The following is a 114,610-nucleotide window of genomic DNA, read 5'->3' as shown; positions in this document are numbered from 1 at the left end:
CAGCGCGCGTTTAAAGGCGGCTTTGCTCATATTAAAACGTTCTCTGATATCGTCAGGCTGGCTTTTGTCACTGTACGGCATGGCACCGTTTCTCATTCTCATATACGTTAGAATGCACTCAGCATCAACTGACATTGCATCCTGTTTTCTTGGAAGCAGCGACAAGTTGACTGAACCGTCTTCTTTCACTTGAATCACCCGGCCTGTGACTCTTGAACCGAGTCTTGGCTCCTCTTTTCTTTCTGACGGGTGAATAAAACAGCGGATACCGTCATCCGTGATCACGAATGAACCCGATGCGATCAGCCTGTACACCGTACCTGTCAGCTCTTTATTCATCAGATCTTCTGAAGCGTCGGTAAACAGTTCGCTGATGATATCTTCCGGCGCTGGTTTCGCAAACATGCGCCCCCGGTTCGTCACCTTCAGCATACAGTAAAGTTTGTCCCCTTTTTGCGGCCAGACATCTTCGTACGGCGGCAAATGCTCAGTTGCGACTAGTGCGTCCTTCGATAAACCGACATCAACGAAAACGCCCATATCTTCCACTTTATCCACCACTTCAACCCAGCCATATTCATCCGCGCTGATGACCGGAATTTTCATCGTGGCCGCAAGCCTTTCCTGCTGGTCTACGTATATAAAGACTTCTACTTCGTCTCTGTCCTCGATATCCTCAGTCATTTCACTGTTATGTAAGAGAATCGTATCTTCCCCATCGGTTAAAAAGTAACCGAAGTCGGTTTGGTGATCTATACTCAAGGTTAATTGCTGCCCTGGTCTCATGCTATCGTCCTTCCTGTTCCGCTTATTCTCTGCGGATTTTGTTAACATTTTTTCCAATCATCACAAATTGATTCTTTGTTCTGTTGGAAGTTTCTCTTTATTCTACTATAATCAACACATAAGTTAAATGTTATGGAGGTTTTCATATGGCAAAAGAAAGCTCATTTGATATTGTATCCAAGGTGGAATTGCCTGAAGTGCAAAACGCAATCCAAATCGCACTGAAGGAAATCAGTACCCGATACGACTTTAAAGGCAGCAAAAGTGACATTTCTTTAGATAAAGAGGAGCTGGTCCTCGTTTCTGATGACGACTTCAAATTAAGCCAGCTGAAAGATGTGCTGGTCAGCAAATTGATTAAACGAAACGTACCGACAAAAAACATTGAGTACGGCAAGGTTGAAAACGCGTCAGGCGGAACGGTGCGCCAGCGTGCAAAGCTTGTTCAAGGCATTGACAAGGACAACGCAAAAAAAATCAATACGATCATCAAAAACTCCGGACTGAAAGTAAAGTCTCAGGTGCAGGATGATCAAGTGCGTGTCACCGGAAAAAACAAAGATGACCTGCAGCAGATTATCTCAGCTGTGCGGGGAGCAGACCTGCCAATTGACGTTCAATTTATAAATTTCAGATAAATTTTCTGATTCCTATTGATTATTGTCTTTATTTTCGGTAAATTTGGAGAAAGGGAAAAACGCCAGGTATCTTTTGGCACTTCCTGACACGAAAATTTCATATCCGTTCTTATCAAGAGAAGCAGAGGGACTGGCCCGACGAAGCTTCAGCAACCGGTGTAATGGCGATCAGCCATGACCAAGGTGCTAAATCCAGCAAGCTCGAACAGCTTGGAAGATAAGAAGAGACAAAATCACTGACAAAGTCTTCTTCTTAAGAGGACTTTTTTTATTTCTCTTTTTTCCTTGCTGACGTGAATAAAGGAGGCAGACAATGGGACTTTTAGAAGATTTGCAAAGACAGGTGTTAATCGGTGACGGCGCCATGGGGACACTCCTCTACTCCTATGGCATTGACAGGTGTTTTGAGGAGCTCAATATTTCAAAGCCGGAGGAAATTCAGCGCATACATAAAGCGTATGTTGAAGCGGGAGCCAACATTATTCAAACGAATACGTACGGGGCCAACTATATTAAATTATCCAGACACGGTCTTGAGGATGACATCAAAAAAATGAATCAGGAGGCCGTAAAGATTGCGCGGGCTTCAGCAGGCGATGCATACGTGCTTGGAACGATGGGCGGCATACGGACATTTAATAAAAACGCGTACAGTCTTGACGAAATTAAGCGCAGCTTCCGCGAGCAGTTGTATCTGCTGCTGCATGAAGAGCCGGATGGCTTGCTGTTAGAAACATATTATGATTTGGAAGAAGCCCGTGAAGTGCTGAAAATCGCGCGCAAAGAGACTGATCTTCCGATTATGCTCAATGTCTCCATGCACGAGCAAGGCGTATTGCAGGACGGAACACCGCTTTCTGACGCATTGCGATCGATTGCGGATCTCGGGGCTGATATCGTCGGCATTAACTGCCGGCTCGGGCCTTATCACATGATTGAAGCGCTCAGCGAAGTGCCGATTTTTGATGACGTATTCTTATCCGTTTATCCGAACAGCAGTCTTCCTTCGCTTGAAGAGGGACGGCTCGTCTATGAAACAGACGACACGTATTTTCAAAACAGCGCGTCAGAATTCCGAAAGCAAGGCGCGCGGATTATCGGCGGCTGCTGCGGCACAACGCCGAATCACATCAGGGCGATGGCGGAAGCAGTTGGCGGGCTGGTTCCGATTACGGAAAAAGAAGTCAAAACCCGGGCCAAAGAATTCATTTCTGTTCATCACGAGCGAACCGAGCCCGGCCTGGATGAGATCGCAGCGAAAAAACGCTCTATTATCGTAGAGCTGGATCCGCCGAAAAAACTGAGCTTTGACAAATTTCTGTCCGCTGCTGCTGAATTAAAAGAAGCGGGAATCGATGCCCTGACACTCGCCGACAATTCTCTGGCGACCCCGCGGATCAGCAATGTTGCCTGCGGCGCTCTCATCAAGCAACAGCTCGATATGCGTTCCCTTGTCCATATTACGTGCCGTGACCGTAACATTATCGGCTTACAGTCACATTTAATGGGCCTTGATACGTTAGGGCTGAATGACGTGCTTGCTATTACAGGTGACCCTTCTAAAATCGGGGATTTTCCTGGTGCGACGTCTGTATATGATTTAACATCTTTTGATTTAATCAGGCTGATCAAACAATTCAATGAAGGTCTGTCTCTGTCTGGAAAACCGCTCGGCAAGAAAACGAATTTCTCAGTTGCCGCCGCATTTAATCCTAACGTCCGCCATCTGGATAAAGCGGTAAAACGGCTTGAGAAAAAAATAGATTGCGGCGCAGATTATTTTGTTTCTCAGCCTGTCTATTCCGAGCAGCAGCTTGTCGATATCCATAACGAAATAAAACATCTGAAGACGCCGATCTATATCGGCATCATGCCGCTGACAAGCAGCCGGAATGCCGAATTCATCCATAATGAAATTCCCGGCATTAAGCTGTCTGATACGATTCGCGAAAAAATGGCCCATGCCGGTGAAGATAAAGAAAAGCAAAAGGCGGAAGGCCTTGCGATTGCACGCTCCCTGCTGGATACGGCATGCGAGCTGTTTAACGGCATCTACTTGATAACGCCTTTCCTCAGATCTGACTTAACCGCCGAGCTCACTTCCTATATTCAGCAAAAAGATGAGCAGCGCCAAAATATCTTTTTGCATTAATCCCTTAAAAGACTGTCTGATCCAATCGGGCGGTCTTTTTCAACGGGATTCGTGTTACGATATAGAAAAACAGTCATGAGGAGGAACATTATGCTCGAAGTCAAAACCATTTCCGCGGAAGATACATATGAAATCCGGCACCGCATTCTGCGTCCCCATCAATCCATTGAACAATGCAAATATGAAGAGGATCATGCAAAAGGCTCCTTTCATCTCGGCGCGTTTTTTGAAGGAAAGCTGATCAGCATCGCTTCTTTTTCCCCGCAAAATCAGCCATTAATAACAGAATCCCCAGCATATCGGCTGAGAGGCATGGCAACGCTTGAAGGATATCGCGATCAAAAAGGCGGGAGCACGCTGATCAAACACGCGGAAGAGAAACTGGCAAAGAACGGCGTTCAGGCAGTCTGGTGCAATGCCAGAAGCCATGTGAAAGGCTACTATTCAAAGCTTGGGTGGGAAGTACTCGGCGAACCGTTTGAGATTCCCGGCATAGGCACTCATATCATCATGTATAAAAAACTCGAAACAAGCAGGTGATCTGTATGAGGGTAATCGATGAGCTGATTAAGCTTCATGAAGAACATATCCCTAGTCTATTGCGGCTTTGCAGGCAAGCCGGGTGGCCGGATTACGGCGAACATGAGCTGGCACTGCTTGTCCAGCAAGGACGCTTTTTCGGCTATCAAAATGTCAGCGGTGATATTATTTCCTGCATCGGCTTGTTTTTGTTTGGCCGGCTTGCTTCTATCGGCCTCGTGATCGTGGACAAAGAATATCAACGGCTCGGTCTCGGCCGGCGTATGGTAAACGCCTGTATCCCCCAAGCGGGTGAAAACACCGCCATCAGGCTTTGCGCCACAAAAGAAGGTTTGCCGCTTTATGAAAAAGCAGGTTTTCATACGGCAGGTTCAGTGCGAAAGTACAGCTGTCACAGTTTTCAACCTTATACAAAAAAGCTTGATGCTGAACTGACATCCTTTAGAGAACAAGACTTTCACGACTTAACCGCGACGGATCTGGAAGCCTTTGGCGGAGATCGATCAAATCTTTTGCAGCAGCTTATTTCTGCTTCATGCGAATGTATCATCGCCAGAAATCATGACGGACAGCTAATTGGCTACGGACTTTCTGTACAGACACCGGCCAATTTGAAATTCGGCCCTATCATCGCTCCATCATCAGATGTTGCAGCACAAATAATTAACAGGCTGGCGGCCGGCAAACAAGGGCCGATGCGAATCGATATACCGAGTGAACACACGTCTCTGCATGACAGCCTGATAGAAATGGGATTTCGTAAAGATGATGAACCTCCGCTTTTGTTCTTTCAGAAAAAAGCGCCTATTCAAAATGGACACTTATATGCTTTGATTTCACAGGCTCTCGGTTAACCCTCTTTTTTCCCGAACAGGTATCTTCTGTTCGGTTTTTTGCTGTCTGATCGCTGAATAAACGAAGCCATCAGGGACATTCTAAGCAGAAGAAAAGGAGTGTGCTCTGAGATGGAATCATCAAAACAAAATAACGGAATGACGGTTGTAGCAATCGGTTCAATCCCTTTAATATTAACCCTAGGAAACTCGATGCTTATTCCGATTTTGCCAAAAATGAAATCTGAACTTCATTTATCACAATTTCAAGTCAGTCTCGTGATCACAGTATTTTCCTTGATTGCAGCATTTGCGATTCCGATTGTCGGTTATCTCGCAGACCGATTCTCAAGGAAAGTCATCATTATTCCCTGCTTAATTTTGTATGGTGCCGGCGGTTTGTTAGCCGGGTTTGCGGCAGGTTTTTTTGACAATGCCTATCCTTGGGTCATGGCAGGACGAGCGTTACAGGGAATCGGGGCAGCCGGAACCGGCCCAATTGCCATGGCACTGACGGGAGATCTGTTTAAAGGCGCCCAGGAGAGCAAGGTGCTCGGCCTTGTTGAAGCTTCAAACGGCATGGGGAAAGTGCTATCGCCGATCATTGGCTCGCTGATCGCCCTGCTTGTCTGGTATGGCGCGTTTTTTGCCTTTCCTGTGTTTTGTATCATTTCGATCGTACTGACTTGGATTTTTATTAAAGAAAAGAAAAAGGAAAAAGAACCGCCACCAATCGGAAAATATGCAAAAGGGCTGTTAAGTGTCTTTAAACACGAAGGCAGATGGCTGTTTACCGCTTATTTAGCCGGTGCGACCTGTTTGTTTACTTTATTCGGCATCCTGTTTTATCTCTCAGATGTTCTTGAAAAAACATACGACACCGACGGCGTGAAAAAAGGCTTGATTTTAGCGATCCCGCTTTTGGTTATGTGTGTGACGTCCTATACAACAGGAAGCAAAATCGGGCAAAAGCAATCGTTAATGAAAAAGCTGATCGTACTTGGATTGGCGTTCATGACCGTATCCTACGCGGCACTGTCATTCATTGAAAATCTTGTCCTTTTTATCAGTGTTCTTGTACTGAGCAGCATAGGCTCAGGTCTTGTCCTTCCTTGTGTGAACAGTTTTATTACCGGGGCTGTCGGCAAGGAAAGACGGGGATTTGTCACCTCGCTGTACGGCTCTGTACGTTTCTTAGGAGTAGCGATCGGTCCTCCGATTTTCGGCCGCCTGATGGAATGGTCCAGACCCGGCATGTTTTTAAGCATTGCGGGATTGACTCTCGTTGTCGGGATTCTTGTGATGATGCTCATCCATGTGAAGCAAAACAATGAAGAAACAAAAGAAAAAGAAGACCCTAAAATGGCTGGCAATCGGCTCCAGCCCGCTGAGGAAAGGTAGCACCCAGTTTGAAAATTGTACGGATTGAAACCTTTCCGCTATTTCACCGATTAGAAAAGCCATACGGAGATGCCAATGGGTTTAAACGATATCGGACTTGTTATCTCATCAGGATTATCACCGAAAGCGGGATAGACGGCTGGGGAGAATGCGTTGATTGGCTCCCTGCTCTCCATGTCGGTTTTACGAAGCGGATCATCCCATTTCTATTAGGAAAACAGGCCGGCAGCCGCCTGTCATTAGTGCGCACGATTCAAAAATGGCACCAGCGGGCGGCCTCCGCTGTAAGCATGGCGCTGACAGAGATTGCAGCCAAAGCTGCGGATTGTTCGGTTTGCGAATTATGGGGCGGGCGATACAGAGAGGAGATTCCTGTGTACGCGTCTTTTCAATCGTACTCAGACTCCCCGCAATGGATCAGCCGCTCAGTCTCCAATGTTGAAGCCCAGTTGAAAAAAGGGTTTGAGCAAATCAAAGTCAAAATTGGCGGGACTTCATTCAAGGAGGATGTCCGGCACATCAATGCGCTGCAGCATACAGCAGGCAGCTCCATTACGATGATACTGGACGCAAACCAAAGCTACGATGCCGCTGCGGCTTTTAAATGGGAGCGCTATTTCTCCGAATGGACGAACATTGGCTGGCTTGAGGAGCCTTTGCCCTTTGATCAGCCGCAGGATTACGCTATGCTTCGAAGCCGTTTGTCTGTTCCTGTTGCCGGTGGAGAAAACATGAAAGGCCCGGCGCAATATGTGCCTCTCCTTTCACAGCGCTGTTTGGATATCATTCAGCCCGATGTCATGCATGTCAACGGAATTGATGAGTTTCGGGACTGCCTCCAGCTCGCGCGTTATTTTGGCGTCAGAGCATCCGCCCATGCATATGACGGATCGCTCTCACGGCTCTATGCTTTATTTGCACAAGCCTGTCTGCCCCCATGGTCTAAAATGAAGAACGATCACATTGAACCGATCGAGTGGGACGTCATGGAGAATCCTTTTACAGATCTCGTCAGCCTGCAGCCTTCAAAAGGAATGGTCCACATCCCGAAAGGAAAAGGCATTGGAACAGAGATCAATAAGGAGATCGTCAATCGCTACAAGTGGGATGGCTCAGCATATTAAGCTGGGCCATTTCTTTATTTTGAGACATAAATCATGGACAGCCTCATAAAATGAAAACAGCGGACAAGTCTTTTCATAAAGGAGCAAATGACTTAATGGCTGAACTGCTGATGAAAGCAAAACTTACGTTTATGATTGTCGTAGGCGGCGTACTACAAGGACTCGGCATGTCCTTGTTTTTATTTCCGCATGATATTCCGACAGGCGGTGCAGCAGGTATTGCGGTGCTATTGCATTATCTGTTTCAAATCCCCCACGGATTTTCAGTGTGGGCTGTGAATGTATCAATGCTTTTTACCGCTTTAAAATGGCTGGAGATGAGAACATTCACCGGCACCCTCGCTTCTATCACCGTCACCTCTGTCTCGGTATTGATCTTTGATGCGGTTTTTCCGGATATCACATCTAATCTGTGGCTTGATCTGGCAAGCGGCGCAGTGTTATTGGGACTCGGCATCGGACTTTTATACAAATATAAAATTTCAAACGGAGGGTTCGGAGCACTTGCTCTGATGATTTCTATCTACCGCGGCGGGAATCCCGGAACGATCCTGCTCATCATGAATTGCATCATTTTTATGGTCACCGCGTCTATTATTGACTGGGGCATCGTCATTCAAGCCCTCATATGCCAAGTGATATCGACAAGAGTCATCGACTTCATCTACAACATCCGTCTGACCTCACTTCCCTATCTCACGCCTATGTACCGCCATAAAAAATAATAGGCAGAGGCTCTCTTCACGACGAGAGCCCCGCAGCCGCTATTTTACAGAAAAAAGGTATCGGATCTTAGCCCTAAACGCAGCGTTTCCAACGCGATGGCATCATGAAATGGAATATTGGCCAGATTCACATTCGGCCCGATTTTTTGAATAAACCCTTGCTGAAGCGTTTTGTTAGGCGCTTCAAAAATCAGCCTGTTGATATCAATATCCGAGGAAATGATGTCGTCAACAATTTGAAATCTGACATCGCCGCTGCTGGAACAGATCCCTCCCGTTCCGCTTTCTCTGGCTTCTGTAATCACTTTTTCCGCGCCCGCTTCCATATCCTCAACGATATATTCAAGCCATTCCTCAGAGCTTTGCCGGCTTGCTAATTCCGCATCCTTGCTGCCCACCTCACTGAGCACAAGAAATTCATCAGAAAAATCGGCAATGAAAGCCGCTTTCTCTTTATTTGTCATCGGGAGCGTACCGTTTGAGATCTCAATATATTCACAGCCGAAATAGGTGCAATACCGATGAAATTCATTCACTTTTTTCTGGCTTACGTACTTTTCGAACAGTGTGCCGCCAAAGAAAAATGTAATGTCATGTTCTTTCAGTGTGCTGATTTTTTCTTCAAGATCTTTTGTAAGTAATGATGTGCCCCAGCCGAATTTAACAAAATCAATATAGTCGGACGCTCCGGCTATGACATCTTTGAAAAATTGCAAGGGATAGCCGTTATCAATTAAAATGGACTGCCCGGTTTCTCTCGGCTTATTTGTTCTCACTGGCAATTCTAGTGAAAAATCATTCATATTATGACCCTCTCTATCGTTGGAACTTCTCCATCTTGTTTCACTTTCATCACAAAATCGCCCGTCAGTTCTTTTGTACAGTAAACAATGTCTTCCGAATCAAACAATGGCTGGCGGCTGTCAAAAAACTTCTCTGCAACAGAAGAGCCTTTTATTCTTTGAATCGCCTCCTCAGCCGTTACCGCATTTGTCCCTTCAATGATGCCTTTGATATACTCCGCACACGCCATATCGTCATCACCGGATGGATGGGAAGCCACTATGTTTATGACACAATCGTTTGCGGCGAGCTTTTTCACATGCTCTGCCGTTGTTTTGGCATTGGAAAATCCAGTTACGAACAGATGCTTTGCGTTCAGCGCCCCCAATGCTGCTGTGACGCCGTTTGTTGTTTTCTGGATTAGGCGCTTATCCGCCATATCCTGCCCAGCCATACGTTTTGGAGAATTATCTAAATCAAATCCGCTGATACCGACCCCCTTTTCCTCTCCCGTCAATACATAATCCGGATAGGTGTCTTTCAGCGCAAAGGCTTCATCAGCTGTCCGGACCAACAAAATCTCTTTCGCCCCGCCGATAAACGCATAATGGGCGACCGTAAAAGCTCTGATGACATCAATGACGATGTTAATGTCCGCCGGGGCAAGCGAATGATGATGCCCCTGATAAATGGCAATCGGCATACTACCTCTCCTTGGGCATAAAACCATTTTGCTAAAAAGCATATTCAGCCGGGCTCTTAATGGTTCCGCACCTCATTTTAGGCGGGCGCGGCACGTAAAAACCCTGAACCTTTATGCAAAAAATGAATAGTCTGCCTATAACTCGATCAATAGATAAAAAAAGCAGATGCAAACGGGGGAAAACGTTGAACGAAACCATCACATATGACACATGGAACGACATGCTGTCCAAACAGATAACGGATCAATTGATCGATGAGCTCGATGTGTTGAAGTGGGCTTACCGAACGTACGGAGAAAAGATTGTGTACGCATGCAGCTTTGGCGCAGAAGGAATGGTGCTTCTAGACTTAATATCAAAAATCAACAAAAACGCACACATCATCTTTTTGGATACCGGGCTTCATTTTCAGGAAACATATGAGCTGATCGAGACCGTCAAAGAGCGATATCCGGGATTTGCAATCCAGATGCTCGAACCCGAGCTGAGCTTAACAGACCAGGGGACGAAGTACGGCGGAGAGCTATGGAAGCATAACCCGAACCTCTGCTGCCAATTGCGGAAAATTGAACCGCTCAAAAAGCACCTGTCCGGCATGACAGCTTGGATTTCAGGACTGCGCCGGGAGCAGTCGCCAACGAGAAAGCATATTCAATACGTAAACCTGGACCAGAAGTTTAAGCTCATCAAAATTTGCCCGCTCATCCACTGGACATGGGAGGACGTTTGGACGTACATCCGCCTGCACAATTTGCCTTATAACAAACTGCACGATCAACATTATCCGAGCATAGGCTGTGAAATGTGTACATTGCCTTCCCCGGACCCGAACGATGAGAGGGCTGGAAGATGGGCCGGACGGGAGAAAACAGAATGCGGCCTGCATCAGGAATAGCGGATGGCAGGTTCTTGATGTGAGAATCGAAATGATGTTGAGACGCTGATGTCAAACTTTCATTAACCGCAGAAAAGAAAACAAGGAAACGTATAATTGGAGGTTGAACACGTTGAATGGAAACGAACCCCATGGAGGGGTATTAATCAACCGCTGTGATCCCGCATGCCATTTTGAAGGGTGCGCGTGCCAAGCAGAGCTGGATCAGCTTGCACTGAGTGATCTGGAGCTTATCGCGATCGGCGGATACAGCCCGTTAACAGGTTTTTTGGGAGAAAAAGATTATCATCGTGTTGTGAAGGAAATGAGGCTGGCAAACGGCTTGCCGTGGAGCCTGCCGATTACGCTGCCTGTCGGAGAAAAAACAGCAAAACAGCTGTCTGCCGGAGATCACGTCAAGCTTGTGAAAGACGGTGTTACCTACGGCATGATCACAGTCACCGATATATACCAGCCTGATAAAACACAAGAAGCACTGTCTGTTTTTAAAACAAACGATCCTGCCCACCCAGGCGTAAAAAAATTGCTGGCGCGCCCAGATTACTATATCGGAGGGCCTATCACGGTCAGCCGCCTGCCTGACAAATCTTTCGAACAGTTTTATGCAACGCCCGCAGAAACAAGAGCAGCCTTTCAAAAACTCGGCTGGAAAACGATTGTCGGCTTTCAAACCAGGAACCCTGTTCACAGAGCGCATGAATACATTCAAAAAACAGCGTTAGAAACGGTCGACGGTCTGCTGCTTCACCCGCTTGTCGGAGAAACAAAGTCAGACGATATCCCCAGCGATATCAGAATGGAGAGCTACCAGGCTTTGCTTAATCACTATTATCCAAAGGATCGTGTCATGTTATCGGTTTTCCCTGCCGCCATGCGTTATGCAGGTCCGCGGGAAGCGATTTTCCATGCGCTCGTCCGAAAAAATTACGGCTGCACCCATTTTATTGTAGGCCGTGATCACGCGGGTGTCGGCAGCTACTATGGAACATACGACGCCCAAAATATTTTTCAATCATTCACAGAGGAAGAGCTGGGCATCAAGCCGATGTTTTTTGAGCACAGCTTTTATTGCCGAAAATGCGGAAACATGGGCACCTCCAAAACATGTCCGCACAGCTCAAGAGACCACATCCACTTATCAGGCACAAAAGTGAGAGAGCTTCTCCGCCAAGGCAAAAAGCCGCCTAAAGAATTCAGCCGGCCTGAGGTCGCAGCCGTCCTGATCAAGGGACTTCACCAACAGCCTGTTGCCATCAAACAAAACAGCGGGGAATTGCAATGACACACAATCCGAACATCATTTGGCATCCCGCTGCCATCTCAAAGTCTGACAGACAGTCCTTAAACGGACACAAAAGCTGCGTCCTTTGGTTTACAGGTTTGTCCGGCTCCGGAAAATCGGTGCTGGCCAATGCTGTCGATGAAAAGCTTTACCGCAAGGGCATTCAGAGCTACGTGCTTGACGGTGATAATATCCGCCACGGCTTAAACAAAGATCTTGGATTTCAGACTGGTGACAGGATTGAAAACATCCGCCGGATCGGAGAAGTGGCGAAGCTGTTTGTCGACAGCGGGCAAATGATTTTAACGGCTTTTATTTCTCCATTCAGAGAGGATCGGGACATGGTTAGAGCGCTCTTTCCTAAAGGTGAGTTCTTCGAAATTTATGTGAAGTGCCCGCTGCATGTTTGTGAACAGCGCGATCCAAAAGGGCTTTATAAAAAAGCGCGAAACGGAGAGATCAAACATTTCACCGGGATCGATTCTCCGTATGAAGCGCCGCTTTCACCCGATTTCATCATTGAGTCAGACCAGACCTCTATTTCCGTTGGAGCTGATTTCATCATTAACGCACTGCAAAACAGAGGAATTATATAAAAAACCCGATCAATGTCGGGTTTTTTCTTATGAGTGGGAGAACTGCGCAATCAAACTGTTGATCTTCTCTTTTTCCTCATAAAATGCTCCGTGCCCGCTGTTTGCAAACGGAACCAATTCCGACTGTTTGATGCCGCGCTTCAATTCTTTCGCAAAATCAAACGGCGCAATTCTATCCTTTCTCCCGTGCAGGATCAGCGTCGGCACCTTGATTGCAGCAAGTTCCTTTCTGAGATCTTCGTCTCTTAATGCGATGCCCGAGTGGATCGTCCCGTAGGAGGAGGCCTCCAGCATCAGATTGAGAAACCACTGTCTAAGCTCTGGAGACACTTTTTTCTCAAAAAACTGTTTCCCTAAATCAGCCAGTGTTTTGGGCCGATCAGCTTTGAACAATTCAATCATATCGTCAATATCCTGCTTCCTCATCCCGTACGGATAACCCGGGCGTTTTGTAAACGCGGGGGCCGCTGCAGACAGTAAAATCAGCTTATCAACATCGGCTCCTTCATGCCTTGCCATATAACGGATTGCAATGGCGCCGCCCATTGAAAAACCGGCAAGAATCGCATTCTCAAGCTGCAGCGTATAAATGACTGCTTTCACATCATCGGCCATCGTGTCATAATCGTAGCCTTCCCAAGGGCGGTCAGATTGCCCATATCCCCGCAAATCAACGCCGATAAAACGAAATCCCCTTTTCGGAAGCTCATTCATTTGATATTCAAACATCTTATGATTCAACGGCCACCCGTGCAAAAAGATGATCGGCCTTCCATGTCCGATATCCTCTACAAACAGTGTCACATGCTCCTCGGTTTTGATGTAATGCCCCATTCCCCATTCCTCCTGTTCCCTTTGGCTTTTTCGGCCTGTAAACGCCTTGACGTATAGGAAGCTTTCCATTTATGCTTACAAAACAAGCGGGCTGCTGTACCAAGAAAAGGCTCTTCACGATTTACTATATGTATCAATTTCCTTAACGATCTATTAAATTGAACCCGGAAGCCTCTGTTTTTCGGGCAGCAAAGGATGTCATCACATGAATAAACTCGCAATTCAAAAACCGAACATACCGGAAAACCTGCAAACCGCAGATTTTCATGATGCCGTGACGCAGGATGATGTAATCAGCATGCATTTGTTTGAAGATTGTACAATCTGCGGCGAAGATATAGAAAGACTCTGTGTGGAAAAAACGGTATTCAGAAATGTCGTCTTTATCGAAGTGTCTTTTCGGCATATTGAACTGACCGATGTGATCTTTGAAAAATGCGATTTATCAAACGCCGATTTCAGCGGGGCTGTCATTCACAGAACTTCTGTTAAGCAGTCAAAAATGGTTGGAATGAATGTGGCGGAAGCAACGCTGCGTAATGTTTCATTCGAGGAATGCCACGGACATTTCAGCTCATTTTCGTACTCAAATATGAAACAAGTTCGATTTGATCACTGTGCTCTTATGCAAAGTGAATGCAGCAATACGGTGCTCCAGCAGACACACTTTGACGGATGCGAATTGGAAGGCGCCAGCTTTACCGGTACGTCCCTTCAAAACATGGACATCAGCACGTGCCGTTTTGAACAGCTTCATGTCTCCCTCGACAAATTGAAAGGCTGCAAAATCGCACCTGAGCATGCGATTGCCTTCGCCAGGGCACTGGGAGCTGTCATCGTATAACCAAAGCTTAGGACATCATCAGGCGGCGTGCTGTTTCAGCTGCCGCTTTAATGCCAGTTTCCAAATCTCCAAGAGATGCATAGGAATATGACAGCCTGATGCTGTTTCGGTCTTCACCGTCATAAATGTAGCCGGGATTCACAAGCACCTGCCGTTTCAGCAATCCATAAAAGAAACGGCTGACAGGCAGGTTTTTGTGAAATGTCACCCAAATATAAAAGCCGCCTGCGGGAATCCGCCACGTGGCAATGTCCCCGGCATACCGCTCGAGAAAATGAACGGCGGCGTCTCTCCTTTCTTTAAGCTTCCTGCGTACCCAAGTCAGATGCTCTTCATAATACCCCTGTGACAGCCACTCGGCAGCCGCCCACTGGGACAGGCCGCTTGATCCGTAGTCTGTCTGCATTTTAATGTCCGCCAACCTTTCAATAACCGGCTCCGGACCGGCAAGCCAGCCGATTCGCAGACCGGGGCTAACCGTTTTTGAAAACGTGCCCAGATACAGAATATTGCCCTCATGATCCATTGCTTTCAACGGCTGCGGAGGTTTTTCTTCAAACCATAAATCACCGTACGCATCATCCTCAATGATGGGCAGCTGCTCTTTTTTTGACAGGCTGATGATCTCTTTCCTTCGCTGCTCTGACATGACTGTGCCTGTCGGATTATGAAACGACGGAATCGTGTAAACAAGCTGTCCTCCATATTGTTTTCGATTAGAAGAAACAAGCCCCGCTTTGACCCCTTCATCATCCATCGGCAAGCCGCGAAGCCGCATCCCAGCTGATTGAAATACATGCAAGGATTGAAGGTAGGACGGCTTCTCCGTCAAAATGACAGAATCTCGTTTTAAAAGTCCAATTGAGATGAGCTGAAGTGCCTGAAGTGCACCGGACACAATTAAAATTGCAGACGGTGACACATAGATCTTCTTTCCTTTTAAATGGTCGGCCACTGCCTCCCGCAGCTGACGGTTTCCTTTCGGCTGCTCATATCCTAAAGACAGGGCGCCCGGATTGATTTGCTGAAACATCCGTCCAATTGTGTCAGCAGGCACAAGATCCGGTGAAAGTTCTCCAGTTCCTAATCTGATGATATCCGCTCTTGGTTCGTTCTGATTAATAGCTTGAATGATGGAAGAATTGGCGCGATGAATGCCCGAACGGACGTAATCGCTCCAATCAAGCGGAGGCTCAGCCGCCAGCACGCTCCAAGTACTGTTTACAACCTTCGTACCGCCGCCTCTTCTTCCCTCTAACAAGCCTTGAGACGTGAGTTCATCTATGGCTGCTGTGACTGTGCTGCGGTTGACTTGAAACATGTCGGCCAGCGTTCTCTGTGAGGGGATTTTCGTCCCTACAGCCCACTCTCCGTGAAGAATCTTGTCTTTCATATATTGTTCGATCTGCCGATGCAGCGGAACATCCGACTTTCGGCTTGGCTGCCATTGCGACAAGGTCATGCCCCCCTTTTTTACACATTATACATTTGGCTGGTTTCTAACCCAACCAAATGGCTGGAGACTTTAGTGGCAATCTCTCTTATGATTGAAAAAAAATGTGAAAGGAGCTTTTTCAGCATGAATGCAATCATTCATGGAATTGTGCTCGCGTTTGGCTTAATTTTGCCGCTGGGAGTGCAGAATATGTTTATTTTTCAGCAAGGCGCGTGGCAAAAGCATATTTGGCGGGCTCTCCCAGCTGTCATCAGTGCTTCAGTCTGCGATACCCTGTTAATCGTATTAGCCATTGCGGGCGTGTCTGTCATTGTGCAGGAGCTGCCTGTGTTTGAGACAGTCATGATGGCCGGCGGATTTTTATTTTTGCTCTATATGGGCTGGGTGACTTGGAACAGCCGTCCGAACACAAGCCAAAATGAGAAACATACGTTCACACCAAAAAAGCAAGCTGCGTTTGCGGCCGCTGTTTCTCTTTTAAACCCGCATGCCATTCTGGACACGATCGGCGTCATCGGCACGAGCTCTCTTCAATATTCGGGGCTTGAGAAATGGCTCTTTATGGCCGCCTGCATCGCTGTGTCTTGGATTTGGTTTATCAGCCTTGCAATAGCGGGCCGATTGTTTCAGACGATAGATACGAGCGGCAGGCTTATGCTGATCGTAAACAAATGCTCTGCAGCGGTAATGTGGGCAGCGGCAGGATATTTTGGGGTGTCACTCTTTTGCAACTGAAGGAGAAACAGATGAAAAAAACGAATTTCTTAGAAAAGGAGGCATGCTGATGACTGATGCAAAACAGTTTTATGACTATCATTCTTGGGCAAACAAGAAAATATTTACCCATATCGAAAACCTGCCGGAGGAAACTGCCTATCAAGAAGTAAAGAGCGTATTTCCTTCTGTCAGCGACGTGCTGCTTCATATGTGCAGGGCTGACTACATTTGGCTGAATGTTCTTTCGGGAGTGGCCTACCAAGAGATTATAGACAGCGCAGGCAAATTACAGTCCGCGCAAGGTAATATGGCAGCGATTAAACAGCACGCTGCCGAGCTGGAGTCACAGTATCATGATTTCTTCAGCCGCCAGACGGACTTAGAACAGACCTTCACAATGCAGCATCCGAAACTAGGTACACTGGAATCAACCTATGCAGACACCATCCTGCATGTCGTCAATCACGGCACTTACCACAGAGGGAACGTAACCGCCATGCTGAGACAGCTGGGCCATTTAGGCGTACCTACTGATTATATGTACTATTTATATGAGAAAAGAGAAAGCAAGGGCTAAAATGTCCTTGCTTTTTTTGCGGAAAGCCTCAAATGCAACACATTAGCTTTTACATACCTGTATAAGCGCGCTTCACATCAAGCTGTACGGGCCTGCCGCTCTTATAGGAATTGGTTGCGGCGATACCCACTTCTAAATTGATCGTCGCATCAATATCTGTCACAATCGGTGTTTTTCGATCACGGACACACTCGGCGAAATGCTGAAGCTCCAAGCAGTAGGCTTCATGAAAACGAGTTTGAAAGTCTGGAATGATATCATAACTGCTCCCTTTAGCCGAAAGGATGGTCACATGTTGATTTCTCAATGTCCCAATGAAAATACTGCCCTCTGTCCCGATCACCTCCGCCCGGATATCATGTCCGTATGGAGAGGTTCTGCTTGCCTCGACGTCCCCCGCTGCGCCGGAGTCAAATTCAATATACGTCAGCGCCTGATCCACATCGCCGTACTGCTCCATAAACGGATTGTTCAGAATCCTGCCGTGTCCTGAAACAGAAGTAATTTCCGCCCCTAGCAAATAACGGGCAATATCATAGTCATGGATGGAACAGTCAATAAAAATCCCACCGCTGTGTTTGATAAATTCTGCGGGAGGCGCGCCTTGGTCGCGCGTAAAGCCTTTATAATAGATAGGTTTGCCGATTTCTCCAGCGTCGATCCGCCGTTTGGCATCTGCGTATGCTGGATCGAACCGTCTCATAAAGCCGACTTGGCAGATGACACCTGTCTCCTGCACTTTTTCAGAAACTGCTCTAGATTCCTCAAGGCTTAATGTCAGCGGTTTTTCAACAAAGATCTGTTTGCCGTTCTCGGCAGCTTTGATGATCATATCACCATGTGTGCTTGTCGGCGTTACGATAATGACAGCGTCAATGCCGGTATCTTCTAACACTTCATACGGGTCCTCTGACCATTTTTCGATACCGAGTTCTCTGGCAACCTGCTCCGCTCTCCCTTTTAACGGATCACCGACACAAACCAGCTTTGCCCCCGGCACACTGGTGACGAGATTTTTCGCATGATAATAACCGAGCCTTCCTAATCCCAATACTGCGCACCTTACTTGATGTTCCACGTCCCATCCTCTCCTTTATCTCATTTCGGGCTCGCTTCGGGAAAGCGCTTTCTCTTAACAGCTAAAAAAACAGCGGTTCTATCCGCTCTACCATTTTGTGCAAGCGCTTTCTCAAAAGATGGTTTCATTTTACACTGCCTTTGGTTTACACGCAATATGTTTTTTTGGCTTCAACTGTCATAATGAAAAAACCCGCTCATTAGCGGGCTCATGTGTTGAGCGGTGATGTAGAATGTCTGACTACAAGCTCAGGCGGGAGCACTATTTTTTGTTTCGCCTTTCGTTTTCCCTCTATTGCTTCTGCCAGCAGTTCGATGACGCTCCGCCCCATCTCTTTTATCGGCTGGGCTACGGTTGTCAGGGGCGGAGCCGCCATTTCTGCGAGTATCGTATTATCAAAACCAATGATAGAAAGATCATCCGGCACTTTTATGCCTCTTATTCTCGCAGCTTGTATGGCGGCACAAGCCAATACGTCGTTGAAGGCAAAAATAGCAGTCGGAGCGTTTCTGTCGAGCAATTTTCCCGCTTCTTCCTTGCCGCTTTCCAAGGAAAACCGCGTCTGGATGATAAGTGATTCATCAATGGGCACGCCCGCTTCCTCCATCGCCTGACGGAAGCCTTTGATTCTATTTTTTTCGCCTGTCGTTGACCCGTCTCCAATAATGCAGGCGATGTTCGTGTGGCCGAGTGACAGAAGATGCTTGGCAGCCTCATATCCGCCACGAACGTCATCTATCACAACAATATCCATCGGAAGAAGCGGCTTATCCTGAGAAATCATGGCAATCGGAATGTGTTCACTGGCGATTTCCTCCAAAGCAGACATACTGTCATGGCTTTCAATCCCTGTTGCAAAAATAATGCCATCCACCTTTTTCTGTTTCAGCACAGAAAAATACTTTGTTTCTTTTTTCGGATCGTAATCGGTGCTGCAAATCAACATTTGAAAACCGAGCTCATCCGCTCTTTCCTCAATGCTTTTGGCCAGTTCGCCGTAAAACGGATTTGAAATATCAGGCGCCACGAGAGCAATCATATTCGTTCGTTTTCCCGTTAACGCCGCGGCGTGGACATTGGGCGTGTATGCCATTTCATTCATGACATTCATGACCTTCTGCCTTGTTTTATCGCTGATTCTCCCCGTATTGTTTATCACACGGGACACAGTTGTGATCGAGACACCCGCCGCCTTTGCCACATCGTAAATTGTTGTTTTCATGTTCATCCCTCGTCTGGTTATTGAACTTTCCGGCTGACAATTTTCCGGTATTCAATTGGTGAAATGCCTTCTATCTGCTTAAAGAGTTTTGAAAAGTATGTCGGATCTTCCATTCCGACCGTTTCCGCAATAACGCCCATTTTATCATTTGTAGAGGATAAAAGACGCTTCGCTTCCGTCATTCTCACCCGGTTCGTGTATTGTGCCGGAGTTACGCCGAGCACCTGCTGCATGCAGCGGCTCACATAATCCTGATGATAGTGAAGAGCGAGCGACAGATCCTTGATTGTCGTCTTTTCCTTATAGTGCTCCTGTAAGTACCGGGCCGCCTCCCAGGCTACCCGCTCTTTCGCAGACGGTATTTGGAACGCTTCTTTTTGAAGATGCAGTATCAGCTCCTCAAATAAAATTTGCTTTCTGAGCGGCAAATCAGAGTTTTCCGCGGAGTAATCGATCAGCTTTTCAAACTGCTGCGCCATAAACTGCGGGCGCTGCACCTTGCCTTTTCTCGGCAAGGCCAATCCGTAGCGGGCCGGCTCTTCGAAACTCCCTTTTTCCTGCTGAAGCTCAGACCAGTTGCTGCCTCCCTTTGCCGTAAATTCATATCGGTGTTCATCGAAGTGAAGCCAATAGTAGGAGGTTGCTTCATCACTGCCCTTCGTCCCGTAGTGTTCAAGACCGGGAGAAAGCAAGATGTACTCGCCGCCTTCAACAGAAAACGATGTTTCATTTTCCGTTATATATAACGTTCCGTGTTTGACATATATCAGATCAAACACGGAGAATACACGTTTCACATGGGTTTCTCCTTTTTTAAAAACCCCTTCCCCAGCTGCGATAAATACCGGAAAAGGCGGGACTGTAAACAGGATGCGAGGCATTTGAATCATCCTCCTTTTTAAGTCGGATTTTTACAAGAAGTATCGTTTCTATCCCTTTTTATTATAAGGAAATGGAGGTACACTTTAAAACGTTGATTTTATTTACGAAAGGGGTTAGACACTATGAAACAAGCTGTCTTCAAATCAACTGCTTTGAAAAAACCCGCTGACAAAACGTTCTCATTATTTTCGCTTACTTGGCCGATCTTTATTGAGGTCTCATTATATATGTTTATGGGTAATGCCGATACACTGATGCTCAGCCAATACTCGGATAACAGCGTGGCAGCAGTCGGCGTCAGCAACCAGATTTTAAATTTAATTATCGTGATGTTCAGCTTTATCGCAACAGGAACGACCGTTATCATTTCACAATTTCTAGGCTCACGGCAAAAGAAAGAAGCCATGGAAGTCGCTTATGTGTCAATCGGCGCCAACTTCTTCATCAGCCTGGCCATCAGCGCCGTCGTCTTTTTCGCGGCTGTCCCTCTGCTTCATATGATGGGATTATCAGACGCACTGATGCCTGATGCGAAAGTCTTTTTACAAGTTGTCGGAGGTCTGTCCTTTATTCAGGCTTTAATCATGACATTCAGCGCGATCTTAAAAAGCTACGGCTACACAAAAGATACAATGTTTGTCACTATCGGCATGAACATTTTAAACATTGCCGGAAACTTTGTTGTGATTTTCGGTTTGTTCGGCTTTCCTGTTCTCGGCGTTGCCGGTGTGGCCATGTCCACATCTATCGCCCGCGTCATCGGATTAATCGCGATGATTGTGATTGTCAACAAACGCATCCAGCTGAAGATGTCGCTGAAAAAAGTCTTTCATATGCATAAAGAGCATTTGCGCAAGCTGCTGAAAATCGGCATTCCTTCTGCGGGAGAGCAGCTTTCATACAACCTTTCGCAAATGATTGTCACGTATTTTATCGCCATCATGGGCGCGCAGGCGTTGACAACAAAAGTGTATACGCAAAATATTACGATGTTTATTTTGCTGTTCGGCACTGCGATCAGCCAGGGTACACAAATCTTAATCGGCCGTTATATCGGCGGCAAACAATTTGATGCCGCTTATGAGCGCTGCATGAAGAGCTTATATTGGGCACTCGGAATTGCTGCGGCTACATCTGTTTTGATGACGATCTTTTCAAAAGACCTGATCGGCCTCTTCACACAAAGCCCTGATATTATAGCAACTGCAAGCCTATTGATTGCCATGACCATTATTCTTGAACCAGGCCGCTCGTTTAATGTCATCATCATTAACTCTCTGCGGGCCGCGGGGGATGCGAAATTCCCGGTTTACATGGCAATGATTTCAATGTGGGGCATTGGCCTCCCGCTTGCTTATCTTTTCGGCATCCACCTCGGTTTCGGTCTTGCCGGCATTTGGATTTCTTTTATCGCGGATGAATGGGTCCGGGGAATCTTAATGTACAGAAGATGGCGCTCACGTATCTGGATACAAAAAGGTATGGCATAACACCCGGCTCAATCAAGGCCGGGTGTTTTTTTAGATATCAGAGAGAATCTGCTTCACTTCGGTCTCTGTGAGAGCGAAGTGATGTTGAAATACATCGTGCTTGTTCGCCCGGATTTTTTCTAAAACAGCCCGGTGCAAATGAAGAGCGGCTTTCACCGTTTTTTGAGAATACTGCGGAAATAGCGGCAAGGCATCCTGACACTCTTCAAGGTAGGCTTCTGCTTCAAAAGCGATATACTCCCACGTCATTGTGAACGCCTTATTCACGACGCCCTTTTGAAGGTCGTCCTCTGTATATCCAAATTGCTGCATCACTTTCCGAGGGATACGGCTTTTTTGCTGTTGGCCAGTGCCGATATCTCTCAGAATCCGAATCAGCTGAATCGCTAAACCGAGAGAACCGGCTGCATGTGTCAGCTGTTTCTGATGCCGGCGCGCCATAATCGGGAGAAGCATCAATCCGGCTGCCCCGCCTGTCTGGTATGCGTGCATGAGCAATTCATCAAGGTTTCCAAACGGTTTATCTTCGGCTTTCTGTGCGGCAATGAACTCACGGAATGGCTCGCTGTCCAGTGTAAATGTCTGGTAGGCATGGCCGAAAGCCTTCCACAAAAAATGATTCCCGTTATACGTACCGGAAAAAACATCTTCCGCCTCAGCTTCAATGGCAGATAACGCCTTCTCATCCGCATTGGCTGCCGTATGGCAAAACGCCATAACCGCCCAAGCTGCCTGCCTTTGCTTCAGCGGAAGAAACGAAAATGCTTTGTAACAGGCTGGTTCGCGGGCGCTGACGATCTGGCCGCATTGCTGATAGGCTTCTTTTATCTCTTTCATTTCTTTTCACTCCTATGTATCACTGCTTCTTCAAGTCTATTATGTTTTCTCGCAATTGTATATGAAGAAAAAGCCGATTCCTTTGAGCAGAATCGGCTTTTTCTTTATCCTTCATCAATATCAATGCGATACGCTTCAAACCATGTATGAATTTGAGCAAGATGGGCGATCAGCTGAGGCCCCTTCATGAGCTGCCCGAACCACGGGACCTTGAAGGAGGAGCCTTCCGTTTCTAAAAGCTGATCTAATTGTTTTCTGTCCAGTAAGGTATGGAGCACGGAGTCCTTTTGGCTTCTGATCGTTTTCAGCCACTCGCTGACGCCTTTTGTATATTCCGGATGATGTGTTTTCGGATACGGGCTTTTTTTGCGATACAAAATGTCATCAGGCAAAATGCCCTCAAGCGCTTTGCGCAAAATGCCTTTTTCCCGATTATCATGCATTTTCATTTCCCACGGAATATTCCAAACATATTCCACAAGCCGGTGATCGGCGAACGGCACCCGCACTTCCAGGCTCGCCCCCATGCTCATGCGATCCTTCCGATCCAAAAGGTTCGTCATAAACCAAAGCATATTTAAATAGAACAGCTGTCTTCTTGCTTTATCCACACCCGTTTCACCATCTAATAATGGCGTTTCTGCCAAGGTTTCTTCATATTTGGCATTTACGTATTCTTTCAGATTCAATTTTTTCTGCCATGAGTCAGAAAGCAGCTTGATCCGCTCCTCCGTTGATCTCATCCATGGAAAGCCAGACTCAACATCTGCCGTATGGAACCACGGGTACCCGCCGAAAATCTCATCCGCGCACTCTCCCGATAGGCTGACGACAAAGTCCTTTTTGATTTCCCGGCAAAACCACAGCAGGGATGAGTCGACATCCGCCATTCCCGGCAAATCTTTGACCAGAACAGCTTCCTCCAAATGATCAACGAGATCTTTTTGGCTGATGACGCATTTGTGGTGCGTTGTGCCGAAAGCCTCTGTCATTTTTTCAATCCATGGTCCGTCATCATTCGGCTGAAAAGCGCTTGCTTGAAAAAATTTATCGTTCTCTTCGTAATCAATCGAATAAGTATGAAGCGGTGCTTTTCCTTCCTTTTCAAAATGGCCCGCCGCAATCGCTGTAATTGCGCTTGAGTCCAGACCGCCTGATAGGAATGTGCAAACAGGCACATCCGACACAAGCTGCCGCGTCACCGCGTCCTGAAATAACGATCTGACATTGGCAACCGTGTCATCAAAACTGTCCGTATGTTTTTCGCTTTCAACATTCCAATAACGCCAAATATTAAGTCCGTCTTTGGAAAATGTCAGCGCATGAGCCGGGCGGATTTCTTTTATACCTTTAAATATGCCAGTGCCCGGGGTTCTGGACGGTCCAAGACCGAAAATTTCAGAAAGTCCCGTTCTGTCCACTCGCGCTTTTATATCAGGGTGCGCGAGGATTGCTTTGATTTCCGACCCGAAGAGAAATGAAGAGCCTTCCTTCGTGTAAAAAAACGGCTTTACACCGAGACGGTCTCTCGCGGCAAACAGCAGATTACGCTTTTCATCCCACACAGCGAAAGCGAATATGCCATTGAGATGGTCGACACAGTCTTCCTGCCACTCGATGTAGCTGTGCAGAAGCACCTCGGTATCTGACGTACGCTCGAATTGATGGCCCCGCGCCCGCAATTCTTTGCGCAAATCTTCCGTGTTATACAGCTCGCCATTGTAAATAATGGTGTACGTATCCCCTTTATAGGTACACGCCATCGGCTGGCGTCCTCCTTCAATATCAACAACTGCAAGTCTTTTATGTCCGAATAAAACATGGTGCTCCCCCCAAACGTTTGAATCATCAGGCCCTCGTTTGGAAAGAGTGTCTGTCATTCTGTCCATCGTTTGTTTTTCCTGGACGAGCTGCTTTTTAAAATCGACCCAACCCGTAATTCCACACATGTGACATCAGCTCCAATCCCGTTTCTTTCGTAACAATTTCGTTTCTTTCAGCACCTTAGTAAGTTTATGCATCTATAGGCAGATAGTTGATTTGTCCATAAAAGAGTTGTATGGGACAGGCTTGAATTGGAAAGAAAAGAGAGGAATGAAGAAAAAGGAGACAGCATGGATGAAACGGAAACAATTGTTATATACAGAGGAACGAAAGTGGGAATACGGCACCATCCTCATTGAAGACGGCATCTGCTTAATCGAAAACGGTGAAGGTGATATACTTTTGGCGGACACTCTCCAACACAGCCCAATCTGGATCCATCATAAAGGAAAGTGGGAGCAAGCCGGCTTTCAGGACAAGTTGGTTTTGGCATGCGGTGCAGAAAACATCTCCCTTTCCGGCGGAGAACGCATCCGCTATGAGAAATCAGTCAAGCGGCCGCTCATGGCGCTTTTGGATTCGCTTGACGACGAAACCTTTCTCGCATTTCTGCAGCACTTGCACAGCTTCGGCTTATCCGTATTCGATTGCGTCTTTTCTTATAATAAAGGAGTCTTTTCGAATACTTCGGCGGGGCAGGGTGTGTCCTTTTATCACTTTTCAAATGACACCGCCCAATGCGCGATGCAGCATCACTACAGCAGCGAAGGGACAGGAGACCGTTTTGAATGGACGGCTTCAAACGGAAAGCGATCCATTATGTATTCAGCAGTCCAACGGGGGCGCAAATAAAAAAGCGGTGCATCGAGCACCGCTTTTTGGTTACTTTTCAACAACAACTTTTGCTTCCTTGCTTTCTTTTTTATCTGTATCCGCAGCCGTGACGTACAGCACCGTTCCGGCTTTTTGTTTTTTGATTTTCACCGAAAACGTTCCTTTTGCGTCAGCTTTGGCAGAAGCAATGACTTTCTTTGATTTGTTTTTCACTCTGATCATCGCTTTGCTGTTTGCCTTCCCTTTTACTGCCGTATCCTTCGTTTTCACCGCGTTTACTTTCGGTGTGCCGGAAGGTTTTCCTTTGACGACGACAACTTTATACGATGTTTTCGCATCGCCTTTTGTTGCTTTCACATACAGTACTTGATCCTGTTTTTGAGTCGCGATATTAACCTTGAACGCATTGTCTTTTCCGGCTTTGGCGCTGCCGAGTTTCTTTTTGCCGTTCATCACCTCGATAAGTGTGCCTTCCTTCGCGTTTCCTCTGACAGCTGTTTGAGTGCTTTCCAGCTTGTTGACCTTAAGCTGTAAATCAGCTGCGCTGACAGCCTTCATGACGTTCAGCCGCCCGTAGCCTGAATGCCAGTCTACACCAGGTGTCTTCGGAATTTCAATCGGATCACCATAATCGTCATACAACTCTTCTTCTCCGCCATCGACACTTTCAAAGGAAATATCATCTGCCGTCTTTTTCAACATATCCTCAACTTCTGTTCTTTTCAGCTTAGGATTTTGAGCAAACAGCAATCCTGCAGCAGCGGCAGCATACGGCGTCGCCATAGACGTTCCGCTCATGTACGTGACATTTCCGTTCGGCACTAAGCTCGGGATATCAGACCCTGGAGCAGAGATGTCCAGACCTTTTCCATAGTTAGAGAAATCAGCGGTCATATCCATGCGGTTCGTTGCGCCGACTGACATCACATATTTAGAAGATGCAGGATAAGATAAGGCATTTTCTCCATCATTCCCGCTGGCTGCGGCAATCAAGACATTTTTGTCAGCTGCGTACTTCAAAGCAAATTCAAGCACGCGGCTGTAGCCTCCGCCTAAACTTAAATTAATCACCTTTGCTCCTTTGTCAGCAGCATATTTGATGCCGAGAGCAATTTGTTCAGTATCTCCGGAACCTGCGGAATCAAGCACTTTTACAGGGATGATTTTTGCTTTGGCATTCAATCCAGTCATTGAATAGCCGTTATCGCTTTGGGCCGCAATAATGCCTGCGACATGCGTCCCATGCCCCTGATCATCCATTGCATTGTTATTCCGTCCGACAAAATTGTGTCCGAGATCTGTTCTTACTTTTCCTTTTAAATCAGCAAGCGTGCTGTCTACGCCTGTGTCTACTACTGCAATGAGTGTATCGTTAAGCTTGCGTTTGGACAGCAATGTGTTGGCAGGCTCATATTTCACATCCGCATTTTTGACACCGCCGTTTTCACCGTTGTTTTTAAGCGGCCATTGATAAGGGTACTGAATATCGTTTGCCAGGCTTTTGTATTCCTGTACGGGTTCCGCAAACTCTACATTGGACATCTTGGATAGTGTCGCAGCAGCGCTTTTGACCCTTTTGGCGCTTGCCGTATATGCGCCGTTCTGTTTCTCGTCTTTCGGAAGTTCAAATGAATACAGATTGTCAAACAGTTTCTTTGCCTTTTTCACATTGGATATGTCTTTTTTCGATTGCGCGCTTGCAGAAAAGCCCTTCATTTCATTATGTACGGATGAGAGGCTTTTATTGTCCTTCACCTTGAAAATAACCTTTGTTGTCTGAACTTCACTTTTTGCTGCAATATTGTTTTCTGTTAAAATGGCTCCGGCTGTTTTGCCTTGCAGCTGCTTCATATTTAGTCGGTCCGCTTGTTTCTTTATCTCCTCTTTAAGGAATGACGGGACTGATTGTAAAGCTTTATCATATAGCCGGTTGAATGCTTTTTGATCCTTTTCAGTGACCTTATACGAAGATGATGCTCCGTTTTCTGACACATCGTCAAATAACGGCTTTAGTGTCACAAGATCCTGATAAATTTCATTTCTTGCTGTTTTATTGAGTGCGAGTTTTGCAACGATAAACGGTGCTGCTTTGTAATAAAGGCTTGTCAGTTCTTTGCCTTCTGCTGTTTGGCTCAGCTGCTCATCACGAATCGCTCTCAGCTTATCCAGGATGCCTTTTCCTGATTTCTTCTGATCGACACTCATTTCAACCGGACAAGCTTCTTCCTCTTCTAAATCTGACGGCTGTTTTTTGGTGCCTTTATACCCAATCGTATACTTGGCTTCTGCAGCTGCTTCTGCCGTTCCGCCGTCCTCTGGTTCTTCTTCTCCGAGGTATTCAACTTTTACATAGTAAGGGCCGCTCCACGCGTATGGAAAAATGACTTCGCTTTTTCCATCCTCCGCTGTGAAAGAACGGTACATCTCAAACGTCTCATCTTTAAGCGCTTTTTCCTTACTTGGATATACAGATACATTCAGTACTGAATCACTCTTTACGGTCAGTGCCATATGTGAGTTTTTCTGAATATCCGTTGCTCCCGGGGTCACTTTGTACCATTTCACCTGTTCCGGCTCCTTCATGGCGCCTGTCTGCTCTTTGCCGTTTTCCAGAGCAGCCGCCTGATCGATCGCGCCGGCCGCTGCAGCTTTGGTTCCCGGAGAAAAAAGGCTGAAAATCAGTGCAAAAATAAGCACTGCCGCCACAACCGAGCTGAATTTTCTGCGTTTCATGTTATCCCTCCTGCAAAATAATGAATCTCCTTGAAGGTATCATAATTTCATAGGACGAGATACCGCTTACAGGGAATTTTAAGGTTATTTTAAATGATTTGGAATATGAGGGGATAAATATAAAAAAACCCAACTCTATCAAAGAGCCGGGTTCATAGGTTTTTCTATTAAAACAATTGAAAACCAATTGGCAAATGCAGACCGAGCAGCACTGTCAGCAAAAGGACAATGACGAAGCCGACCCACAGTCCTCCTGTTGATTTTTCTTTTTTCTTGCGGATGAGGAGCATTTCCATCAGGCCGATGGTGATAATGCCCAGAATCATTTTGCCGGCGTATTCTCCGTTCCAGTTGGCGAAACGGACAAACAGCTCAGCTCCTGTCAAAATAATAAGGATATAGAATAACCGCAGAATCATATGAGTGATTTTTGCGCCCTTTGCACTTCCTGACGAATACAGCGAGTAGCTGACGAAAAGCAGAATCAGCGCTACCACCCATGTCGTAATATGTAGGTGTGTCATATATGTTCCCCCTATCAGATAAATTACCCCACTTATAGTACCATGAACTTGTCCTCTGTCACAAAGATGATTATCAGAAAAAACGGGCGGGTCCGGGTCCGCCCTCCAGTTTTATTCAGCCAATTTGGTTTGACAGCGTTCCGATCGGATCAATTGTAATATCAATTTTGTCACCTGACCGCAAGAATTTTGGAGGCGTAAACCCCTTGCCGACACCAGACGGCGTACCGGTGGCAATAATGTCGCCCGCTTCAAGCGTCATCCCCTTTGAGAGGGTTTCAATTAATTCCGGAATGGAAAAGATCATATCGCTTGCCGAACCGGATTGGCGCAGCTCGCCGTTGACTCTTGTTTCAACCTTGAGGCGCTCTGGCTCCTGAATCGTTGATTTATGTACAAGCACGGGCCCCATAGGACATGTCGTATCCAAGCTTTTTCCGATAAAAAACTGCTTATGCCTTTTTTGCAGATCACGCGCCGTGATATCATTCACAATCGTATATCCGAAAACATGGTCATATGCATCTTCTTTTGAAATGCGGGTCCCGCTTTTTCCGATCACAACAGCAAGTTCTCCCTCATAATCAAGCTGAGAGGTAACCTCTTCATGGCTCTTTACGATATCACCATGCCCCGTAACCGTTACCGGCGATTTTGTAAATACCATCGGATGCTCCGGAATATCAGCCTCGCTCCCCATTTCAATCGCGTGATCCCGGTAGTTTTTGCCGATGCAGATGATATTTTTTGATGGCTTCGGAATGGGTGCATGGAGCTTCACCTCGGATAATGAATACATAAATGATCCCAGCTCATCATTCGGTTTCTTTGCCCACTCGGCCAGCTGCCTTGCATGCGCAACGAATTTATCCCCTTCTGCGATACATTCAATCAGCGATCCCGGAATCGTCTCAAGTTCAAACAGTTTTTTTTCAGCCTTTTGCAAATCCATAATTTTCTCATCGTCAATGATCAGGCCGACAAACATTCGGTTGTAAAGTTCCCCTGTCGCAAATTTCATGTTATTCCTCCATCATCTTTTAAATCAGAATGCTCCTTCATGTATTCTCTGTCGAATGCTGAAATCCCTTTTTCTCAATTCCGTTTTCATTTCGTTTCAGGACGGGCTTGCTCTACATATCATACAAATGTCGTTTTGAGAAGGAGGAAAGAATATGGAGCGCGTGCATTTATTTTTTCATCGGGAGCAGCTGAAAAGGAAAGGTACTGCCAAGGGGCTTTTCGTAACAGATCGATCTGTTTCTCCCATTCTTCTCACACAGCGTGACAGGGCGGAAAAGGCATCCTATGAAATCAGCTGGGAAAAGTCTCTGCTTGGTGAAAGGACACTTTTTTTGAATGCAGAACAGGATGATCCGTCCCTGATGCGGCGCAGACTCGCCTATTGTTTTTTTGACCAGATCGGCGTACCTGCTCCCGCTGTCTCGTACAGCTTTCTGACCATCAATGGCCAGCCTGAAGGCATTTATTTGAACATCAAGAACCATCAGCCAGCCGGTAAAACGAGTTACGGAGTGAAGACGGCCGATCCAAGGGTTCCGTTGTCCCTTTTTAACAATGATTCCTCGGCATTCGTACATGAATTTTTCATACTGATCCGCACAGCCGGAGATGACGAATTGGCTGAAAGGATTAAATTGTATCTGGATGTCAAGCTGTTTTTTTTGTGGCTGATCGGCAACGCCTGCACCAATCAAGGCTTTTACTACACATTTTGTTTAAACGAATCCGGTCGGCTTTACGTTTCCCCGATGGAGACAAGATCGCTTGCCGTACAAGAATGGTATGACGAAGACCCGCTTCTGACAAAAGGAAAGACGCTTTCGTCAAGGCTTCTATCCATTCCCGCCTTCAGGTCGCAATATCACACCTTAATGAAAAACGTGCTGAAGCGGTCGTTTACTATTGAACGATTATCTCCTCTCATCAACGAATGGCACCTTGACATTTGTCAAAGTGCTGCTGATGATCCTTTTATCAAAAAAAGCCCCTTTCAGATCGAAAAGGAGCAGACAAACATACTTAGAGAAATTGAGGAACGGCAGGACTTTTTGCAAGCACACTTAGCAAGACTTTAGTCCTTTCTCCATTAAAAAAGGCCGCAGCAAAAATTGTCGCTTTTTTAGTCAAATTGACGAAAGGCAACCTTTTGAGCCAAAATAGGTTATACTAACGATATCCTGTATTTATATCAAAATAAAATCTAGAATTGGAGATAGCGTAATGAACAGTAAAATTGAAGAAATGAGGATCACACTAATTGAAACCGCACAAAAATACGGCATGAATTCAAAGGAAACGATTCAATGCAGCCAAGAGCTGGATATCCTGCTGAATACCCGGATTAAAGAAGAAATGATTTTTGGGAGATATCTTGAAAACTCCCGTATGTAAATCATTTTCTATAACGAGTAGAATACACCACATGTAACTCCGCTTTTTACTCAGCACTTCTGGGATATACCTCAGGGCGAGAATGTGCCCGCCCAAAAATCGAATACCGCAGCACGACATACTCCAAAAAGCATTCTACACGAAAAAACACCAAAGAAATAAACAAAAACCATCATAGGCGGATAGCGGCATCCTTCGCCGCATTTCCGCTCAATTTATACCCAACACCCTCTTTTGCCATGTTTAAACATAACGGCCCAAAAATAAAACGCTTTCATCAAAAGCCGATATGTCCCCTTTAAATATCTCTCACACATATGTGCGTTTGTCATAAGCTATCGTGAATAGCCCAATTGAAATCAGAATTGTCATTTCACTTTACCTGTCTTTTTTCAATTTTTCAACAAAGGATGTGCTCGTATGCCGGCCATTGTCGGAGCGTTTAAAATTAATGCGATTGGTACGAGCGGAGTCGTTCACATCGGGGACTGCATTACGATTTCTCCTCAGGCTCAGGTCAGAACGTTTGCCGGTGCTGGCAGCTTTAATACCGGCGACAGCCTCAAGGTGATGAATTATCAAAACGCGACGAATGTGTATGACAATGATGCGGTTGATCAGCCGATCGTGGCCAATGCGTAAAAGGAGTGAGGCTCATGAACTTCTATATTAATCAAACCATTCAAATCAACTATCTCCGGCTGGAATCAATCAGCAACTCCTCCATTCTGCAAATCGGGAGCGCCGGATCAATCAAGTCTCTGTCAAATTTGTATAATACAGGAAGCTATGTAGAACCGGCACCAGAAGTTTCTGGCTCAGGGCAACCGCTCCAGCTGCAGGAGCCCGACACAGGTTCATTGGTCCCGCTCCAGCCTCCTGGCCGTTAATCATATGAAAGAGGTGAAAGAACATGTATGATCAATCTGTTTCCTCTTACCTGCAAAACTTGAATTCCTTCGTTCAGCAGCAGGCGATTCACATTCAGCAGCTCGAACGTCAGCTGAAAGAGATTCAAACTGAAATGAATACGATGAAACAGCGGCCGGCCACTACCATTGAGCGTGTGGAGTATAAATTTGATCAGCTGAAAATCGAAAGGCTCGACGGGACTTTGAATATCGGCTTAAATCCTACTGACCCGAACAGCGTCCAAAACTTTGAAGTCAGCCAGTCGACACCGCAAATCGGGATGATGCAGCAGGAAGAGAGCGCTCAGCTCATGCAGCAGATCCGCCAGAATGTCGACATGTACTTAACCGAGGAAATCCCAGATATTTTGGAACAGCTTGAAAACCAATATGACAGCAGACTTGACGATACAAACAGACATCATGTTATTGAAGACATCAGAAAACAAATGGACAGCCGGATTCACTATTATATGTCCCATATCAAAAAAGAAGAAAATACACCGCCTGCACAATATGCAGAACATATCGCTGAGCATGTGAAGCGTGATGTCATCCGCGCTGTAGAACACTTTCTGGAGCATATTCCATCAGAAATGAAAGGAGATGAGCAAGCATGATCTTTACAGTCATCAACCGCAGCTTGGAAGTCGGGGACATCCGGATGAACGGTGTGTCCAGTTCCTCCGTTTTCCACATCGGAGACACTGAATCCATCTACCTGTCTTCTATTTTTGATACACCGCCTGAATCTCTTATCATCGGGCCGTTTGCTCCGATTGCGCCAGAATAATGCTTAAACGCATATCACGCATCAGACTAGTTAAGTTTAATTCCCTCGGGATCGCAAGTGTGTTTCAAGTTGGCGACACAAATGAAATCGATATGAGTGTAAAAGTATTTGCTGTTCAGCGTTCTCGGTCCACGTTTTACAATAATGAAGGCTCATTTAACAAAAAGGAGTACCAAATCTTTCAGCAGCAGGCAGTGAAGCCGATTCGCGAAACAGGTGTACAAAGCGCATTTTGCCACGAGGTGCCGGCTATTTATGTTCGCAGCATCAAAATTCAAGGGGTTTCCGCCTCTTCTGTTTTACATGCTGGTTCAGCTTCGCTTATCCGCGGTGATGCGAGAATCAAACATATCAGACAGATTCAGTCTCCGCGCTCACAATCGCCCGCCAAGAACATATAATAAACAGAGACTTCGATAAAGGGTGTCGTTTATGCCAGCAATTGTCGGGCCTATAGCTATCAATTCCATATCGGGCGGAGTCGTAAACTTTGGTGATTCCTTTTACCTTTCTCCGAAAAGCTCTTCAAAATCTGCGCTCGGTTCGGGAGCAGGAAACACGGGAGATTTCCTTCTATTAAATAATGCAGTCAACGCGACAAATTATATAGACCCCGATGTCAACGATCAGGATATGGTTGGAAACGGATAAAAGCAGCCGCTCTGCAAAGAGAGGGCTGCTTTTTAGTCATTTTTTCTTTTTTCGTTCATTTGATTTCTTTGTTTTGATCAGCTTCTCAGGCGGCTGTTTTCTGATCCATTTGACAAACCGGGCAAGCTCTGGATCGCTTCTGAGTTCAGCCATTCCGTTTAACCGTACAGCGAGCTCTTGATTGGTATATAAGGCATGAATCTGTTTATGGCAAGGAATACAGAGCATCGCTGTCGGCAAAAACGTTCCGCCTTCCTCTTTCGGTGTGAGATGATGCTCTGTCAGCTGGACATCGCTCCGGCCGCACAGCTCACATATTCCGGCAGTCTGCTTTGCCATATCCGCTCCTCCCTTACATCAACTCAAGTGATACCCGCGTACCGCGGCCGCTCGGTTCAGCCGGATGGACGATCAGCTTTTTCGGAAGCCGTGCACGCAGCTCCTGCACATGGCTGATGACACCGACAGCCAGATTGTCTGACTGAAGTTTTTCCAAGGCCGTGACAACCGTATCAAGCAGATCTTGATCCAGTGTGCCGAAGCCTTCATCTAAGAAAAAGAACTGAAGCGGGTATTCCCCGCGAAGCTGGATCTGCGCAGACAGCGCAAGAGCAAGTGAAAGCGAGGTGAGGAAGGTCTCTCCTCCAGACAAACTGGAAACCGGGCGTCTTACGCCTCCATTCGCGTCATCCCGCATCACGAAGCCGCCTTCTGAATCTACTTCGATGGCATAGCGCTGTCTTGTCAGCATACTGAGTCTTGCTGAGGCGTCCCTCGCAACGCTTTCAAGCTGCTCCTCAGCTAAAAATTCGACGAAGGTATTGCCTTTAAACACAGCTTGCAGCTTGTCCAGCCTGTCGATATGCGTCTGCCATTTTTTCAGTTCAGCTTCAATTTCATTAAACCGTTTATGATGGTCGCGAATGACAGCCAGTGCTTTTGCTGCCGCGCCTTTTTCCTCAATAGCAGCGCCAAATGCGTCCTCAGCTTCTTGTAATGCTGCAACGGTTTCGTTCCATTCGCTCTCTGATAACGCTCTGCCGGCAAGTATCTCTGCTACTCGTTTTAAGTTTGCAGCATTTTGCTTCAGTTTATCCATAAACTGGTCTATGCCGGTTTTCATCTTTTCAAGTTCATCAGCTGGGATGGAACTTTGCTCAACCTCCTCAGTCCGGGTAAAGGAGGTGTTTTTTGTATGCTCAAGCCAAGCAGCTTTTGCTTTTTCCAATCTGCCCTTCGCCTCTTGAAGAGTGAGCTCGCTTGCAGAAGCGCGGCTTTTCGCCTGGTTGAGCTTCATTTGGGCACTTTGCAGTTCTTCATATAAAGATTGTTCTTTTTCTTTTAACAGCTTTAAATCCTGCTGGACAGAGCGGAGTTTGATTTGAATCGAATCTCCTTTTGCATAATCTCCGAGTTCGTGCTCATAATCAGCTATCACGCTCTTTATGCGTTCAGCCGCATAATGAAGCTCCAGCTTTTCCCGCTCAAGCCGGTGTCCCGATTCCCGCAGTTTTTCCTTTTGTGCTTCATGCTCAGCAAGAAACGCGATACTCTTCTCAATTCGTTTTTCACATTCTTCTGCAGCCCGGTCCTTTTCTTCAATGGCTTGCTGCCATTTTTCTGCTTCGTCCACAGATTGATTCTGAAATGCTTCTTTAAACATGTTCAGACTGCTGTCCATTGAGGATTGTAGCTCGGTGATGATGCTTTCAATACGGTCAGCTTCTCTTTTTTCAAAACCGATTTTTTCATTAAGCTGCTCGGCCTTTTTTAAAGACTCCTGATAGGCGCCGATCATTTGTGCCATTCGTGTCTTAACAGAAAGAATGTCCTGCTTGATTCGTTTCCATTCAAATTTGGCAGTTTCAAATGCTTCATACACCGGCTGATGTTCGAAGGAAGCTGCCGCTTCAAGGTTCTGCGCTTGAATTGTCTGCAAAAACGGACACTGTTCAATAAAGCGCGCGGACTGTTCTTCAAGCGTAATTTTGGCTGAAAGAATCTCCTGGCTGAGAGCTGCAGCTTCCGTCAATAATACATCTGTCTGTTTAATGTCCTCTTCAAGATGGCTGTCGGCTTCATATGTTTCATGTACTGAGGCAGATGGATCATGATCGGTTGAACCGCATACCGGGCAAGGCTTACCGGCAGTCAGCTTTTGGGCTAACTCTTTTGTCAGCAGTGCCACCCTTGCTTTTTCACGCTGTAAGTGAAGCGTGTGTTGGCTCTTTCTAGTCTCTTCCGTCATACGTGTTAATGAGCGTTCCGTTTCGCACACCAAATGGTACACAGTTTGCACTGCCTCATATGCCTGAATGATGTTGTTTTCTTCCGCTTCCGTCTTTTGAACGAGTGTATTCTTCTCTTCATTCATCTTCTGAAGCACGAGGTTCAATTCGTCACTTCGTTTTTTCTCTTTTTTGATTTGCTCCTCGGTTTGTCTGATGCGCAATGCCATTTCTGCGGCCTGCTGGCAGCTTTTTCGCTCATCGGATGTCACCTGCAGGGATTTGAGCTGCTGCTTCAATTCTGTCTGTCTGTTTTGCCCTCGTGTCAGGCGGTCTGTTACGGTCTCTAATTCATTCATGACAGATTGAAGAGCCTCTTCTTTCTGCCGGAGGTCAGCCTTTTTGCGCTCTTCCTCTTGCTTGGCCTCACTCAGTTTGATTTCGATTTCCTGCAAGCGTGAAAGCTGTTCCTGTTTGGTTAAAAGCTCAGGCTCTTTCTCGCTTTTATGCTGGCGCCACGCTTCATACTCTTCATGTTTTTGCTGAAAGAAAGCTGTCCGGTCTGCTAAATCCTTTTGGGCTAGCGTTTGTTCCTTTTCAGCTTGCTCCTCATGCTGGATCGCTTCTGCGTACCGGTCCGCATAGGGCTTAAGGGCTGCTGCTGTTTCTGCTTCCAGCAGGCGTTTTTGCATGCTGTCTATATGCGGCTGTTCTTCTGCGAGACGTTTTTCCTCTGCTTCATAAGAGGATTTTTCCTTTTGGACATTCCATATCTCCTGATGCTCTGTAAACCGCTCTCTCGCCTGATCACGGTTCTTCCTCATCGCTTCCAGCCGGGCTTCAGCTTGTTCGAGAGCCTTTTCAGCCTGCTCAACTGCCTCTGAGCTCGCCTCACCGAGACCGGACTGTTCAGCAAGCATTTCATTTTTTCTCGCATTGGCTTCCTGCGCCTGCCGTCTCAGCTTTTTCACAAGCCTGTCTCCATATTGCTCCAAATTAAATAAACGCTGAAGCATATGCCTGCGCTCTGCCCCTTTTAAAGACAGAAATTCAGCAAATTTCCCTTGGGGCAGCACCACCGCTCTCGTAAAATCGTCGATCGTCAGCCCTAAGAGCTCCTCAACTCTTTTATTCACTTCGCTGGCTTTATCAGCCAGCACCGTATGCTCGTCCTTGATTTCGATGAAGCGGCAAAGTGCCGTTTTCACCTTCATTTCATCCGTTCTCTTAAACACACGCTCGACTTTGTATGAGATTTGGTGATTCGTCTGAAGCGCAAAGGTAAAGGAAACAGACAGCGTATCTTCGGCGTGGTTTAAAATTCCGTGCGTATTATTCGCCGCCCGTTCCACCTTTCCGTATAAAGCAAGCGTCATTGCGTCGAGAATAGAGGATTTACCGCTTCCTGTCGGGCCGAAAATGCCGAAAACACCGGCACCGGAAAGGCCTTCAAAATCTATCGTCTGCTCCTCTCTAAAGCTGTGGAGCCCCTTAATGCTTAAGGCGATCGGCTTCATTTCGCATCCTCCTCTTCAACGCCTGATGCAAGCTCTAAAAACAGCCTCACCATTTCTTCATCCGGCACCGCACCGCCAGTTTGTTTTTCATAAAATTTCTTAAAGCGGTCTTCGATGGATACATGCTTAACCTCGATCCGTTCCCGCTCTTTGTTCTGTTCTTCAAAAACCGGCCTGATATGGATAAAGCCCGGGTGCGCCTTCCGCAGCCTGTGAATCTCTTCAAGTGACAGCTGGTCCGCGACACGGATTTCCAGGTCAATCCAAGCATTCTGATCTCTGCCTTCATCCAGCCAGCTGTACACCTCACTTAATCCATTTGCCGCTTTCCACTTCACAAGTGGCTTGCCGCTTGATAATAACACCTCTTGCCAAGTGGCCTCTTCCCCAGGCTTTGCGTCCACAATCGTCACTGATTTAGCGTAGCCCGCTTCAGAAAAGCTGTAGGCGAGCGGAGATCCTGAATAACGCGCAAGCGTCCGCGCCCGCTTGATCGTTTGCGGGCGATGCAAATGGCCGAGCGCAACGTAAGCGGCATCTGCCGGCAGGCTTTCAGCAGCCACCGTGTATGCACCGCCGACTTCAATCGGCCGCTCTGAATCGGTTTGGTTTCCGCCTGCCACATAAATATGGCTGGCGGCAATCTTCACTGCATCGTTCCGGAACCGGCTTGTCATATGCTCAAACGCCTGCCTGATTTTCACATCATAGTGATCACGGAGCAGCTTTTCATCAAACGTATCGGATAGCACTTCATTTAACCGCGCTTCAGATGGGTACGCCAGCGCTCCAACCGCCAAAAGCTCTCCTGCTGAAGGCACTTCAATATGAATCGGCTCTGTTGTCGGATAACCGATTAAATGAATGCCGTTTTCATGTGTCAGCGGTGAAGCGGCGGACAAACGGTCAGGATTATCGTGGTTTCCGGCAATGACTACGATCGGGCGCTTTCCTCTGTCGCTAAGCGCAGACAGGCTTTCATAAAACAGCTGCTCGGCTAAAGCCGGCGGGTTTACGGTGTCAAATGCATCCCCCGCCATTACAATGGCATCGATCTGCTCATCCTTTACAATCGTATTCATTTCATCCAGCACATCGGCCTGTTCACTCAGCCTGCTTCTTCCTTCAAGCGTTTTTCCAAGATGCCAGTCAGCCGTATGTAAAATTCGCAAATGCTTTCACCTCTCTTTTATATAGAAAACGAGACCCGCTCCGCCTGAAATTCCGGAGCTTATGGATCTCGCTATAATGTCAGAATGTGCCCTCCGTCAAAGAAATAAAGCGCACATCCCTTTACCTTTGTTTTTGCAATTTGCTCCACTGCCTTCGTGTACAGCTGAATTTGCGTTTCATATCGTTTCTTCAAGATCGGGGCCGCTCCTTCAAATCCATGCTGGAATTTGCCCTCAATCCGGTCCGACTTATAATCCAATAGATATAATCCGTCCTCAGTTTCATATAGACAGTCAATGATACCCTGCACTAAAAGCGGCTCATCTGCCTCCTGTGCATCAGGATAGATCTCCTTGGCCGGAAGCGCTAAGCTGAATGGTATTTCCCGGTCCTTCCACTTAGCACCGATCAGCTGTCCGCCGATTTCTGTATGGAAAAATTGCACGATTTCTTCTATATCAATAGCGTCTTTTTGTTCTTCAGTGAGAAGCTCTTTTTCATAAAGCCTGTGAACCGTCTGCTCAGCTTCTTCTATCGACGGCACATGTGACAGCGGGATATGCTGCATCACCGTATGCATGGCAGTCCCTTTCTCTGCCGCTGTCAGGCCTTTTTTCATCATAAAAGCGGGACGTCTGTACAGAATGCTTCCATCAGCCGGTTTTACAGGGGCCCTGCCGCTGTATTCATCCTCGTACTCTCTTTTTCTTTTGATCTCAGAAACCGATTGCTTTGTCCGAATTTGAGTCACCTCGTGATGCGGGTATGTCCAGCTCAGCTGCTCGCGGGCTTTTTCATCAAACGCAAACGAGCCGGGAACTGGTTCACCTCGGCGGATCGCTTCTAGACGCTCGCTTTTTTCTTCCATTCTTTCTTCCAGATCATCATCAAGCAAATCATAGGAATGGATCATTTGAACGACAAAACGAGCCGGGTGGCCTGAGATGTCAGCGTGTGCTGGCACACCAGCCAAATCCTCCAAGTCTCTGTGCCTGGCAAGAGCCGGCCCGATGAAATCTAGATACGTTTTCGCCTGATAGCGGTCAAATTCCGGCAGAAGCCAATCAGTTTGGGACGCGGATGCCTGCCATTTTGCGAGCTGTTTCTGATGATCCTTGCACGAGCCAACCAGAAACAGCTTTTCCTTCGCTCTCGTTAATGCAACATAGAGAACACGCAATTCCTCTGACAGCAGCTCCCTGCGCATTTTTTTCTTCATCGCAATGAGCGGAAGTGTCGGATAGCTGATGCGTAATTGCGGATGAATATACTTCGTGCCAAATCCGAGCTCCTTATCCAGCAGGTACGATTTGTTCAAATCCATCATGTTGAAATTCCGGCCGAGACCTGCTGCAAACACAACTGGAAATTCGAGCCCTTTGCTGCTGTGGATCGTCATTAAGCGGACAACATCCTCCTGCTCGCTGAGCGCTCTCGCCGTACCAAGATCATCGCCCCGCTCCTGCATGCGTTCGATAAACCGCAGGAAACGGAACAAGCCGCGAAATGCCGTTGATTCATATTGACGCGCCCTGTCATAAAGAACACGCAAATTGGCCTGGCGCTGTTTTCCGCCCGGCATGCCGCCGACATAATCCATATATTTGGTGTCGCGGTACACTTCCCAAATCAGCTCAGATACTGAGTGGTTTTTCGAAAACGCGCGCCATTTTTGCAGATGTCCGTAAAACGTATTTAGCTTTTGATAAAGCTCATCGTTCCGGTCACCAGCAGCCAGGTAGTCTTTCATCGCCTCATAGTACGGCGCTTTTTTATTTTCAAGCCGGATCAAAGACAGCTCGTTTTCATCTGCTCCGACAATCGGTGAGCGCAGCACAGAGGCAAGCGGTATATCCTGATACGGATTATCAATCACCTTCAGCACAGAAAGCGCGACGGCGACTTCGACCGCTTCAAAATAGCCTGACGTTAAATTGGCGTAAACCGGTATGCCCTGTGCTCTCAGCTCCTCCATGATTTGCGGAGCCCACGGCATCGAACGGAGCAAAATCACGATATCTCGGTATTGAATATTGCGATGTGTTTTCTTTTTTCCGTCATACACCTTAAATGGCGATGAAATCAGCTTGCGAATTTCCTTAGCGATGGCTTTTGCCTCAAACTGCACAGTTTCAAGCTCTTCTGCTTCCTCGCTTGCATCCGTATCTTCTGCGTTGTCGATCAGCAGCAGCTCTGTTTCCGTCTCGTCATTGTCCGGATACGCTGCACCAAGCTTCAGCTCAGCCTGCTCGTCATAATCGACCTCACCGATTTTGCCGCCCATCAGCTGTTTAAATAAAAAGTTTGTGCTGTCTAAAATATCAGCCCGGCTTCGGAAATTTTTATTTAAATCGATTTTCCGCCCCGTGCCTTCTCCATTTTCTGTAAACCGTTTGTATTTAGAAATGAAAAGAAGCGGCTCCGCAAGCCTGAATCGATAAATCGACTGTTTGACATCTCCTACCATAAACAGGTTGCCAGTCTCCTCCGGCCCGCTTGTGACGAGCTGCAGAATCGATTCCTGCACGAGGTTGGTATCCTGATATTCGTCAACGAGCACCTCATGAAACTGTTCCTGATAAAACCTTGCAGCCTCGCTCGGCTCACGTTCACCTTTGTCATTCTCAGCTGTCAAAATCGCTAAACAGTAATGCTCCAAATCAGAAAAATCGATGATTGATTTTTCTTGTTTCGCAGCTTCGAATCGTTTTCCATAGCTGATGACAAGCTGTACGAGCGTTTCAATGACAGGCTTCATCTCGGCTAGGCTTTTCAAGTGCTGTTCAGGACTTCGCGTGAAGTAGTCGGTTTTGAGCTTTTCAAGCAGTTTTTTTGCGCCGTTTCTCAAATCTGTCGCCTCATCAAGGAGCGCTGGATCGAACTCATCCCCTTTTACTGCTTTGGCACGCTTAAAAGAGACGGCGGGCACACGCTTATATAGTTCACTGAAATCGTCCTGATGCTGAATCAGTTCATCAATCTGCGCAAGATCATCAAGAAAATTGTCAGCACGCGGCGCCGGGCCGCCCGGCGCTTTCGTCAGCTCAAGCGCGCGCAAGAGCTTTTCCTTCGCCCCGTTAAGCACCATTGCAATATCTTCTTTGACATATTGATAAAACGGCAGCTCCTCGATGGCGCTCTTTTCTGATACATCATACAAATGAACAAAGCTTTCCAGCCACGCCTCCGGGTTGGGATGGGATCGGGAATACTCGTACACCTGTTTAACGAGAAATTGCAGATCCAGATCATGCCGGTCTGTCGTATAGCGGTCAACAAGCTCAAAAAACGCCTTTTCGCCCTTTGCGTATTCGTCTTCAAACAGCTCGTCAAGCACTTCATCCCCGAGCAGCTCGCCTTCCGTCTGATCAGCTATCCGAAAGCCCGGATCAAGATCGATCAAGTAGTAATATTTCTTCAGCACTTGCAGGCAAAAGGAATGGAGCGTCGAAATGCTGGCCCGGTTTAAAAGAGACAGCTGGCGTCTAATATGCAGCGAGCCGGGGCGCTGTACTAGCTCTTTTTCCAAGGCTTCTGCGATTCGGTGCTTCATCTCTGCCGCTGAGGCGTTTGTAAATGTCACAACGAGAAGACGGTCTACATCTATTGGGTTTTCCTCCGCGGTGATTTTCCGAATCATTCGTTCAACGAGCACAGCGGTTTTACCAGAGCCCGCAGCAGCTGCCACAAGAATATCCTGGCCGGTTGAAACAATGGCATTCCATTGGTCATCTGTCCATGTGCTGTCTGCCGGTTTAGGAATGTTCATTGCCATCCGCCTCCTTTTTTATCCACTCAAGTATTGTCTTGTCCTTTTCAGCCTTTAATGGGCGATACTCGTTTTCTTCCAGTGATTCATCAAATTGGCATACTGATTTGAACGCACAGTATGTGCACGGCGTCTTGTTCTTCATTTTGTACGGCTCAATGGATACGCGCCCGTCGGTGATTTGTTCGCCCGCTTCCTGGAAGGTGCGGCGCACATGCTTTGTCAAAAGATCAAATTCCTTTTCACCGACTGCTGCCGAGTCTGATCTAAGAGATCCGTCTTTTTTCAAGCCGGCGTTTATGATATTTGACCGTCCCTCTTGAAGGGTTGTATCCATGAGGCGAACCACTTCCTGATCACCGAGGAGCAAGCCCTTCATTTTAAATTTCTTAAAGATCTCCTCTTCAATCTCGTCAAGCCCAAGCGGGAGATTAGATTGAATCATCGGGTCATGAATATGGAAATACAGCACTCCGGCAGGCGTCGCCCTCATCCCGAGCCAGTCAGCTGAATGTGTAATCGATAAATCAAGGTACGTCAGCATTTGCAGTGCCAATCCGTAATATACTTCCGCTAAGTCAAGGCCTTTGTCGCTTGATTTATAATCGACAATCCTGAGGAGCAGGCCTTTTGAGCTTTCAGCCTTATCAACACGGTCAATTCGCCCGACGAGTTCCATCGTACAGCCGTTTTTCAGTTGAAAGGTCAGCGGCGGAAGCGGCCCTTTTCCTCCAAAGCCCAGTTCAAGCCCGATCGGTACGAATCCGCTCGCTTTCGCATGCTCGCTTAAAATGCCGGACACACGTGTCACAATTTTTTGCAGTTTTTCCTTCACATAATAATGCCGATTTGAGCTGAGCAGAATTTCCTTTTGCAGTTTCGGTGCCAGCCGTTCTACCGCATCATAGGAAAACAGCTCGCACTGCTCCTTCGTTAAATCGCGCCAATCCAGCTTTTGCTCACGCAGCCTGTCAGAAATCAGCTTTAAGCTGGAATGAAACAGCTGGCCGATATCCGGTGCTTCAAGCTTGAAGAATTGCCGTTCCTTCAAATGCAGCCCGTGTGACGCAAAATGGGAAAACGGGCAAGCGTTAAAGGTTTCCATTCTCGATACACTGCCCTGAATGCGTTCACCATAGAGCTGTCTCGACACGCTGCGTTCAAGCTGTTTCACTTCATTCCGGAAAAACAGGCTTGAGAACAGCTTTTTCGACTGCAGCCTGTCCGGCTCACTCATCAGCACATTGTACGTGCTCCACCAGACGTCGCTGATGTCGTATTCCCGTGTCCATAACCTGAGCTGGCTCGCGGTAAAGGACTGTGCCACGCTTTTATTCACGACATACATCAGCTGTTCCTCATCGCTGACCTGTTCAGGTTCATTTGTTAACAGGCGCTCCTTATGATGCGGAAACAGTTCTTCCAGCCGCTTAACGATCATCGACGGCAAAAGCGTTTTTCCTTCCGCATCAGCAATCGGATACGATACGTAAAGCCGGTCAGACGGACTGGAAAACGCCATGTAGATGAGGAAATGCTCATCAAGCAAACGCTCCCGTCCGCCTGAGGATAGCTCAACCCCAATCGTTTTCAGCCATTCCCGGTCATCATCCGACAGGACCCCGTTTTCATCAGGGCGTGCCGGCAGAACGCCGTCGTTTGCCCCGAGCACAAAGGTGCAGGAGGTGCCATACATTCTGGACAAATCCATATTGCCGACAAACACCTGGTCAAGCGCAGGCGGAATTAGAGAAAATGTAAGCGACTCCGCGCCGGCTTCTATCATTTGCTGAAACAAATCAAGAGAAATCTCATCATCTCCCATCATTTCAACAAACTCCTCAAGCAGCTGAATGACTGCGTCCCACGCCTGCTGATGCTGCTGCGCTTCAATGATTCTGCCGTCATCCTCAGCACGCTGCCTTTCCTGATCCAGCTTCAGCGGCACATCCGTCTCTTCTAAATAACGATAGAGCGCCTCCGCCTTCTCTTGAACCGTCTTCGCTTTTTTCATGCGTTTTTGAAGCTGAAAAAGCGGCGGAACAATCCAATCGCGGGTGTCATTCAACATGTTTTCCATTTCGATTTCCTGATCAGTCTGCGCAAAATCATCATCCAATGACACAAAACGCCTGTATTGGAACCGATCGCCCTTTGTCCAGCGGTCGCCTTTAATACCATAGGCGATACAGTAATTTTCGAGCTGATCGACCTGTTCTCTCACTTTGGCCTTCGGTTCATTGAGCGGGAATAGCAGTTCGGTTTTCACGCAGCGAAACACCGCTTCATAACGCCAATTCCCTTTCAGAACATCAAGGCTTGACCGGATAAATTCGATTAACGGGTGGTTCAGCATAGATGCTTTTCCGTCAATGAAATAAGGAATCTCGTAATCTGCGAAAACTTCCTTCACCATATCCTTGTAGTCTTCCGGCTGGCGCGCAAGAATTGCTACATCCTTATAGCGATATCCTTTCTCTCTGACTAGGGCATGAATTTCCCGGGCAATGCCTTCCAGCTCAGCTCGTCTGTTCGCGGCCTGCATCACAGTAAGGGCTTCTTGTTTTTCTGCGTATGGAACGGCCGGACGCGCTTCATACTGTGCCTCTAGATGCGCCAATTCCGGCGTCTTTGTATGCCGCTCATTCCCGCTCAGCTCTTTATACGTAATGTCCAAATTCAGTTCCTTCGCCTTCTGATGCAGGCGGTAATAGGTTTTCCCCGTCATTCTGAACAATTCCAGTTCATGCGGCTCCCGCTCATATGACGGCTTGTCCGCTGTGAGCGAAAATGTGATATGCTCCGCATGAACCATAAGCTGCTCCAACACCCTGAATTCCTGCGGTGTAAACTGGTAAAAGCCATCCACATAGATATGGGCGCCTTTTATATCTTCCGCAAGCGGGATATGCTCTGCCAGCAATGTCAAATAATCCTCAGAGTGAAGATATTGGTCTGCGAGGCTTTTTTCCATTTGATGATACAGAATTGATAAGTCATGGAGCTTTTCAGATAAAACACGTTCTCCGCGATACTCAGAAGCCGTTCCGCTTTCCGCCATCCGGCGGATATCCTCCGGTTCCAGACAATAGCGCTTAAACTCTGTCAGCATCCGCTCAACCTGTGCGGTAAACCCGCTTTTGTCACTCGCTTTTTGATAGACTTTGAACTCCTGTTTATGCTCCTCAATGAGCTTCCGCAGGAGCATTTGTACGCCGGTGCTCGTCAGAAACGGCCTGCTCATTCCTCCCGTATGCTGGAGGATGCGCCAGGCCAATCGTGAAAAACTGAACACTTGAGCGCGTATCATCCCGCCCATATCTGGCGTTTTAGCAAGCTCGTATTCCATTAAAAACGTCATTTGATCCGGGACTAGAAAAATGATCGGCTTCCCGAATGGAGCCCGGCGCAATTCATCCTGAATGCTGTTGATGATCAGCTTCGTTTTTCCACTCCCGGACCTGCCTACTAAAAACTCTGCTCCCAAATTAGAAGACCCCTCTCTTTTTATCTCTATATATTTTATCGAATGTTGACGAAAATGACCAATCTGATCTATTGGTAAAAACGGCCTTTTCACATATAAAAAGCAGATTATCTCCGCACATCTCTCCCTGCCCAACATATACTTTTACAGAAGCCCAATTCCTAAGAATGGAGTTGAATCCCTTGCATTACAGCTACTATCCCTATCCGGTGCCATACAGGGAAGATCCTGTTTTGATTCGGAATTTGCAGAAGGCCATCAACGGAGAATTCAGTGCCATTCAATGCTACCGCAAGCTTGCCGAACTCGCCCACAGCGATGAGGTCAGAAAACAGATTGAAGAAATCAGGCGTGACGAGATTCGCCACCTCCGTGAATTTTCCACACTGTATGGTTCAATTACCGGCAAACACATCATGCCGAAACAAACGGAAGAATGCCCGGACAATTTCACAAGAGGACTGGACGCCGCTTTTAAAGATGAACAAGAAACCGTCGACTTTTACTTGCGTGTGGCCGAGGAAACGTCAAACTTAAAAGCGAAAGGCGTCTTTACGCGCGCAGCACGTGATGAACAAAATCACGCTGTCTGGTTCCTATACTATCTGATGGAACGTTAGATATACCCGTTCAGGGTATATGTACATATTTCCTTAGCTAAAAACACACTCCCCTGTTTTTTTAAAATGCAGCCGGGAAACATAAAACCATATACTGCCATACAGGGGGAATCAACCATGGAGCAATATTCTGAAGCTTGTATTGAGGCTTGCATCGATTGTATGAAGGCTTGCAATCATTGTTTCACTAAATGCTTGGAAGAAAGCGTGCAGCATCATCTCAGCGGCTGCATCCGGCTTGACAGGGAATGCGCGGATATTTGCGCGCTGGCGGTCAAAGCCATGCAAACGGACAGCCCGTTTATGAAAGAAATTTGTGAACTTTGCGCCGACATTTGTGAAGCATGCGGCACTGAATGCGGAAAGCACGATCATGATCATTGCCAAACATGTGCGAAAGCTTGCTTCGCCTGTGCTGAACAATGCCGCAGCATGGCAGCGTAAAAAAGAGGGTTCAAAAAAGAACCCTCATTTTATTTGGACAGCCATACGGAGTACAAATCAATCCATCCCTCTTCATCAAGAACCAGGCCTTTTACATTTTTACTTGATGTCACCTGGAGCACATTTTGATACAGCGGGATCGCATTCAGCTCCTGTATCATCTGCCGGTCAATGTCACGCAGGATGTCGATTCTCGAACAGCGGTCAGGCATGGAAAACATCCGCTCTGTCATTCCTGAGCATATCTGTGTCAGCTTTTCAGATAGATGCTGATACAAGAAACTGTTCTCCGACAGCAGCAAATGCAGAAAACCAAACTCGCTGTCTTGATAAAACGTCGCACTGTCATGAATGATATCCGCCATCTGCACGATTTCCGGCCGTCGCAGATCAGCAGCATCACAGAATTGAAGTGTAAGCCTGATACCGTGCTGGGCGCAAATATTTTGAATCCATTCGGCGTCCTCACGATGATCCGTTTCCGAAAAGGTATAAAGCACGATTGTTTCGCCCTCGTATCCGCTTTTTTTCAACAATTCAGATGGCGAAACGCCCTCCCACTCAAAAGAACTCGGTTGCAAAAAGGACGTAACCGGGATTATTCGGTGCCCTCCCGCTTCACGAACGAGCCGTTCAGAGGAAATTAGCAGCCGGAGCGCTTTTCTAAAGCTTCGGTGCTGAAGAGGCCCCTTCTTTTTCAGATTGAGCGACAAATACTGAACATGCCGCTCATCAAAAACAGTTTGCTGCTCAGGACATGTTTGTTTTTCTTGAATGGTAAAACCGTTCATCTCTCCGGCTTGCTCAGAAAACACAAACTCAACGCGATCCAAATAGGGGCGTCCCTTGAAGTAGCGCTCATTGGCTTCAAGCACAAGCATCCCGCTGTGTTGCTGATTCACCTGAAAAGGCCCTGTTCCATTTTTCCCGCCGCCCTGTTCTGCCGGCAGTATGGACAGCCGTTCATCACAAAGAGCATACGGCAAAAGCGCATTCGGCTTATCGAGTATGAGTTCCACACAATAAGGGCCTTTTTCTAAGACTTGTTTCACTCCGTGCAGAAGCCATTTATACGGGTTGTCAGCCAGTTCCAAAAAGCGCTTAAATGTAAACGCAACGTCCCGCGATGTCAGCGGCTGTCCATTATGAAATGTCACACCTTTTCGAAGAAAAAATCTCCATTGTTTTTTTCCGACCTCTTCCCATCCATGAACCAAATGAGGCTTCGGCTCCTGCATATCCGAATCAAACGTGAAGAGTGTATCAAATATCTGTTTGACGAAATGGCCCTCAGACCGCAAAAATATTTGGCATGGATCCAAACTGCTGACAGATTCAGGCGTGATGAACAGCCGCAGGACATCCTTCGCCCCATTCTCGCCTGTCTCCGTCACAAATCCGAATACCTCTGAAAGCCACATGTTATATTCGTTTTGAAGCCCTGGAAACGCGGACTGATACTGCTGAAGCAGCTCCTTTGCCTTTTTAAGCTTTCCTGATTTGGTATATTCCTTGGCAGTTTGAAGAAGCAATTCCTCAGGCCTCCGAAGAAACGCGATTTTAGATTTACGGCCGCGCCCCGCCCCGCTTTCCCGGATAATCCAATTGCTGTTCTCCAGCTTATGTAAAATGAGCTTTGCATTTCTTTCTGTACAAAATAAACAGTCGGCAATCTCAGTGAGCGTCATTTCGTTCATTTGCCCATACTCGGCGCAGCCTGTTTTTACAAGCGCCACGTAGTGCTCTATCAGCTTCAATCCCCGCACCTCCCGACAAAAGGGGAACTTTTATCTCTTCTTTTCTTCACTTTTTGGGCCGCCGCCCCTTCTATACACTACTACTATATCAAACAGCGAAAGGCGGCGATCACATGTTGACCAGTTTTCACTCTATAAAATCGAGATATACCGCTCCCGTTCGGCTCCGCTTTTTCGGCGAATTGCTGACAAGCCTGACAGGTGCAATGATGGGACCTTTTATGGTGCTGTATCTGCATGAACAATTAAACGGCAGTATCATGATGCCAATGCTGATCATCAGCCTTCAGCCATTTGCTGATATTTTCCTGACGCTCGCTGCAGGAAAGGCGGCGGACCGGCTTGGGCGGCGCACAGCGATTTTGACCGCATTGCTTCTTCAATCAGCGGCAATGACAGGGCTTGTTTTTGCTGAGCATGCGTATGTTTTCGCTATTCTCTATGTCATGAATGGCATCGGAAGATCGTTGTACATTCCCGCTTCCCGCGCCCAAATCGCTGAAAGCACGCCGGAAAGCAGACGTTCGGAAGTGTTTGCGGTCATCAATGCGATCTATTCGGCGGGCTTGACTGCGGGGCCGCTAGTGGGGATGCTGCTATACAATCATAACCCCGTGTGGATATTTGCATTAGATGCTGCGGCATTGTTTATCTACTTTCTGATCGCTGCACTGAAACTGCCTGAGACAAAGCCGCTACACCCAGCTGTTACCCCGAAAATGTCCGCGAGCTTTATGATATACAGGCCTGTCCTGCTTCTTTTGCTGCTTTCTCTCCCCATCAGCATGTTATATGCACAAACAGAAACAACATACAGGCTGTTCAGCAAAAACATGTTTTCTGATTATCTGTCCATGCTGACCATCTATTCAGCAGCAAAAGCTTTATTCAGCTGTGTTCTCCAAGTACCTCTTGTCAAAGGGACCGAAAAGCTTTCAATGAAAACGATCCTCTTCATTACTTATATTTGCTACTCCCTTGCGGCTGCCGGTTTTGCATGCTCAACCTCCCTGACAATGCTTTTAGTGACGGCAGCGGTAATGACGGTTGGCGAAAGCATCGGGCTAACCCACATCCAGACCTTCATATCGAAATTGGCGCCGCCTCATTTGCTGGGCCGGTTTTATGCTGTCTATGGTCTGCATTGGGATATATCCCGCTCAATCGGACCGCTGGCAGGCGGGCTGATCCTGACATCATTTGGCGGAGAAGTGATTTTTTACGCTCTTGCCGTATGTCTGCTGACAGCGGGTTTATCTCTGACTTACACAATAGAAAAGCTCGAACACAAGGTCATAAGAAAAGTGAATCGCTTATAGAAAATAATTCATAATTTCTTTATCAAAAAAAATATACTATAGTAATAAATACATTCACTACGTGAACAATTGGAGTGTTACGTGAAAAAGGAAGAAGGGTTTTACATTGAAGAAAGACGAAAATCTCCTCAAAGATCTATGGTTTATCGCAATCAGTGCAGCCGGGGGGTTTATTCTTTCATTAACCGGAATATCAATTGGATGGATGATCGGAACACTGATTGTCGCCTGCTGCCTCGCCATGATACGGCCGGCATGGCTCATGATGGCGCCAGACCAAAAAGGAATTAACCGACGATGGCTCGCCCTCGGGCAGATGATCCTCGGCATCGAATTGGGCCAAAAGCTTAATTTATCCGTTCTCTCTGTTCTCAAAGACCATTGGTTTTCAGTCGGCGTTATGCTGATATTGTCTATCCTGCTTGCTATGCTGTCAGGATATGTGCTTTGGCGTTTCAGCAAAACGGATATGATGACTAGCTTTGTCGGCACCGCTCCCGGCGGGCTTTCCGCCATGCCGAGCATCGCACAGGAAGTAGGCGCCAATACCGCTATAGTCAGCCTCGTTCAAATGATGCGTGTGCTGCTCGTGGTGCTTTCCATTCCGTTTTTAGTCATTCTGATTTATACAAAACAAGATCGTACCGCAAGTGCCGCAGCAGAGACGATTTCTTCTGCAACGACAGATTTTAGGCTCGCTCCCGTTTTGTGGACCGTCATTCTTATTCTCGCTGCCTGGGGAGCCTGCAAAGCTGCGAAATTTTTAAAATTTCCAGCTCCATGGCTGCTCGGCAGCATGCTCGGTGTAGCAATTGTACATGTTGGCGGAGCTGCGGTGACAGGGCACGACATGACGGCATGGTGGCCATCACAAGCTAACCATGTATCACAAGTATTTCTCGGGGCAACGATCGGCTCTAAGATGTACAAAAGCATGTTTGCCGGCGTCACCCGTATTATCATCGTCGGGTTTGTCTCGTCCGTCGGTTTAATCGCAGCAATGTTTTTGAGCGCCGTGATCGTTTCCGAGCTCACAGGAATTTCGCTCATCACTTCTGTTCTGGCATTTGCGCCCGGCGGGATCGCAGAGATGGCGACGACGTCAGTTACCTTACATGCCGATTCCACCTTTGTCGTTGCGGTTCAGGTCATTCGCGTCATTCTGGTTATTGCCCTGCTGCCGCCGTTTTATCGCCTGCTTCACCATCTTCATGGTGAAAAAAAAGACAAAAAGAGCTCGATCAGCGGCAGTAATGCCTAGTTGAAAAAAGGGTTCAAGAACTTTTAATTCGTAAACCATCGAGATGGGGAAATATAAGTGGATATTTCGTTGTTAAGGGTGAAATGAAAGAAATAATTGACGACTTACTATTGAAAAAGAGGTTAAAATGAATAACCTCTTTTTCTTATATAAAGATATAAAATGATAAAGGGAAATCTATCGTTACGTTGATTCTCTTATAATAAGCTTTGTTGGCAGTTTAATAATTCTTCTGTTTGAAGAGGCATTACCCGAAATGGACTCGATGATTTTCAACACAGCCTGTTGGCCTAATTCTATTACGGGAATATCAATTGTTGTTATGGTCGGCGTAACGAGTTGGCAGATCAATTGGTTGTCAAAACCAATTACAGCTAAGTCTTCTGGAACTTTAAAGCCATGTTTCATCGCCTGTTTAATAATCCCTGCGGCGACTTGATCATTTCCTGTAAATATTGCTGAGGGTCTGTCCTTTAGATCCTTTATCTTATGAAAAACACGAAAGCCATCTTCGATATTGAACATTTCGCCGAATATCCATTCGCTTTTATGATGTAAATTGTAATCTTGTAAAGCTTTCAAGTAACCCTCTTTCCTCTGACATTGAGCTTCGCTATATGGAGTATCAAAACAAAACCCAATTTTTTTATGCCCTCTTTCAATTAAATGTACTACCCCCATGTATGCGGCTTCAAATTCATCATACCCAATTATCGTGATGTCCGCTGAGCGATGATATTCATTACATAATAAGATAGGACCATGCTTTAAGAAAGGGGATATCTGATCCCATTCATTTTCTAAAGTTCCAAGAATAATACCATCCACTTCTTTATGTTTCAATAACTCTAATAATTCTAGCTCTGTCTGTTTGTCATAAAAGGTCTGAAATACAATTACCTTGTAATTCTTAAACAGTGCTTCATGAGAGACCCCTTTTATTAATTGAGCAAAAAATGGATGGTCGATACTCGGAACCGATAAAGCTATCGTTTGTGTCTTATTTCTCCTAAAATTCCGAGCTAAATAATTGGGAGTGTAGTCAAGTTCGTTAATTGCCTTTAAGATCATATCTCTTTTTTCTTTCGACACATACGGATGATTATTCAATACTCTTGACACTGTGGTTTTAGACACATTGCATAATTTTGCTATTTCATCAATTGTAGGCATATTTTCCCTTCCTTAAAAAAGTTGTTGACATGTTACCGATTTCAGAAACTAGGATAAATTTGTAATAAATTTTTAGATTATAAAATCATTGGAGGTACTGTTCATGCAAAAACAGGTTAAGATTTCAGGTAAAAGCAAAGAAAACATGTCACTACTAAAACACTTAAAAGGTGACATACAAGGAAAAGAACTTGTTATTGAAGACAGTATTGTAAACGAGCGCTGGAAACAAGTATTAAAGGAAAAGATAGATATTGAACATGATCTTTTCAACTATCAAAAAAATCGTGAAATCAGTAAAGTCCCTTTTTTGCCTGTAGACAGATTAATAACCAATGATGAAGTGGAAGATATCTTAAATACATTAACTGAAGTTTTGCCAACTGGAAAATTTACGAGTGGTCCCTATTTAGAGCAATTCGAAAACGTTTTATCTACATATTTACATAAAAGGTATGTAATTGCAACCAGCAGTGGAACCGATGCTATTATGATAGGATTATTGGCTTTAGGGTTAAACCCAGGGGATGAAGTTATCATGCCGGCTAATAGCTTTTCAGCTACTGAAAATGCTGTGTTAGCTTTGGGAGGCGTTCCTATCTATGTAGATATTAACCCACAAACATTCTGCATCGATCCTGACAAAATTGAAGAAGCAATAACTCCTGATACAAAGTTTATTCTACCTGTGCATTTATACGGAAAACATTCAGACATGCAGCATATCCGTCAAATCGCAAATCGTTATAAATTGAAAGTAATTGAAGATGCCTGCCAAGGAATTGGCCTGACAGACTTAGGAAAGTATGCAGACATCACTACACTAAGTTTTAATCCATATAAGAATTTTGGTGTATGTGGCAAGGCTGGGGCAATAGCAACTGATAATGAAGAACTCGCTAAAAAATGCATTCAATTTAGTTATCATGGTTTTGAAGTAAATGTGAAAAATAAGAAAGTCATCAATTTTGGACTTAATTCAAAAATGGACAATTTACAGGCAGCAATTGGTTTAGAGAGAATGAAGTACCTTTCATTAAACAACTTCAAAAGACTGTTCTTGGCGGATAGATACATTACCCAATTAGCAGAGTTACAGAATAAAGGCTATATTGAATTACCAGAATTAAGTGAAGATCATGTATGGCATCTGTTTCCTATTAAGGTAAGAACAGAAGATAGGGCAGATATCATGACTAAATTAAATGAAGATTTTGGTGTTCAAACAGATGTATATTATCCAATACTGTCTCATATGCAAAAAACTCCTTTAGTACAGGACAAGTATGCAGGACTCCAATTGGTTCATACGGAAAAGGCTCATAGTCAGGTACTGCATTTGCCTTTATATCCGTCATTTACTTTAGAAGAACAAGACAGAGTAATGGAGGGACTGTTTCATGTTATTAAGCAAGAAATCGGAATATAAAACGTTATCCACGGTTGAACATCCTCAGTATATTGTTTTTTGTGATTTTGATGAAACGTATTTTCCGCATACAATCGACGAACAAAAACAACAAGACATCTATGAACTCGAAGACTATCTAGAGCAAAAAAGTAAAGATGGGGAGCTAATAATCGGATGGGTCACTGGGAGCAGTATAGAATCTATTCTCGATAAAATGGAACGAGGAAAATTTAGATATTTTCCGCATTTTATAGCTAGTGATCTTGGAACTGAAATTACGTACTTTTCAGAGCATAACTTCGGTCAGCAAGATAACAAGTGGAACAGTCGCATAAATGAAGGGTTTAGTAAAGAAAAGGTTGAAAAACTTGTGAAACAGCTACATGAAAATCATCACATTCTTTTGAATCCTCAAACTCAATTAGGAAAGTCACGGTATAAGCATAACTTCTACTATCAGGAACAAGATGAAATAAACGACAAGAAAAACCTATTAGCAATTGAAAAAATCTGCGAAGAATACGGCTTATCAGTAAATATAAATCGTTGTAATCCCTTAGCAGGCGATCCAGAAGACAGCTATGATGTAGATTTTATCCCCATAGGGACAGGAAAGAATGAAATTGTAACGTTTATGTTAGAGAAATACAACCTAAATCCCGAAAGAGCTATCGCATTTGGGGATAGTGGAAATGATGTTCGTATGCTACAGGCAGTAGGAAATGGATATCTGCTAAAAAATGCAACACAGGAAGCCAAAAACTTGCACCACCTTATAACTGATAGTGAGTACTCAAAAGGAATTGCTAATACCTTAAAAAAAATAATTGGATCATGAGGAGGAAATAAAAATGAAGATAGGCATCATAGGTGCAGGTGGTATTGCAAGAGCGCATGCAACTGCTTTATCTACAATAAAAAATGCAGAGTTGGTAGGGGTATATGACATAAATCAACAAAATGCGGAAAGCTTTGTGAAAACTTTCGGCGGGAAGTCATTTGAAAACGTAGATGAACTAATCGATGCCTCAGAAGGTTTAATTGTAGCATCACCAAACTTTTGCCATAAAGAACATGCTTTGCAAGCATTATCAAAACATAAGCATGTTTTGTGTGAAAAGCCTATGGCTATTTCTCTTGAAGAAGCAAGCATAATGAAAGATACTGCTGAAAGGTTGAGCGTAAGAGCCAGTATGGGATTTAATTATAGATATTTATCTTACGTAAATATCTTAAAAAGCTTAATTATCAATAATGAACTAGGTAACATACTGTCCATAAAAGTACACTTCAAGAAAAATAGTGCACTTAGACGTAAGAAGTTTACTTGGAGAGATGACGCTAATAGTAAGAAAACCAGCGGGTCATTGGGGGATCTGGGTATTCACCTTATTGACATGGTATGGTATTTGTTCGAGAGTGATTTCATCACAGAATCAGTAAGGGCAAAGATGAACACAAATGTAAAAACAAAAGAGGATAAACAGGTACTAGTAGATGACTATGCAGAAATTTATGGCCAGCTGCAGAACAAGGTATTTGTAAATATCATCACATCAAAATGTTCTGTACCTGAAGACTGTGGTTTTAGCATTGAGGTAGTTGGACACAAAAAAGAGTTTAAATACCACACAGGTAATCCTCACGTTTACAAGCTCATAGATGGCTTGAACGTGGTAGACTGCCCAGTACCGCAAAGCCTATTAAACGATCCGCCAAACGAGTTTTATGGATGGGCTGATTCTTTTAGAAGCGAGTTAATCAATTGGATTGCATCAACTCAGAATGATTGGGTTGAGATCCCTTCTTTTAGTGATGGTTTTAGATCTCAGGAAGTATTAGAAATGTTCTTTGAGAAAGACAGCAACTCTCAACCAATGTCTGTTTCAGCAGTCAAATAGTATTTCGAAGAGAGAAGTTACTAAAAAAGCAGGAATTTATTTTCCTGCTTTTTCATATAGGGGTGTAATGAATGTTAAGAGGAACATACTTATTTGGATATGCTTTCTTTTTTACAGTAGGTATTATCCATATATCAACAGGGAGTTTGACACCATTTCTATTAGAGGCTTTTAACAAGACAACAGATGATATTTCGGTCATAATCTTCTTTCAGTTTACCGGATTTCTAAGCGGAGTATTAATCGCACCTTTAATGATTAAGAAATACAGTCATTTTAGGACACTTACTTTAGCTTTGACAATAATGCTTGTAGCGTTAAGTATCTTTTTTCTAACCAAGGATTGGTATTATATTGTTGTAATGGCTTTTCTCTTAGGATATGGAGCAGGCACATTAGAAACGACAGTTGGTTCATTTGTTATTGCTAATTTCGAAAGTAATGCAGAAAAAATGAGTAAGCTGGAAGTTCTCTTTGGATTAGGCGCTTTATCTTTCCCATTATTAATTAATTCCTTCATAGATATCAATAACTGGTTTTTACCGTATTACTGTATATTCACCTTTTTATTCGTCCTATTCGTAGGGTGGTTAATTTTCTTGTCCAAGAACCGAAAGTACGCTAAGAATGCTAACCAACAAGTGACCTTTCCAGACGGAGGAGCATTTCAATACTTTATAGGAGATAGAAAAAAATCAAAGCAATTAGGCTTTTTTGTATTTTTTGCTTTCCTATATGCTGGAATCGAAACAAATTTTGCCAACTTTTTACCTTCAATCATGATAAACCAAGACAATGAACAAATTAGTCTTATAAGTGTCTCCTTTTTCTGGGTAGGGATCATCATAGGAAGAATATTGATTGGTTTCGTAAGTAGAAGGCTTGATTTTTCCAAATACCTTCTTTTTAGCTGTAGTTGTTTAATTGTTTTGTTGATTGCCTTCTCTTATATAAGTAACCCAATACTTCAATTGAGTGGTACATTTTTGATTGGCCTAAGTATAGCGGGCATATTTCCCATTGCTTTAACACTAGCATCAATCATTATTCAGAAGTACGTTGACGAAGTTACAAGTTTATTTATTGCTTCGGCAAGTTTCGGAGGAGCGATCATCTCTTTCTTAATTGGATGGAGTTTAAATCAGGATACGATCTTATTAACCATGGGAATATTTACAACTATGGCGGTCATTCTAGCAGGTATTTCTGTAAAGATTAGGAGAACTAAAACAGAAGACCCTATTTCACTTGAAAACAAAGCATCAAAAACACAGTAGAAAACGTATAAAATAAAGATACTAATAGACATATCGTATAAGCAGTGCAAATTCCTGAACATCTTGAATTTCATTCTTCAAGAGGAAATCTAATTTACGTTACAGCCTTGAAAAAGATAGAAAAAAAGCGAAAAACACGCACCGCAGTGCGTGTTTTTTATTTAAAAATGCTCGGAAGACCCCCTTCAATTTCTTCTGATGACGGATACCACTTTGTCACCAGATCCCGAAACAGCCGTTCCGCAAAAAGAATCTCTTCCTCGGTATAGCGGTCAAAAAATGACAGAAAACGCTGTTCAGCCTTCTGATGATAATATTTGTGCAAACTGTGCAGCTTTTTTCCAGCAGGCGTCAATCGGAAGTAGACCTCCTTTTTATTATCGCTGAGCTGTGTTCTGTGAAGGAAGCCTGCGCCGAGCAATTTTGTGCTGATGCGTGATACAGTCGCTTTTGTCGTATTCATTTTTTCTGCTATCGACGTGACATTAATTGGTTCATTGTCCCCGACACAGGATAGAACATGAATTTCAGTCATCGTCAATTGAGTTTTACTCCCGTGCTCTACATCCAGCTTCCTCAATTCGTCAGATAAAAAGGCTTTAATAAGCCCCTCCCATTTCTCCTGCTGATGAATGAGCTCCGCATACAATTCAAAAAGATTGCGTTTCGTATGATCTGTGTTCATCGGGTTTTCCATCCTTTTTCATTCGATTGTTTCTTCTATCATACCGTTTTGTTACAGATGAAACAATCGAATTGAATTATACTTGGCTGGTGACGGAAAACCAGCGGCTGATCCCTTTTTGAATCACCTCGGCACAATCGGGCGCTGATGCATCCACCGCCCAGGCTACATGTCCATCAGGACGAATCAATATGGTATGCACATCCCGCAACTTTTCATTCGGTTCTGCAAGCGAGGCGGTTACCGTACGTAAGCCTTTCACTTCGATATGATCATCAGCTTCCTGCCTCAATGACAGCAAAACGAATGTCCCGTTTTGGAGAAAGCTGTACAGCCGTTCCGAACTGCCGTCGGAAAGAATCAGCTCCATGTCAGGGAGCCTTGCCCCGTTCAAACGATTCGGCGGCATGGTACGATCAGCTTCATATCTGACATCGAGCGCAGAAATTTGCCCTGCTACATATCGATTCATATCAGGAAAGGCCAGCAGCTCCGACATCATGCTTCGCAAATGGAGGCCTGCTTGAGTGAAATCGATCAGCTTTGTCTGTGCCTCCGTGTTTCTGAGGAGCCCTTCAGCTGCCGGGTGCCGCTCGTCATGGTAGCTGTCCAAAAGCCATGAAGGCGCAGAGCCTTTGATGGCCGCAGCCAGTTTCCACCCGAGGTTCATCGCATCCTGAAGGCCGACATTCAGCCCTTGCCCGCCCGCCGGAAAATGAATATGCGCGGCATCACCCGCAAGAAAGATTCTGTCGTCCCGATACCGTTTCGCTTGGCGCGCGGCGTTCCCGAACCGCGACATCCACGAAGGGTCGCTTAAACCAAAGTCAGTTCCGCAAATTCGCAGGAGGTCAGCTTTCAGCTCTTCCTCAGTCACAGGCACATCTTTCGGCGTTTGCGTGCGATAAGGGCTGATCACAACAACACGGTATCGGTCTGGAGATAACGGAACAATCATGACACCGCCCTCTTTTGTGCAAAGGGACAGCACGCCTGACGGCGGCGGAGAAAGGAGCGCCACATCCCCAAGCGCAGCGGTGACAGTGCTGTCTGTTCCCGGAAACTCAATTTTTGCCTGTTTCCGGACGGTACTTCCGGCGCCATCTGCCCCAACGGCAAACTTGCTTGTGATCGTCCGTACACTGCCGTCCCGATCCTTAAAAATCGTTTGGACCGCTTCTCCGTTTTGCGTAACCGCCAGCGCCTCTGCACCCCGAAACACCTCTGTTCCCAGGCTTCGTGCATGATCTTCAAGCAGCTTTTCTGTTTTGGACTGCGGGAGCAAAAGCGTGTAAGGACAGCTCGTGTCCAAGCCTGAAAAATCCAGACGGGTATCCAGCATTGAAAAATGTCCGGAAGGTATCTTGCTTCCCTTGGATACAAACCGCTCTAAAATCCCTCTCATCTCAAGGAGCTCCAGCGTTCGGGGATGCAGCGTCAATGCCTTGGAATGCGGAACAGGTTTTTCAAGCCGTTCAATCACACATGTTCCCACTCCGGCCATTGCAAGCTCAGAAGCCAGCATAAATCCAACCGGCCCTCCTCCTATAATCACTGCTTCATATTTCATCATCATTCACCACTCCTTTTGTTTCATGAAAAACGAACAAAAACCAATAAAAACGGCCCTCCAATCAAAAAATATATAAATTTTGTTACACATGTAACAATTTTGATTATAGCTCCTTACAAATTTTTCTTCAACACATTTTTCCAAACGCAATACAAAAAGACGCCTCTTCCATTAGCGTCTTTTTATTTGGCATCAGAAATCACACCAACAATATTTTTTTCTCTTATCGGACCAAAATGCCGGCTGTCGAAGCTGTATATGCGATTATCTCCAACGACAAAATATTTTCCTTTCGGCACCTTGCTTGTTCCCGTCACATCTTTCAAAGAAAAATCACCCGTTACATGGCTGCCGGCAGAAACAGATTTCAAATGCTTCAAAAATGGCTCAGCAACCTGCTTTCCGTTCACATACAGCTGATCATCTTTATATTTGATCGTTTCACCGGGCAAGCCGATTACCCGTTTAATCAGCACTTTATGATCAGGGCCTTTAAAAAGGACGATGTCAAAACGATGGATGGTTTTAAATCGATGCGAAAATTTATTGACCAACAATTCGTTTCCTTCCTGGAAGGTCGGATTCATACTGACGCCTTCTACCTTGTAATCAATAAAGACAGCATTTTTAACCTGAATGGCGAGAACAACGGACACTACACCGGCAAGAAACCAAAACCGTTTTTTCATGTTACTGTCTCCCTCCATCATGCTCACGCTGACTGGCTCTTACATGCAGATACCGCTCCACCTTTTTGCCGACATACCATAAGACAGTGATCACCAATACGGCGATGACCGTTCGAATCGGCTGTGTAATCAGCGCGTGCAGATCATATCCGATGAAGCTGATCATAAAAATCATGACAAGCTTCCCCGAGGCTGCCGCCAAAATAAACGGCCGCGTTCCGATCCTTGACAAACCGGCAACAACATTCACCGCGGCTGACGGTGTAAATGGAAAACAAAGCAGAAGAAACATGGGACCGAAGCCGTGTCTTTCCACCCATAACATCAGCTTTCTGACAGACGGATGACTGCGGATAAATCCAAGCAATTTTCTCTGTCCGTATTGACGGACAATCAAAAAGACGAGAATGGAACCAGCAGTTGATCCCGCCCAGGACAGGATGAATCCTTCCCACAAGCCAAACGAGTTCGTATTCGCCACCACAAACACGATCAGCGGCAAAAACGGGAGAAATGCTTCAATTAAAGGCAGCAGCACAGCAATGAGCGGGCCGAAAGCCCTATAGCTTTGAAATAATTCAGTTAAATGTTCTTGTGTCAAATAGGATAAAAAATGCTCCAACATTTATACTCCTTACCGGGTTTGTCTATCCTTATTCTACACATTATCAGCAGAAAACTAAAAAGTTTTGGTGATTTTTTCTGTCTTGAAACATTTCACCAGCCGATATAGAATACAAATAGAACAAACGTTCCCTTAGAAGAAAGGAGTCAACATGCCAAATCTGCAGGAGGAAATATACGATTTAATTGAACGGGCTCTCTTTTTGCCCATGGCCATTACGATTTTTAACCGTGATCTCGCCGGAATTGAAGAAAGCACATTAAAATTGAAGCATCCTTATAAACAGCTTATCGGCGAATCATTAAAAATAGCACAAAAGGATTTGATGGAGGTCAGAAAAGAACTGAGGAAAAGAAAAATTGCAATCCGCGAGACGGAACGCGATGAGGCCTTTACGCTCTATACATTTGTCATCGACGGTTATGAAGAAAACCATCGCTATTTTAATCCGCGAATCCGTGAGCAGGTCAGCGAATTATTAACATACTATCTATTTGCCCCAGACAGACTCTGAGCCTTTTGAATCATACTGCCCGTTCCCTCTTCGGGCGATTCAGAGCATTAATTTCAGACAATTCACACTATACAAACAAAATAAATTTATTTATAATTCGAACCACAGCCATTCACGCCAAAAAATGACATGTGCTGCCATATCTGCGACATCATTTTCAGTACGCTTGGGCTTGTACACCCCAATCCTAAATAGAAGGAGGATTCTATGAAACTGATTCACGTTCTCGCCGCTTTGCCCTTTATCGGAATCTTACTCGGCATCCCTTTTGCAAATAAGGTGACCCCCTATGTGTTCGGCATGCCGTTTATTCTTGCCTATATTGTGATGTGGGCTCTTTTGACCTCTGCGCTGATGGCGATTGTGTATGTCCTCGACAAGGAAAATAAAAAGGAGGAAGCAGAATGAATGCAGCTCTCATCATCATTTTCGGTGTCCTGCTCTTGAGTATTTTTCTCGGTATACGCGCCCAAAAAGGAAAAGACATGAACCTGGAGCAGTGGACGGTCGGAGGGCGCGGCTTCGGAACTGTTTTCGTCTTCCTTTTGATGGCAGGCGAAATTTATACTACTTTTACGTTTCTCGGCGGCAGCGGCTGGGCCTACGGAAAAGGCGGTCCAGCCTTTTATATCATCGCCTACGGATGTCTGGCCTACATCCTTTCTTACTGGCTTCTTCCGGCAGTTTGGACGTACGCGAAACAGCATAAACTGATGTCGCAGTCTGATTTTTTCACAAAAAAATACAACAGTCCGCTGCTTGGCATTCTCGTTTCACTGGTCGGCATCGCCGCACTCATTCCCTATCTTGTACTGCAGCTGAAAGGTCTCGGGCTGATTGTATCGGAAACCTCGTACGGCAAAATCACCCCGACCGCCGCCATCTGGATCGGCGCTGTTTCCATCACGGTTTATGTTATGGTTTCAGGCATTCACGGGTCTGCTTGGATATCGGTTGTGAAGGACATCATGATTCTGGTTGTCGTTCTGTTTTTAGGTGTGTATTTGCCAATTCATTACTACGGCGGATTTCAAGACATGTTTCAGCAGATTGAAACGGCAAAGCCTGGCTTTCTTACGCTCCCCGAATCGGGACAAAGTGTGGCCTGGTTCAGTTCAACCGTACTCTTGACAGCGCTCGGGTTTTACATGTGGCCTCACACGTTTTCCGCCTCGTATTCAGCTGAAAACCCAAAAGTCTTTCGTAAAAACGCCATCATCATGCCTTTGTACCAGCTGGTCTTGCTCTTCGTCCTTTTCGTCGGCTTTGCGGCTATCCTGCAAGTTCCAGATCTGAAAGGCGCAGACGGGGATCTATCGCTTTTGAGACTGTCTCTGCAAGCATTTGACCCTTGGTTTGTCGGAATTATCGGTGCTGCCGGACTGCTGACAGCACTTGTGCCAGGGTCTATGATCTTAATGTCCGCCTCCACGCTGTTTGCAAAAAATGTGTACAAGATAATTGCGCCCCGCACGACAGAACAGCAGGTATCGGCTCTTGCTAAGTTTTTAGTGCCGGTGATTGCGCTGATTTCGGTGTATTTTACCTTCAAAGGCGGGAATACCATCGTTACGCTGCTTTTGATGGGCTACAGCCTTGTCACACAGCTATTCCCCGCCCTTTTGTTCAGCCTGTTCAAGCATAATATGGTGACAAAGCAGGGGGCCTTCGCCGGCATTATTGCAGGTGTCGGAGCAGTTACTTATATTACAATGACGGAAACGACGATCGGCACTTTATTTCCGGCTCTGCCGCAAGCCGCAAAAGACTTGAATGTAGGCATCGTCGCCCTGCTTTTGAATATCACGGTCATGATGGCAGTCAGCCTTATGACAAGGAAGGCGAAAAGCGCTGCGGCCGATCAGGCGGCTTAAGCAATAGAAAAAGCAATCTGGACACCAGATTGCTTTTTCTTATTTACCGTTCACAGGCGATAAGATCTTTATCGCGGTCTTTCTTTTTATTGGCATCATAAAGGTCCTTAGAGACGTAAGGCTTGTACTTTGTTTTTCCGCCTTTGTTTTTCGCCTTCGAAGTGCGAGCCACTCCGCCTTTGTATACTTTGTTTAACTCCTTGCAGTTCTTATAGACCTTCACCTTTATTTTGGCTTCCGCCACATGGTCAGCTCCGTATGAAAAACCGAAAACGAGACCGAGTGACAGCAAAACCGCCGCCGCTTTTTTCATGACGATCCACTCCCCCAATACCCAATATTTAGTTGATTTATAGCTCGAATTTATCATAATTCATATAGTCTTATTTGACAAGATAAATATGGAAGAAGGCTTTGTTTTTTCTTGTTTTCTATTTCCTTCACTATTCAAACTGCCAAAACATGTTTTTCTGCTTATGCTCAGGGGTACACATACGAATGTACACCAAACAGAAAAGGAGCGTTGCTGATGTCTGATTCAAATCTTACGAATCCTATAAAAGCATTTTTTCATGATGAATTTCCCGAACAATATCAAGAACCGCCAGGCCTGCAAAAGAACATGAAGCCTGTCCCTGATTGCGGAGAAAAAAGCTACAAAGGATCAGGTAAACTAACGGGTCGAAAAGCGCTTGTCACGGGCGGCGATTCCGGTATCGGCCGCGCTGCCGCGATTGCTTACGCCAGAGAAGGTGCCGATGTGGCCATTAACTACTTGCCCGAGGAACAGCCAGATGCTGAAGAGGTAAAAGAACTGATTGAAGCAGAAGGCCGAAAAGCAGTGCTGATCCCCGGAGACTTGAGCGACGAATCCTTTTGCCAAGATCTAGTCAAACAGTCGCATCACGAACTCGGCGGACTTGATGTGCTGGCGCTCGTTGCAGGCAAACAGCAAGCGGTCGAAAACATCGAAGATCTGCCTACTGAACAAATCTATAAAACATTTGAAGTGAACGTCTTTTCCCTTTACTGGGTTGTAAAAGCGGCGCTTCCGTATTTGCCGGAGGGAGCTTCAATTATCACAACAACCTCAGTTGAAGGCTACAATCCAAGCCCGATGCTGTTAGATTACGCAGCAACGAAAAACGCCATTATCGGCTTTACCGTCGGACTGGGAAAACAGCTTGCTTCCAAAGGCATCAGAGTAAATTCAGTTGCGCCCGGACCAATTTGGACACCGCTGCAAATTTCCGGCGGACAGCCGACGGAAAACATCCCGAAATTCGGACAAGGCACGCCGCCAGCTCCATTAAATCGCGCTGGGCAGCCAGTGGAATTGGCCGATGTTTATGTATTTCTAGCTTCAGAGAATTCAAGCTATGTGACATCTCAGGTATATGGCATCACCGGAGGAATTCCGACGGCATAGCTTTATGAAAGGAGCTGCCCTGTGGGTCAGCTCCTTTCTATTTTCTAATACCGCTCCCCGAGCTCACGCAAAATAAAATCATAAATCATCTTCGTCCGCTCTTCTTTCGGGTACAGCATAAATTCCTGTCTTTTCGGAACGCGGTGGTCGATTCTGTCTTGGAACTTGGTTCTAAGCCACGCTGTTCGATATACCTGGTTCTCGAACGAATTATAAGAGATCGGCAGCTCCATCGTTTTCCCATTTGAAAACGTCACTTCCGTATCGTCGAATTCAGTCGCTTTGAATTCTTTTACATGCACATGGGAAATCCAGCCGCATTGGGGTCTTGTCGAAGAAAGTGTAGGGAATAAAAAGATTTGGTTCGAAGGGTCCACCATGATTGGCGGCTTGTGTGAAATTTTTGTCACTTCATAAGTTCCTGCTTTTCTTCCCGCATAGCTTGATCCAAAAAATCGGCAGCTTCTGTCGACAATTTGCAGCGGCTTCATGTTGACATAAAACACGCAATCTTTTTCAATAATTTTGGAACAGATTTTGCCGTCTATTTCTTCTGGCAGCACGGCAATTGTTGCGCCGTTCACTTCATACGATTCCAAAGGTGCGTCTGTTTTCTGACTCATATTATGGCCTCCATCCTTTTTCTGCAAAATTTATACTAATAATCTATCATCTGTTTTTATAAAACGACAGGTTTTTTTAACATTTAAGATAAAATCATCTTTTAATGATATTTAATGGTACTAAATGACTAGTAATAAACCGATTTTACTTTCATAAGACTTGCCGGTTTACGGCTTTTTGCAGGATATGTCGATAGATTGCCAAGTATTAGTTGTCTAAAAATTATAAAAATTTATTGATTTTTTCGACCGTTATCCATATACTATAAAAAAGGCATTGGGGGGATTCTTTATGAAAGAGAAGAAATCGTACACTGAGCTCATGAAGTCCCGCAACACGCAAAAAGCAAATGAATTCGATGTGACAATGGCCGATATTTACATTCAAATGGTGCTCGATGAATCCTTGTATAACCGTCGGCTTGCCATGCTGACGGACCAAATTAACAAAGCCTTGGACGAAAAAGATAAAGATGCGTTTCTTACGCTCTCTAAAGAATATGCAGCGCTCAAGCAGAGCGAATAAGCCAATCCTTCAAGGATTGGCTTTTTATTATCCGTTCACAATGGTTCCGCCATTGACGTGAATCGTCTGCCCTGTGACGTATGTGGAATCGTCGCTGGCAAGGTATAGATAGCTTGGCGCCACTTCGACCGGCTGTCCCGGGCGTTCCATCGGCACGTCTGAACCAAACACTTCCACGTCTTTTGCTGCAAAGCTGGCCGGGATAAGCGGTGTCCAAATGGGACCCGGTGCCACTGCATTGACCCGTATGCCCTGCTGAACAAGCGACTGGGAAAGGGACCTTGTAAACGTAACGATCGCGCCTTTTGTCGCTGAATAATCGATCAGCGTTTTATTGCCTTTATAGGCGGTAATTGAAGCGGTATTAATAATAGAGCTCCCTTTTTTTAAATGAGGCAGCACTGCCTTTGTTAAGTAAAACATGGAAAAAATGTTTGTTTGGAAGGTTCTGATCAGCTGGTGGCTGGTGATTTTTTCAATGCTGGGCTGGACATGCTGCTCAGCTGCATTGTTAACCAATATATCAATGGATGGAAACACTTGGCTTGCCTGCCCGACCACATCATTGCAAAACGCTTCATCCCCAACATCTCCTGCAATCAGCAGGCATTTTACCCCTTCCTTTTCTACATACTGCTTTGTTTCCTCGGCGTCCTGATGTTCATTCAAATACACAATGACCACATTAGCTCCTTCTTTTGCGAATAACACCGAGACAGCGCGTCCAATCCCGCTGTCTCCTCCAGTAATAATAGCGGTTTTGCCCTCTAATTTTTTCGCTTTCTTCGGCTTATCAAAAACCGGACGCGGGTCCATCAGATATTCAAAACCAGGCTGCTGGTTCTGGTGCTGAGGCGGTAATGTTTTCTTTTTTTGATTCGCCAATGAAATCACTCCTTTTCAACCTTATTATGTTATGAACAATGCCTGCTTCCTATGTATGAAAAGATAGAATATGGAAAAATTAAGAATAAATCTGATTGGAGGTATAACGGCTTGGCTAATCAACATTTTGCAAAGGAAGCACCTGAAACATACTGGAAAACATCAACTGACTTGCCTTCTTTTCCTGCGCTTCAAGAGGACACTGAATGTGACGTCACCATTATCGGAGGCGGGATTACTGGAATCACAACGGCATATGAACTTACGAAGAGAGGCTTCCGTGTCGTTTTGATTGAAGCAAATCAGGTTCTTAACGGAACCACTGCACATACAACTGCTAAAGTTACCGCACAGCATGACATGATATACGACGAATTTATCCGCCATTTCGGATTAAACCATGCGAGGCTTTATTATGAAGCAAACCAAAACGCAATTGATTACATAAAAGGCATTGTTGATGAACATCGAATTGATTGTGAATGGATCGAGCAAGACGCATATCTTTATACGGCAAATGAAAACGCTGTTCAAAAAATCCGCACCGAGCATGAGGCATACACAAAGCTCGGAATTGAAAGAGACCTTATCAAGGATCTTCCAATTCCCTTAGGTTCTAAGCTGGCGCTTGTCATGAAGAATCAAGCTCAATTTCATCCGCTTCAATACTTAAAAGCGCTTCTGGAGCAAATTGTTCAAAAAGGCAGCCGAATTTATGAAGAGACCGTTGCGCTTGATATCAAAAAAGGCGAAAGGCCCGAAGTGGTAACAAAAAGCCGGCACGCCATTAAGAGCAGCTTTATCATATGCTGTTCCCACTTCCCTTTTTATGACGGAGGCGGATTATATGCTGCGAGAATGTACTCCGACAGATCTTATGTCCTTGCCATCAAGCCGAAGATCGAGTATCCCGAGGGCATGTATTTGAGTATCGATCAGCCGTCAGTGGCGCTCCGCTATACGGTTGTAAACGGTGAAAAGCTGATTCTCTTCAGCGGAGTAAGCCATAAAACAGGCCAGGGAAAAGCCATGTCTACACATTATGAAACACTGAGACAACTGGCCGAAAGCACCATCGGCATCGAAAGCATTCCATATTATTGGTCCACCCAAGATCTAGTGACGATCGACAAAATCCCGTTTATCGGGCCGATGTCGGAAAATGAGGACAATATTCTAGTAGCGACCGGGTTCAAAAAATGGGGCATGACGTCCTCAGCAGTCGCAGCCACTTTATTGTCAGACCTTGTGGAGAAAAAAGACAATCCATACGAAAGCATTTTCACGCCGTCCCGTTTCCATCTGAATCCCGGGTTGCAGAAAGTGATTTCCTACAATGCCGATGTCGCCAAGCATTTGATTAAAGGAAAGCTTGAAAGGCCTGATGCCCAATTTGAAGACATTTCGCCAGGAGAAGGGAAAGCCGTCACCATAAACGGCAGGCGAGCGGGAGCATTTCGGGATGAGACAGGCTGCCTCCATCTCGTTGATACGACTTGTACCCATTTAGGCTGCGAGGTCGAGTGGAACGACAGTGAGCATACGTGGGATTGTCCGTGCCACGGATCACGCTTTAAGCCATCTGGCGAAGTTGTAGAGGGTCCGGCCATTAAACCATTAAAACAAATAGATCTCGATTAAACCGTTCATTTTAATGAACGGTTTTTCAAATATTTTTCATCTGCAGCTTCATTCATGTTTCCCTTGGCCGATAAAAAAGAAAAAGGCTTAAAAAGCCAAAAAGTAAAAATTATATTTTTCCCAAGGGGGATCATTGTATTGTTATTTAAAAAAGACAGAAAACAAGAAACAGCTTACTTTTCAGATTCAAACGGACAGCAAAAAAACCGCATTCAGCTCACAAACAAACATGCAGATGTCAAAAAACAGCTCAAAATGGTCAGGTTGGGAGATGCTGAGCTTTACGTGTTAGAGCAGCTTCAGCCACTCATTCAAGAAAATATCGTAAATATCGTCGATGCGTTTTATAAAAACCTTGACCATGAAAGCTCATTGATGGATATCATTAATGATCACAGCTCAGTTGACCGCTTAAAACAAACGTTAAAACGGCATATTCAGGAAATGTTTGCGGGCGTTATCGATGATGAATTTATTGAAAAGCGTAACCGAATCGCCTCCATCCATTTAAGAATCGGCCTTTTGCCAAAATGGTATATGGGTGCGTTTCAAGAGCTTCTTTTGTCAATGATTGACATTTATGAAGCGTCCATTACAAATCAGCAAGAACTGCTAAAAGCCATTAAAGCAACAACAAAAATCTTGAACTTAGAACAGCAGCTTGTCCTTGAAGCGTTTCAAAGCGAATATAACCAGACCCGTGATGAACAAGAAGAAAAGAAAAACCTTCTTCATCAGAAAATTCAAGAAACCTCTGGATCGATTGCCAATCTGTTTTCAGAAACAAGCAGATCAGTTCAAGAGCTTGTGGACAAATCTGAAGGCATTTCTCAAGCATCCAAAGCCGGCACTGTAACATCCAGCACTGTTGAAGAAAAGTCGATCGGCGGAAAAAAAGAGCTAGAAGTCCAGCAAAAACAGATGAACAAAATTGACACAAGCCTTGTCCAAATCGAAAAAGAAATGGTCAAGCTGGATGAAATCGCGCAGCAAATTGAAAAAATCTTCGGCATCGTCACAGGCATAGCTGAACAAACAAACCTTCTCTCGCTCAATGCATCTATTGAATCCGCCCGCGCCGGAGAACACGGCAAAGGCTTTGCTGTCGTGGCAAATGAAGTGCGGAAGCTTTCTGAGGATACGAAAAAAACCGTCTCTACTGTTTCTGAGCTTGTGAACAATACGAATACACAAATCAACATTGTATCCAAGCATATCAAAGACGTGAATGAGCTAGTCAGCGAAAGTAAAGAAAAAATGACGCAAATTAACCGCTTATTCGATGAAATCGTCCACAGCATGAAAATCAGCAAAGAGCAATCAGGCAAAATCGACGTCGATCTGCAAGCCTTTCTTGGAGGGCTTCAGGAAGTCAGCCGCGCCGTTTCCCATGTGGCCGCTTCCGTTGATTCGCTTGTCATCCTGACAGAAGAATAACCATCAAAAACCGGTCTGCCATACGGCCGGTTTTTTTGCGTTCATTATGTAAACTTAAATTAAAAATCAGTTGACATAATAATTGCCTGCATTTATTGTATAACCATATTTGATTACTGTTTGGAGGATTTCACATGCTGAAATTAATCGACATGATGCATATTGCGATTTTCACCGCGCTGATGGCAGTGCTCGGCTTTATGCCCCCTCTCTTCTTATCCTTTACACCTGTTCCGATTACATTGCAAACGCTTGGTGTCATGTTGGCAGGCAGCATTCTCAGGCCAAAGTCTGCTTTCTTAAGCCAGCTTGTCTTTTTGCTGCTCGTCGCCTTCGGAGCGCCGCTGTTGCCCGGCGGACGCGGCGGTTTTGGTGTGTTTTTCGGACCGAGCGCAGGCTTTTTGATTGCTTATCCCCTCGCTTCATGGCTGATCAGTTTAGCCGCTAACAGGCTGCGGAAGGTGACAGTATTGCGTCTCTTTTTCACTCATATCGTATTCGGCATCATCTTTATTTATCTGCTTGGTATACCGGTACAAGCTTTTATCATGCATATTGATTTGTCACAGGCCGCCTTCATGAGCCTTGCATATGTGCCTGGTGATTTGATAAAAGCGGCTGCATCTGCATTTCTGGCGATAAAAATCACTCAAGCCTTGTCTCTTTCTGATACGATGTTTACAAAAGGAGGATGACACTACATGACAATTACTCATACCTATTCATCTACTGCCGAAACATCGCCCAGCCGTGTAGCGATCCAGACTGAATCGGAACAAATCACGTACCATGATTGGGATCGGCTTGTCTCTCAAACCGCAAATTGGCTGCGGTCACAGCCGAGCATGCCGAATCGTGTGGCGATCCTGCTCCCAAATAGTCTGGCGTTTTTACAGCTGTTTGCCGGAGCCGCAGCGGCTGGATGCACAGCCATTCCCATCGACACACGCTGGAGCCCGGCTGAATGTAAGGAGCGGCTGTCCATAAGCAATGCGGATCTTGTGGTTACTTTAGCCTTTTTCAAAAACAAACTGACAGATAGCCAGACACCTGTTGTTTTGCTGGATAACTGTATGGCAGATATTTCTGAAGCAACCGCTGATCCCTTGCCTACCATTGATCCGGAGCACCCTTTTTATATGGGATTTACGTCGGGCTCGACAGGAAAACCGAAGGCCTTTACGCGATCTCACCGCTCATGGATAGAGAGCTTTACCTGTACAGAAACAGATTTTTCAATTTCATCAAATGACACGGTATTGATTCCCGGGACGTTAATGTCCTCTCACTTCTTATACGGGGCAGTCAGCACTTTGTTTCTTGGAGGAACCGTTTGTTTGCTGAAAAAGTTTTCTCCTGCCAAAGCGAAGGAATGGCTGTGCCGTAGATCCATCAGTGTTCTCTATACCGTACCGACGATGACAGACGCCCTCACAAGGATTGAGGGTTTTCCCGACAGTCCCGTCAAAATCATCTCATCCGGCGCAGACTGGCCGGCAGAATCCAAGGAGAAGCTTGCCGCTGCATGGCCTCATCTCAAGCTGTACGATTTTTACGGCACATCAGAGCTTAGTTTTGTGACGTTTTCTTCACCGGAAGACAGCAAACGGAAGCCGCATTCAGCGGGCCGCCCTTTTCATAATGTCCGGATCGAAATCCTCAACGCTGGAGGAGAACGCTGCCAGCCAGGAGAAATCGGAAAAATATTTGTCAAAAGCCCGATGAGGTTTTCCGGCTATGTGAACGGCAGCACACCAGATGAATGGATGACAGTGGATGATATGGGCTACGTTGATGAAGAGGGCTTTCTATACATATCAGGAAGAGAAAACGGGATGATCGTGTACGGAGGATTAAATATTTTCCCAGAAGAAATTGAACGTGTGCTTCTCGCCTGCCCAGAGGTTGAAAGCGCGGCTGTCGTTGGCATTCCCGACGAGTATTGGGGGGAAATCGCTGTAGCTGTCATTCATGGAAACGCTAATGCCAGAACACTGAAAGCCTTGTGTAAACAGAAATTAGCCTCCTATAAAATCCCGAAAAAATGGGTGTTTGCAGACAGCTTGCCGGAAACGAGCAGCGGAAAAATTGCCCGTTCCAGAGTGAAAAAATGGCTGGAAGAGAGTGTACAGTATAAATGAATGCGGTTATTGTTGATGCAAAACGAACGATCTTTGGAAATCAAAACGGACTGCTGAAGCCCTTCCTGCCGGAGGATTTGGCGGCTCCCATCATCCGCTGTCTCAGCCGAAAGCTAGAGGATCAAGTTGACGAGGTCATTCTCGGAAACGCTACCGGCAGAGGCGGCAACCTCGCCAGGATGTCAGCCCTTCAAGCCGGACTGCCTTTATCGGTTCCCGGAATGACAATTGACAGACAGTGCGGCTCCGGCCTTGAAGCTGTGCGCTATGCCTGCAGCCTTATTCAAGCGGGAGCCGGCACGATGTATATCGCGGGCGGCTCAGAAAGCAGCAGCCAATCCCCTTTTTCAGAACGGGCTCGCTTTTCTCCAGATGCGATCGGCGATCCAGACATGGGCATTGCGGCAGAATATACGGCTGCACGCTATTCCATCAGCAGAAGCATGCAGGATGAGTACGCGCTTCTCAGCCATCAACGCAGCAGGAACGCGCATGATGAAGGATTTTACCGTGAAGAAGTTGTTGCTCTCGGGGAATTGGAGACGGACGAAGCATTTTTGAAAACGCGGCCAATAGAAGCGATTATTCCCCGTGCAAAGCCGGTTTTCGACACCAGCTCCGGAACAGTCACAGCAGCCAACAGCAGCGGCATAGCAGACGGAGCAGCGGCTCTTTTGGTAATGGAAGAAGAAAAAGCGGCAGCCCTGGGACTTAAGCCTGTGCTTCGGTTTATCGGCAGCGCAGTCAGCGGGATTCACCCCAACTATCCGCCCGCGGCACCGGTTGATGCGATCCGTAATCTCTTACATACACACGATGTAACACCTGATGATATCGGTTTATTTGAAATCAATGAAGCCTTTGCCGTCAAAATTTGTGTCTGCTCGCAAGAACTCGGCATTCCCTTTTCAAAAATCAATGTGCGCGGCGGCGCATTAGCTCTTGGCCATCCATACGGTGCATCAGGTGCAGCTCTGGTAACCAGATTGTTTTATGAAGCGAAAAGACGGACAGACTGTCAATATGCTGTTGCAGCCATCGGAAGCGGCGGCGGAATCGGGCTGGCTTTATTATTTGAAGTTCTTGCATAGGCTTTTTTATAGGATGCATGCTTTCGATTTAGTATAATAGTGATATGAATAAAGTCAGGAAGGGGATTTTATGACAGCCGTTTGCTTAGTAAGACATGGAGAAACCGATTGGAACCTGCAGCAAAAATGCCAAGGAAAAACCGATATTCCGCTAAACACAACAGGTGAACGCCAAGCAAGAGAAACCGGAGAATATGTAAAGGACTTTTCTTGGGATATTATCGTGACGAGCCCGCTGAAAAGAGCGAAAAGAACCGCGGAAATTATTAATGAATATCTGCATCTTCCGATAGTCGAGATGGATGATTTTAAGGAACGCGATTACGGCGACGCGGAGGGCATGCCGCTGGAGGAACGGACAAAGCGCTATCCGGATAACATCTATCCGAATATGGAAACGTTAGAAGAACTCACTGACAGGCTGATGGGCGGTTTGGCAAAAGTGAACCAGGCGTACCCAAACCAGAAGGTGCTGATCGTGGCGCACGGTGCGGCAATTCACGCACTGCTGACGGAAATATCGGGCGGTGACCCGGAGCTTCAAAGCACGCGCCTCGTCAACGCTTGCCTCAGCAACATTGAATTTGCAGAAGAAAAATGGCGGATAAAAGACTATAATATCAACAGCCACTTATCCGGCTTTATCAAATAAGAAAAAGACAGGCGTTTGCCTGTCTTTTCTTTTATTTCTTAGCAGCCGGCATCTCTTTTTGAAGCTCGTCCAAAATGGCATTCGCCCCGTCTACACTGCGGCGCAGAGACCACACCGCACGGTCCACGTGGTATACATGCCCGTTTTTCACTGCCTTCAGTTTTTTCCAAAGGACATTCTTTTCGATCGGGCGTTTACCGTCGGCATCGAGGTCATCTGTTTTTCCTGTCATCAGGATGATCACATCCGGATCTGTTTTCAGCAGCTGCTCCAGTGTCATTTTCATATTCACAGAGTCGCCGCCATTGCTTGAATCGCTATTGCCTGACGTACTGATTGCATATCGATAGCCGACCTGTGTTAAAAGTCTCGATGTAAAGAAGTTTTCATCCCTGGCCATAATCGTATCATTTGTATTTCCGATCAAAAGCACGGACTGGCTGTTCGCGCTGATTTTCTGCTTTGTCTCGCTAAGCTTTTCTTCATGCGCCGTCAGCTTTTTCTCCATTTCCTTCTCCTTGCCGACTGCTTTTGCAATCGTAAGCGAAGCGTCAATTGTATCCTGATAATCAGCATTTAAATTATTAAGCGCAATCGTCGGCGCTATTTTTTTCAGCTGATCGTACACCTTCTTATGCCGGGTCGTGTCAGCAATAATTAAATCGGGTTTTAATGAAGCGATTTTTTCCATGCTTGGCTGTGAGCGAGTGCCGACAGATGTGTAGCCGTCAATTTTCTTCAGCACATCCTTGTTGATCAGCTGCTTCGCTTTGTTGTCATCGGCAACCCCGACAGGCGTAATGCCGAGATCAAGCAGTGTATCAATAAAACCAAGCTCAAGAACAACAACCCGCTTCGGATGCTCAGGCACATTTGTCTTCCCTAAATCATGTGTTACCGCCACTTTATGTTCTTTACTGTTTTGATTGCCGCTTGAAGACGAGCAAGCAGCCGTTAAGACAGAAAGAAGTAAAACTGTAAGAATAATCAGTGTTTTTTTCATATGTTCCAGTCTCTCCTGTTGGTAGTTTCTATGGTTAAGATGTCCAAGAGTAGTATAACACGGAATGAGAATCATTATCACCAATTATTTTTAAAATGAGAAGAGAAAGTTCCGCTTACATGAAAATCTTGTTTCGCGACACAGCAGTCCAGCAGCTGATCATCCTGTCCACAAAAAAGCTTGCAGAAAAATAACATTCTCTGCAAGCTGATCCTGTTAAAGCTTCACAATCACTCTTCCTTGAATGCGATTTTGCAAAATATCTTTTAACGCACCCGGCGTTTCTTCCAATGATACTTCCCTGTCCACGATGGTCAGCAGCTGATCAGGCTTGAGATCAGAAGACATGCGCTCCCAAACAGCGGCTCTGACGTCCATCGGACAGTATACTGAATCGATTCCGAGCAGGCTTACTCCGCGAAGAATAAAGGGATACACCGTTGCCGGAACTTCTCCTCCGCCGGTTAAGCCGCTCACTGCGACAGATCCGCCGTATTGAATTTTGCTTAAAAGCGAGGCAAGCTGTTTTCCGCCGACTGGATCAACCGCTCCCTGCCATTGCTGCTTGGACAGCGCCTTAAGCGTTCCGTCATAGACATCTTCCCTGCTGATTACTTCGCTTGCACCAAGCTGTTTCAAATAATCAGCCGCCTCCCGGTTTCCGGTGCTTGGCACAACATCATAGCCCCGCTTGTTCAGCATCGATACCGCAATTCCGCCGACACCGCCGGTTGCTCCTGTGACTAGCACGCTGCCTTTTTCCGGAGACAGACCGTTCTGTTCAAGCCGATGCACTGATAACGCCGCAGTAAATCCCGCCGTTCCGTACACCATCGCTTCTTTTAACGAAAGATTCTGTGGCAAAGGCACCAGCCAGTCACCAGGCACCGAAGCGTATTCACTTAATCCGCCATCACGGGAGACACCGAGCTCATAGCTTGTCGCGATCACCTCATCCCCCTCCGCAAAACGCGGATCATTGGAAGAGACGACCGTACCCGCAGCATCAATGCCTAAAATAAGCGGATACTCTCTGACGATATTGCCTCCTGCTTTTCCGGCCAGACCATCTTTGTAATTAATGCCGGAATAAGCAACTTTAATCAGGACACCATCCTTCGGCAAATCCTCTGTTGATATGGTTTTCACATGGACTGAAACATCATCGGCATTTTTTTCTGCCTGCAATGCTTGAAATAACGTTGACATTCGGCACACTCCTTTTCATTTATATCGTAACCGAAGAACGTTCAAAAAACCAAATCATCAAGCCGCCATTTTCACTTCGCCGGCACATTCAGACGATAATGGACAAATGCGGTATCCTCTTCATAGCCGTTTTGCTCATACAAGCTTCTTGCCTTCCGGTTGTGGTGCTCAGTCTGAAGTGTTAAACATTTTGCCCCGTTTTCCTCTGCATAATCCTTTGCGGCAGAAAGCAGCCGGCCGCCGGCTCCCTTTGTACGCGCATGAGGAACGACAAATAAGTCATTTAATATGTAGATCCTTTTCATTGACACAGAAGAAAACGTTGGATAGAGCTGGGTAAAGCCTATGAATTCTCCATTTTCTTCTGCTATCAAAATAACAGACTCGTGATTTTCCAAACGAGCTTTCAAAAAAGCCTCCGCCCCTTGCAAATCGGATGCCTGTCTATAAAATTCCCGATATTGGTTAAACAGCGGCGCAATGGCGGCCGCATCTGATGTCTTTGCTTGGCGAATGTTCATCTTATTTCTTCCTCCCTCTCAATAATTTTTTCATTCTATCCCTTTTCTGTAAAGTTTATTTTTCAGAATACTTTTATCATCATGCTTTGAAAAAATATCACGATAATATCCATTGTTCTCACGGAAGCATATGCAGGTCATTTGAACGAATTTTTTCGACAGGAATTTGCAGGGACTCAGGAGCATTTAACCTAAAAAAGCATGACATTTCAGCATAATGAACATTTACTCATGTCTATTTTCGTTCTTTTCTGTATGAAAATAGTTATTTCGAGTCTCTACGGAAATAGCGAGAGATGATATACCTAAATAGAGATAAAATCATCTCAAAAAAATGGGTCTACTAAAATATTATTCCATCTATTACAATAAATTCACAGAATAGTCTTTTAAGTAAGTCTACTCTGAATTTTTTAAAAGGAGAGGGTAAAGAGTGAGAAGCAAAAAATTGTGGATCAGCTTGTTGTTTGCGTTAACGTTAATCTTTACGATGGCGTTCAGCAACATGTCTGCGCAGGCTGCCGGAAAAAGCAGTACAGAAAAGAAATACATTGTCGGATTTAAGCAGACAATGAGTGCCATGAGTTCCGCCAAGAAAAAGGATGTTATTTCTGAAAAAGGCGGAAAGGTTCAAAAGCAATTTAAGTATGTTAACGCGGCCGCAGCAACATTGGATGAAAAAGCTGTAAAAGAATTGAAAAAAGATCCGAGCGTTGCATATGTGGAAGAAGATCATATTGCACATGAATATGCGCAATCTGTTCCTTATGGCATTTCTCAAATTAAAGCGCCGGCTCTTCACTCTCAAGGCTACACAGGCTCTAACGTAAAAGTAGCTGTTATTGACAGCGGAATTGACTCTTCTCATCCTGACTTAAACGTCAGAGGCGGAGCAAGCTTCGTACCTTCTGAAACAAACCCATACCAGGACGGCAGTTCTCACGGCACGCATGTAGCCGGTACGATTGCCGCTCTTAATAACTCAATCGGTGTTCTGGGCGTAGCGCCAAGCGCATCATTATATGCAGTAAAAGTGCTTGATTCAACAGGAAGCGGCCAATATAGCTGGATTATTAACGGCATTGAATGGGCCATTTCCAACAATATGGATGTTATTAACATGAGCCTTGGCGGACCTTCTGGTTCTACAGCGCTGAAAACAGTCGTTGATAAAGCCGTTTCCAGCGGTATCGTCGTTGCTGCCGCTGCCGGAAACGAAGGTTCGTCCGGAAGCTCAAGCACAGTCGGCTACCCTGCAAAATATCCTTCTACTATTGCGGTAGGTGCGGTAAACAGCAGCAACCAAAGAGCTTCATTCTCAAGCGCAGGTTCTGAGCTTGATGTGATGGCTCCTGGCGTATCCATCCAAAGCACACTTCCTGGAGGCACTTACGGTGCTTACAACGGCACGTCCATGGCGACTCCTCACGTTGCCGGAGCAGCAGCGCTAATTCTTTCTAAGCACCCGACTTGGACAAACGCGCAAGTCCGTGATCGTTTAGAAAGCACTGCAACATATCTTGGAAACTCTTTCTACTATGGAAAAGGGTTAATCAACGTACAAGCAGCTGCACAATAATAGTAAAAAGAAGCAGGTTCCTCCATACCTGCTTCTTTTTATTTGTCAGCATCCTGATGTTCCGGCGCATTCTCTTCTTTCTCCGCATGTTGAATCCGTTCCATGATCGAAGGATGGCTGCCTCTGAAAATCTTCACAAGCACCGGAGGATCAACCTGGCTCAGCCCCGTCACGGCCAAATCCTGAAACGTTTTAACAGCGGCTTCTCTGTTCTCTGTCAACTCGATCCCATACTGGTCAGCCTTATTCTCCTGATAACGCGAGACAGCATTAGAAAAAGGCGTCACCGCAAAGCTCAAAACAGAAAACAAAAGCAATAACAGCGGAAGTGCCGCAAGATCATGCCGTCCTTCTAAATGAAACATGCTGCGGGTTAGGCGAACCGTCCGCTTGTAAAGCTTATCAATGACATAAAATCCGGCGAGCGACACGAGCAAATAACCAGCCAGACCGATGTAAACGTGCTTCATGACATAATGGCCCATTTCGTGGCCCATAATAAACAGGATTTCTGAATCGTCAAGTTTGTTCAGCGTCGTATCCCACAATACAATCCGTTTATTGGCCCCAATTCCTGTAACATAGGCATTCAGCGCATTTGTTTTTTCTGACATGTTCACTTCATATACATGGTCAGCCGGAATATTGGCTTCATCTGCCAGCTCTAAAATTTTGCTTTCAAGCTCTTTGTTTTTCAGCGGATAAAAATCATTGTATAAAGGATCGATAATGACCGGCTGAATAAAAAACAGAAACAGCGAAAACGGCACTGTTAACAGCCAGGCGTATAACCACCATTTTTTTTCATGCCTTTTGATCAGCCAATAAAAAACGAGAACGCAAAGCGTAAAGATTGGAAAGCTGATCCAAAAGCTGATAACCTGATCCTTAGCCCAGCTGGCCGTTGTCTGTGTGGAAATGTTATAGTCAAGCGATACTTGATAGCCTATCCAATCTAAAGGCAGCGTCACCAATGTTGTAATCAGCGAAAGCACAAACACAAAACCAACGGTCTGCAAAAACCGAAAAGGCACGGCCGCTTCGATCCATTTCTTGATTTTCTTTGAAACACCGCTGACAAGCAGAACAAAAAACAGAAACCAATCAAGTGGTACCCCGATAAAAAATAAAAAATTCTTGACATTCGAATACTGCTCGGCCACTGCCAACTCAGACGGCTTCATGAAAGAAGCCGGATCAGCCTGCGTCCCTTTCACGGCTTCCGGTATTGCGGAATCACCCGACAGGAAAAAATACCAATAAAAAAACAGCCCGTACAGCACGTAAGCAAGTCCTGCTGCCGCAATCCACTTGCGCATAACGCCTCACTCCTCACATCAACCCGTTACTTCTATTGTAATCATAAATTCAAATTCTTAGAACCAAGCTGTGTTCCGCACTTTTCCACCCTTTTAAGCATGGAAAGCCCGATCGCTGGGAAAACTAACAATGTTTGGAGTGATGCAAATGAAAAAAATAGTGGCAGCCATCGTGGTAATCGGTCTTGTGTTTATCGCATTTTTTTATCTTTACAGCCGATCAGGCGATGTGTATCAATCGGTAGACGCGGATTTGATCACACTGTCTTCAAGCGGCCAGGAAGATATCGAGATTGAAAAAAGACAGCACGTCAAAGATATGCTGGATATTATGAATCAGGGAAAACAGGTGAAGACAGAAAAAACATCAGCCCCTGATTACGAAGGGACAATCAAGTTTCATAAAGACCGGTATGACTCATTCAGACTATGGATTGACGGCAGCCAGCAAGCCGTTTTTTTGAAGGATGGCACATACTACAAATTAAGCAAAAATGATACAAAGGCGCTGCTAAATATTATTAAAAAAGAAGCAAAGGATTGAAAATGAAAAAGCGAAGCTAACCGCTTCGCTTTTTCATTTTATTGGGGCAAAATATCTCTCAGTGCCCGTCTGAGCATTTTCCCCGTCGCATTTTTCGGAATATCGTCAAGAAACGTAATGGCGGCAGGCCGCTTGTATTTTGCCAGATGCTTTTCACAGTGCTGCATGATGTCCTCCTCTGTTACCCCAGAGCGTTTCGGCACCACATATCCCTTTACCGCTTCCCCGCTTTGGGGGTCCGGCACGCCGATGACAACCGCCTCCTTGACGTCCGGATGGCTGTACAGCACCTCTTCCACCTCCCGCGGATACACATTGTATCCTCCTACAATGATCATGTCTTTTTTCCGGTCAACAATGTAAAAATAGCCGTCCTCATCCCGTCTTGCCAAGTCCCCCGTATAAAGCCACCCGTCTTTTAATGCATGCTCTGTTTCCATCGGCATTTTATAATAGCCCTTCATCACATTGGGGCCTTTCACGATCAATTCGCCGACCTGGTGAGCGGGCAGCTCGCGTCCGAGCGGATCTACGACCTTGTTTTCGACATGTAAGATACTTGTCCCGATGGAGCCCGGCTTCCTGCCCCTGTCAAACGGGTTAAAGCACGTAACGGGTGATGCTTCCGAGAGCCCGTAGCCTTCCAAAATGGTAACGCCGAATTTTTCTTCAAACGCCGTCAGCAACGCGACTGGCATTGCCGCGCCTCCCGAAATACACAGCCGGATGGAAGAAAAATCATCTTTCTTTCCGTTTTCATGCTGAAACAAGTAATTATACATCGTAGGTACACCGGCAAAAATGGTCGCCTGCTGCTGCTTAACAATCTTAAAAACAGATGCCGGACTGAATTGAGGCTCAATCAAGACAGTTGCGCCGCTCATCAGCGGTGCATTCATGCAGACGGTTAAACAAAACACGTGAAACATGGGAAGAGCGCAGACCACATTGTCCCTCTCATCCATTCCCAAATAGCCTGCGACATCGTTGGCATTGCTGTACAAATTCTGATGAGTCAGCATCGCGCCTTTCGGTTTTCCAGTCGTTCCTGACGTATATAGAATAACCGCGGTATCATCAGGGACAAGTTCTTGGTTTTGTTTAGCGGCAGATGTCGGCCGCAATATTTTTGCAAACGTTGTCATTTTCATCCTGACCTCTGGGTCCGCAGCTTCCGGCTCGGCCTCCCCCGTCTGGCATAAAATGACGAGCTCAACCTTTGGCAGCGATTCATGCATGCTCTCATAAAGCGGCAAAAGCTGGCTAACGCCCACGATCGCCTTTACATCGCCATTTGTCAGCATATAACCAATTTCTGTCGGCGTGTACAACGGATTGATGGGAACAACCACGATCCCAGCTTTTAAAGCGCCAAAAAACGCGATGATAAAATCAGGCGAATTGCCAACCAGCAAAGCTAGATGGTCCCCTTTCTCCATACCGGCTTCCTGAAGGCCGTCCGCAAATCGCTGAATATATTCATTCAGCTCTTGATACGTCATCATGTGATCTTTAAACCTGCATGCGATGCTGTCGGGCTTCTCAGATGCTGTTTCTTCCAATTTTGAAACAAGATTCATTCTCCCACCCCTTAAAGTGAATGAATAGTCATTCATTATTGAAGCCAAGCTTTCTCCTCCATTATAGAGAAACTGAAAAAAACACTCAAGAGCAAAAAGCCCTGAGTGTCAGTACTGTCATAGTTTCTTCAATGCTTCGGCAATCGGCGTATCTCCTTCTGTCAGATCAAAGGCCCGATTTTCCGTATTCTTCTCATCTAAAGAGGCAATGACCGTTTTTGCAACGTCATCACGAGAAATAAATCCCCGCTCCAGATCCTTCGCTGCTGAAACAGTTCCCGTTCCAGGCTCATTGCGAAGGCCTCCCGGACGGATAATCGTATAGGTTAAACCGCTCGCTTCCAGAATTTTATCAGCATAATGCTTGGCCACATAATAAGGCTTGAGTGCCTCATTCCAATTTTCACGGTTATGGGCTTGCAGGGCGCTGACCATAATAAACCGTTTGATTCCGGCAATGTCCGCAGCTTCAATGGCTTTCGCCGCTCCATCGAGATCCACCAGCAGCGTTTTATCATAGCCTGTGCTGCCGCCGGAACCGGCTGTGAAAATGATAGCGTCACAACCTTTTGCCGCAGCGGCGATTTCTTCCGGGCTGCTCTCCAGATTCGCAAGCACAGCTTCTGCACCGGCAGCTTCAAGAGACGCTTTCTGTTCTTCTTTTCTGACCATCGCTCTGATGGAATGATCAGGATTATCTTGGAATAAAGAGACGAGTCTTTGCCCGATTTGTCCGTTCGCTCCGATTAAAAACACTTTCATGTGAATCCCTCCTGCCTCCATTATTTCAAAAACACAACCGCTCTTTCAAACGATGTGTTTTGCCTTAATAAATCAGATCAAGGAAATCCTCTTTCGTAATGTTCCCAAAGTAATGCTTGAGATTCACACCTTCGAGCACATCAGCGATGACGCTGCGTTCGTATTGTTTTCCAACCAGCAGGTTTTCAATTTCAGATACATCACCGACACCGAAGAAATCTCCGAAGATTTTGCAGTCCTCGATTTTGCCTTTCTTGACCTCTAGGCGCAAATCGATCGATCCAACCGGATAACGTTTCGAATGATTAAGGTTAAATTTCGGCGAGCGGCCGTAGTTCCAATCCCAATTCTGATAGCGCTCTTTCGAAATTTGATGAATGGTCTCCCAATCTTTTTCCGTCAGCTTATACTCCGGCACGTTTCCAATGTCGTTTGTGTTAAAAATATGGCGAAGCAAATGGCTGCGGAATTCTTCGGTGGTCATTTTATCATCGAGAAACTCACTGATGTTTGCTACTCGGCTTCTGATCGATTTGATGCCTTTTGATTCAATTTTATCCTTTTTCACCTTTAATGCTGATACAACATGATCAATGGCTGAATCAAACATGAGGGTGCCGTGGCTGAAAATACGGCCTTTCGTTGCAAACTGAGCGTTTCCGGATATTTTCCGGCCATCCACTACAATGTCGTTCCGGCCGCTTAATTCAGCTTCAACCCCAAGCTGATGTAACGCCTGAATCACCGGCTCAGTGAATTTTTTAAAGTTATGAAAGCTGTTCCCGTCATCCTTGGTAATAAAGCTGAAGTTCAAGTTCCCCAGATCATGGTACACAGCGCCCCCGCCTGATAAACGGCGGACGACGATAATCCCGTTTTCCTCAACATATTTTGTATTGATTTCTTCTATTGTATTTTGGTTTTTCCCAATGATAATAGACGGTTGATTCACATAAAAGAGCAAATATTGCTGTTCAGGGTCTAAATGCTTTACACAGTACTCCTCGATAGCAAGATTGATCCGCGGATCATTGATATTTTGATTGTCTATAAATAACATGGTGCTCCTCCTTTATCCTTCCCACACAAAACCTGATTTCGCAATATTCACTTCTCCGTTAAAAACGGTTTTCGCTTCTTTGCGAAGGTTGTCATGCACGCCAAAATGCGGCAAATGGGTCAGCAGCAGTTCTCCCGCTCCGGCTTCTTTTGCAATGCGCCCAGCTTCCAGGCTGTTCATATGGCCTGCACTTGTTCCGTCTTGATCGGCATAAAAATTGCATTCTGAGATCAATAAATCAGCATCTTTCGAAAACGGTATAAATGAATCCTGATAGCTGGAATCAGCAGTATAAACGACAGTGTGGCTGCCGTCAGTAATCCGCATGGCATAGCACGTCACCGGGTGAATCGTTTTTAAAAAGGTGATCGTAAACGGACCGGCAGTCAACGGCTGATCCGGCTGATAGGCGATCCCTTTTGTATGTGTTTTATATGTAAGCTTTTGAAACTGTTCTATATCAGCATCATGTCCGTAAATCGGAAGCGTATGCTCTCCTTTGCCGAGAAACGAACCGACTTGCTTGGCAAATTGCAGCGGTCCGATATCAGCGATATGGTCATGGTGATAATGAGACAGAACGACCGCATCCAGCTTTTCCGCCGGCACATATCCGAACAGCTTAGACAAAACGGCACTGCCGCAATCAACAAGCAGAGAGTAATCACCTGACTGAAACAAATAGCCTGACGTCGCTTCATTTGCGGCCGGAAAACCGCCATAGCATCCGATAACTGTAACTTTCATAATGTCCTCCTATCTTTTCAAAAAAATTGATCCTCCTTCAATATACCCATTTTTCTTAAAAAAAGCATGTTTTAAACATTGTATCAAAACAGTTATTGATTTTTGTAATCTGTTATATTACAATGAAATCACTACAAAGGGGAAAGAGGGATTGGTTATGCTGGGGAAAATCACAGAATTTTTTAGAAACCTGCCTTCGAAAAAGTGTGCGGAATGCGGAAAAAAGATAGAAGAGCAGCATGAGTGTTATGGTAATATCTGCAATGACTGTATAAAAGTAAACGATTTGTAATGAGCGAAAATCCCGCGCCTTACGCGTGGGATTTTCTTATTTTTTCACATATCTCTTAATTTTGAAATAATAGTCAGGTTAGGTCAAAGCTCACCTGTTTTTAGATAATTCTGGTGATTATCATAATGTCATTGAATATTCTTTATTTTCGAAATATAATTTACTATAGACGAATTGATTTCTTATCTATTATAATTTGATCTAATAGTGAGATTAAATATATGTCTATTCATGATATATGTTGATACTTTGTTTTTTGGGAGGTAATCTATGAAAAGAATTAAGTTTGGATTAGCCACACAAATATTCGTTGGACTTATTCTAGGTGTCATTGTTGGCGTCATTTGGTATGGCAACCCAGCATTGCCTACTTACCTGCAGCCAATCGGGGATCTCTTTTTACGCTTAATCAAAATGATAGTGATTCCTATTGTTGTCTCCAGCTTAATCATCGGTGTAGCCGGTGCAGGAAATGGAAAGCAAGTCGGTAAATTAGGCTTCAGAACGATTCTGTACTTCGAGATCATCACGACTTTTGCCATTATTCTCGGACTAGCCCTTGCAAACATCTTCCATCCGGGTACAGGAGTTAATATACACGAAGCTCAAAAATCGGACATCAGTCAATATGTTGAAACTGAAAAAGAACAAAGTAATAAATCAGTGGCGGAAACGTTCCTCCATATTGTGCCGACAAACTTCTTCCAGTCATTGGTCGAAGGGGATCTTCTAGCCATCATCTGCTTTACAGTACTATTTGCATTGGGTATTTCCGCGATCGGTGAAAGAGGCAAGCCTGTATTAGCCTTTTTTGAAGGTGTATCCCATGCCATGTTCCACGTTGTAAACCTTGTGATGAAAGTGGCGCCATTCGGCGTTTTCGCTCTTATCGGAGTGACTGTGTCTAAATTCGGACTCGGTTCTCTTATCTCTCTCGGAAAGCTCGTCGGATTGGTTTATGTCGCGCTTGCTTTCTTCTTAATTGTTATTTTCGGGATTGTCGCAAAAATTGCCGGCATCAGCATCTTCAAGTTCCTTGCTTACATGAAGGACGAAATCTTACTGGCGTTCAGTACGTCCAGCTCTGAAACGGTTCTTCCGCGCATCATGGAAAAAATGGAGAAAATCGGATGTCCAAAAGGCATTGTTTCATTTGTCATTCCGATCGGTTACACGTTTAACTTAGACGGTTCCGTTCTCTATCAATCTATTGCCGCACTCTTTTTAGCACAGGTATATGGCATTGATTTGACGATTTGGCACCAAATTACGCTTGTGCTCGTCTTAATGGTGACATCCAAAGGGATGGCTGCCGTACCTGGTACTTCTTTTGTTGTCTTGCTTGCAACGCTTGGCACCATCGGCGTTCCGGCTGAAGGACTTGCCTTTATTGCCGGCGTAGACCGCATCATGGATATGGCACGTACAGTTGTCAACCTGACTGGTAACGCGCTTGCTGCCGTTGTGATGTCTAAATGGGAAGGCATGTTTAATCCTGCGAAAGCAGAAACTGTTATGTCCCAATCGAAAACAGAACAAAACGCAACCATTTCTGGTTAATGAAAAGCCTGCGGGGTTCTTGCCCCGCAGGCTTTTTTAATCTTTAACAAGCACAAACAGCTCTGTAATCAAAACAGTATCCTCATTCAGCTCCAGTTCACCGCTTTTGATCAGTTCCGCCCATGCCATCCGATGATCCTCTTGAAACTCCTCAATTCGGTCTCCATTGCCCTCTCCTTTGACTAACCTCATATCAGGCGCACCAAAGGTGGTTTCAAAGACATCTGTCACTTTTATATTGCATCTTGGATTGTCATGTTTATCATAAACGGTAACAAGCTGACCCGCTGTTTGATAAACGTCCCTCAATTCATCTTTTGAATACAATGATTTCGGCGCGCACGTGGCGGTTTTTTCTCTGGCAAGGATCTGCTGAATCAGCTGTTCTCCCAACCCATCATCACCTTCCCAGCCGAATGTGCTTTTCAGCTTATAAATCTTCATTGGTCCTCCCCCTTATACCATTGGTGACTGTACATAGTAATACAGAAGCTTAGCGGTATGGCGAAGAGATGATTTATGGGTGCGTTCAAATGCATGGGAAGCGTCAATTCCCGGCCCTATGAGGCCATGCACAATATCATGCCCGGATTTGATCGCTGCTGACGCATCAGACCCGTAGTACGGATATATATCAAGCTTATAGTCAATATGATGCTTCTCGGCTAATTGAACTAAATGCTTTCTGAGCTGATAATGATACGGCCCGCTCGCATCCTTCACACAGATTGATACTGAATATTCATCAGTCGCCTGCCCGTCACCGATAGCCCCCATATCAACCGCCAAATATTCAACTGTTTCAGGAGGAATATTCGAATTCCCGCCGTAACCGATTTCTTCATTATTGGAAATAAGAAAATGGGTTGTATACGGCAGCTCAATGTCTTCTGTTTGAATTTCATGAATTAAGCGGAGCAATAAGGCGACGCTTGCTTTGTCATCCAAATGGCGCGATTTAATAAATCCGCTTGATGTGATCTCAACACGTGGATCAAACGACACAAAGTCTCCGACGCCAATGCCAAGCTCCTCCGTATCTTTCCGGCAGTGAACAGGTTCATCTAGGCGGATCTCCATATTCTCTTGATTCCGCTCAGCCTTTCCCGCGTCTTTGTATACGTGCACAGACGTTTGATGCATTAAGATTGTGCCTGTGTACGTTTTTCCTGAGGCGGTTTCAATTTGGCAATACTCTCCCTCAATCGAGTTGTAGCGGAACCCGCCGATTAAATCGATTTTCAGCCGGCCGTCCGCTTTAATTTCCTTCACCATAGCGCCGAGGGTGTCAACGTGCGCTGTCAGCATGCGATGCCGGGATGTGTCGCGTCCTGGAAGCGTTGCAATTAAGCCGCCCTTGTGGTTCCGAACCGTTTCTACCTTCCATTCTTTTAAAAGGCTTTCAATATAATTGATCACCTCATATGTATTTCCTGTCGGGCTTGGGATCGATACAAGTTCTTTAATGAGCTCCATCGTTTTACGTACGGACGTCATAGGGCATTCCTCCTTTTATTTTCTACTTAAAATATACTCTTTTCCCGAGGGACCCGTCCAATCTTTTCCTATCAATCTCTCATATGCTGTAGAGAGCATGGGAAGAGGAGGGATTTCTATGTGCTGTCGTCATTCACATGAACAGAAATGTCGTTGTCACGATTGGTTCGATGATTTTTGGTTCTTTGACGAGTGGTTCGATAAAGATTTCCACGACCATTGCAAGAAAAAGAAAGAATGCCATGACCCTTGCGAGAAGAAGAAAAAGAAACACCATTGTTTCTCTTGTAAAAAACACAGACATTCTTGCTGTCATTGCTAAAGACTGAATCAGAAATATTCTGATGACCCATGCTTAATGAATATTTCCATTCACATTTTTCCAAGCGGGCATTGCTGCTGCTTGGACCTTTTATTGAAACACCCTTTTTGCTTTTACAATCCAATAAACTGATAAAGCCGCTATAAGAGCAACAATGATTTCAACAGCTGCAGCATGCTCTATGATTCCTCTCTGATATAAAACCGCCGGTACATTAAACAGTGCATGTAAAAGAATAGAATACAACAAAAACAGCGGCCGACGGCTTTTAACAGCGTACAAAACAAGCAGAGACAGACCAATCTGGACGGCAATGGCACTGATTCTTTCTATTCCGCCCAGCATCCATTCATACGAAGGAGTATGCAGCAGCTGCTCCTGTATCGGCAAAAGCGCCTGTTTGACGTCGCCATTGACCAAAAGCTGTTCAAACGTCCCGCTATTGATTGCAAATGCATATACAATAAGTGAGATAGAGGACAAGCCTGTAATCAAGATGGCTTCAAGCCCGCCATGGCCTGCCCCGAAAGCCAGACCATCTGCCCAAGTATGATGGCGCTTCATAAAAAATCGCATCATCATATACCTTCCGCACTCCTCAAAAATGCCGGCCATCAAGCAGCCGTAAATGCCATACCATAATGGATGCTGCATCGCTTCTTTCGTCATTTCATTCACTTGCAGTACATAAACATGAACGCCGCCTTCCAGCAGCTGAGCGAAGACAAAAAACGTGAGAGCGCCAATAAAAAACACTTTAAGAGAGGCGCCATACTTTCGCTTAAACCATACAATCAGCCCGATTGGCAACAGAAACGCAATAGCCCCGGATAATGCCAAAAAGACTACTGCTTCTTGACTGACCATTTTTCAGCCTCCTTTTTCTTTTTCATAGATTCCCTATTCTACACTTCTCTTTTTTTGTAAAAAAACCTTCTTTTTAGTACCAGATACTAATATCTAGTGTTATAATCTGACCATAAGGAGTGATTCATATGTCAAAAGCAAAAATTACAGCTATCGGCACCTATGCGCCGAGCAGACGTTTAACCAATGCAGATTTAGAAAAGATCGTTGATACCTCTGATGAATGGATCGTTCAGCGCACAGGAATGAGAGAACGCCGGATTGCAGATGAACATCAATTTACCTCTGATTTATGCATAGAAGCGGTGAAGAATCTCAAGAGCCGTTATAAAGGAACACTTGATGGTGTCGATATGATCCTCGTTGCCACCACCACATCCGATTACGCCTTTCCGAGTACAGCATGTCGCATACAGGAATATTTCGGCTGGGAAAGCACCGGCGCGCTGGATATTAATGCGACATGCGCCGGGCTGACTTACGGCCTCCATTTGGCAAATGGATTGATCACATCAGGCCTTCATCATAAAATTCTCGTGATCGCCGGAGAGACGTTATCAAAGGTAACGGATTATACCGATCGAACGACATGCGTTCTGTTCGGCGATGCCGCGGGTGCGCTGTTAGTAGAACGAGATGAAGAGACGCCGGGATTTCTTGCGTCTGTACAAGGAACAAGCGGGAACGGCGGCGATATTTTGTATCGTGCCGGACTGCGAAATGAAATAAACGGTGTGCAGCTTGTCGGTTCCGGAAAAATGGTGCAAAACGGACGCGAGGTATATAAATGGGCCGCAAGAACCGTCCCTGGCGAATTTGAACGGCTTTTACATAAAGCAGGACTCAGCTCCGATGATCTCGATTGGTTTGTTCCTCACAGCGCCAACTTGCGCATGATCGAGTCAATTTGTGAAAAAACACCGTTCCCGATTGAAAAAACGCTCACTAGTGTTGAGCACTACGGAAACACGTCTTCGGTTTCAATTGTTTTGGCGCTCGATCTCGCAGTGAAAGCCGGGAAGCTGAAAAAAGATCAAATCGTTTTGCTTTTCGGGTTTGGCGGCGGATTAACCTATACAGGATTGCTTATTAAATGGGGAATGTAACAAAAAAAGAACTTGTTTCCAAGGAAACAAGTTCTTTTTCTTTATGAAGCCGGCTGTTCTTCTGATGTTTCTTCCTTCCGGCTTAACATTGTAAAGTAAGTAATGCTTAGTGCAATCATGACGAGGGCGATGCCGATTAAGACGCCGGCCATCTGCCACATGTAGCCAAAGTCACCGTTTGAAATGACTGCTCTGAATCCGTTAATGCTGTAGGTCATCGGCAATGCGCCGTGGATGACTTGATAGAAATTCGGAAGCAATTCAAGCGGGAAGGTTCCTCCGCTCGCTCCCAGCTGCAGCACTAAAATAATGACTGCGATAAATCGCCCCGGGTTGCCCATCGTGGTAGCCAAAAATTGAATTATCGCCAGGAAAGCGAGACTCGTAATGATCGTAAACACGTAAAATCTCCACGTGCTCTCTACCTCGAGACCAATTCCCAATAGAAGAACCGTCGCCACAATCAATGATTGAATGATTCCTACAAGCATCATGACATTGAATTTGCTGAAGAACCACTCAAAACCGTTTCTCGGACGTCCTGACGCTTCCTTCAGCGGGAAGACAACCGTCAGCATGATGCCGCCGACATATAAGCCCATTGACAGGATATAAGGTGTCAGCCCTGTACCGTAGTTAGGAACGGAATGAATGGCATCATCTTTGGTTTTTACCGGATCCGCAAACATGCCATATGTTTGATCATCAGCATCGATATCTCCTGTTTGATCAGCCGCATCCTTCAGCTTACTAGACAGCTCTCCTGTGCCGTCCAATAGCTTGCCTAAACCTGTATCAAGTGATGCAGATCCGTCTGCAAGTTTTGATGATCCGCTTTGGACCTGTTTAGACCCGTCTAACAGCTTAAACAATCCGCCGGATACTTGACTGCTTCCTGTCACCAATTGCTCTGAGCCCGCTTTTGCTTTTGCGAACTGCTTATTATATTCACCGATGCCCGCTGTCAGTTTAGTTTGGCCATCTGTCAGCTTCTGAGAACCATTGTATATCTTATCAGCTCCCTCAGTTAATCTGTCAATCGCATCTTGGATTGTTTTTGCGCCGTTATAAAGCTTAGATGTAGCTTCCGGCATGGCTTTCACCTGCGCCACCTGCGCTTTCACGTCTTCAAGAGAGCTTTTTATCGTTGCGATGTCAGGCAGCTGATCAGCTGTAGGTAGCTGGCTTAATATTTGATCAAAATCAGGCGCATCAACTTGCGGAAGCTTTTTCTCAACAGAATTAATCAGCTGGCTTTTTTGCTCCGCTGTTAAGAAGTCACTCGAATTGATGACATTTTTAAATGCCTGATCACGGTTTTTCAAACTGTTTTCAAAGTCAGTCAGCTGTTTTTTGAATTCCTTCATCGCAGTTTCTGACTTTTCCAGATTGTTTACAGCAGTTTCAAGCTTCGTTAAATCGAGCGCATTAATGATCTTTTCCGCTTTTGCCGCTTTCTCAGAACCTTCTTGGACTTTACTGTTGAGCTGATCCAACCCGTTAGTAAGATTAGGCGTACCCTTCTGCACATTTTGAAGTCCGGCAAGAAGTTCATTCATCTTGCTTGTCAGCTCGCCTGATCCTGCTGCAAGCTGGCCAGATTTATCATAAATCTGGTTGCTGCTGTCCTGGAATTTACCGAGCGAGCTGTCAAGCGATTGGATGCCGCTCGTCACCTGAGCCGCTCCATCTGCAAGCTGCGCTGTTTTGTCACTGATGGTAGCGGTGCTTTCCTTCAGCTTCGCCAGATTTTCTTTCAGCTGGGCGCTTCCGTTTTTCGCATCCTTTGTGCCGTCATCAATTTTTTTCGCGCCGCTGCTCGCGTCGCTCAAACCTTTTGCGATATCTTTAAAGTTATCAAAAATAACTTTCGTATATTGCTCGGTCACTTCTTTTGAAACAGAGGCTTTCAGTTTATCAATCGCTTTTTCGCCGATCGTTGCCCCTACATAGTTAGAACCTGCATTTGTGTGGTATTTCAGATCCAATTTTTTCGGATTTTTGTCTAATACAGTGCTGGCATTCTTAGAAAAATCCTCAGGAATCTCGACAACTAAATAATATTTTTGGTTCAATAAGTCCTTTAACGATTGGTCGAGATCATTGGAAAAATGCCAATCAAAGTTGTTATTATCCTTTAATTCTTTGACCAGATCATCACCGATTTGAAGTTTTTCTCCTTCATACGTTGCGCCCTCATCTTGGTTGACGACTACGACAGGCAGCTGGTCAACTGTGCCGTACGGGTCCCAATAAGCCTTTAAGAATACGCCGCTGTAAATAAGCGGGACAAACAAAATGGCAATGATGGGAATCAATAATTTTTTACTTGTTACGATGTCTTTCCACTGACTTCGTATTGTGTTCATCCTGATGCCTCCATTCTAAAACTGACTCATCATGAAAAATGGTCATTTTCTTGCAAAGAGAAAGGATTATCTAGTTCGCTGACAATCCTTTGACAACATACAATTCAAGCAGTCCCGCAATTGTCTCTTTATCAAGCGGGGGGTGTTGTTTTTCCCAGTCAAAAATGAGCGCGATATAAAGCTTCAGCATCACAAAGGCTGTCAGTTCAGGGTCGCACGGCTTGATTGCGCCGCTTTTGATCCCGTCTTCAATCTTACTTTTGATATAAGACAGTATGGCTCGCTCCATTTTCTGGATCACTTCCTGAACAGCCATTGTACCAATCTCGGCATTCTCTTGGAAAATTTTAATCGTCAGCTGATGTGTTTTCCTGAACTCCAGAATGGCAAACAGTGCTCTGTGCACATTTTCATGGAACGGAAGGTTCGGCTCCATCGCTTCATCCGCTTTTTGTTTCATTTCCTTTAATAAAGTAGTGAAAATCTCGTCAAACAGCTCTTCTTTGTTTTTGAAAAAAGTATAAATGGTTCCCTTCCCCACGTTCGCAAGTTTTGCGACAAGATCCATTGTCGTCGCTTTATACCCGAACTGCGTGAAAGACTTTGTAGCCGCCTCCAAAATGAGCTTTTTTCGATCTATTGACATTGTATTCACCTCGAAACTGACCGTTTGAACATTTTAGTCATTAAGTACATATGCAAATGTATCATAACCTGCCGTTCAATTCAATCATTTTTTTACACAATATTGCCATTGCACATCAAAAAAACCTCCGCGATAAAGCGGAGGTTTTAGCTGAATAAATAGGTAAGCGCGTCAGACACGGCAGCTTTTCCTTGATCAATGCAGTCGGGAATGCCGACACCTTCGAAAGAAGCGCCTGTCATATAAACACCTGGATATGCAGATGCAAGTGCTTCACGCAGCTCCTTGATACGCTGCTTATGGCCGACATGGTACTGCGGCATGCTTTCATGCCATCGGGTGACACATGTCATTTCCGGCTCGCCGTTTATGTTCATGACTTTCTTTAAGTCTTCTAACACAATGTTGATAATGTCATTATCTGATAGATCGACAATGGATTCGTCTCCGGCTTTTCCAACATATGCCCGAAGCAGCGTTTTGCCTTCCGGCGCTGCGTGCGGCCATTTTTTATTCGTCCACGTACAGGCTGTGATCGCAAAGTCACTGTTTCTTGAAATGACAAAACCCGTGCCCTCATGCTCCATTTGGACGGAGCCTTCAGGGAAACCTAAAGCGACGTTTGCCACGGATGTGGAGTGCATATTTTTCAAATGAGAAATGGCAGGAAGCTCAGAAAGCATTCCCGCAGCCGCTTTATGCGGAGCAGTCACAATTACTGAATCAGCATCAAGTGTGACGCCGTTATCCAGTTCGAGCGAATAGCCAGAGCCGCTATGACTGAGTTTGGTCACTTTTGTGCCTTTATACACCTTCGTCAGCTTTAACTGCTTTTCGATCTCTTCTACAAGGGTCTGCAAACCGGTTGACAGAGTCTGGAACTGCCCTTGTTTTTTTGCCGTCAGCTGCTGGCCTGAGCCTTGAGGCCTTGTTTTTTTCATGCCGAGAATCAGGCTTCTATGCTTTTGTTCCGTCTGGTAAAATTGCGGGAATGTCGACATCAGGCTGAGCTTGTCAATGTCGCCTGCGTAGATCCCTGATAGAAGCGGCTCGATTAAGTTCTCGACCACTTCATCTCCGACACGTCTGCGGAAGAATTCTCCCAATGACTGATCATCCTTTGTTTTGCTTGCAGGCAGGATGAAATCCATAGCAGCTCTGGCCTTCCCAGACAAAGAAAACAGACCCGTAGAAACAAACGGCGCAATTTTTGTCGGTATCCCCATTACGGCGCCCTTCGGCATTGGATGCAGGGTGCGGTTTACAAGCACATAGGATTGTCCGGTCGCATTGTTGACAAGCAAATGCTCAAGACCTAAGTCTTTAACAAGCTGCGGGGCGCTTTTCTTTCGTTCCAGAAATGAGTCTGGCCCTCTTTCGATGATATAGCCGTCTTTCTTGACAGTCTGGATTTTCCCGCCGACTCTCGGACTTGCCTCAACAAGCGTCAGCTCAAGCGGCAGATTCTTTTCTTTGATTTCTTTTTCCATATAGAAGGCGGCGGCTAAACCGGTAATGCCGCCGCCGATGATGACTACATGTTTTTTGCCGTCACTCATGTTCATCGCCTTCTTTAACGTCCTAATTTTTTTAATACGACTGTTGCCAAAGCATCAATAAATTCAGGCTTGGCATTTGGCATTTCCGGCCGGTAATAGCTTGCGCCGATATCGTCAGTAACCACTTTGCATTCATAATCATTATCATAAAGCACTTCTAAGTGATCCGCGACAAACCCAACAGGAACATATACAAATGCTTGATAGCCTTTTTGTTCGAATAAATCACGTGTTAAATCCTGAACATCGGGTCCGAGCCAAGGATCAGGCGTGTTCCCTTCACTTTGCCAGCCGACAGCATATTCGGAAACGCCTGCGCCTTCAGCAATCAATTTCGCCGATTCATGCAGCTGGTCCGGATACGGGTCTCCAAATTCTTTGATTTTTTCCGGCAGGCTGTGTGCGGATACGATGAGCATCGCGTTTTCTCTTTCATCCTCAGGCATTGACGCATATGTTTCCTTCACTCGGTCAACCCAATATGTCACGAACTTCGGTTCATCGTACCAGCTTTCAACTGACGTAATCGTTAAGCCGCCGAGTTTTTCAGCCTCTTCTTTGGCGCGTTTGTTGTAGGACTGAACGCTGAACGTGGAGAAATGCGGCGCCAGCACGATGCTGACTGCTTCTGTAATGCCATCCTTATGCATCTCTGCTACGGCGTCTTCAATAAACGGCTCGATATGCTTCAGTCCGATATACGCTTTAAACGTAATCTCATCCTGAATTTCATTCAAGTGCTGTTCCAGATTATGCGCCTGCTCTTCTGTGATTTTGGCAAGCGGTGAAATGCCGCCAATCGCTTCGTATCTGTCTTTCAAATCTTGAAGCATTTCAGGTTCAGGCTTTCTGCCTCTTCTGATATGTGTATAATAACGTTCAATATCTTCTTCCTTATAAGGCGTGCCGTACGCCATCACGAGAAGCCCCATTTTCTTTCTACTCACTGTTTACACCCTCTTTAATGATCTGATACAAACATTTTGACAGGATATCATTAAGATACCAAAAGATATGCTTAGGAATATTGACCCATTTTTTTGTTTTGTGAATATTCATGGACAAATGCTGTCAGTTTTTTCAAAACCTCTGGACTGACATCAGGAAATACCCCATGGCCAAGATTGAAAATGAAGCCGTCTGACTCCATACCCTGATCAAGTATTTCCTTCGTTTTCTGCTCAATGACTTCCCATGGCGCAAGCAAAATGGACGGGTCCAGGTTGCCCTGCACTGTTTTAGTAATTCCTTTTGATCTGGCTTCATCAATGCCGAGTCTCCAGTCAAGCCCGACAACATCAAGAGGAAGGTCATGCCAATCACCTGCAAGATGGCTTGCGCCAACGCCAAACATGATCAGCGGCACATTCTCCTTTGCGAGCTCTGAAAAGATCCGGTTCATCACGGGTTTGATGTATGTTCTGTAATCTGCCTGATTCAATGCGCCGACCCACGAATCAAAGATTTGAATCGCTTTTGCGCCTGCCTTAATCTGCGCTTTCACGTACACGATGATCATGTCGGCAAGCTTGGACATCAGCAGATTCCATGCATCTGGCATGCTGTACATGAAGGCTTTTGTTTTATTGTAGTTTTTCGACGGGCCGCCTTCGATCATATAGCTTGCAAGCGTAAAAGGCGCACCTGAGAAACCGATGAGCGGGACGTTCAGCTGCTCATTGACAAGCAGTTTAATCGTCTCAAGCACGTACGGCACGTCCTGTTCCGGATCAATCTGGCCGAGTTTTTCAATGTCCGCCAGAGACCGGATTGGCTGATCAATCACAGGACCGATCCCGTTTTTGATTTCAACATCCACACCGATTGACGGCAGCGGCGTCATGATATCTTTATAAAGGATTGCAGCATCGACTCCGTATTGCTCAACCGGCAGTCTTGTGACATACGCACAAAGTTCTGGCTGATGTGTGATCTCAAACAATCCGTACTTTTCCTTCAGCTTGCGGTATTCCGGCTGCGAGCGCCCTGCTTGCCTCATATACCACACAGGCGTGTGATCCGCTTTTTCTCCCCGCGCAGCTTTTAAAAACGTCTCGTTAAACGTTTCTCGTTTACTCATCTGATTTCCACCTTTCATACGGCAACCATACGTTCGTATTTCTTGACTTATTACACTATACCTTGTTTTAGGCAAATGGTATAGAAATGTAGCTCAAAGTTCAAAAAATCGCCGAATTCCATTAAGAGGAAAACAATTTTGGCTGAACGTAATCGGTTCCTTCCCCTTCTCTTTTTGTCTGTGTATTATAAGGCACAATTTTATAAGACGCGCCCGAAAATAAGTTGGCATAAGGAATTTCATAGCTTCCCTTCCCTTCAACCGAATCAAGAAGCGTCTCCTCGCCGTCCTTGTTTACATAAATTCTGTATACGGCCCGATCATCCTCTTGAGCGTCCCACTTTAATTCAATAGTAAAGAGCCCCGCTGCTTTAAATGTGTAATCGGCTGTGAGTGTTTTGACCGGCTTCAGCTCAATCGGGCTTTCCAGTTCTTTAACGTTTTTAGGCTTTGTGAACACATGACCGGTTTCCCCTGCCTGTGTCAAAATATCCTTAAACAGCCGCGTCGGGTATGAGCTCCCGGCTTTCAAATAATGGTTTTGATCCGTTTTGTCATAGCCCATCCAGACTGCCCCGGTTATTTTCGGCGTATAGCCTGCAAACCAGGCGTCCTTTGTCGCGCCGGAGACGCCTGTATAAGATGTAGAACCTGTTTTTCCCGCCAGGTCGCCGTGATAGGTGCCGGACGTGGCCGTTCCCTTTTTGACTACCTGCTGCAGCATTCTCGTCATATTCCAAGACGTCTGCTTGTTGAAAACCCGCTTTCCTTCTTCTTTATGATCGGCTATTGTTTCTCCGTCTTCATCTATTATGCTCGAGATAAAGAAGGGTTCAGTATACGTTCCATTCGCGGCAAATGTATGAAACGCGCCGGCAAGCTGGAGCGGCGAAACGCCTTTTTCCAAGCCTCCTAGAGCGAGAGCAAGGCCTTCATCAGGGATATCAATTCCGTTTGCTTTCAAATAAGATTTTCCTGTTTCAACGCCGATCTCATTCAGCGTCCAGACAGCCGGCGCGTTTTTGCTGTACGTAATGGCGTCAGACATAGTGACTTCGCCCTCATACCGGCTGTCGTAGTTTTTCGGCGTATAATCTCCGTAGGACTGCAACTCATCCTTCAATAGAGAATATGGCTTAAATTTCTTTTCCTGCATCGCCGGTCCGTATACAGCAAGCGGCTTAAATGTGGAACCCGGCTGGCGGACAGCTGTGACACGGTTATATCCTTTGGATGTGTAATCCCTTCCGCCGATGGCCGCTTCTACACCGCCTGTCTTGTTATTAATAAAGACCGCGCTTCCCTCGGCATTCTGATCTGTTCCGGGATAATAGCTTCCCTCTTTCATCACCTGGTAAGCCGTCTTCTGCAGCTTCGAATCGAGCGGCACCTTGATCGTGTATCCGCCTTGAAGAAGCTGCTCTCCGGAAATGGAATACTTGTCTTCCGCCTCTTTGATCACAAGGTCAATGTAGCTGTCAAACCAAGGTGTTTCCGACTGTTTCTTCACATGCAGTCCAAGCGTCCGGCCCTGCGCGGTGACAGCCTCTTTCGCACTAATATAGCCTTGGTCATTCATCATGCCTAGAATTGTATCACGCCGCTCCTTATTTTTATCAGGGTGCAAAATCGGAGAGTACGTAGAAGGCGCCTTCGGAATAGCGGCCAAAACAGCGCCTTCAGATACAGTCAAATCTTTTACTTCTTTATTAAAATAATAGTGGGACGCTGCTTGTATGCCGTAGACCCCGTGTCCGAAGTAAAGCTGGTTCAAATACATTTCAAGCAGTTTGTCCTTGCTGTAATCCCGTTCAAGATTGATCGCAATGATCACTTCTTTTGTTTTTCTTAGAAATGTTTTGTCATGTGTCAGAAAAATATTTTTGGCAAGCTGCTGGGTGATCGTGCTTCCGCCTTCCACCTTTCCGCCTGCTAATATATCGCGATACACTGCCCTTCCGACAGATTTTGCATCAATGCCGTGATGCTCATAGAATCTTTTATCCTCAACAGCGATAAACGCTTCTCTGACCTGCTTTGGAATCTCATTGATCGAGACCGGCTCGCGATTTTCTGTATACAGGCTTGCAACCTCATCTCCGTTTTGATCAACAATTTTTGAAGAAGCATGAAGTATCAGCTTCTTTTCATCTATGACATAATGGCCGAGAAAAATAATTGAAATATATCCTATTAAAGCGAGAAAAGCAGTTAACACTAAAATAATGATAGGTATAAAAAGTTTCTTTTTCTTTATCTTAAACATGAACTCACCTCGCCTTTCTAAAGGTAGTATGGGAAAAATTGTTTGGAATTATGTTCGAAGCACTCGCCAATAGAAACTTATACCATTGTTTTGATATACTAGCAAGCAGGAGGTGGCTGATATGAAGGTTTATATTACATATGGGACAGCCGATTTTTTAAAAACGATCGTAGAAAAGCATCCCTCAGAAAATATCCTTTTGATGCAGGGGCAGGAAAACGCCATTTTAATTCATGAAACAAACGGAGATACCGTTTTCCAGGCACCACACGCTTATGAAGTCATTGACCAAGTCGGAGAGATCAAACATCCCGGTTTTGCAGTATTGAACAATATTGCCGTCACTCAGGAAGGGCGTCCGCTGTTTGAAAACAGATTTAAAAACAGAGCGGGAAAAGTCGAAAACGAGCCTGGCTTTGAAGCAATTCGAGTGCTCCGTCCGCTTGACAGTGACACCTATGTCATTCTGACCTTGTGGGAAACGGAAAGTGCCTTTAAAGACTGGCAGCAGTCCGGTTCTTACAAAGAAGCACACAAAAAACGTGATACATCTGCCGGAATTGACACAACGTCGATCTTCTCCCGGCCTTCCTATGTCACCACATATTTCGCTGTCGAATAGCTGCCGGCATGTCCGGCAGCTTATTTTATTGGGAGGAAAGCAAAATGAAGCATACTTGCCCAGTCTGCGGGTTTAAGGGGTTGGCTGAACCGCCATATGATCATGAAGGCAATCATTCTCATGAAATCTGCCCGTGCTGCGGTTTTCAGTTCGGATTTGATGATTACGAGATGCAGCACGAGGATGATTCATATTTAGAGCCATCGGAAAGCATCATCGCCTATAGAAAAAACTGGCTTGCTGAAGGGTGCGTCATTTTTTCTCCTGAATGCTTCCCAAAACATCTGCAAAAAGCGAATAGAGTATTAAGGCATCATCTGATTGAGCAGCTGAAACAGATCAATGTTCATCTTCCATCATAACCCTCCCCTCTGTCCCGGCACCTTCCGCCCGCCTATGAATAATCTGTAGCGGAAGGAGTGATCGATGATGGAAGTCGGGATTTTGTCTGTCCATGTTTTGTATGTGTTTTTTATCGGAGTAATTATCCTATTTATGCTGCTGAGAAAAGACACGACATTTATTTCTCTATTCGGCATTTTTATCATATCGCTATGGGCCAGCCATTCACTTTCAGCTTCTGTCAGCAGTTTATTCCACAGCTTTATCTATGCTGCCGGCGAACTGCTGCCCACGATTTTCATCATTTGCTTTATCGTTTCAATGAGTGATTTGTTAACAAAAACAGGGATAAATGAAGCGATGATTTCTCCCTTTGCAAGCCTTGTGAGAGGGCCTGTGACTGCCTATTGGCTGATTGGAGGCCTGATGTTCGCCATTTCTCTCTTCTTCTGGCCTTCTCCGGGTGTCGCTTTGATCGGCGCCGTCCTGCTCCCCGCAGCCGCACGTGCCGGTTTGACGCCTCTTGCCGCGGCCATGGCCATGAACTTATTCGGACACGGTTTTGCCCTGTCAGGAGACTTTGTCATTCAGGCGGCGCCAAAGCTGACTGCGGATGCAGCAGGCATTCCAGTCGGTGATGTCGTCTCGGCCAGCATTCCGCTTGTGCTGATTATGGGTGTGACAACAACAACTGCTGCCTTTATCATGATTCAGCGCGAACGCAAAAAACAGGAGCATCCCGCTTCTTTTTCCCCCGTTCTTTCCGGCGAACAAGACAACTCGCTGTACTTGCCAAAACGCCTGCGGTCCATACTGGCTTTTTTGATTCCGCTTGCCTTTCTTGCAGATATTGCCTGCATGCTCTTGTTTAACCTACAAGGAAATGATGCAACCGCGTTAATTGGCGGGTCTGCAATTTGTATCCTCTTTACCGTTCATTTTTTCGTGTATAAGCATAAAGGGCTTGAAAAAATCACCGGCTATTTTATTGACGGATTTAAGTTCGGTTTTAAGGTTTTCGGCCCCGTCATCCCGATTGCCGCTTTCTTTTATCTTGGCGACTCAGGCTATGAAAGCATACTGGGCACTTCACTCCCTAAAGGTTCCCACGGCATTGTCAACGATCTTGGCATTGCTTTATCCCATATGATGCCTATGTCAAAGGAGCTTGCCGCCGCTGCATTAACTGCCGCTGGAGCCATAACAGGCCTTGATGGCTCAGGATTTTCTGGCATTTCTCTCGCCGGCTCCATCGCAAAGCTCTTTTCGTCAGCTCTCCATGCCGATCCCGCTATTCTGACCGCGCTCGGACAAATCTCTGCCATCTGGGTGGGCGGAGGAACACTGGTCCCATGGGCTTTGATTCCCGCCGCGGCCATTTGCAAAGTTGATCCTTTTGAGCTTGCCAGAAAAAACTTCATTCCAGTCGCGATTGGCCTTTTGGTGACAACTCTCGCAGCTGTGATGATGCTTTAAAACAGCATGAGTTGAAATATTCAGACTTTTTCTATACAATCATGGAAAAGCATAGAAAAGGGGGAAGCGGCTTTGTCCATATCCACACTGCAGAAAGAGATAAACAAACAGCTCGACGGCTGTTTTGAAGAAATGGTTGAGATCAGGCGCCATTTTCATATGTATCCTGAGCTTTCATTTCAAGAAGAAAAAACCGCCGCATTTATTGCTTCCTATTATGAATCGTTAGGAGTCCCAATCCGCACAAACGTTGGCGGCAGAGGGGTTTTAGCATATATAGAAGGAAGCGAACCCGGCCCTACAGTCGCTTTGAGGGCCGACTTTGACGCTCTCCCCATTCAAGATGAAAAAGATGTCCCTTACGCCTCCAAAGTGCCTGGTGTCATGCATGCATGCGGCCACGACGGCCACACCGCAGCTCTTCTCGCAGTGGCCAAGGTCCTTCACCAAAACAGACATGAACTGAAGGGAACATTTGTGATGATCCACCAGCATGCAGAAGAATATTATCCGGGAGGCGCAAAGCCAATGATTGATGACGGCTGTCTCGAAAACGCGGATGTGATATTCGGCACTCATCTTTGGGCAACTGAGCCGCTCGGAACCATTCTCTGCCGCCCCGGCGCCGTAATGGCGGCGGCAGACCGATTTACGATTAAAGTCTTCGGAAAGGGCGGCCACGGCGCTCATCCGCATGATACTAAAGACGCCGTCCTGATCGGTTCGCAAATCGTTACCTCTTTGCAGCACATTGTCAGCCGCAAAGTCAATCCGATTCAATCCGCCGTCATTTCGACAGGCTCCTTCATCGCCGACAATCCGTTTAATGTCATCGCAGACCAAGCAGTACTCATCGGCACAGCGCGTTCTTTTGATGAAAATGTCCGGGACATTCTGGAGAAAGAAATTGAAGCGGTTGTAAAAGGAATATGCAGCATGCACGGCGCGTCCTATGAGTACACCTATGAACAGGGTTATCCGGCGGTTGTGAACCATCCTGCCGAAACGAGCCACTTGGTGAGCACCGCAAAGAATACCGAGGGCGTTCAGCAGGTCATTGAAGGTGAACCGCAAATGGGCGGCGAGGATTTTGCTTATTACTTACAAAACGTGAAAGGCACTTTTTTCTTTACAGGTGCCGCTCCCGAACAGCCAGATCGAGTCTTTTCCCACCACCATCCGAAATTTGATATCAACGAAAAAGCCATGCTGACAGCGGCCAAGGTCCTTGCCGGCGCTGCGATCACCTATCATCAGCTATAAAAAAACAGCCGGAGTTTATTCTCCGGCTGTTTCCTTTAATATCCTCAGATGAAAAACATGTCTTGCCGTTTCTCCAAGCTGTGCAAGCAGCTTATAATTGGCAATTCCGCCGACTGCCGCTCCTACGCCCGGCAAAAGCTGAAAAAGCTTCACGACGTCGATATAATCGCGATATTCCTGCTGGAACACTCTCCAGTCGATGCTCTTTTTCTCCGTCTCCCAATTTTCGATGACAGAAAAAAGCGATTTACGGCCATCGTCACTCGAAAATGCAAGCTGAAACACGAGCAGCAAAAACATCCTTTCTTGTGCATCCTTCACATCAAAGCCGTAAATGGAAGACAAGGTAAATAAACACTTCATCTTAATTGAAAGCAGCAGCGGAAAATCAGCAATGCCTAAAAAAATGCCGCCCGCTCCGGTGCCGACTCCCTCAGCAGCTGCCACTTTCTGATAAGAAACAATCGTTTTTTTCGCCAATTCGTTTTTTTCACTGAGCGACAGTGCACTTGTATCCATTTTATAAGTGATGATATTGGAGCCGGCCATTGTCGCTTCTACCATTTTTCTCACACTCTCGGTGACGACCGTATGGATTTTTTCAGGAATCCGTTCATTCACCTTCGTCTGGACACGCTTCGAAAAGCGTTCAAACATGGAATCCTTTCGCAAAAAATGCATTTTCCATTCCAAAGCTTCCTGCATCAGCAGCTGATTATCTGTCATTTGATTACCTCTTTTCAGTTCACAGCTTTCCGTGCTTTTTCAGCCTGGTTGTCATATAAGCAGGCATAACGACAAAAATCAGAACGGCAGAACCGATCAGCGCGTACAGAAAACCGGTCAAGCCGGCTGCATAGGCAGATGCAACAGACATCAGCAGCGCTTGAATACTAAGTGCAGTTTTTAATAGAGAGAAATAGCTTTTCAGCTTTGTTTCTTTTTTCACAGGGTACAGCTCTTGAAGCGCCAGATGGTCAAAGTGGCCGAAGAGCGGCAGAAGCTGAATGCCCGTAATGAAAATGGCAAACACAGTCAAAACTGCTGCAATCAGCGGGCTGGCTGAGACATACATAATGATCAGCGCGAAAACAATCGTTAATCTGACAAGAATACCCAAATAATCGCTCGAACGCAAAAAGGCGCGGGTGAACATATAGGCAAATGTTTTGCGCTGTTCAAACGGCACAAGCCGCAGCAAAAAGTCGAGATAAGCTCTGCGTTTGGCTTGCTTTCGCAAATGCGGCACATCAGTAAACAGGTTGGCAATCCGATAGAAACGCTGCTTTCGTCTCAATTCGGACTCAATATGGCTTTCCCATTTAAATGTTTTCCGTTTTGCTGCGGAAGACATATACAGATAAAGAACAGCCATAATGACATAGACGAGAAGCGCATACATATAAACAGATTGGAAAACAAAATAAAGAACGAGTGTATTCGCCGCAAAGCGAATGATGACGTCCATCCGTTTCATGCTGCGGTCGTTGTGGAAGGTCATGCGCCATTCCATCACCTGATTCCATGCTTTCAGCAGCAACAGTTGGACAAAGACCGCGGCATACGATACGAGCGAAGCCCCCGGTGTGACTGCGAAATAAAGCGGCATCGCAACGATGCTCAGCGCAATCAGCGGAAACAGCTGAGACACATAGCTGTAGACAAACGCCTGCTTCAAGTAAGGCTCCATTTTTGCTTCAAGAGGCAATAAGAAAACAAGGTCAGCCTCCTTCAAAAGCGTTCGCACATAAGAGCTTGTCAACACGAGCGAAAACAGCACGGCCATCACCCAAAAGGACGGAAAGTGAGCGGGAATGTCCCGTATCCATTTGCTGTACCAGCTTGCAGCGCCCGCTAGAAAAAAAATCAAAACAATGACGAGGTGATCGTTGAGCATATATTTCATGTATGTTCTTGTTTCTTTGATATGCTCCTGCAGCCGCGACTGCCAAATATCAAGCATATTATTCATGGCCAGCGTCTTCCTTTGTAAGCTCAAGATACAAATCGTCCAGCGCCGCGTCCTTCATTCCAAACTGCTCTCTGAGCTCTGACAGCGTGCCGCGCGCCCGCACCTCGCCGTTATGTAAAATAATAAACGAATCGCAATAGCGTTCTGCCGTTGCCAAAATGTGTGTTGACATCAGCACGCTCGCCCCGCCTTTTTTCGCTTCATTCATCCGTTCAAGCAGCGCGTTAATGGCAAGCGGATCAAGCCCTAGAAAAGGCTCATCAATAATATAGAGCGCAGGCTCTGCCAAAAATGCGCACATAATCATAACCTTCTGCTTCATTCCTTTAGAAAAATGGGCCGGGAACCACTTCAGCCTCTTTTCCATTCGGAATTCCTTTAAAAGCGGAGGCAGCCTTTTCTCCATCGTTTCTTTTGACAGTCCATATGCCATGGCTGTTAGTTCAAGATGCTCCATCAGCGTCAATTCTTCGTATAAAACAGGTGTTTCAGGTATATAGGTAAATTGTGAACGGTAGCCTTCCGGATCCTCAGCAAACGTTTTACCGTTTAATGCGATTGAACCTTTATGCGGGTCCATCAGCCCGATGATGTGTCTGATTGTTGTACTTTTACCAGCACCATTCAGCCCGATTAAGCCGACAATTTGATTCGGTTCAAGGGTGAATGATACGCTTTTTAAAACCGGATTCCTTGTATATCCGCCGGTCAAGTCTTTTACCGATAGCAGAGACATAGTTTCTCCCCTTATAGTGTTTTTCTTCATAGTACCAAAAACAAGGCCTGATTTGAAACAATTCCCTTTTAACAAATGATGAATTTGCTGTCATAAAGAGACAGGTTCTGGACATCATAATAGTTGTAGAGGAAAAGCATATCAACTGAAAAATGAGGTGTTTGTCAAAGACGTCTTAGAAACAGTTGGATAGAAAATAAACATGTCCAATGCTCAAACCATTTCTCTTCACTGAATTGATGAATTCTTCATGTATGAAGCAAATTGTCAAATGAGGTGTTTATCGCAGGAATCGTTAGGCATTAAACAAGTCTTCATTTTATTGACAAATGAGGTGCTTACCAAAGGCATAACACATTTTCTTCATATAAGCTCTTCCTCTGCATTCAGGGTGAACGCTCGCCGTTCATCCTGTTTTCTATTTTCTGCATTTCTGTGGTACGATGAGTGTATACATACTAAACAATTTTATAAGGAGGAACCCTCATGCATTGTGCAGAGAATTGTATCTTTTGTAAAATTATCGCCGGCGACATTCCATCCGCAAAGGTGTATGAAGATGAACATGTACTTGCCTTTCTTGATATCAGCCAAGTTACAAAAGGCCATACGCTTGTCATTCCGAAAACACATATTGAGAATGTATATGAATTTACAGATGAATTAGCAAAACAATATTTCCATGCTGTTCCAAAAATCGCCCGCGCTATCCGGGATGAATTTGAACCGATCGGCTTAAATACGCTGAACAATAACGGCGAAAAAGCTGGACAATCTGTGTTCCACTACCATATGCATATTATCCCTCGCTACGGAAAAGGAGATGGATTCGGAGCGGTTTGGAAAACGCATGCTGATGATTATAAACCGGAGGATCTGCAGAACATCTCTTCCTCTATCGCAAAACGCCTGGCCTCATCATAAGATGAGGTTATTTTATTTTGTGAACATTTCGCAAACATCCGTCAATTTCTTTTGATAATTCTAATTTTTTATCAAAAAACTGAATTTTTGTGATAGGATAATTGTATTATTTTATACATTAACGTGGAAAACAGGGAGAGATCATAATGGAACGTACAACGAATTTTAACGCAGGTCCTGCAGCGCTTCCACTGGAAGTTCTGCAAAAAGCACAGAAAGAATTTATTGATTTTAACGAATCCGGCATGTCTGTTATGGAGCTTTCCCACCGCAGCAAAGAGTATGAAGCGGTGCACCAAAAAGCGAAAAGCCTCTTAATCGAACTGATGGGCATTCCGGAAGATTACGATATCTTGTTTCTTCAAGGCGGGGCAAGCCTTCAATTCTCAATGCTTCCGATGAACTTTTTAACACCTGAAAAAACCGCACATTTTGTCATGACAGGCGCTTGGTCTGAAAAAGCACTGGCAGAAACGAAATTGTTCGGGAACACGTCTATCACCGCTACAAGTGAAACAGACAATTACAGCTATATTCCTGAGGTTGACCTTACGGATGTAAAAGACGGCGCATATTTACATATCACATCCAACAATACAATTTTCGGCACTCAGTGGCAGGAGTTTCCGAATTCTCCTATTCCGCTCGTAGCCGACATGTCCAGCGATATTTTAAGCAGAAAAATCGATGTGTCCAAATTTGATGTGATCTACGGAGGCGCCCAAAAGAACCTCGGCCCTTCCGGCGTGACTGTAGTCATTATGAAAAAAAACTGGCTGAAAAATGAAAATGCGAACGTCCCAAAAATCCTGAAATATTCCACACATGTCAAAGCGGATTCACTCTACAACACTCCGCCGACATTTGCGATTTATATGCTGAGCCTCGTTCTGGAATGGCTCAAGGAAAACGGCGGTGTGGAAGCTGTTGAACAGCGCAATGAACAAAAAGCGCAGGTTCTCTACAGCTGTATTGATGAAAGCAACGGCTTCTATAAAGGACATGCCAGAAAGGACAGCCGCTCACGCATGAATGTCACCTTCACGCTTCGGGATGACGAATTAACGAAAACATTCGTCCAGAAAGCAAAAGATGCGAAGATGATCGGCCTTGGCGGACACCGTTCGGTTGGAGGCTGCCGCGCTTCTATTTATAACGCGGTCTCTCTCGAAGACTGTGAAAAATTAGCTGCGTTCATGAAGAAATTCCAGCAGGAAAATGAGTAAAAAGTCTGGCTATGCAAACCGTCCGTTTGGTATACTGTTTGCATAATACATTCTGTAAAGCCTTCGCAATAAATGATGAGCATATTATTGGAGGGCAAAAAGCTTAGCAGAGGAGAGCATAGTTATGAAAACAAAAGAGTTAGTCATTATGGCTCTGTTTGCCGCAATCGGCGCAGCGCTTCATTCCATTATTCCGCCCTTTTTAGGCGGCATGAAACCAGATATGATGCTGATCATGATGTTCATGGGCATTCTGCTGTTCCCGCGGGTGCAAAATGTACTCGTCATCGGGATCGTGACAGGAATCATTTCCGCGCTTACAACCGCGTTTCCAGCCGGACAGATCCCTAACATCATTGATAAACCCGTATCAGCGTTTCTGTTCTTCTCCCTGTTTCTCTTGTTCAGAAAGAGCCGGAAAACAGGTGCAGCCGCTGTGCTGACAGTGATCGGGACCATCTTATCAGGAATTGTGTTTCTATCGTCAGCTTTATTGATCGTCGGTTTACCGGGCGGTTTCGCCGCATTGTTCGCGGCTGTTGTTCTGCCGGCCGCTGTGCTGAATACAATCTCAATGATCATTATTTATCCGATTGTGCAAACCATTTTAAGGCGTTCAAGCTTTATGGAAGCTGCTAAATAATTGTCACACAAAACCTCTTCCGCTTCCGGGAGAGGTTTTTTTGAACAGAGCGCCCGCAGCATGTCAGCATGTTTTAAGCGAGGAGTTTTGTGAAAAAGATAAGACATAGTGTAAAGGCGGTTCCGGTTGAACAAACAAGCGCTTTCTGCCGGATAACCCTCTTGGGCGGGTAAGAAGCAGCCTGGCTGAGAAGTTTGATATAGTAAACAGCGCCTGAAGCGAAGGCAAGGGTGATGCAGGATAATACAATCAAAAAGACAGACAACCTTCTCCCTCCTTTTCACTTAAAAAATATGCTAAAATAAAGCAAGCTATGTATAGAAGTTCAGGCTTTCAACAAAAATGAAAAATGCTGAATGATTCCTATTTTGAAGAAAAAGACGGGGTGATTGTAATGGCGAGCGGACGTTCTCTATTAACAGGACTATTCGTAGGCGGCATCATCGGAGGAGCAGCGGTTCTTCTTACTGCACCTTCCTCAGGAAAGCAGCTGCGTGAAAAAATGAAAACCAATTATGATTCTTTTGAAGAAACAATCAAACGCTTAAAGTCAGACGGGCTTGCATTAAAAGACCAGCTGATCAAAGCGGCAAAAGAAAGCACGGATGTTATTAAAGACGTGGGCGGCGAGCTCCAAACGTCAATTAAAAAATGGCAGGAAGAGATCAAGCCTCACCAGCAGGATCTGCAAAAAGAAATTGCCGATATCGAAGAGAAAATCAGACAGCTGGAGAAAACCTTACAAAACTAATATCCTATTCAAAAGAAAAAAATGCGGGCTAAAATTGGACCCGTATTTTTTTTGGCCGAAAAACCCTTTCGTCGCAATGGTTTGTGAATTTATTAAAAAATTCTTACATTTTCATCTTTATTAATCTTTATTTTATTGGCATAATAGAGAAAAAGAAAAAGAGAAGCAGGTGACGTAATGAATCGAGTGGAACCGCCCTATGATGTGAAAGAAGCTCTGGTTTTCACCCAGAAAATGGCTCAGCTTAGCAAGGCTCTTTGGAAATCGATCGAGAAGGATTGGCAGCAATGGCTCAAACCGTATGACCTGAATATTAATGAGCATCATATTTTATGGATTGCGTATCAATTGAATGGAGCTTCCATTTCTGAAATCGCGAAGTTCGGGGTCATGCACGTATCAACCGCATTCAACTTTTCAAAAAAGCTGGAAGAACGGGGATATTTAAGGTTCTCCAAACGGCTGAATGATAAACGGAACACATATGTCCAATTGACTGAGGAAGGTACCGAGGTATTCTGGAGCTTGCTTGAGGAATTTGATCCGACACGCAACGCTGTTTTTAAAGGGTCACAGCCTTTGTATCATTTATTCGGAAAATTTCCTGAAGTGGCAGAAATGATGTGTATGATACGCCATATCTACGGCGATGATTTTATGGAAATTTTCGAAACGTCACTCACCAATATTGACAATGACTTTGAAAGCGTAAACGGAAAACTGAAGAAAAAAGCAAAGGACAGTGCGGCGGATGAACCGGCTGAAGAGCTTGAACCTGTAAACAGTTAATCAAAATGCTTCATGATGTCGATAAAGACTTCCATCAGCTCTTGATAAAGCCCCTGCTCATACAGGGCAAAAATCGTTTCATGAACATCTAATTTTTCATTCAGCTGTCCGGCAAAAAGCGCAAGGAGCTTATCAAAGGTTACAAATCCTTGCGCTTTTTGTGTTGCCAGCTCTTCCGACAATTCATCGCATATCCTCATAACCGCTTCCCCTTCTTCCTTGCTCAGCCCTTTGTCAATGAGAAGCGCATAGAAGGGGTACCTGTCCATATCTACTGTTTTCACTAATAATTGTATGTAATATTCTAATCGCTCAATGCGATGATCCATCGAATCCATCCACACCACTTCTTTCTATCTTTAATCTTATTTTAGCTGATAATTCACTGAGAAGAAAGTTCTAACCCCATATTTCGCAGTTTGTTTGCTTGTTTCAAAAAAATACCTGCCGGATGATATTTTTTCTTAAAAAAGCATTGATTTTTTCTCTTGGGAGGAGTAAATTATTTTGAGATTCTATTCAAGATGTATGGAAGGATGACTTTGATGAATTGCTGGAAGACCATAAATCTCATGAAGGATTATGGCGCCGTTCGCATAATATTAACTGCTGTATGTTTTATGATTTTGGTTTTTATATCTACCTTTTTAGCTTTTGAGCTGCTGCGGCCTGGCACAAGCTTAAGCGATGAATATGTATCTTTATTCGGCGGTTTGCTCGTCGTTATTTTATTTGTACATAAAGTCATCCATGTCCTGCCAATCATCTGCAAAAAAAGAAAAATAGAAAAAAAGTTTTACATATTGCGCATGCGCACATGGAAACGTATACCAAAAACAACAATGCTGATTTCACTCGTCAGCCCGTTCTTGCTGATTACACCGGTATTGTTTTACGCAGCACTGGCATTTCCGAATCACGCTCATTATTTTTGCATGATCTCGGGCATTCACGCCGGCTACTGTCTGCCTGATTTCCTGCTGGCTCTCAAGCTGATAAAAGCACCGAAAACCGCTTTTATTGATCAGGAAGCTGACGGCTTGGATATTCTTGTTGAAAAGTAGTCAAACCCTGGTGCTGGTGGCGATTTTTCAATTTGCATTCTATCTTTTTTAATAAATATTTGGTAATGTAATATGGGACAGTTCAGAGAGAGGGGGAATCTCCCATCATTTTATTCTATTTTATCGTGGCTGCCGTGTTTATTTTATATTTCATAAACAGGCTCACCAATACATTATGCCTTGTCAGAGAGATTCCTGAAGAGCGGCAAGATAAGGTATTCCGATTTATTAATGTATCTATATTAATTTTACTGATCTCTTCGTTTGTGGAGATCTCCTTTACAGTGTAAATACGAAAGAAAGCATAGCTGCTGATTAAGCAGCTATGCTTTTTTATGTTGATTAGTACAGCCAAGAAGCGCCGATGATAATCAATAAAATAAATAACACAACCAATAAAGCGAATCCGCCTGCAAATACTTCACCCATCTTAAAAAGCACCTCCTGTAATAAGCTTTATTTACCAATTACATGTTATGCAATTCATGTTTGAAACGATTAGGCGCTAGTGAAAATAAAGGATCGCTTATGTTGCAAGCGATCCTCGGGCTGCTTAGTAGATGTAAGCTGCACCTACGATGATAAGCAAAATGAACAGTACTACGAGCAACGCGAATCCGTTAGAGTATCCTCCGCTCATGTTACATACCTCCTTTTCTTGATCAATATATAAGTATGTCATCAGCAAAAGTTTGACTAGACGAATGCCCTTTATTTAAAATCTTTTTACAGAAAGCCACAATATGTTATGATACGCATAGGTAATTTAATTTGGAATGATTAGGAGTGTTTGAAAACAATGAAGAAAATCGCAATAGCAGCTATCACTGCTACAAGCATCCTCGCTCTCAGTGCTTGCAGCAGCGGCGACAAAGAAGTCATCGCAAAAACAGACGCAGGCGATGTAACAAAAGGCGAGCTTTACACAAACATGAAGAAAACAGCTGGCGCAAGCGTACTGACACAGCTAGTGCAAGAAAAAGTATTGGACAAGAAGTATAAAGTTTCGGATAAAGAAATTGACAACAAGCTGAAAGAATACAAAACGCAGCTTGGCGATCAATATACTGCCCTCGAAAAGCAATATGGCAAAGATTACCTGAAAGAACAAGTAAAATATGAATTGCTGACACAAAAAGCGGCTAAAGATAACATCAAAGTAACAGATGATGAAATTAAAGAATACTGGGAAGGCTTAAAAGGCCAGATTCGCGCAAGCCACATCCTTGTCGCTGACAAAAAGACAGCTGAGGAAATAGAGAAAAAGCTGAAAAAAGGCGAGAAATTTGATGCCCTTGCGAAGGAATACTCTACAGACACAGGCTCAGCTACAAACGGTGGCGAACTTGGCTGGATTTCAAAAGATAACGAACAACTGGATTCCACATTCAGAAAAGCTGCATTCAAGTTGAAAACAAACGAAGTCAGCGATCCTGTGAAAACACAATTTGGCTACCATATCATCAAAAAGACTGAAGAACGCGGCAAATACGATGATATGAAAAAAGAACTGAAATCTGAAGTGCTTGAACAAAAATTAAATGACAACGCAGCTGTTCAGGAAGCTGTTCAAAAAGTCATGAAGAAGGCTGACATCGAAGTAAAAGATAAAGATCTGAAAGACACATTTAATACATCTTCAACAAGCAACAGCACTTCTTCATCTTCAAGCAATTCTAAATAATAAAAAAAGCTGTGCGGCTCAATGAGCCGCACAGCTTTTTTTATGCGATGGAATGGTTTTGATTTTCTTCTTCATGCTGCTGAGAACTGCGGCGTTCTCGCTCCTTTTCCATCCTCTCCATATAAATCTGCCCTTCTTTTTCAATAAAAGCCTGGTCTACTTTTTCTTCCTCTTTGGCTGCCGCCACAAGTTTATATGCGCTGAAAATAATGCCTACAATACAAAGATACACCCACCACGGAAAAAATAACACGGGCTTCTCCCCCTTTGCATAGATTCTTTATTCTTAACCATATGCGGGAATGAGACGAGTTATGTGCGGGAAAGACGCATCAAAAAGGACTGAGCTGAATATGTCAGCATCAGTCCTTTTTAAGTTATTTATGAAATGTCGGTTTATAAAAGGAACGGTTTTCCAGTGCGAATACACGTTCAGTATACTCGCCAGGCTTCACGCGCTCAAGCGCTCTGTCCATCATATTCATTTTTGCATCCAGATTGTCTATATAGTGAAGAATTTCCGCTTCTTTCACCATCGGCGGTTTCGGGCTGCCCCATTCTGCTTTGCCGTGGTGACTCAAAATCAAGTGCTGAAGAATTAACACCTCTTCAGAATCGATTTGAAGCTCCTCAGCCGCTTTTGAAAGCTCTGTCACCATGATGGAAATATGGCCGAGCAAATTGCCTTCAACCGTATATGAAGTGGAAACAGGGCCGGACAGCTCCTTCACTTTTCCAAGATCATGCAGGATAACACCGGCGTAAAGCAGATCACGATCAAGAGACGGATATAAATCTGCTATTGCTTTCGCCAGGTTCAGCATAGAGACAACATGATACGCCAAACCTGAGACAAACTCATGGTGGTTTTTCGTAGCCGCCGGATAATCCATAAACTCAGCTTCGTGTTTTTTAACCAAAAACCTTGTGATTCGCTGGATATTCGGATTTTTCATTTCAAATATATATTGAGTGATGGTATCCATCATTTCATTTTTCGGAATCGGCGCGGTTTCTAAAAAATCATCAATATTGACGTTTTCTTGCTCGCTTACCGGTCTGATATTTCTTAGCTTCAGCTGGGTGCGTCCGCGATAATGGTGAACATCGCCGACGACCTTGACAATCGTCTGCGGCGCATAGGTCACTTCATCACTTTGCTTGGCATCCCACAGCTTCGCTTCAATATCGCCTGACTGGTCTTGCAGCATCAGCGTCAAAAACGGTTTTCCATTGCTTGCAATCCCTTTCGTCGAGGATTTAATCAATAGATACTGGTCCACCTGTTCGCCAACCTCATGTAGCATAATCCCTTTAGCCATTCTATTAAAGCTCCCTCCGTATCTTACATAATACCAGTATATCACATACCGATTTTCAGCTATAGAACCTCTTTTATGACACCAAATGGATGATTTGGCTGCTATGAAATGCATCTTTTACGTGCTCATGGCATGTAAAATACAAAATCTGCCTACCGCCTTCAGATAAATCATACAGAACATGTAATACACGTTTCAGCCTTTCCTGATCAAAATGAACAAAACTGTCGTCAAGCTGGAACGGAAGCTTTGACCCACCCTGGCGCGTAACGGCCAAAGCAAATCGGATCGCTGTATACAGCTGTTCACACGTCCCTTGTGACAGCTCTTCCGCATGATAGACAGTTCCATCGCGATGCATAACCATGATCGAATCATCCGTTTCGGAAAAATAAATGGTTTGGTAGTTTCCGTCAGTCAGAGGGCGGAAAAATTCTCCTGCCGTCTCCAGAAGGCGCGGAAGCTCGATTTTTTTATGCCGCTCCAATTTGTTTCTGATCACCTGTTTGACCATTTGTATGGAGGCCCATTTTTTAGCCGTTTCTTTCACACATTCTTTTTGCATTTCGGTTTGAAGCTTGAGGTCTGAGACCATTCCCGAAGCCTCTAATTGTTCCTGTTTGACTGAGAGCAGTGCGATTTGGCTGCGGAGCTGCTCGATCTCCTCAGTCAGCCGCTCTTTTCTTTCATTCTCAACAAATTGCTTATCTTTCAATTCAGAAAGCGTATTGGAATCCGCCAGTTCAAGTTCCTCCGGGTACCCGCCTTGAAGCTGTGCGTTTACGTGATGAAGCTTGTTCTCCGTATCCTTCAATTGCCTGCTGATGTCGGCTATGGCAAAAAACGCATCTCTGTCTTTTGCAGCAGCCGCGGCAAATAATTGTTCAATCTGTGCGTGGAAATACTGTATTTCTTGCTCAAGTTCAAGCATCTGTTCCTTTGTATAATGAATATCTGTTTCAATTTCCTTTTTTTGCTTCTCAATTTCTTTTTCACGTTCAATGTTTTTCCGCAATGTCTGAAGGGCGTCCGAAATGGAGATATCCTGACTCTGATTCACGGGACGAAGCATACTGACGCGTTCTTCGAATGTTCTCCGGTGCTTTTTCAGCCTGCCTGCTTCAATGGTCAGCTCATGCTTTTTCTTCACTTCTTTTTTAACATCCTTCATTAAGCTGTATGCATCAAGCAAAAATGATGGATCTTCCTTAAATCCGAGCTCATTCATAAAACGCTCAACCTGTGTAAAGGACGGCGCCATTTCGGCTTCCCACTGTTCAAACTGCTGGATGACCCTTTCATACGCCGCCTCCTTTTGCTGGAGCGCTGCACGCTGTGTGAGAAGGTGCTGCTTATTGCGGTCATCCTCCCATAACGCTTCTCTAAGCATTTCAGCTTCTGCTGGTGAAATATCTGTCATGGGCTGTCTTGTCCCTCGGCTGTTTCGAGAAGACGATTTTCCTGATACAAGCCAATACACAATAAGTGCAGCGCCGAAACTTATGGCGGGAATCCATTGTTGCAGCAGAGAAAAGAGAACGATGAACAACATACCAGCTGCAATGACAGTCTTTTTCTGTTTAGCCTGCTGTCTTTCAAAAAACGTTAGCTGTTCTCTGAGCTTCGCTTGCTCTTGGTGCTGCCCCTGTGTTTCATCATATGCTCTAAGAGCTGCTTCTTTATCTTTTCTTTGGCTGTTTTCAAGAATCGCGGACGAAGCGGCACGAACGGCCTTTTCCGCGTCTTCCAGCTCTTTCCGGGCAAGTTCAAACGTCTCGTCAAGCTGCCGTTTTCTGTCTCTTGCCTGTACATATTGCTGCACCGCTTGCTGAAGCTGCCATTCATAATCATATGAGGTGTTCATATTCAGGAGCTCATTTTCATCCGTTTTATTGAGCTGTTCCAGCCCTGCCGCTGTCTGCGCAGACGTCTGGCGCAGCTGTGCCTGAATGGCTGCCAGCTGTTCTCCCCAGGATTGGTACATATGAAACGCTGCCGAAAGCTCTTGTATCAGCGTTTCTTTCGCCAATAGTTCTTTATCGGGGATAAGCTTTTGCCTCTGTTTGTCCAACTCCGCCATCTTCACCCGAAGCGCCTCAAGCTGT

General features: G+C 45.3%; 112 protein-coding genes, 3 pseudogenes and 1 riboswitch (2 of these 116 only partly in view). Of the genes and pseudogenes, 61 read left to right on the top strand and 54 right to left on the bottom strand.

The features are described from left to right. Positions 1–834, bottom strand: partial view of a S1 RNA-binding domain-containing protein gene (locus ACFVP7_RS06020; protein ID WP_015252384.1) — the 5' portion only. The gene continues 63 nt to the left of window position 1, outside the view; only the first 834 of its 897 coding nucleotides appear in the window; the start codon lies at positions 832–834; the stop codon falls past the left edge of the window. A 98-nt stretch (positions 835–932) separates the two neighbouring features. Between ACFVP7_RS06020 and ACFVP7_RS06015 the strand changes: the two genes are divergently transcribed. The 7 genes from ACFVP7_RS06015 to ACFVP7_RS05985 all read left to right on the top strand — a co-directional run bounded on the left by ACFVP7_RS06015 (position 933) and on the right by ACFVP7_RS05985 (position 8,199). Further along, positions 933–1,424, top strand: coding sequence for a YajQ family cyclic di-GMP-binding protein (locus tag ACFVP7_RS06015; protein ID WP_015715659.1), 492 nt, complete (start codon positions 933–935; stop codon positions 1,422–1,424). Between the two features lie 106 nt (positions 1,425–1,530). Beyond that, positions 1,531–1,648: riboswitch (SAM riboswitch) on the top strand. An 89-nt stretch (positions 1,649–1,737) separates the two neighbouring features. Further along, a complete protein-coding gene (locus tag ACFVP7_RS06010; RefSeq protein ID WP_153529701.1) occupies positions 1,738–3,576 on the top strand; it encodes a bifunctional homocysteine S-methyltransferase/methylenetetrahydrofolate reductase in 1,839 nt (612 codons plus the stop codon). 90 nt (positions 3,577–3,666) lie between these two features. Further along, on the top strand, positions 3,667–4,116 hold the full coding sequence (locus ACFVP7_RS06005; protein ID WP_021479578.1) for a GNAT family N-acetyltransferase: 450 nt from the start codon (positions 3,667–3,669) through the stop codon (positions 4,114–4,116). A gap of 5 nt (positions 4,117–4,121) precedes the next feature. Continuing rightward, positions 4,122–4,970, top strand: a complete 849-nt coding sequence (locus ACFVP7_RS06000) for a GNAT family N-acetyltransferase (RefSeq protein WP_396583050.1) — start codon at positions 4,122–4,124, stop codon at positions 4,968–4,970. A gap of 111 nt (positions 4,971–5,081) precedes the next feature. Then, positions 5,082–6,350 (top strand): MFS transporter, encoded by a 1,269-nt coding sequence (locus tag ACFVP7_RS05995; protein ID WP_396583049.1) that lies wholly within the window; start codon positions 5,082–5,084, stop codon positions 6,348–6,350. Positions 6,351–6,358: 8 nt separating this feature from the next. Continuing rightward, a complete protein-coding gene (locus ACFVP7_RS05990; RefSeq protein WP_069964096.1) occupies positions 6,359–7,474 on the top strand; it encodes a mandelate racemase/muconate lactonizing enzyme family protein in 1,116 nt (371 codons plus the stop codon). 95 nt (positions 7,475–7,569) lie between these two features. Further along, positions 7,570–8,199, top strand: coding sequence for a YitT family protein (locus ACFVP7_RS05985; protein WP_009966972.1), 630 nt, complete (start codon positions 7,570–7,572; stop codon positions 8,197–8,199). A gap of 44 nt (positions 8,200–8,243) precedes the next feature. Here ACFVP7_RS05985 and ACFVP7_RS05980 read toward each other — a convergent pair whose 3' ends face one another. After that, positions 8,244–9,002, bottom strand: a complete 759-nt coding sequence (locus ACFVP7_RS05980; protein WP_021479581.1) for a phosphosulfolactate synthase — start codon at positions 9,000–9,002, stop codon at positions 8,244–8,246. Beyond that, on the bottom strand, positions 8,999–9,685 hold the full coding sequence (locus tag ACFVP7_RS05975; protein ID WP_069964095.1) for a 2-phosphosulfolactate phosphatase: 687 nt from the start codon (positions 9,683–9,685) through the stop codon (positions 8,999–9,001). Before ACFVP7_RS05975 ends, ACFVP7_RS05980 begins: the two co-directional genes overlap by 4 nt. Before the next feature lie 185 nt (positions 9,686–9,870). Here ACFVP7_RS05975 and ACFVP7_RS05970 point away from each other — a divergent pair, with 185 nt between their 5' ends. From ACFVP7_RS05970 to cysC, 3 genes are all read left to right on the top strand, one after another. Continuing rightward, positions 9,871–10,581, top strand: a complete 711-nt coding sequence (locus ACFVP7_RS05970; protein WP_396583048.1) for a phosphoadenylyl-sulfate reductase — start codon at positions 9,871–9,873, stop codon at positions 10,579–10,581. A gap of 112 nt (positions 10,582–10,693) precedes the next feature. Continuing rightward, on the top strand, positions 10,694–11,863 hold the full coding sequence (gene sat / locus ACFVP7_RS05965; RefSeq protein ID WP_038829192.1) for a sulfate adenylyltransferase: 1,170 nt from the start codon (positions 10,694–10,696) through the stop codon (positions 11,861–11,863). After that, complete coding sequence (gene cysC / locus ACFVP7_RS05960) at positions 11,860–12,459, top strand: adenylyl-sulfate kinase (RefSeq protein WP_396583047.1); 600 nt, start codon at positions 11,860–11,862, stop codon at positions 12,457–12,459. The genes sat and cysC overlap by 4 nt, the downstream gene beginning before the upstream one ends. 27 nt (positions 12,460–12,486) lie before the next feature. Here the strand turns inward: cysC and ACFVP7_RS05955 are convergent, their stop codons facing one another. Then, on the bottom strand, positions 12,487–13,293 hold the full coding sequence (locus ACFVP7_RS05955; protein WP_396583046.1) for an alpha/beta fold hydrolase: 807 nt from the start codon (positions 13,291–13,293) through the stop codon (positions 12,487–12,489). A 205-nt stretch (positions 13,294–13,498) separates the two neighbouring features. On the opposite strand from ACFVP7_RS05955, the gene ACFVP7_RS05950 reads away from it, so the two are divergent. Next, positions 13,499–14,137, top strand: a complete 639-nt coding sequence (locus ACFVP7_RS05950) for a pentapeptide repeat-containing protein (RefSeq protein WP_396583045.1) — start codon at positions 13,499–13,501, stop codon at positions 14,135–14,137. Between the two features lie 7 nt (positions 14,138–14,144). On the opposite strand, the gene ACFVP7_RS05945 is transcribed toward ACFVP7_RS05950, so the two are convergent. Continuing rightward, a complete protein-coding gene (locus ACFVP7_RS05945) occupies positions 14,145–15,599 on the bottom strand; it encodes a PLP-dependent aminotransferase family protein (RefSeq protein ID WP_396583044.1) in 1,455 nt (484 codons plus the stop codon). Positions 15,600–15,665: 66 nt separating this feature from the next. Between ACFVP7_RS05945 and ACFVP7_RS05940 the strand changes: the two genes are divergently transcribed. After that, positions 15,666–16,328: a LysE family transporter gene (locus tag ACFVP7_RS05940; RefSeq protein WP_396583043.1), complete on the top strand. Its 663-nt coding sequence runs from the start codon at positions 15,666–15,668 to the stop codon at positions 16,326–16,328. A gap of 49 nt (positions 16,329–16,377) precedes the next feature. Beyond that, complete coding sequence (locus tag ACFVP7_RS05935) at positions 16,378–16,887, top strand: DinB family protein (RefSeq protein WP_396583042.1); 510 nt, start codon at positions 16,378–16,380, stop codon at positions 16,885–16,887. A gap of 49 nt (positions 16,888–16,936) precedes the next feature. Here ACFVP7_RS05935 and iolX read toward each other — a convergent pair whose 3' ends face one another. The 3 genes from iolX to ACFVP7_RS05920 form a co-directional block, all read right to left on the bottom strand. Then, complete coding sequence (gene iolX, locus ACFVP7_RS05930; RefSeq protein WP_041345119.1) at positions 16,937–17,965, bottom strand: scyllo-inositol 2-dehydrogenase; 1,029 nt, start codon at positions 17,963–17,965, stop codon at positions 16,937–16,939. A gap of 208 nt (positions 17,966–18,173) precedes the next feature. Then, entirely contained in the window at positions 18,174–19,187 is a 1,014-nt protein-coding gene (gene degA, locus ACFVP7_RS05925; protein WP_015715647.1) for a transcriptional regulator DegA, read from the bottom strand. Positions 19,188–19,204: 17 nt separating this feature from the next. Beyond that, on the bottom strand, positions 19,205–20,068 hold the full coding sequence (locus ACFVP7_RS05920) for an AraC family transcriptional regulator (protein ID WP_327842132.1): 864 nt from the start codon (positions 20,066–20,068) through the stop codon (positions 19,205–19,207). Between the two features lie 123 nt (positions 20,069–20,191). Between ACFVP7_RS05920 and ACFVP7_RS05915 the strand changes: the two genes are divergently transcribed. Beyond that, positions 20,192–21,559, top strand: a complete 1,368-nt coding sequence (locus ACFVP7_RS05915; RefSeq protein WP_003233074.1) for an MATE family efflux transporter — start codon at positions 20,192–20,194, stop codon at positions 21,557–21,559. Positions 21,560–21,589: 30 nt separating this feature from the next. Here ACFVP7_RS05915 and ACFVP7_RS05910 read toward each other — a convergent pair. Beyond that, positions 21,590–22,419 (bottom strand): annotated as a pseudogene (locus ACFVP7_RS05910) (phytoene/squalene synthase family protein). An 81-nt stretch (positions 22,420–22,500) separates the two neighbouring features. Continuing rightward, positions 22,501–24,345: an asparagine synthase (glutamine-hydrolyzing) gene (gene asnB, locus ACFVP7_RS05905; protein WP_014476388.1), complete on the bottom strand. Its 1,845-nt coding sequence runs from the start codon at positions 24,343–24,345 to the stop codon at positions 22,501–22,503. A gap of 145 nt (positions 24,346–24,490) precedes the next feature. Between asnB and ACFVP7_RS05900 the strand changes: the two genes are divergently transcribed. Next, positions 24,491–25,072: a DUF2777 domain-containing protein gene (locus ACFVP7_RS05900; protein WP_080481060.1), complete on the top strand. Its 582-nt coding sequence runs from the start codon at positions 24,491–24,493 to the stop codon at positions 25,070–25,072. 30 nt (positions 25,073–25,102) lie between these two features. On the opposite strand, the gene wprA is transcribed toward ACFVP7_RS05900, so the two are convergent. The 3 genes from wprA to ACFVP7_RS05885 all read right to left on the bottom strand — a co-directional run bounded on the left by wprA (position 25,103) and on the right by ACFVP7_RS05885 (position 29,332). Then, a complete protein-coding gene (gene wprA, locus ACFVP7_RS05895; protein WP_375060214.1) occupies positions 25,103–27,787 on the bottom strand; it encodes a cell wall-associated protease WprA in 2,685 nt (894 codons plus the stop codon). 167 nt (positions 27,788–27,954) lie between these two features. Then, positions 27,955–28,311, bottom strand: a complete 357-nt coding sequence (locus ACFVP7_RS05890) for a YisL family protein (protein ID WP_003244937.1) — start codon at positions 28,309–28,311, stop codon at positions 27,955–27,957. A 115-nt stretch (positions 28,312–28,426) separates the two neighbouring features. Beyond that, the gene (locus ACFVP7_RS05885; RefSeq protein ID WP_003233084.1) at positions 28,427–29,332 is read right to left on the bottom strand and encodes a fumarylacetoacetate hydrolase family protein; all 906 of its coding nucleotides are present in this window, start codon (positions 29,330–29,332) and stop codon (positions 28,427–28,429) included. A 154-nt stretch (positions 29,333–29,486) separates the two neighbouring features. Here ACFVP7_RS05885 and ACFVP7_RS05880 point away from each other — a divergent pair, with 154 nt between their 5' ends. The 8 genes from ACFVP7_RS05880 to ACFVP7_RS05845 all read left to right on the top strand — a co-directional run bounded on the left by ACFVP7_RS05880 (position 29,487) and on the right by ACFVP7_RS05845 (position 33,081). Beyond that, entirely contained in the window at positions 29,487–30,410 is a 924-nt protein-coding gene (locus tag ACFVP7_RS05880) for a CotH kinase family protein (protein ID WP_230488448.1), read from the top strand. A gap of 145 nt (positions 30,411–30,555) precedes the next feature. After that, positions 30,556–30,726 (top strand): aspartyl-phosphate phosphatase YisI, encoded by a 171-nt coding sequence (yisI, locus tag ACFVP7_RS05875; RefSeq protein ID WP_003233086.1) that lies wholly within the window; start codon positions 30,556–30,558, stop codon positions 30,724–30,726. Between the two features lie 420 nt (positions 30,727–31,146). Beyond that, the gene (locus ACFVP7_RS05870) at positions 31,147–31,368 is read left to right on the top strand and encodes a spore germination protein (RefSeq protein WP_003233088.1); all 222 of its coding nucleotides are present in this window, start codon (positions 31,147–31,149) and stop codon (positions 31,366–31,368) included. Positions 31,369–31,382: 14 nt separating this feature from the next. Beyond that, entirely contained in the window at positions 31,383–31,616 is a 234-nt protein-coding gene (gerPB, locus tag ACFVP7_RS05865) for a spore germination protein GerPB (RefSeq protein ID WP_003233090.1), read from the top strand. 23 nt (positions 31,617–31,639) lie between these two features. Then, entirely contained in the window at positions 31,640–32,257 is a 618-nt protein-coding gene (locus tag ACFVP7_RS05860) for a spore germination protein GerPC (RefSeq protein ID WP_014476381.1), read from the top strand. Continuing rightward, the gene (gene gerPD, locus ACFVP7_RS05855) at positions 32,254–32,430 is read left to right on the top strand and encodes a spore germination protein GerPD (RefSeq protein ID WP_014476380.1); all 177 of its coding nucleotides are present in this window, start codon (positions 32,254–32,256) and stop codon (positions 32,428–32,430) included. Before ACFVP7_RS05860 ends, gerPD begins: the two co-directional genes overlap by 4 nt. Beyond that, entirely contained in the window at positions 32,430–32,831 is a 402-nt protein-coding gene (locus tag ACFVP7_RS05850; RefSeq protein WP_032679918.1) for a spore germination protein GerPE, read from the top strand. Before gerPD ends, ACFVP7_RS05850 begins: the two co-directional genes overlap by 1 nt. A gap of 31 nt (positions 32,832–32,862) precedes the next feature. Then, positions 32,863–33,081 carry a spore germination protein gene (locus ACFVP7_RS05845; protein ID WP_003233096.1) on the top strand — a complete coding sequence of 73 codons (219 nt, stop codon included), beginning with the start codon at positions 32,863–32,865 and terminating at the stop codon, positions 33,079–33,081. 36 nt (positions 33,082–33,117) lie between these two features. On the opposite strand, the gene hlpB is transcribed toward ACFVP7_RS05845, so the two are convergent. From hlpB to addB, 5 genes are all read right to left on the bottom strand, one after another. Beyond that, positions 33,118–33,420 (bottom strand): HNH nuclease-like protein HlpB, encoded by a 303-nt coding sequence (hlpB, locus tag ACFVP7_RS05840; protein WP_003233097.1) that lies wholly within the window; start codon positions 33,418–33,420, stop codon positions 33,118–33,120. 13 nt (positions 33,421–33,433) lie between these two features. Continuing rightward, positions 33,434–36,826, bottom strand: coding sequence for an exonuclease subunit SbcC (gene sbcC / locus ACFVP7_RS05835; RefSeq protein ID WP_338733117.1), 3,393 nt, complete (start codon positions 36,824–36,826; stop codon positions 33,434–33,436). Next, complete coding sequence (gene sbcD, locus ACFVP7_RS05830; protein WP_122895174.1) at positions 36,823–37,998, bottom strand: exonuclease subunit SbcD; 1,176 nt, start codon at positions 37,996–37,998, stop codon at positions 36,823–36,825. Before sbcD ends, sbcC begins: the two co-directional genes overlap by 4 nt. 71 nt (positions 37,999–38,069) lie before the next feature. After that, on the bottom strand, positions 38,070–41,768 hold the full coding sequence (addA, locus tag ACFVP7_RS05825; RefSeq protein ID WP_338733112.1) for a helicase-exonuclease AddAB subunit AddA: 3,699 nt from the start codon (positions 41,766–41,768) through the stop codon (positions 38,070–38,072). Beyond that, a complete protein-coding gene (addB, locus tag ACFVP7_RS05820; protein ID WP_338733110.1) occupies positions 41,755–45,255 on the bottom strand; it encodes a helicase-exonuclease AddAB subunit AddB in 3,501 nt (1,166 codons plus the stop codon). Before addB ends, addA begins: the two co-directional genes overlap by 14 nt. Positions 45,256–45,437: 182 nt before the next feature. Here addB and ACFVP7_RS05815 point away from each other — a divergent pair, with 182 nt between their 5' ends. Both ACFVP7_RS05815 and ACFVP7_RS05810 read left to right on the top strand, forming a co-directional pair. Further along, the gene (locus tag ACFVP7_RS05815) at positions 45,438–45,875 is read left to right on the top strand and encodes a ferritin family protein (protein ID WP_336805095.1); all 438 of its coding nucleotides are present in this window, start codon (positions 45,438–45,440) and stop codon (positions 45,873–45,875) included. Positions 45,876–45,992: 117 nt separating this feature from the next. Next, complete coding sequence (locus ACFVP7_RS05810; protein WP_133953533.1) at positions 45,993–46,319, top strand: four-helix bundle copper-binding protein; 327 nt, start codon at positions 45,993–45,995, stop codon at positions 46,317–46,319. A gap of 29 nt (positions 46,320–46,348) precedes the next feature. Here the strand turns inward: ACFVP7_RS05810 and ACFVP7_RS05805 are convergent, their stop codons facing one another. After that, on the bottom strand, positions 46,349–48,076 hold the full coding sequence (locus tag ACFVP7_RS05805) for an SgrR family transcriptional regulator (RefSeq protein WP_338733105.1): 1,728 nt from the start codon (positions 48,074–48,076) through the stop codon (positions 46,349–46,351). 113 nt (positions 48,077–48,189) lie between these two features. Here ACFVP7_RS05805 and ACFVP7_RS05800 point away from each other — a divergent pair, with 113 nt between their 5' ends. Beyond that, positions 48,190–49,395: an MFS transporter gene (locus ACFVP7_RS05800; protein ID WP_338733103.1), complete on the top strand. Its 1,206-nt coding sequence runs from the start codon at positions 48,190–48,192 to the stop codon at positions 49,393–49,395. Positions 49,396–49,501: 106 nt separating this feature from the next. Beyond that, a complete protein-coding gene (locus tag ACFVP7_RS05795; protein WP_015383286.1) occupies positions 49,502–50,656 on the top strand; it encodes an AbrB family transcriptional regulator in 1,155 nt (384 codons plus the stop codon). Between the two features lie 183 nt (positions 50,657–50,839). Here ACFVP7_RS05795 and ntdR read toward each other — a convergent pair whose 3' ends face one another. Further along, on the bottom strand, positions 50,840–51,829 hold the full coding sequence (ntdR, locus tag ACFVP7_RS05790; protein ID WP_396583041.1) for an NTD biosynthesis operon transcriptional regulator NtdR: 990 nt from the start codon (positions 51,827–51,829) through the stop codon (positions 50,840–50,842). Positions 51,830–51,932: 103 nt separating this feature from the next. Between ntdR and ntdA the strand changes: the two genes are divergently transcribed. The 4 genes from ntdA (at position 51,933) to glcP (ending at position 56,418) form a co-directional block, all read left to right on the top strand. Further along, positions 51,933–53,258: a 3-dehydro-glucose-6-phosphate--glutamate transaminase gene (gene ntdA, locus ACFVP7_RS05785; protein WP_338733097.1), complete on the top strand. Its 1,326-nt coding sequence runs from the start codon at positions 51,933–51,935 to the stop codon at positions 53,256–53,258. Beyond that, positions 53,230–54,078, top strand: coding sequence for a kanosamine-6-phosphate phosphatase (gene ntdB, locus ACFVP7_RS05780; RefSeq protein WP_338733095.1), 849 nt, complete (start codon positions 53,230–53,232; stop codon positions 54,076–54,078). The genes ntdA and ntdB overlap by 29 nt, the downstream gene beginning before the upstream one ends. A 13-nt stretch (positions 54,079–54,091) precedes the next feature. Continuing rightward, positions 54,092–55,141 carry a glucose-6-phosphate 3-dehydrogenase NdtC gene (gene ntdC, locus ACFVP7_RS05775; protein WP_338733093.1) on the top strand — a complete coding sequence of 350 codons (1,050 nt, stop codon included), beginning with the start codon at positions 54,092–54,094 and terminating at the stop codon, positions 55,139–55,141. Positions 55,142–55,212: 71 nt separating this feature from the next. Continuing rightward, the gene (gene glcP / locus ACFVP7_RS05770; protein WP_338733091.1) at positions 55,213–56,418 is read left to right on the top strand and encodes a glucose/mannose transporter GlcP; all 1,206 of its coding nucleotides are present in this window, start codon (positions 55,213–55,215) and stop codon (positions 56,416–56,418) included. 157 nt (positions 56,419–56,575) lie between these two features. On the opposite strand, the gene ACFVP7_RS05765 is transcribed toward glcP, so the two are convergent. The 4 genes from ACFVP7_RS05765 to ACFVP7_RS05750 all read right to left on the bottom strand — a co-directional run bounded on the left by ACFVP7_RS05765 (position 56,576) and on the right by ACFVP7_RS05750 (position 59,990). Further along, entirely contained in the window at positions 56,576–57,103 is a 528-nt protein-coding gene (locus ACFVP7_RS05765) for a MarR family transcriptional regulator (protein WP_327830545.1), read from the bottom strand. A gap of 76 nt (positions 57,104–57,179) precedes the next feature. Continuing rightward, positions 57,180–58,679: a monooxygenase gene (locus tag ACFVP7_RS05760; protein ID WP_338733085.1), complete on the bottom strand. Its 1,500-nt coding sequence runs from the start codon at positions 58,677–58,679 to the stop codon at positions 57,180–57,182. 179 nt (positions 58,680–58,858) lie between these two features. Continuing rightward, complete coding sequence (gene lepB, locus ACFVP7_RS05755) at positions 58,859–59,365, bottom strand: signal peptidase I (RefSeq protein ID WP_338733083.1); 507 nt, start codon at positions 59,363–59,365, stop codon at positions 58,859–58,861. Between the two features lies 1 nt (position 59,366). After that, positions 59,367–59,990 (bottom strand): TVP38/TMEM64 family protein, encoded by a 624-nt coding sequence (locus ACFVP7_RS05750; protein ID WP_010886465.1) that lies wholly within the window; start codon positions 59,988–59,990, stop codon positions 59,367–59,369. A gap of 151 nt (positions 59,991–60,141) precedes the next feature. Between ACFVP7_RS05750 and ACFVP7_RS05745 the strand changes: the two genes are divergently transcribed. The 3 genes from ACFVP7_RS05745 to ACFVP7_RS05735 all read left to right on the top strand — a co-directional run bounded on the left by ACFVP7_RS05745 (position 60,142) and on the right by ACFVP7_RS05735 (position 62,378). Next, positions 60,142–60,504: a hypothetical protein gene (locus tag ACFVP7_RS05745; RefSeq protein ID WP_087961168.1), complete on the top strand. Its 363-nt coding sequence runs from the start codon at positions 60,142–60,144 to the stop codon at positions 60,502–60,504. Between the two features lie 207 nt (positions 60,505–60,711). Then, on the top strand, positions 60,712–60,912 hold the full coding sequence (locus ACFVP7_RS05740; protein WP_003224377.1) for a DUF3311 domain-containing protein: 201 nt from the start codon (positions 60,712–60,714) through the stop codon (positions 60,910–60,912). Then, positions 60,909–62,378, top strand: a complete 1,470-nt coding sequence (locus ACFVP7_RS05735) for a sodium:solute symporter (protein ID WP_338733078.1) — start codon at positions 60,909–60,911, stop codon at positions 62,376–62,378. The genes ACFVP7_RS05740 and ACFVP7_RS05735 overlap by 4 nt, the downstream gene beginning before the upstream one ends. A 43-nt stretch (positions 62,379–62,421) precedes the next feature. On the opposite strand, the gene ACFVP7_RS05730 is transcribed toward ACFVP7_RS05735, so the two are convergent. Next, a complete protein-coding gene (locus tag ACFVP7_RS05730; RefSeq protein ID WP_338733076.1) occupies positions 62,422–62,691 on the bottom strand; it encodes an excalibur calcium-binding domain-containing protein in 270 nt (89 codons plus the stop codon). Between the two features lie 216 nt (positions 62,692–62,907). Between ACFVP7_RS05730 and ACFVP7_RS05725 the strand changes: the two genes are divergently transcribed. Then, positions 62,908–63,807 carry an SDR family oxidoreductase gene (locus tag ACFVP7_RS05725; protein ID WP_003245421.1) on the top strand — a complete coding sequence of 300 codons (900 nt, stop codon included), beginning with the start codon at positions 62,908–62,910 and terminating at the stop codon, positions 63,805–63,807. Positions 63,808–63,851: 44 nt separating this feature from the next. Here the strand turns inward: ACFVP7_RS05725 and comK are convergent, their stop codons facing one another. After that, positions 63,852–64,430: a competence transcription factor ComK gene (comK, locus tag ACFVP7_RS05720; protein WP_003245329.1), complete on the bottom strand. Its 579-nt coding sequence runs from the start codon at positions 64,428–64,430 to the stop codon at positions 63,852–63,854. 292 nt (positions 64,431–64,722) lie between these two features. Between comK and ACFVP7_RS05715 the strand changes: the two genes are divergently transcribed. Then, complete coding sequence (locus ACFVP7_RS05715) at positions 64,723–64,956, top strand: IDEAL domain-containing protein (protein ID WP_262119605.1); 234 nt, start codon at positions 64,723–64,725, stop codon at positions 64,954–64,956. A gap of 27 nt (positions 64,957–64,983) precedes the next feature. On the opposite strand, the gene ACFVP7_RS05710 is transcribed toward ACFVP7_RS05715, so the two are convergent. After that, positions 64,984–65,841 (bottom strand): SDR family oxidoreductase, encoded by an 858-nt coding sequence (locus ACFVP7_RS05710; RefSeq protein WP_003245662.1) that lies wholly within the window; start codon positions 65,839–65,841, stop codon positions 64,984–64,986. Between the two features lie 111 nt (positions 65,842–65,952). Between ACFVP7_RS05710 and ACFVP7_RS05705 the strand changes: the two genes are divergently transcribed. The 7 genes and pseudogenes from ACFVP7_RS05705 (at position 65,953) to phoE (ending at position 72,803) form a co-directional block, all read left to right on the top strand. After that, complete coding sequence (locus ACFVP7_RS05705) at positions 65,953–67,482, top strand: FAD-dependent oxidoreductase (protein ID WP_338733071.1); 1,530 nt, start codon at positions 65,953–65,955, stop codon at positions 67,480–67,482. Positions 67,483–67,536: 54 nt separating this feature from the next. Further along, positions 67,537–68,163, top strand: a pseudogene (locus tag ACFVP7_RS05700) (protoglobin domain-containing protein); the annotation flags it as partial. Positions 68,164–68,403: 240 nt separating this feature from the next. After that, entirely contained in the window at positions 68,404–68,919 is a 516-nt protein-coding gene (locus ACFVP7_RS05695; protein WP_326255844.1) for a methyl-accepting chemotaxis protein, read from the top strand. 134 nt (positions 68,920–69,053) lie between these two features. Next, positions 69,054–69,614 (top strand): biotin transporter BioY, encoded by a 561-nt coding sequence (locus ACFVP7_RS05690; RefSeq protein WP_029945989.1) that lies wholly within the window; start codon positions 69,054–69,056, stop codon positions 69,612–69,614. Between the two features lie 6 nt (positions 69,615–69,620). Further along, positions 69,621–71,060 carry an acyl-CoA synthetase gene (locus ACFVP7_RS05685; protein ID WP_338733066.1) on the top strand — a complete coding sequence of 480 codons (1,440 nt, stop codon included), beginning with the start codon at positions 69,621–69,623 and terminating at the stop codon, positions 71,058–71,060. Next, positions 71,057–72,151 (top strand): acetyl-CoA C-acyltransferase, encoded by a 1,095-nt coding sequence (locus ACFVP7_RS05680; protein ID WP_338733064.1) that lies wholly within the window; start codon positions 71,057–71,059, stop codon positions 72,149–72,151. The genes ACFVP7_RS05685 and ACFVP7_RS05680 overlap by 4 nt, the downstream gene beginning before the upstream one ends. A 70-nt stretch (positions 72,152–72,221) precedes the next feature. After that, the gene (gene phoE, locus ACFVP7_RS05675) at positions 72,222–72,803 is read left to right on the top strand and encodes a phosphatase PhoE (protein WP_088325529.1); all 582 of its coding nucleotides are present in this window, start codon (positions 72,222–72,224) and stop codon (positions 72,801–72,803) included. Positions 72,804–72,834: 31 nt separating this feature from the next. Here the strand turns inward: phoE and ACFVP7_RS05670 are convergent, their stop codons facing one another. The 3 genes from ACFVP7_RS05670 to ACFVP7_RS05660 all read right to left on the bottom strand — a co-directional run bounded on the left by ACFVP7_RS05670 (position 72,835) and on the right by ACFVP7_RS05660 (position 75,536). Next, positions 72,835–73,806 carry an ABC transporter substrate-binding protein gene (locus ACFVP7_RS05670; protein ID WP_003233159.1) on the bottom strand — a complete coding sequence of 324 codons (972 nt, stop codon included), beginning with the start codon at positions 73,804–73,806 and terminating at the stop codon, positions 72,835–72,837. A 216-nt stretch (positions 73,807–74,022) separates the two neighbouring features. Next, positions 74,023–75,015 (bottom strand): acryloyl-CoA reductase, encoded by a 993-nt coding sequence (locus ACFVP7_RS05665; protein ID WP_396583040.1) that lies wholly within the window; start codon positions 75,013–75,015, stop codon positions 74,023–74,025. A gap of 71 nt (positions 75,016–75,086) precedes the next feature. After that, positions 75,087–75,536: a GNAT family N-acetyltransferase gene (locus tag ACFVP7_RS05660; protein ID WP_124059674.1), complete on the bottom strand. Its 450-nt coding sequence runs from the start codon at positions 75,534–75,536 to the stop codon at positions 75,087–75,089. A gap of 433 nt (positions 75,537–75,969) precedes the next feature. Between ACFVP7_RS05660 and aprE the strand changes: the two genes are divergently transcribed. After that, positions 75,970–77,115 (top strand): subtilisin AprE, encoded by a 1,146-nt coding sequence (gene aprE, locus ACFVP7_RS05655; RefSeq protein WP_015715621.1) that lies wholly within the window; start codon positions 75,970–75,972, stop codon positions 77,113–77,115. Positions 77,116–77,153: 38 nt separating this feature from the next. On the opposite strand, the gene ACFVP7_RS05650 is transcribed toward aprE, so the two are convergent. Continuing rightward, a complete protein-coding gene (locus ACFVP7_RS05650) occupies positions 77,154–78,434 on the bottom strand; it encodes a M48 family metallopeptidase (protein ID WP_003233175.1) in 1,281 nt (426 codons plus the stop codon). Between the two features lie 148 nt (positions 78,435–78,582). On the opposite strand from ACFVP7_RS05650, the gene ACFVP7_RS05645 reads away from it, so the two are divergent. After that, complete coding sequence (locus ACFVP7_RS05645; protein WP_003245187.1) at positions 78,583–78,978, top strand: hypothetical protein; 396 nt, start codon at positions 78,583–78,585, stop codon at positions 78,976–78,978. Positions 78,979–79,016: 38 nt separating this feature from the next. Here ACFVP7_RS05645 and lcfB read toward each other — a convergent pair whose 3' ends face one another. From lcfB to ACFVP7_RS05625, 4 genes are all read right to left on the bottom strand, one after another. Next, a complete protein-coding gene (gene lcfB / locus ACFVP7_RS05640; protein ID WP_338733057.1) occupies positions 79,017–80,558 on the bottom strand; it encodes a long-chain-fatty-acid--CoA ligase LcfB in 1,542 nt (513 codons plus the stop codon). A 117-nt stretch (positions 80,559–80,675) separates the two neighbouring features. Next, entirely contained in the window at positions 80,676–81,320 is a 645-nt protein-coding gene (locus ACFVP7_RS05635; RefSeq protein WP_033883069.1) for an SDR family oxidoreductase, read from the bottom strand. A gap of 64 nt (positions 81,321–81,384) precedes the next feature. Next, positions 81,385–82,380 (bottom strand): lipoate--protein ligase LplJ, encoded by a 996-nt coding sequence (gene lplJ, locus ACFVP7_RS05630; protein ID WP_375060205.1) that lies wholly within the window; start codon positions 82,378–82,380, stop codon positions 81,385–81,387. 12 nt (positions 82,381–82,392) lie between these two features. Beyond that, entirely contained in the window at positions 82,393–83,127 is a 735-nt protein-coding gene (locus ACFVP7_RS05625) for an MBL fold metallo-hydrolase (protein ID WP_003233185.1), read from the bottom strand. Positions 83,128–83,284: 157 nt separating this feature from the next. On the opposite strand from ACFVP7_RS05625, the gene yhfH reads away from it, so the two are divergent. Both yhfH and gltT read left to right on the top strand, forming a co-directional pair. Next, positions 83,285–83,419, top strand: coding sequence for a protein YhfH (gene yhfH, locus ACFVP7_RS05620; protein ID WP_003244802.1), 135 nt, complete (start codon positions 83,285–83,287; stop codon positions 83,417–83,419). Positions 83,420–83,689: 270 nt separating this feature from the next. Next, complete coding sequence (gene gltT, locus ACFVP7_RS05615; protein ID WP_003245579.1) at positions 83,690–84,979, top strand: glutamate/proton symporter GltT; 1,290 nt, start codon at positions 83,690–83,692, stop codon at positions 84,977–84,979. A 36-nt stretch (positions 84,980–85,015) separates the two neighbouring features. On the opposite strand, the gene ACFVP7_RS05610 is transcribed toward gltT, so the two are convergent. Next, entirely contained in the window at positions 85,016–85,423 is a 408-nt protein-coding gene (locus ACFVP7_RS05610; protein ID WP_042977753.1) for an ASCH domain-containing protein, read from the bottom strand. 12 nt (positions 85,424–85,435) lie between these two features. After that, entirely contained in the window at positions 85,436–86,476 is a 1,041-nt protein-coding gene (locus ACFVP7_RS05605; protein WP_014479351.1) for a M42 family metallopeptidase, read from the bottom strand. Positions 86,477–86,613: 137 nt separating this feature from the next. Here ACFVP7_RS05605 and ACFVP7_RS05600 point away from each other — a divergent pair, with 137 nt between their 5' ends. Continuing rightward, positions 86,614–86,805, top strand: a complete 192-nt coding sequence (locus ACFVP7_RS05600) for a hypothetical protein (RefSeq protein WP_003245634.1) — start codon at positions 86,614–86,616, stop codon at positions 86,803–86,805. Between the two features lie 83 nt (positions 86,806–86,888). Here ACFVP7_RS05600 and ACFVP7_RS05595 read toward each other — a convergent pair whose 3' ends face one another. Continuing rightward, entirely contained in the window at positions 86,889–87,665 is a 777-nt protein-coding gene (locus ACFVP7_RS05595) for a YhfC family intramembrane metalloprotease (RefSeq protein WP_017695356.1), read from the bottom strand. 128 nt (positions 87,666–87,793) lie between these two features. Between ACFVP7_RS05595 and fabHB the strand changes: the two genes are divergently transcribed. Next, positions 87,794–88,771: a beta-ketoacyl-ACP synthase III FabHB gene (gene fabHB, locus ACFVP7_RS05590; RefSeq protein WP_338733044.1), complete on the top strand. Its 978-nt coding sequence runs from the start codon at positions 87,794–87,796 to the stop codon at positions 88,769–88,771. 41 nt (positions 88,772–88,812) lie between these two features. Here fabHB and ACFVP7_RS05585 read toward each other — a convergent pair whose 3' ends face one another. The 6 genes from ACFVP7_RS05585 to ACFVP7_RS05560 all read right to left on the bottom strand — a co-directional run bounded on the left by ACFVP7_RS05585 (position 88,813) and on the right by ACFVP7_RS05560 (position 97,691). Beyond that, on the bottom strand, positions 88,813–91,140 hold the full coding sequence (locus ACFVP7_RS05585) for a YhgE/Pip domain-containing protein (protein WP_338733042.1): 2,328 nt from the start codon (positions 91,138–91,140) through the stop codon (positions 88,813–88,815). Positions 91,141–91,210: 70 nt separating this feature from the next. Beyond that, entirely contained in the window at positions 91,211–91,786 is a 576-nt protein-coding gene (locus ACFVP7_RS05580) for a TetR/AcrR family transcriptional regulator (protein WP_014479348.1), read from the bottom strand. A 146-nt stretch (positions 91,787–91,932) separates the two neighbouring features. Further along, the gene (gene hemY / locus ACFVP7_RS05575) at positions 91,933–93,345 is read right to left on the bottom strand and encodes a protoporphyrinogen oxidase (protein ID WP_032725328.1); all 1,413 of its coding nucleotides are present in this window, start codon (positions 93,343–93,345) and stop codon (positions 91,933–91,935) included. Positions 93,346–93,359: 14 nt separating this feature from the next. After that, a complete protein-coding gene (gene hemH, locus ACFVP7_RS05570) occupies positions 93,360–94,292 on the bottom strand; it encodes a ferrochelatase (RefSeq protein WP_014663414.1) in 933 nt (310 codons plus the stop codon). 71 nt (positions 94,293–94,363) lie between these two features. Then, entirely contained in the window at positions 94,364–95,425 is a 1,062-nt protein-coding gene (hemE, locus tag ACFVP7_RS05565) for a uroporphyrinogen decarboxylase (RefSeq protein ID WP_017695362.1), read from the bottom strand. A gap of 121 nt (positions 95,426–95,546) precedes the next feature. After that, complete coding sequence (locus ACFVP7_RS05560; protein WP_319620398.1) at positions 95,547–97,691, bottom strand: transglycosylase domain-containing protein; 2,145 nt, start codon at positions 97,689–97,691, stop codon at positions 95,547–95,549. Positions 97,692–97,812: 121 nt separating this feature from the next. On the opposite strand from ACFVP7_RS05560, the gene hmoB reads away from it, so the two are divergent. The 4 genes and pseudogenes from hmoB (at position 97,813) to sndC (ending at position 101,394) form a co-directional block, all read left to right on the top strand. Next, positions 97,813–98,313 (top strand): heme-degrading oxygenase HmoB, encoded by a 501-nt coding sequence (hmoB, locus tag ACFVP7_RS05555; RefSeq protein ID WP_116315420.1) that lies wholly within the window; start codon positions 97,813–97,815, stop codon positions 98,311–98,313. Positions 98,314–98,357: 44 nt separating this feature from the next. After that, positions 98,358–98,675 (top strand): annotated as a pseudogene (locus tag ACFVP7_RS05550) (hypothetical protein). A 64-nt stretch (positions 98,676–98,739) separates the two neighbouring features. Then, the gene (locus tag ACFVP7_RS05545) at positions 98,740–100,131 is read left to right on the top strand and encodes a hypothetical protein (protein WP_338733030.1); all 1,392 of its coding nucleotides are present in this window, start codon (positions 98,740–98,742) and stop codon (positions 100,129–100,131) included. Between the two features lie 72 nt (positions 100,132–100,203). Next, entirely contained in the window at positions 100,204–101,394 is a 1,191-nt protein-coding gene (gene sndC, locus ACFVP7_RS05540) for an N-acetyl amino acid acetylase SndC (RefSeq protein WP_080529130.1), read from the top strand. Between the two features lie 15 nt (positions 101,395–101,409). Here the strand turns inward: sndC and ACFVP7_RS05535 are convergent, their stop codons facing one another. From ACFVP7_RS05535 to ecsA, 3 genes are read right to left on the bottom strand one after another with little or no spacing between them, the layout of a single operon-like run. Continuing rightward, on the bottom strand, positions 101,410–102,120 hold the full coding sequence (locus tag ACFVP7_RS05535; protein ID WP_043857218.1) for an EcsC family protein: 711 nt from the start codon (positions 102,118–102,120) through the stop codon (positions 101,410–101,412). Positions 102,121–102,139: 19 nt separating this feature from the next. Then, positions 102,140–103,366: an ABC transporter permease EcsB gene (gene ecsB, locus ACFVP7_RS05530; RefSeq protein WP_338733025.1), complete on the bottom strand. Its 1,227-nt coding sequence runs from the start codon at positions 103,364–103,366 to the stop codon at positions 102,140–102,142. Beyond that, entirely contained in the window at positions 103,359–104,102 is a 744-nt protein-coding gene (gene ecsA, locus ACFVP7_RS05525; protein ID WP_024571662.1) for an ABC transporter ATP-binding protein EcsA, read from the bottom strand. The genes ecsB and ecsA overlap by 8 nt, the downstream gene beginning before the upstream one ends. A 486-nt stretch (positions 104,103–104,588) precedes the next feature. On the opposite strand from ecsA, the gene ACFVP7_RS05520 reads away from it, so the two are divergent. The 3 genes from ACFVP7_RS05520 (at position 104,589) to trpP (ending at position 106,895) form a co-directional block, all read left to right on the top strand. Beyond that, positions 104,589–105,026: an HIT family protein gene (locus tag ACFVP7_RS05520; RefSeq protein ID WP_003233231.1), complete on the top strand. Its 438-nt coding sequence runs from the start codon at positions 104,589–104,591 to the stop codon at positions 105,024–105,026. A gap of 146 nt (positions 105,027–105,172) precedes the next feature. Beyond that, a complete protein-coding gene (serC, locus tag ACFVP7_RS05515; RefSeq protein ID WP_024571663.1) occupies positions 105,173–106,252 on the top strand; it encodes a 3-phosphoserine/phosphohydroxythreonine transaminase in 1,080 nt (359 codons plus the stop codon). 124 nt (positions 106,253–106,376) lie between these two features. Further along, positions 106,377–106,895 (top strand): tryptophan transporter TrpP, encoded by a 519-nt coding sequence (gene trpP / locus ACFVP7_RS05510; RefSeq protein ID WP_003233236.1) that lies wholly within the window; start codon positions 106,377–106,379, stop codon positions 106,893–106,895. 73 nt (positions 106,896–106,968) lie between these two features. Here the strand turns inward: trpP and ACFVP7_RS05505 are convergent, their stop codons facing one another. Further along, on the bottom strand, positions 106,969–107,160 hold the full coding sequence (locus tag ACFVP7_RS05505; protein ID WP_003233238.1) for a hypothetical protein: 192 nt from the start codon (positions 107,158–107,160) through the stop codon (positions 106,969–106,971). Between the two features lie 129 nt (positions 107,161–107,289). Here ACFVP7_RS05505 and ACFVP7_RS05500 point away from each other — a divergent pair, with 129 nt between their 5' ends. Further along, entirely contained in the window at positions 107,290–107,646 is a 357-nt protein-coding gene (locus tag ACFVP7_RS05500; protein ID WP_003245875.1) for a YtxH domain-containing protein, read from the top strand. 177 nt (positions 107,647–107,823) lie between these two features. Continuing rightward, positions 107,824–108,435, top strand: a complete 612-nt coding sequence (locus ACFVP7_RS05495) for an HTH-type transcriptional regulator Hpr (protein WP_003239501.1) — start codon at positions 107,824–107,826, stop codon at positions 108,433–108,435. Here ACFVP7_RS05495 and ACFVP7_RS05490 read toward each other — a convergent pair. Next, the gene (locus tag ACFVP7_RS05490) at positions 108,432–108,773 is read right to left on the bottom strand and encodes a YhaI family protein (protein WP_009966921.1); all 342 of its coding nucleotides are present in this window, start codon (positions 108,771–108,773) and stop codon (positions 108,432–108,434) included. The two genes, ACFVP7_RS05495 and ACFVP7_RS05490, sit on opposite strands and share 4 nt — an antisense overlap. A gap of 207 nt (positions 108,774–108,980) precedes the next feature. On the opposite strand from ACFVP7_RS05490, the gene ACFVP7_RS05485 reads away from it, so the two are divergent. Both ACFVP7_RS05485 and ACFVP7_RS05480 read left to right on the top strand, forming a co-directional pair. Next, positions 108,981–109,499, top strand: a complete 519-nt coding sequence (locus tag ACFVP7_RS05485) for a DUF3267 domain-containing protein (protein ID WP_003245590.1) — start codon at positions 108,981–108,983, stop codon at positions 109,497–109,499. A 107-nt stretch (positions 109,500–109,606) separates the two neighbouring features. Further along, the gene (locus ACFVP7_RS05480) at positions 109,607–109,789 is read left to right on the top strand and encodes a hypothetical protein (protein ID WP_024571667.1); all 183 of its coding nucleotides are present in this window, start codon (positions 109,607–109,609) and stop codon (positions 109,787–109,789) included. 52 nt (positions 109,790–109,841) lie between these two features. Here the strand turns inward: ACFVP7_RS05480 and yhzE2 are convergent, their stop codons facing one another. Further along, on the bottom strand, positions 109,842–109,928 hold the full coding sequence (gene yhzE2, locus ACFVP7_RS05475; RefSeq protein WP_003155248.1) for a sporulation protein YhzE2: 87 nt from the start codon (positions 109,926–109,928) through the stop codon (positions 109,842–109,844). Positions 109,929–110,052: 124 nt separating this feature from the next. Then, positions 110,053–110,139, bottom strand: coding sequence for a sporulation protein YhzE1 (yhzE1, locus tag ACFVP7_RS05470; RefSeq protein ID WP_003327753.1), 87 nt, complete (start codon positions 110,137–110,139; stop codon positions 110,053–110,055). A 159-nt stretch (positions 110,140–110,298) separates the two neighbouring features. Here yhzE1 and ACFVP7_RS05465 point away from each other — a divergent pair, with 159 nt between their 5' ends. Continuing rightward, entirely contained in the window at positions 110,299–111,183 is an 885-nt protein-coding gene (locus ACFVP7_RS05465) for a peptidylprolyl isomerase (RefSeq protein ID WP_396583039.1), read from the top strand. A gap of 40 nt (positions 111,184–111,223) precedes the next feature. Here ACFVP7_RS05465 and yhaL read toward each other — a convergent pair whose 3' ends face one another. The 3 genes from yhaL to sbcE all read right to left on the bottom strand — a co-directional run. Continuing rightward, positions 111,224–111,436 carry a sporulation protein YhaL gene (gene yhaL, locus ACFVP7_RS05460; RefSeq protein ID WP_003233252.1) on the bottom strand — a complete coding sequence of 71 codons (213 nt, stop codon included), beginning with the start codon at positions 111,434–111,436 and terminating at the stop codon, positions 111,224–111,226. Between the two features lie 124 nt (positions 111,437–111,560). Continuing rightward, a complete protein-coding gene (gene yhaM / locus ACFVP7_RS05455; protein WP_003245698.1) occupies positions 111,561–112,505 on the bottom strand; it encodes a 3'-5' exoribonuclease YhaM in 945 nt (314 codons plus the stop codon). 73 nt (positions 112,506–112,578) lie between these two features. Further along, positions 112,579–114,610: the 3' portion of a DNA repair/recombination ATPase SbcE gene (gene sbcE, locus ACFVP7_RS05450; protein ID WP_396583038.1), read on the bottom strand. Its footprint extends 860 nt past the window's final position; the window shows 2,032 of its 2,892 coding nt (coding positions 861–2,892); its start codon lies off the right edge, out of view — the gene reads right to left on this strand; the stop codon is at positions 112,579–112,581.

Source organism: Bacillus sp. SG20033, from assembly GCF_044570195.1.
Taxonomy (GTDB): domain Bacteria; phylum Bacillota; class Bacilli; order Bacillales; family Bacillaceae; genus Bacillus; species Bacillus subtilis.
This window is presented reverse-complemented; position numbering and strand designations above follow the sequence as displayed.

Excerpts from the sequence above, each read along its gene's own strand:
- ACFVP7_RS05760 (WP_338733085.1), bottom strand. The coding sequence starts at position 58,679 with ATGATGATGAAATATGAAGCAGTGATTATAGGAGGAGGGCCGGTTGGA.
- ACFVP7_RS05950 (WP_396583045.1), top strand. The coding sequence starts at position 13,499 with ATGAATAAACTCGCAATTCAAAAACCGAACATACCGGAAAACCTGCAA.
- fabHB (WP_338733044.1), top strand. The coding sequence starts at position 87,794 with ATGTCAAAAGCAAAAATTACAGCTATCGGCACCTATGCGCCGAGCAGA.
- ACFVP7_RS05680 (WP_338733064.1), top strand. The coding sequence starts at position 71,057 with ATGAATGCGGTTATTGTTGATGCAAAACGAACGATCTTTGGAAATCAA.
- ACFVP7_RS05885 (WP_003233084.1), bottom strand. The coding sequence starts at position 29,332 with ATGAAATTTGCGACAGGGGAACTTTACAACCGAATGTTTGTCGGCCTG.
- yhzE2 (WP_003155248.1), bottom strand. The coding sequence starts at position 109,928 with ATGGGTGAAGTATTTGCAGGCGGATTCGCTTTATTGGTTGTGTTATTT.
- ACFVP7_RS05625 (WP_003233185.1), bottom strand. The coding sequence starts at position 83,127 with ATGAAAGTTACAGTTATCGGATGCTATGGCGGTTTTCCGGCCGCAAAT.
- degA (WP_015715647.1), bottom strand. The coding sequence starts at position 19,187 with ATGAAAACAACAATTTACGATGTGGCAAAGGCGGCGGGTGTCTCGATC.
- ACFVP7_RS05955 (WP_396583046.1), bottom strand. The coding sequence starts at position 13,293 with ATGGGGCATTACATCAAAACCGAGGAGCATGTGACACTGTTTGTAGAG.
- lepB (WP_338733083.1), bottom strand. The coding sequence starts at position 59,365 with ATGAAAAAACGGTTTTGGTTTCTTGCCGGTGTAGTGTCCGTTGTTCTC.
- ACFVP7_RS05890 (WP_003244937.1), bottom strand. The coding sequence starts at position 28,311 with ATGACACACCTACATATTACGACATGGGTGGTAGCGCTGATTCTGCTT.
- ACFVP7_RS05600 (WP_003245634.1), top strand. The coding sequence starts at position 86,614 with ATGAACAGAAATGTCGTTGTCACGATTGGTTCGATGATTTTTGGTTCT.
- hlpB (WP_003233097.1), bottom strand. The coding sequence starts at position 33,420 with ATGGCAAAGCAGACTGCCGGAATATGTGAGCTGTGCGGCCGGAGCGAT.
- ACFVP7_RS05735 (WP_338733078.1), top strand. The coding sequence starts at position 60,909 with ATGAATGCAGCTCTCATCATCATTTTCGGTGTCCTGCTCTTGAGTATT.
- comK (WP_003245329.1), bottom strand. The coding sequence starts at position 64,430 with ATGAGTCAGAAAACAGACGCACCTTTGGAATCGTATGAAGTGAACGGC.
- ACFVP7_RS05730 (WP_338733076.1), bottom strand. The coding sequence starts at position 62,691 with ATGAAAAAAGCGGCGGCGGTTTTGCTGTCACTCGGTCTCGTTTTCGGT.
- yhzE1 (WP_003327753.1), bottom strand. The coding sequence starts at position 110,139 with ATGAGCGGAGGATACTCTAACGGATTCGCGTTGCTCGTAGTACTGTTC.
- gltT (WP_003245579.1), top strand. The coding sequence starts at position 83,690 with ATGAAAAGAATTAAGTTTGGATTAGCCACACAAATATTCGTTGGACTT.
- ACFVP7_RS05660 (WP_124059674.1), bottom strand. The coding sequence starts at position 75,536 with ATGAACATTCGCCAAGCAAAGACATCAGATGCGGCCGCCATTGCGCCG.
- ACFVP7_RS05690 (WP_029945989.1), top strand. The coding sequence starts at position 69,054 with ATGCTGAAATTAATCGACATGATGCATATTGCGATTTTCACCGCGCTG.
- ntdR (WP_396583041.1), bottom strand. The coding sequence starts at position 51,829 with ATGCCTACAATTGATGAAATAGCAAAATTATGCAATGTGTCTAAAACC.
- ACFVP7_RS05935 (WP_396583042.1), top strand. The coding sequence starts at position 16,378 with ATGACTGATGCAAAACAGTTTTATGACTATCATTCTTGGGCAAACAAG.
- gerPB (WP_003233090.1), top strand. The coding sequence starts at position 31,383 with ATGAACTTCTATATTAATCAAACCATTCAAATCAACTATCTCCGGCTG.
- ACFVP7_RS05880 (WP_230488448.1), top strand. The coding sequence starts at position 29,487 with ATGGAGCGCGTGCATTTATTTTTTCATCGGGAGCAGCTGAAAAGGAAA.
- ACFVP7_RS06010 (WP_153529701.1), top strand. The coding sequence starts at position 1,738 with ATGGGACTTTTAGAAGATTTGCAAAGACAGGTGTTAATCGGTGACGGC.
- ACFVP7_RS05495 (WP_003239501.1), top strand. The coding sequence starts at position 107,824 with ATGAATCGAGTGGAACCGCCCTATGATGTGAAAGAAGCTCTGGTTTTC.
- phoE (WP_088325529.1), top strand. The coding sequence starts at position 72,222 with ATGACAGCCGTTTGCTTAGTAAGACATGGAGAAACCGATTGGAACCTG.
- yhfH (WP_003244802.1), top strand. The coding sequence starts at position 83,285 with ATGCTGGGGAAAATCACAGAATTTTTTAGAAACCTGCCTTCGAAAAAG.
- ACFVP7_RS05580 (WP_014479348.1), bottom strand. The coding sequence starts at position 91,786 with ATGTCAATAGATCGAAAAAAGCTCATTTTGGAGGCGGCTACAAAGTCT.
- ACFVP7_RS05945 (WP_396583044.1), bottom strand. The coding sequence starts at position 15,599 with ATGACCTTGTCGCAATGGCAGCCAAGCCGAAAGTCGGATGTTCCGCTG.
- ACFVP7_RS05645 (WP_003245187.1), top strand. The coding sequence starts at position 78,583 with ATGAAAAAAATAGTGGCAGCCATCGTGGTAATCGGTCTTGTGTTTATC.
- ACFVP7_RS05810 (WP_133953533.1), top strand. The coding sequence starts at position 45,993 with ATGGAGCAATATTCTGAAGCTTGTATTGAGGCTTGCATCGATTGTATG.
- serC (WP_024571663.1), top strand. The coding sequence starts at position 105,173 with ATGGAACGTACAACGAATTTTAACGCAGGTCCTGCAGCGCTTCCACTG.
- yisI (WP_003233086.1), top strand. The coding sequence starts at position 30,556 with ATGAACAGTAAAATTGAAGAAATGAGGATCACACTAATTGAAACCGCA.
- ACFVP7_RS05725 (WP_003245421.1), top strand. The coding sequence starts at position 62,908 with ATGTCTGATTCAAATCTTACGAATCCTATAAAAGCATTTTTTCATGAT.
- lcfB (WP_338733057.1), bottom strand. The coding sequence starts at position 80,558 with ATGAATCTTGTTTCAAAATTGGAAGAAACAGCATCTGAGAAGCCCGAC.
- hemY (WP_032725328.1), bottom strand. The coding sequence starts at position 93,345 with ATGAGTGACGGCAAAAAACATGTAGTCATCATCGGCGGCGGCATTACC.
- ACFVP7_RS05500 (WP_003245875.1), top strand. The coding sequence starts at position 107,290 with ATGGCGAGCGGACGTTCTCTATTAACAGGACTATTCGTAGGCGGCATC.
- ACFVP7_RS05860 (WP_014476381.1), top strand. The coding sequence starts at position 31,640 with ATGTATGATCAATCTGTTTCCTCTTACCTGCAAAACTTGAATTCCTTC.
- ACFVP7_RS05975 (WP_069964095.1), bottom strand. The coding sequence starts at position 9,685 with ATGCCGATTGCCATTTATCAGGGGCATCATCATTCGCTTGCCCCGGCG.
- ntdC (WP_338733093.1), top strand. The coding sequence starts at position 54,092 with ATGAAGATAGGCATCATAGGTGCAGGTGGTATTGCAAGAGCGCATGCA.
- ACFVP7_RS05765 (WP_327830545.1), bottom strand. The coding sequence starts at position 57,103 with ATGAACACAGATCATACGAAACGCAATCTTTTTGAATTGTATGCGGAG.
- ACFVP7_RS05610 (WP_042977753.1), bottom strand. The coding sequence starts at position 85,423 with ATGAAGATTTATAAGCTGAAAAGCACATTCGGCTGGGAAGGTGATGAT.
- ACFVP7_RS05535 (WP_043857218.1), bottom strand. The coding sequence starts at position 102,120 with ATGACAGATAATCAGCTGCTGATGCAGGAAGCTTTGGAATGGAAAATG.
- ACFVP7_RS05715 (WP_262119605.1), top strand. The coding sequence starts at position 64,723 with ATGAAAGAGAAGAAATCGTACACTGAGCTCATGAAGTCCCGCAACACG.
- ACFVP7_RS05560 (WP_319620398.1), bottom strand. The coding sequence starts at position 97,691 with ATGTTTAAGATAAAGAAAAAGAAACTTTTTATACCTATCATTATTTTA.
- ecsB (WP_338733025.1), bottom strand. The coding sequence starts at position 103,366 with ATGAATAATATGCTTGATATTTGGCAGTCGCGGCTGCAGGAGCATATC.
- ACFVP7_RS05920 (WP_327842132.1), bottom strand. The coding sequence starts at position 20,068 with ATGCCTCGCATCCTGTTTACAGTCCCGCCTTTTCCGGTATTTATCGCA.
- ACFVP7_RS05670 (WP_003233159.1), bottom strand. The coding sequence starts at position 73,806 with ATGAAAAAAACACTGATTATTCTTACAGTTTTACTTCTTTCTGTCTTA.
- ACFVP7_RS05900 (WP_080481060.1), top strand. The coding sequence starts at position 24,491 with ATGAAGAAAAAGGAGACAGCATGGATGAAACGGAAACAATTGTTATAT.
- cysC (WP_396583047.1), top strand. The coding sequence starts at position 11,860 with ATGACACACAATCCGAACATCATTTGGCATCCCGCTGCCATCTCAAAG.
- ACFVP7_RS05745 (WP_087961168.1), top strand. The coding sequence starts at position 60,142 with ATGCCAAATCTGCAGGAGGAAATATACGATTTAATTGAACGGGCTCTC.
- gerPD (WP_014476380.1), top strand. The coding sequence starts at position 32,254 with ATGATCTTTACAGTCATCAACCGCAGCTTGGAAGTCGGGGACATCCGG.
- ACFVP7_RS06015 (WP_015715659.1), top strand. The coding sequence starts at position 933 with ATGGCAAAAGAAAGCTCATTTGATATTGTATCCAAGGTGGAATTGCCT.
- ACFVP7_RS05585 (WP_338733042.1), bottom strand. The coding sequence starts at position 91,140 with ATGAACACAATACGAAGTCAGTGGAAAGACATCGTAACAAGTAAAAAA.
- ACFVP7_RS06000 (WP_396583050.1), top strand. The coding sequence starts at position 4,122 with ATGAGGGTAATCGATGAGCTGATTAAGCTTCATGAAGAACATATCCCT.
- wprA (WP_375060214.1), bottom strand. The coding sequence starts at position 27,787 with ATGAAACGCAGAAAATTCAGCTCGGTTGTGGCGGCAGTGCTTATTTTT.
- asnB (WP_014476388.1), bottom strand. The coding sequence starts at position 24,345 with ATGTGTGGAATTACGGGTTGGGTCGATTTTAAAAAGCAGCTCGTCCAG.
- ACFVP7_RS05750 (WP_010886465.1), bottom strand. The coding sequence starts at position 59,990 with ATGTTGGAGCATTTTTTATCCTATTTGACACAAGAACATTTAACTGAA.
- glcP (WP_338733091.1), top strand. The coding sequence starts at position 55,213 with ATGTTAAGAGGAACATACTTATTTGGATATGCTTTCTTTTTTACAGTA.
- trpP (WP_003233236.1), top strand. The coding sequence starts at position 106,377 with ATGAAAACAAAAGAGTTAGTCATTATGGCTCTGTTTGCCGCAATCGGC.
- ACFVP7_RS05605 (WP_014479351.1), bottom strand. The coding sequence starts at position 86,476 with ATGACGTCCGTACGTAAAACGATGGAGCTCATTAAAGAACTTGTATCG.
- ACFVP7_RS05845 (WP_003233096.1), top strand. The coding sequence starts at position 32,863 with ATGCCAGCAATTGTCGGGCCTATAGCTATCAATTCCATATCGGGCGGA.
- ACFVP7_RS05850 (WP_032679918.1), top strand. The coding sequence starts at position 32,430 with ATGCTTAAACGCATATCACGCATCAGACTAGTTAAGTTTAATTCCCTC.
- ACFVP7_RS05520 (WP_003233231.1), top strand. The coding sequence starts at position 104,589 with ATGCATTGTGCAGAGAATTGTATCTTTTGTAAAATTATCGCCGGCGAC.
- ACFVP7_RS05595 (WP_017695356.1), bottom strand. The coding sequence starts at position 87,665 with ATGGTCAGTCAAGAAGCAGTAGTCTTTTTGGCATTATCCGGGGCTATT.
- ACFVP7_RS05545 (WP_338733030.1), top strand. The coding sequence starts at position 98,740 with ATGATGGAAGTCGGGATTTTGTCTGTCCATGTTTTGTATGTGTTTTTT.
- ntdB (WP_338733095.1), top strand. The coding sequence starts at position 53,230 with ATGTTATTAAGCAAGAAATCGGAATATAAAACGTTATCCACGGTTGAA.
- hemE (WP_017695362.1), bottom strand. The coding sequence starts at position 95,425 with ATGAGTAAACGAGAAACGTTTAACGAGACGTTTTTAAAAGCTGCGCGG.
- ACFVP7_RS05870 (WP_003233088.1), top strand. The coding sequence starts at position 31,147 with ATGCCGGCCATTGTCGGAGCGTTTAAAATTAATGCGATTGGTACGAGC.
- addA (WP_338733112.1), bottom strand. The coding sequence starts at position 41,768 with ATGAACATTCCTAAACCGGCAGACAGCACATGGACAGATGACCAATGG.
- ACFVP7_RS05995 (WP_396583049.1), top strand. The coding sequence starts at position 5,082 with ATGGAATCATCAAAACAAAATAACGGAATGACGGTTGTAGCAATCGGT.
- yhaM (WP_003245698.1), bottom strand. The coding sequence starts at position 112,505 with ATGGCTAAAGGGATTATGCTACATGAGGTTGGCGAACAGGTGGACCAG.
- lplJ (WP_375060205.1), bottom strand. The coding sequence starts at position 82,380 with ATGTTATTTATAGACAATCAAAATATCAATGATCCGCGGATCAATCTT.
- ACFVP7_RS05800 (WP_338733103.1), top strand. The coding sequence starts at position 48,190 with ATGTTGACCAGTTTTCACTCTATAAAATCGAGATATACCGCTCCCGTT.
- ecsA (WP_024571662.1), bottom strand. The coding sequence starts at position 104,102 with ATGTCTCTGCTATCGGTAAAAGACTTGACCGGCGGATATACAAGGAAT.
- ACFVP7_RS05915 (WP_003233074.1), top strand. The coding sequence starts at position 20,192 with ATGAAACAAGCTGTCTTCAAATCAACTGCTTTGAAAAAACCCGCTGAC.
- ACFVP7_RS05665 (WP_396583040.1), bottom strand. The coding sequence starts at position 75,015 with ATGTCAACGTTATTTCAAGCATTGCAGGCAGAAAAAAATGCCGATGAT.
- ACFVP7_RS05985 (WP_009966972.1), top strand. The coding sequence starts at position 7,570 with ATGGCTGAACTGCTGATGAAAGCAAAACTTACGTTTATGATTGTCGTA.
- ACFVP7_RS05650 (WP_003233175.1), bottom strand. The coding sequence starts at position 78,434 with ATGCGCAAGTGGATTGCGGCAGCAGGACTTGCTTACGTGCTGTACGGG.
- ACFVP7_RS05740 (WP_003224377.1), top strand. The coding sequence starts at position 60,712 with ATGAAACTGATTCACGTTCTCGCCGCTTTGCCCTTTATCGGAATCTTA.
- ACFVP7_RS06005 (WP_021479578.1), top strand. The coding sequence starts at position 3,667 with ATGCTCGAAGTCAAAACCATTTCCGCGGAAGATACATATGAAATCCGG.
- ntdA (WP_338733097.1), top strand. The coding sequence starts at position 51,933 with ATGCAAAAACAGGTTAAGATTTCAGGTAAAAGCAAAGAAAACATGTCA.
- ACFVP7_RS05485 (WP_003245590.1), top strand. The coding sequence starts at position 108,981 with ATGAATTGCTGGAAGACCATAAATCTCATGAAGGATTATGGCGCCGTT.
- ACFVP7_RS05465 (WP_396583039.1), top strand. The coding sequence starts at position 110,299 with ATGAAGAAAATCGCAATAGCAGCTATCACTGCTACAAGCATCCTCGCT.
- ACFVP7_RS05980 (WP_021479581.1), bottom strand. The coding sequence starts at position 9,002 with ATGAATGATTTTTCACTAGAATTGCCAGTGAGAACAAATAAGCCGAGA.
- ACFVP7_RS05635 (WP_033883069.1), bottom strand. The coding sequence starts at position 81,320 with ATGAAAGTGTTTTTAATCGGAGCGAACGGACAAATCGGGCAAAGACTC.
- ACFVP7_RS05695 (WP_326255844.1), top strand. The coding sequence starts at position 68,404 with ATGAACAAAATTGACACAAGCCTTGTCCAAATCGAAAAAGAAATGGTC.
- ACFVP7_RS05490 (WP_009966921.1), bottom strand. The coding sequence starts at position 108,773 with ATGGATTCGATGGATCATCGCATTGAGCGATTAGAATATTACATACAA.
- hmoB (WP_116315420.1), top strand. The coding sequence starts at position 97,813 with ATGAAGGTTTATATTACATATGGGACAGCCGATTTTTTAAAAACGATC.
- sbcC (WP_338733117.1), bottom strand. The coding sequence starts at position 36,826 with ATGAAGCCGATCGCCTTAAGCATTAAGGGGCTCCACAGCTTTAGAGAG.
- ACFVP7_RS05685 (WP_338733066.1), top strand. The coding sequence starts at position 69,621 with ATGACAATTACTCATACCTATTCATCTACTGCCGAAACATCGCCCAGC.